At 64.9% G+C, this 112,533-nt stretch carries 107 protein-coding genes and 4 pseudogenes (2 of these 111 only partly in view); 69 read left to right on the forward strand and 42 right to left on the reverse strand.

Annotation, left to right across the window (positions count from 1 at the left end; genetic code table 11):
* The 13 genes from CXQ90_RS10560 to CXQ90_RS10620 form a co-directional block, all read left to right on the forward strand.
* Nucleotides 1-543, forward strand: partial view of an SDR family oxidoreductase gene (locus CXQ90_RS10560; RefSeq protein WP_104139005.1) — the 3' portion only. The gene continues 204 nt to the left of window position 1, outside the view; the window shows 543 of its 747 coding nt (coding positions 205-747); its start codon lies off the left edge, out of view; it ends in the stop codon at nucleotides 541-543.
* A gap of 181 nt (nucleotides 544-724) precedes the next feature.
* The gene (locus CXQ90_RS10565; RefSeq protein WP_104139192.1) at nucleotides 725-1,468 is read left to right on the forward strand and encodes an SDR family oxidoreductase; all 744 of its coding nucleotides are present in this window, start codon (nucleotides 725-727) and stop codon (nucleotides 1,466-1,468) included.
* A gap of 96 nt (nucleotides 1,469-1,564) precedes the next feature.
* The gene (locus CXQ90_RS10570) at nucleotides 1,565-2,008 is read left to right on the forward strand and encodes a carboxymuconolactone decarboxylase family protein (protein ID WP_104139006.1); all 444 of its coding nucleotides are present in this window, start codon (nucleotides 1,565-1,567) and stop codon (nucleotides 2,006-2,008) included.
* A gap of 167 nt (nucleotides 2,009-2,175) precedes the next feature.
* Entirely contained in the window at nucleotides 2,176-2,637 is a 462-nt protein-coding gene (locus CXQ90_RS10575; RefSeq protein WP_219816661.1) for a hypothetical protein, read from the forward strand.
* Between the two features lie 709 nt (nucleotides 2,638-3,346).
* Nucleotides 3,347-4,246: a helix-turn-helix transcriptional regulator gene (locus CXQ90_RS10580; protein ID WP_104139194.1), complete on the forward strand. Its 900-nt coding sequence runs from the start codon at nucleotides 3,347-3,349 to the stop codon at nucleotides 4,244-4,246.
* Between the two features lie 94 nt (nucleotides 4,247-4,340).
* Nucleotides 4,341-5,006, forward strand: coding sequence for an SDR family NAD(P)-dependent oxidoreductase (locus CXQ90_RS10585; protein ID WP_104139008.1), 666 nt, complete (start codon nucleotides 4,341-4,343; stop codon nucleotides 5,004-5,006).
* 27 nt (nucleotides 5,007-5,033) lie between these two features.
* Nucleotides 5,034-5,774 (forward strand): SDR family NAD(P)-dependent oxidoreductase, encoded by a 741-nt coding sequence (locus CXQ90_RS10590; protein WP_104139009.1) that lies wholly within the window; start codon nucleotides 5,034-5,036, stop codon nucleotides 5,772-5,774.
* Between the two features lie 29 nt (nucleotides 5,775-5,803).
* Complete coding sequence (locus CXQ90_RS10595; RefSeq protein ID WP_104139010.1) at nucleotides 5,804-6,151, forward strand: DUF2255 family protein; 348 nt, start codon at nucleotides 5,804-5,806, stop codon at nucleotides 6,149-6,151.
* Between the two features lie 63 nt (nucleotides 6,152-6,214).
* Nucleotides 6,215-6,916, forward strand: a complete 702-nt coding sequence (locus CXQ90_RS10600) for an SDR family NAD(P)-dependent oxidoreductase (RefSeq protein ID WP_258064479.1) — start codon at nucleotides 6,215-6,217, stop codon at nucleotides 6,914-6,916.
* A 123-nt stretch (nucleotides 6,917-7,039) separates the two neighbouring features.
* Entirely contained in the window at nucleotides 7,040-7,306 is a 267-nt protein-coding gene (locus CXQ90_RS10605; protein ID WP_104139012.1) for a hypothetical protein, read from the forward strand.
* Nucleotides 7,303-7,680: a cyclophilin-like fold protein gene (locus CXQ90_RS10610; RefSeq protein ID WP_104139013.1), complete on the forward strand. Its 378-nt coding sequence runs from the start codon at nucleotides 7,303-7,305 to the stop codon at nucleotides 7,678-7,680. Before CXQ90_RS10605 ends, CXQ90_RS10610 begins: the two co-directional genes overlap by 4 nt.
* Before the next feature lie 41 nt (nucleotides 7,681-7,721).
* On the forward strand, nucleotides 7,722-8,981 hold the full coding sequence (locus tag CXQ90_RS10615) for an MFS transporter (RefSeq protein ID WP_258064480.1): 1,260 nt from the start codon (nucleotides 7,722-7,724) through the stop codon (nucleotides 8,979-8,981).
* Nucleotides 8,982-9,599: 618 nt separating this feature from the next.
* Nucleotides 9,600-10,748 carry an alpha/beta hydrolase gene (locus tag CXQ90_RS10620; RefSeq protein ID WP_219816662.1) on the forward strand — a complete coding sequence of 383 codons (1,149 nt, stop codon included), beginning with the start codon at nucleotides 9,600-9,602 and terminating at the stop codon, nucleotides 10,746-10,748.
* A 96-nt stretch (nucleotides 10,749-10,844) separates the two neighbouring features.
* Here the strand turns inward: CXQ90_RS10620 and CXQ90_RS10625 are convergent, their stop codons facing one another.
* The 6 genes from CXQ90_RS10625 to CXQ90_RS10645 form a co-directional block, all read right to left on the reverse strand.
* Entirely contained in the window at nucleotides 10,845-11,327 is a 483-nt protein-coding gene (locus CXQ90_RS10625; RefSeq protein WP_104139015.1) for a hypothetical protein, read from the reverse strand.
* A gap of 11 nt (nucleotides 11,328-11,338) precedes the next feature.
* Complete coding sequence (locus CXQ90_RS10630; RefSeq protein ID WP_181038518.1) at nucleotides 11,339-12,112, reverse strand: DUF6152 family protein; 774 nt, start codon at nucleotides 12,110-12,112, stop codon at nucleotides 11,339-11,341.
* 624 nt (nucleotides 12,113-12,736) lie between these two features.
* Nucleotides 12,737-13,822 (reverse strand): serine hydrolase, encoded by a 1,086-nt coding sequence (locus CXQ90_RS10635; RefSeq protein WP_258064494.1) that lies wholly within the window; start codon nucleotides 13,820-13,822, stop codon nucleotides 12,737-12,739.
* A 158-nt stretch (nucleotides 13,823-13,980) separates the two neighbouring features.
* Complete coding sequence (locus tag CXQ90_RS10640; protein ID WP_104139018.1) at nucleotides 13,981-14,721, reverse strand: trans-aconitate 2-methyltransferase; 741 nt, start codon at nucleotides 14,719-14,721, stop codon at nucleotides 13,981-13,983.
* Nucleotides 14,705-14,869 carry a hypothetical protein gene (locus tag CXQ90_RS22370; RefSeq protein WP_181038519.1) on the reverse strand — a complete coding sequence of 55 codons (165 nt, stop codon included), beginning with the start codon at nucleotides 14,867-14,869 and terminating at the stop codon, nucleotides 14,705-14,707. The genes CXQ90_RS10640 and CXQ90_RS22370 overlap by 17 nt, the downstream gene beginning before the upstream one ends.
* 5 nt (nucleotides 14,870-14,874) lie before the next feature.
* On the reverse strand, nucleotides 14,875-15,939 hold the full coding sequence (locus tag CXQ90_RS10645; RefSeq protein ID WP_104139019.1) for an NAD(P)/FAD-dependent oxidoreductase: 1,065 nt from the start codon (nucleotides 15,937-15,939) through the stop codon (nucleotides 14,875-14,877).
* 120 nt (nucleotides 15,940-16,059) lie between these two features.
* Here CXQ90_RS10645 and CXQ90_RS10650 point away from each other — a divergent pair, with 120 nt between their 5' ends.
* The 3 genes from CXQ90_RS10650 (at nucleotide 16,060) to CXQ90_RS10660 (ending at nucleotide 19,367) form a co-directional block, all read left to right on the forward strand.
* Nucleotides 16,060-16,644 (forward strand): helix-turn-helix domain-containing protein, encoded by a 585-nt coding sequence (locus tag CXQ90_RS10650; RefSeq protein ID WP_205652318.1) that lies wholly within the window; start codon nucleotides 16,060-16,062, stop codon nucleotides 16,642-16,644.
* Between the two features lie 231 nt (nucleotides 16,645-16,875).
* On the forward strand, nucleotides 16,876-17,715 hold the full coding sequence (locus tag CXQ90_RS10655; RefSeq protein ID WP_104139022.1) for a hypothetical protein: 840 nt from the start codon (nucleotides 16,876-16,878) through the stop codon (nucleotides 17,713-17,715).
* A 296-nt stretch (nucleotides 17,716-18,011) separates the two neighbouring features.
* Entirely contained in the window at nucleotides 18,012-19,367 is a 1,356-nt protein-coding gene (locus CXQ90_RS10660) for a serine hydrolase (protein WP_258064481.1), read from the forward strand.
* A gap of 109 nt (nucleotides 19,368-19,476) precedes the next feature.
* Here CXQ90_RS10660 and CXQ90_RS23205 read toward each other — a convergent pair whose 3' ends face one another.
* The 3 genes from CXQ90_RS23205 to CXQ90_RS10670 all read right to left on the reverse strand — a co-directional run bounded on the left by CXQ90_RS23205 (nucleotide 19,477) and on the right by CXQ90_RS10670 (nucleotide 21,210).
* Nucleotides 19,477-19,992, reverse strand: coding sequence for a uracil-DNA glycosylase family protein (locus CXQ90_RS23205; RefSeq protein WP_146068886.1), 516 nt, complete (start codon nucleotides 19,990-19,992; stop codon nucleotides 19,477-19,479).
* A gap of 266 nt (nucleotides 19,993-20,258) precedes the next feature.
* Nucleotides 20,259-20,423, reverse strand: coding sequence for a hypothetical protein (locus CXQ90_RS22375; protein ID WP_181038520.1), 165 nt, complete (start codon nucleotides 20,421-20,423; stop codon nucleotides 20,259-20,261).
* 262 nt (nucleotides 20,424-20,685) lie between these two features.
* Nucleotides 20,686-21,210, reverse strand: a complete 525-nt coding sequence (locus tag CXQ90_RS10670) for a hypothetical protein (protein WP_104139027.1) — start codon at nucleotides 21,208-21,210, stop codon at nucleotides 20,686-20,688.
* Between the two features lie 159 nt (nucleotides 21,211-21,369).
* On the opposite strand from CXQ90_RS10670, the gene CXQ90_RS10675 reads away from it, so the two are divergent.
* Nucleotides 21,370-21,612 (forward strand): hypothetical protein, encoded by a 243-nt coding sequence (locus tag CXQ90_RS10675; RefSeq protein WP_104139028.1) that lies wholly within the window; start codon nucleotides 21,370-21,372, stop codon nucleotides 21,610-21,612.
* A gap of 570 nt (nucleotides 21,613-22,182) precedes the next feature.
* On the opposite strand, the gene CXQ90_RS10685 is transcribed toward CXQ90_RS10675, so the two are convergent.
* The 7 genes from CXQ90_RS10685 to CXQ90_RS10715 all read right to left on the reverse strand — a co-directional run bounded on the left by CXQ90_RS10685 (nucleotide 22,183) and on the right by CXQ90_RS10715 (nucleotide 29,476).
* Nucleotides 22,183-22,569, reverse strand: a complete 387-nt coding sequence (locus CXQ90_RS10685) for a VOC family protein (RefSeq protein ID WP_104139198.1) — start codon at nucleotides 22,567-22,569, stop codon at nucleotides 22,183-22,185.
* 73 nt (nucleotides 22,570-22,642) lie between these two features.
* The gene (locus CXQ90_RS10690; RefSeq protein WP_104139031.1) at nucleotides 22,643-23,458 is read right to left on the reverse strand and encodes a hypothetical protein; all 816 of its coding nucleotides are present in this window, start codon (nucleotides 23,456-23,458) and stop codon (nucleotides 22,643-22,645) included.
* 241 nt (nucleotides 23,459-23,699) lie between these two features.
* The gene (locus tag CXQ90_RS10695; protein WP_181038521.1) at nucleotides 23,700-24,782 is read right to left on the reverse strand and encodes a LacI family DNA-binding transcriptional regulator; all 1,083 of its coding nucleotides are present in this window, start codon (nucleotides 24,780-24,782) and stop codon (nucleotides 23,700-23,702) included.
* A gap of 38 nt (nucleotides 24,783-24,820) precedes the next feature.
* The gene (locus tag CXQ90_RS10700) at nucleotides 24,821-25,723 is read right to left on the reverse strand and encodes a carbohydrate ABC transporter permease (protein ID WP_104139033.1); all 903 of its coding nucleotides are present in this window, start codon (nucleotides 25,721-25,723) and stop codon (nucleotides 24,821-24,823) included.
* Entirely contained in the window at nucleotides 25,720-26,601 is an 882-nt protein-coding gene (locus CXQ90_RS10705) for a carbohydrate ABC transporter permease (protein ID WP_104139034.1), read from the reverse strand. The genes CXQ90_RS10700 and CXQ90_RS10705 overlap by 4 nt, the downstream gene beginning before the upstream one ends.
* Before the next feature lie 49 nt (nucleotides 26,602-26,650).
* Nucleotides 26,651-27,988, reverse strand: a complete 1,338-nt coding sequence (locus tag CXQ90_RS10710) for an ABC transporter substrate-binding protein (protein ID WP_104139036.1) — start codon at nucleotides 27,986-27,988, stop codon at nucleotides 26,651-26,653.
* Between the two features lie 51 nt (nucleotides 27,989-28,039).
* Complete coding sequence (locus CXQ90_RS10715) at nucleotides 28,040-29,476, reverse strand: GH32 C-terminal domain-containing protein (protein WP_104139037.1); 1,437 nt, start codon at nucleotides 29,474-29,476, stop codon at nucleotides 28,040-28,042.
* A gap of 430 nt (nucleotides 29,477-29,906) precedes the next feature.
* Between CXQ90_RS10715 and CXQ90_RS10720 the strand changes: the two genes are divergently transcribed.
* From CXQ90_RS10720 to CXQ90_RS10730, 4 genes and pseudogenes are all read left to right on the forward strand, one after another.
* A complete protein-coding gene (locus CXQ90_RS10720) occupies nucleotides 29,907-30,257 on the forward strand; it encodes a helix-turn-helix transcriptional regulator (RefSeq protein WP_104139039.1) in 351 nt (116 codons plus the stop codon).
* Nucleotides 30,257-30,718 (forward strand): annotated as a pseudogene (locus CXQ90_RS22900) (SRPBCC domain-containing protein); the annotation flags it as partial. The gene CXQ90_RS10720 and the pseudogene CXQ90_RS22900, both read left to right, overlap by 1 nt.
* Before the next feature lie 48 nt (nucleotides 30,719-30,766).
* A complete protein-coding gene (locus tag CXQ90_RS22905; RefSeq protein WP_258064496.1) occupies nucleotides 30,767-31,168 on the forward strand; it encodes a VOC family protein in 402 nt (133 codons plus the stop codon).
* Nucleotides 31,165-31,644 (forward strand): DUF664 domain-containing protein, encoded by a 480-nt coding sequence (locus CXQ90_RS10730; protein ID WP_104139041.1) that lies wholly within the window; start codon nucleotides 31,165-31,167, stop codon nucleotides 31,642-31,644. The genes CXQ90_RS22905 and CXQ90_RS10730 overlap by 4 nt, the downstream gene beginning before the upstream one ends.
* Nucleotides 31,645-31,715: 71 nt before the next feature.
* Here CXQ90_RS10730 and istB read toward each other — a convergent pair.
* The 5 genes and pseudogenes from istB to CXQ90_RS10760 all read right to left on the reverse strand — a co-directional run bounded on the left by istB (nucleotide 31,716) and on the right by CXQ90_RS10760 (nucleotide 36,232).
* Nucleotides 31,716-32,529 (reverse strand): annotated as a pseudogene (gene istB / locus CXQ90_RS10735) (IS21-like element helper ATPase IstB).
* A pseudogene (locus CXQ90_RS22910) lies at nucleotides 32,526-33,030 on the reverse strand (IS21 family transposase); the annotation flags it as partial. The pseudogenes istB and CXQ90_RS22910, both read right to left, overlap by 4 nt.
* 639 nt (nucleotides 33,031-33,669) lie before the next feature.
* A complete protein-coding gene (locus CXQ90_RS10750; RefSeq protein WP_104139042.1) occupies nucleotides 33,670-34,764 on the reverse strand; it encodes an SDR family oxidoreductase in 1,095 nt (364 codons plus the stop codon).
* A gap of 207 nt (nucleotides 34,765-34,971) precedes the next feature.
* Nucleotides 34,972-35,412, reverse strand: a complete 441-nt coding sequence (locus CXQ90_RS10755; RefSeq protein ID WP_104139043.1) for a CBS domain-containing protein — start codon at nucleotides 35,410-35,412, stop codon at nucleotides 34,972-34,974.
* Between the two features lie 187 nt (nucleotides 35,413-35,599).
* Complete coding sequence (locus CXQ90_RS10760) at nucleotides 35,600-36,232, reverse strand: TetR/AcrR family transcriptional regulator C-terminal domain-containing protein (RefSeq protein WP_258064482.1); 633 nt, start codon at nucleotides 36,230-36,232, stop codon at nucleotides 35,600-35,602.
* A gap of 178 nt (nucleotides 36,233-36,410) precedes the next feature.
* On the opposite strand from CXQ90_RS10760, the gene CXQ90_RS10765 reads away from it, so the two are divergent.
* Nucleotides 36,411-37,445 (forward strand): NAD(P)-dependent alcohol dehydrogenase, encoded by a 1,035-nt coding sequence (locus CXQ90_RS10765; RefSeq protein ID WP_219816663.1) that lies wholly within the window; start codon nucleotides 36,411-36,413, stop codon nucleotides 37,443-37,445.
* 321 nt (nucleotides 37,446-37,766) lie between these two features.
* Nucleotides 37,767-38,402: a dihydrofolate reductase family protein gene (locus tag CXQ90_RS10775; RefSeq protein ID WP_104139048.1), complete on the forward strand. Its 636-nt coding sequence runs from the start codon at nucleotides 37,767-37,769 to the stop codon at nucleotides 38,400-38,402.
* A gap of 85 nt (nucleotides 38,403-38,487) precedes the next feature.
* Here the strand turns inward: CXQ90_RS10775 and CXQ90_RS10780 are convergent, their stop codons facing one another.
* Together CXQ90_RS10780 and CXQ90_RS10785 are read right to left on the reverse strand one after the other, a co-directional pair.
* Complete coding sequence (locus CXQ90_RS10780) at nucleotides 38,488-39,984, reverse strand: MFS transporter (protein ID WP_258064483.1); 1,497 nt, start codon at nucleotides 39,982-39,984, stop codon at nucleotides 38,488-38,490.
* A 70-nt stretch (nucleotides 39,985-40,054) separates the two neighbouring features.
* On the reverse strand, nucleotides 40,055-40,594 hold the full coding sequence (locus CXQ90_RS10785; protein ID WP_104139050.1) for a dihydrofolate reductase family protein: 540 nt from the start codon (nucleotides 40,592-40,594) through the stop codon (nucleotides 40,055-40,057).
* A 98-nt stretch (nucleotides 40,595-40,692) separates the two neighbouring features.
* Between CXQ90_RS10785 and CXQ90_RS10790 the strand changes: the two genes are divergently transcribed.
* Both CXQ90_RS10790 and CXQ90_RS10795 read left to right on the forward strand, forming a co-directional pair.
* A complete protein-coding gene (locus tag CXQ90_RS10790) occupies nucleotides 40,693-41,331 on the forward strand; it encodes a MerR family transcriptional regulator (RefSeq protein ID WP_258064484.1) in 639 nt (212 codons plus the stop codon).
* Complete coding sequence (locus CXQ90_RS10795; protein WP_219816664.1) at nucleotides 41,331-42,326, forward strand: hypothetical protein; 996 nt, start codon at nucleotides 41,331-41,333, stop codon at nucleotides 42,324-42,326. The genes CXQ90_RS10790 and CXQ90_RS10795 overlap by 1 nt, the downstream gene beginning before the upstream one ends.
* A 22-nt stretch (nucleotides 42,327-42,348) precedes the next feature.
* On the opposite strand, the gene CXQ90_RS10800 is transcribed toward CXQ90_RS10795, so the two are convergent.
* Complete coding sequence (locus CXQ90_RS10800; RefSeq protein WP_104139054.1) at nucleotides 42,349-42,612, reverse strand: hypothetical protein; 264 nt, start codon at nucleotides 42,610-42,612, stop codon at nucleotides 42,349-42,351.
* Nucleotides 42,613-42,778: 166 nt separating this feature from the next.
* Nucleotides 42,779-43,201, reverse strand: coding sequence for an alternative ribosome rescue aminoacyl-tRNA hydrolase ArfB (gene arfB, locus CXQ90_RS10805; RefSeq protein WP_104139056.1), 423 nt, complete (start codon nucleotides 43,199-43,201; stop codon nucleotides 42,779-42,781).
* Between the two features lie 319 nt (nucleotides 43,202-43,520).
* Between arfB and CXQ90_RS10810 the strand changes: the two genes are divergently transcribed.
* From CXQ90_RS10810 to CXQ90_RS22920, 6 genes and pseudogenes are all read left to right on the forward strand, one after another.
* A complete protein-coding gene (locus CXQ90_RS10810; protein WP_258064485.1) occupies nucleotides 43,521-44,102 on the forward strand; it encodes a TetR/AcrR family transcriptional regulator in 582 nt (193 codons plus the stop codon).
* A gap of 165 nt (nucleotides 44,103-44,267) precedes the next feature.
* Nucleotides 44,268-44,534: a DUF1876 domain-containing protein gene (locus CXQ90_RS10815; protein WP_104139057.1), complete on the forward strand. Its 267-nt coding sequence runs from the start codon at nucleotides 44,268-44,270 to the stop codon at nucleotides 44,532-44,534.
* A 267-nt stretch (nucleotides 44,535-44,801) separates the two neighbouring features.
* Nucleotides 44,802-45,221 (forward strand): YciI family protein, encoded by a 420-nt coding sequence (locus CXQ90_RS10820; protein WP_104139059.1) that lies wholly within the window; start codon nucleotides 44,802-44,804, stop codon nucleotides 45,219-45,221.
* A gap of 37 nt (nucleotides 45,222-45,258) precedes the next feature.
* Nucleotides 45,259-46,512, forward strand: a complete 1,254-nt coding sequence (locus tag CXQ90_RS10825) for an RNA polymerase sigma factor (RefSeq protein ID WP_104139060.1) — start codon at nucleotides 45,259-45,261, stop codon at nucleotides 46,510-46,512.
* A gap of 131 nt (nucleotides 46,513-46,643) precedes the next feature.
* Nucleotides 46,644-47,312 (forward strand): annotated as a pseudogene (gene ribA, locus CXQ90_RS22915) (GTP cyclohydrolase II); the annotation flags it as partial.
* Nucleotides 47,313-47,465: 153 nt separating this feature from the next.
* Nucleotides 47,466-48,518 (forward strand): acyl-CoA dehydrogenase family protein, encoded by a 1,053-nt coding sequence (locus tag CXQ90_RS22920; protein WP_258064497.1) that lies wholly within the window; start codon nucleotides 47,466-47,468, stop codon nucleotides 48,516-48,518.
* A gap of 10 nt (nucleotides 48,519-48,528) precedes the next feature.
* Here CXQ90_RS22920 and CXQ90_RS10835 read toward each other — a convergent pair whose 3' ends face one another.
* On the reverse strand, nucleotides 48,529-50,205 hold the full coding sequence (locus CXQ90_RS10835) for a CdaR family transcriptional regulator (RefSeq protein WP_104139063.1): 1,677 nt from the start codon (nucleotides 50,203-50,205) through the stop codon (nucleotides 48,529-48,531).
* A 130-nt stretch (nucleotides 50,206-50,335) separates the two neighbouring features.
* Here CXQ90_RS10835 and CXQ90_RS10840 point away from each other — a divergent pair, with 130 nt between their 5' ends.
* From CXQ90_RS10840 to CXQ90_RS10870, 6 genes are all read left to right on the forward strand, one after another.
* Complete coding sequence (locus tag CXQ90_RS10840; protein ID WP_181038522.1) at nucleotides 50,336-51,628, forward strand: alpha-hydroxy acid oxidase; 1,293 nt, start codon at nucleotides 50,336-50,338, stop codon at nucleotides 51,626-51,628.
* A complete protein-coding gene (locus CXQ90_RS10845; RefSeq protein WP_219816665.1) occupies nucleotides 51,628-52,566 on the forward strand; it encodes an ABC transporter substrate-binding protein in 939 nt (312 codons plus the stop codon). Before CXQ90_RS10840 ends, CXQ90_RS10845 begins: the two co-directional genes overlap by 1 nt.
* A 12-nt stretch (nucleotides 52,567-52,578) precedes the next feature.
* A complete protein-coding gene (locus CXQ90_RS10850; RefSeq protein WP_104139065.1) occupies nucleotides 52,579-53,511 on the forward strand; it encodes an amino acid ABC transporter permease in 933 nt (310 codons plus the stop codon).
* Nucleotides 53,511-54,275 (forward strand): amino acid ABC transporter ATP-binding protein, encoded by a 765-nt coding sequence (locus CXQ90_RS10855; protein ID WP_104139066.1) that lies wholly within the window; start codon nucleotides 53,511-53,513, stop codon nucleotides 54,273-54,275. The genes CXQ90_RS10850 and CXQ90_RS10855 overlap by 1 nt, the downstream gene beginning before the upstream one ends.
* A gap of 55 nt (nucleotides 54,276-54,330) precedes the next feature.
* Complete coding sequence (locus CXQ90_RS10860; protein ID WP_104139068.1) at nucleotides 54,331-54,711, forward strand: RidA family protein; 381 nt, start codon at nucleotides 54,331-54,333, stop codon at nucleotides 54,709-54,711.
* An 870-nt stretch (nucleotides 54,712-55,581) separates the two neighbouring features.
* On the forward strand, nucleotides 55,582-56,856 hold the full coding sequence (locus tag CXQ90_RS10870) for an MFS transporter (protein ID WP_104139069.1): 1,275 nt from the start codon (nucleotides 55,582-55,584) through the stop codon (nucleotides 56,854-56,856).
* 236 nt (nucleotides 56,857-57,092) lie between these two features.
* On the opposite strand, the gene CXQ90_RS10875 is transcribed toward CXQ90_RS10870, so the two are convergent.
* The 4 genes from CXQ90_RS10875 to CXQ90_RS10890 form a co-directional block, all read right to left on the reverse strand.
* Nucleotides 57,093-57,920 (reverse strand): phosphatase PAP2 family protein, encoded by an 828-nt coding sequence (locus CXQ90_RS10875; RefSeq protein ID WP_258064486.1) that lies wholly within the window; start codon nucleotides 57,918-57,920, stop codon nucleotides 57,093-57,095.
* A 139-nt stretch (nucleotides 57,921-58,059) separates the two neighbouring features.
* Entirely contained in the window at nucleotides 58,060-58,431 is a 372-nt protein-coding gene (locus CXQ90_RS10880) for a VOC family protein (protein WP_104139071.1), read from the reverse strand.
* Nucleotides 58,432-58,616: 185 nt separating this feature from the next.
* Nucleotides 58,617-58,934 carry a hypothetical protein gene (locus CXQ90_RS10885; RefSeq protein WP_104139072.1) on the reverse strand — a complete coding sequence of 106 codons (318 nt, stop codon included), beginning with the start codon at nucleotides 58,932-58,934 and terminating at the stop codon, nucleotides 58,617-58,619.
* Nucleotides 58,935-59,010: 76 nt separating this feature from the next.
* Nucleotides 59,011-59,679 (reverse strand): class I SAM-dependent methyltransferase, encoded by a 669-nt coding sequence (locus tag CXQ90_RS10890; RefSeq protein ID WP_104139074.1) that lies wholly within the window; start codon nucleotides 59,677-59,679, stop codon nucleotides 59,011-59,013.
* Between the two features lie 148 nt (nucleotides 59,680-59,827).
* On the opposite strand from CXQ90_RS10890, the gene CXQ90_RS10895 reads away from it, so the two are divergent.
* Both CXQ90_RS10895 and CXQ90_RS10900 read left to right on the forward strand, forming a co-directional pair.
* On the forward strand, nucleotides 59,828-60,415 hold the full coding sequence (locus tag CXQ90_RS10895) for a DM13 domain-containing protein (protein WP_181038523.1): 588 nt from the start codon (nucleotides 59,828-59,830) through the stop codon (nucleotides 60,413-60,415).
* 96 nt (nucleotides 60,416-60,511) lie between these two features.
* Complete coding sequence (locus tag CXQ90_RS10900) at nucleotides 60,512-60,889, forward strand: nuclear transport factor 2 family protein (protein WP_104139075.1); 378 nt, start codon at nucleotides 60,512-60,514, stop codon at nucleotides 60,887-60,889.
* A gap of 42 nt (nucleotides 60,890-60,931) precedes the next feature.
* On the opposite strand, the gene CXQ90_RS10905 is transcribed toward CXQ90_RS10900, so the two are convergent.
* Both CXQ90_RS10905 and CXQ90_RS10910 read right to left on the reverse strand, forming a co-directional pair.
* Nucleotides 60,932-61,750, reverse strand: a complete 819-nt coding sequence (locus CXQ90_RS10905) for an alpha/beta fold hydrolase (protein WP_104139076.1) — start codon at nucleotides 61,748-61,750, stop codon at nucleotides 60,932-60,934.
* Between the two features lie 22 nt (nucleotides 61,751-61,772).
* Nucleotides 61,773-62,381: a hypothetical protein gene (locus CXQ90_RS10910; RefSeq protein WP_104139077.1), complete on the reverse strand. Its 609-nt coding sequence runs from the start codon at nucleotides 62,379-62,381 to the stop codon at nucleotides 61,773-61,775.
* A gap of 262 nt (nucleotides 62,382-62,643) precedes the next feature.
* Between CXQ90_RS10910 and CXQ90_RS10915 the strand changes: the two genes are divergently transcribed.
* From CXQ90_RS10915 to CXQ90_RS10945, 6 genes are all read left to right on the forward strand, one after another.
* The gene (locus CXQ90_RS10915) at nucleotides 62,644-62,838 is read left to right on the forward strand and encodes a hypothetical protein (protein WP_104139079.1); all 195 of its coding nucleotides are present in this window, start codon (nucleotides 62,644-62,646) and stop codon (nucleotides 62,836-62,838) included.
* Between the two features lie 75 nt (nucleotides 62,839-62,913).
* Nucleotides 62,914-63,648 carry a GntR family transcriptional regulator gene (locus tag CXQ90_RS10920; protein WP_104139080.1) on the forward strand — a complete coding sequence of 245 codons (735 nt, stop codon included), beginning with the start codon at nucleotides 62,914-62,916 and terminating at the stop codon, nucleotides 63,646-63,648.
* Nucleotides 63,649-63,992: 344 nt separating this feature from the next.
* Nucleotides 63,993-65,354, forward strand: coding sequence for an MFS transporter (locus CXQ90_RS10925; protein WP_104139082.1), 1,362 nt, complete (start codon nucleotides 63,993-63,995; stop codon nucleotides 65,352-65,354).
* Nucleotides 65,351-66,151: a putative hydro-lyase gene (locus CXQ90_RS10930; RefSeq protein WP_219816666.1), complete on the forward strand. Its 801-nt coding sequence runs from the start codon at nucleotides 65,351-65,353 to the stop codon at nucleotides 66,149-66,151. Before CXQ90_RS10925 ends, CXQ90_RS10930 begins: the two co-directional genes overlap by 4 nt.
* Nucleotides 66,152-66,953: 802 nt before the next feature.
* Entirely contained in the window at nucleotides 66,954-67,136 is a 183-nt protein-coding gene (locus tag CXQ90_RS10940; RefSeq protein ID WP_104139085.1) for a hypothetical protein, read from the forward strand.
* Between the two features lie 186 nt (nucleotides 67,137-67,322).
* On the forward strand, nucleotides 67,323-67,718 hold the full coding sequence (locus CXQ90_RS10945) for a hypothetical protein (RefSeq protein WP_104139087.1): 396 nt from the start codon (nucleotides 67,323-67,325) through the stop codon (nucleotides 67,716-67,718).
* A gap of 959 nt (nucleotides 67,719-68,677) precedes the next feature.
* Here CXQ90_RS10945 and CXQ90_RS10955 read toward each other — a convergent pair.
* Nucleotides 68,678-68,980 (reverse strand): DUF4193 domain-containing protein, encoded by a 303-nt coding sequence (locus CXQ90_RS10955; RefSeq protein ID WP_104139088.1) that lies wholly within the window; start codon nucleotides 68,978-68,980, stop codon nucleotides 68,678-68,680.
* Between the two features lie 210 nt (nucleotides 68,981-69,190).
* On the opposite strand from CXQ90_RS10955, the gene hrpB reads away from it, so the two are divergent.
* Both hrpB and moaA read left to right on the forward strand, forming a co-directional pair.
* On the forward strand, nucleotides 69,191-71,899 hold the full coding sequence (hrpB, locus tag CXQ90_RS10960) for an ATP-dependent helicase HrpB (RefSeq protein WP_181038524.1): 2,709 nt from the start codon (nucleotides 69,191-69,193) through the stop codon (nucleotides 71,897-71,899).
* Nucleotides 71,900-72,035: 136 nt separating this feature from the next.
* Nucleotides 72,036-73,085, forward strand: a complete 1,050-nt coding sequence (gene moaA / locus CXQ90_RS10965; protein WP_104139091.1) for a GTP 3',8-cyclase MoaA — start codon at nucleotides 72,036-72,038, stop codon at nucleotides 73,083-73,085.
* A 54-nt stretch (nucleotides 73,086-73,139) separates the two neighbouring features.
* On the opposite strand, the gene CXQ90_RS10970 is transcribed toward moaA, so the two are convergent.
* Both CXQ90_RS10970 and CXQ90_RS10975 read right to left on the reverse strand, forming a co-directional pair.
* On the reverse strand, nucleotides 73,140-73,715 hold the full coding sequence (locus tag CXQ90_RS10970) for a TetR/AcrR family transcriptional regulator (RefSeq protein WP_104139093.1): 576 nt from the start codon (nucleotides 73,713-73,715) through the stop codon (nucleotides 73,140-73,142).
* Nucleotides 73,716-73,720: 5 nt separating this feature from the next.
* Complete coding sequence (locus CXQ90_RS10975) at nucleotides 73,721-74,299, reverse strand: sugar O-acetyltransferase (RefSeq protein ID WP_104139094.1); 579 nt, start codon at nucleotides 74,297-74,299, stop codon at nucleotides 73,721-73,723.
* 107 nt (nucleotides 74,300-74,406) lie between these two features.
* On the opposite strand from CXQ90_RS10975, the gene CXQ90_RS10980 reads away from it, so the two are divergent.
* Nucleotides 74,407-76,587, forward strand: a complete 2,181-nt coding sequence (locus CXQ90_RS10980; protein ID WP_104139096.1) for an elongation factor G-like protein EF-G2 — start codon at nucleotides 74,407-74,409, stop codon at nucleotides 76,585-76,587.
* Nucleotides 76,588-76,606: 19 nt separating this feature from the next.
* Here the strand turns inward: CXQ90_RS10980 and CXQ90_RS10985 are convergent, their stop codons facing one another.
* Complete coding sequence (locus tag CXQ90_RS10985; protein WP_104139098.1) at nucleotides 76,607-78,574, reverse strand: M23 family metallopeptidase; 1,968 nt, start codon at nucleotides 78,572-78,574, stop codon at nucleotides 76,607-76,609.
* A 221-nt stretch (nucleotides 78,575-78,795) separates the two neighbouring features.
* Nucleotides 78,796-79,473, reverse strand: a complete 678-nt coding sequence (locus CXQ90_RS10990; protein WP_104139099.1) for an alpha/beta family hydrolase — start codon at nucleotides 79,471-79,473, stop codon at nucleotides 78,796-78,798.
* Nucleotides 79,474-79,588: 115 nt separating this feature from the next.
* On the opposite strand from CXQ90_RS10990, the gene CXQ90_RS22380 reads away from it, so the two are divergent.
* Nucleotides 79,589-79,732 (forward strand): hypothetical protein, encoded by a 144-nt coding sequence (locus tag CXQ90_RS22380; RefSeq protein WP_181038525.1) that lies wholly within the window; start codon nucleotides 79,589-79,591, stop codon nucleotides 79,730-79,732.
* Here the strand turns inward: CXQ90_RS22380 and CXQ90_RS10995 are convergent.
* Entirely contained in the window at nucleotides 79,729-81,687 is a 1,959-nt protein-coding gene (locus CXQ90_RS10995) for an amylosucrase (protein WP_104139101.1), read from the reverse strand. The two genes, CXQ90_RS22380 and CXQ90_RS10995, sit on opposite strands and share 4 nt — an antisense overlap.
* 119 nt (nucleotides 81,688-81,806) lie before the next feature.
* Here CXQ90_RS10995 and ligD point away from each other — a divergent pair, with 119 nt between their 5' ends.
* Both ligD and CXQ90_RS23210 read left to right on the forward strand, forming a co-directional pair.
* Entirely contained in the window at nucleotides 81,807-82,829 is a 1,023-nt protein-coding gene (gene ligD, locus CXQ90_RS11000; protein ID WP_104139102.1) for a non-homologous end-joining DNA ligase, read from the forward strand.
* Between the two features lie 224 nt (nucleotides 82,830-83,053).
* Complete coding sequence (locus CXQ90_RS23210) at nucleotides 83,054-83,863, forward strand: CARDB domain-containing protein (protein ID WP_368783935.1); 810 nt, start codon at nucleotides 83,054-83,056, stop codon at nucleotides 83,861-83,863.
* A 24-nt stretch (nucleotides 83,864-83,887) separates the two neighbouring features.
* On the opposite strand, the gene CXQ90_RS11010 is transcribed toward CXQ90_RS23210, so the two are convergent.
* The gene (locus CXQ90_RS11010) at nucleotides 83,888-84,205 is read right to left on the reverse strand and encodes a PAAR domain-containing protein (RefSeq protein ID WP_104139105.1); all 318 of its coding nucleotides are present in this window, start codon (nucleotides 84,203-84,205) and stop codon (nucleotides 83,888-83,890) included.
* A complete protein-coding gene (locus tag CXQ90_RS11015; RefSeq protein ID WP_104139107.1) occupies nucleotides 84,205-85,017 on the reverse strand; it encodes a hypothetical protein in 813 nt (270 codons plus the stop codon). The genes CXQ90_RS11010 and CXQ90_RS11015 overlap by 1 nt, the downstream gene beginning before the upstream one ends.
* A gap of 261 nt (nucleotides 85,018-85,278) precedes the next feature.
* Between CXQ90_RS11015 and CXQ90_RS11020 the strand changes: the two genes are divergently transcribed.
* The 17 genes from CXQ90_RS11020 to CXQ90_RS11095 all read left to right on the forward strand — a co-directional run bounded on the left by CXQ90_RS11020 (nucleotide 85,279) and on the right by CXQ90_RS11095 (nucleotide 106,997).
* Nucleotides 85,279-85,902, forward strand: a complete 624-nt coding sequence (locus CXQ90_RS11020; RefSeq protein WP_104139108.1) for a response regulator transcription factor — start codon at nucleotides 85,279-85,281, stop codon at nucleotides 85,900-85,902.
* Nucleotides 85,903-86,043: 141 nt separating this feature from the next.
* Nucleotides 86,044-86,697 carry a DUF4255 domain-containing protein gene (locus tag CXQ90_RS11025; RefSeq protein WP_104139110.1) on the forward strand — a complete coding sequence of 218 codons (654 nt, stop codon included), beginning with the start codon at nucleotides 86,044-86,046 and terminating at the stop codon, nucleotides 86,695-86,697.
* 7 nt (nucleotides 86,698-86,704) lie between these two features.
* On the forward strand, nucleotides 86,705-88,789 hold the full coding sequence (locus tag CXQ90_RS11030) for an ATP-binding protein (RefSeq protein ID WP_104139213.1): 2,085 nt from the start codon (nucleotides 86,705-86,707) through the stop codon (nucleotides 88,787-88,789).
* Nucleotides 88,790-88,905: 116 nt separating this feature from the next.
* A complete protein-coding gene (locus CXQ90_RS11035; protein WP_258064489.1) occupies nucleotides 88,906-89,649 on the forward strand; it encodes a DUF4157 domain-containing protein in 744 nt (247 codons plus the stop codon).
* 18 nt (nucleotides 89,650-89,667) lie between these two features.
* Entirely contained in the window at nucleotides 89,668-93,714 is a 4,047-nt protein-coding gene (locus tag CXQ90_RS11040) for a hypothetical protein (RefSeq protein ID WP_219816668.1), read from the forward strand.
* Between the two features lie 353 nt (nucleotides 93,715-94,067).
* The gene (locus CXQ90_RS11045) at nucleotides 94,068-95,627 is read left to right on the forward strand and encodes a phage tail sheath subtilisin-like domain-containing protein (protein WP_104139112.1); all 1,560 of its coding nucleotides are present in this window, start codon (nucleotides 94,068-94,070) and stop codon (nucleotides 95,625-95,627) included.
* Between the two features lie 24 nt (nucleotides 95,628-95,651).
* Nucleotides 95,652-96,095 (forward strand): phage tail protein, encoded by a 444-nt coding sequence (locus CXQ90_RS11050; RefSeq protein ID WP_104139113.1) that lies wholly within the window; start codon nucleotides 95,652-95,654, stop codon nucleotides 96,093-96,095.
* Complete coding sequence (locus tag CXQ90_RS11055) at nucleotides 96,092-96,565, forward strand: hypothetical protein (RefSeq protein WP_258064490.1); 474 nt, start codon at nucleotides 96,092-96,094, stop codon at nucleotides 96,563-96,565. Before CXQ90_RS11050 ends, CXQ90_RS11055 begins: the two co-directional genes overlap by 4 nt.
* Nucleotides 96,562-96,720, forward strand: a complete 159-nt coding sequence (locus CXQ90_RS11060) for a DUF6760 family protein (protein ID WP_104139115.1) — start codon at nucleotides 96,562-96,564, stop codon at nucleotides 96,718-96,720. The genes CXQ90_RS11055 and CXQ90_RS11060 overlap by 4 nt, the downstream gene beginning before the upstream one ends.
* 2,034 nt (nucleotides 96,721-98,754) lie before the next feature.
* A complete protein-coding gene (locus tag CXQ90_RS22395) occupies nucleotides 98,755-99,669 on the forward strand; it encodes a hypothetical protein (protein WP_219816669.1) in 915 nt (304 codons plus the stop codon).
* A gap of 8 nt (nucleotides 99,670-99,677) precedes the next feature.
* Nucleotides 99,678-100,112: a phage tail protein gene (locus CXQ90_RS11065; RefSeq protein ID WP_104139117.1), complete on the forward strand. Its 435-nt coding sequence runs from the start codon at nucleotides 99,678-99,680 to the stop codon at nucleotides 100,110-100,112.
* Nucleotides 100,113-100,127: 15 nt separating this feature from the next.
* A complete protein-coding gene (locus CXQ90_RS11070; protein ID WP_258064491.1) occupies nucleotides 100,128-100,976 on the forward strand; it encodes a LysM peptidoglycan-binding domain-containing protein in 849 nt (282 codons plus the stop codon).
* The gene (locus CXQ90_RS11075) at nucleotides 100,966-102,786 is read left to right on the forward strand and encodes a VgrG-related protein (RefSeq protein ID WP_104139118.1); all 1,821 of its coding nucleotides are present in this window, start codon (nucleotides 100,966-100,968) and stop codon (nucleotides 102,784-102,786) included. The genes CXQ90_RS11070 and CXQ90_RS11075 overlap by 11 nt, the downstream gene beginning before the upstream one ends.
* A gap of 43 nt (nucleotides 102,787-102,829) precedes the next feature.
* On the forward strand, nucleotides 102,830-103,243 hold the full coding sequence (locus tag CXQ90_RS11080) for a GPW/gp25 family protein (RefSeq protein WP_104139119.1): 414 nt from the start codon (nucleotides 102,830-102,832) through the stop codon (nucleotides 103,241-103,243).
* Entirely contained in the window at nucleotides 103,243-105,192 is a 1,950-nt protein-coding gene (locus tag CXQ90_RS11085) for a putative baseplate assembly protein (protein WP_219816670.1), read from the forward strand. Before CXQ90_RS11080 ends, CXQ90_RS11085 begins: the two co-directional genes overlap by 1 nt.
* A 1-nt stretch (nucleotide 105,193) precedes the next feature.
* Nucleotides 105,194-105,763 carry a phage tail protein I gene (locus CXQ90_RS11090; protein WP_104139122.1) on the forward strand — a complete coding sequence of 190 codons (570 nt, stop codon included), beginning with the start codon at nucleotides 105,194-105,196 and terminating at the stop codon, nucleotides 105,761-105,763.
* Between the two features lie 778 nt (nucleotides 105,764-106,541).
* Entirely contained in the window at nucleotides 106,542-106,997 is a 456-nt protein-coding gene (locus tag CXQ90_RS11095) for a hypothetical protein (RefSeq protein ID WP_104139124.1), read from the forward strand.
* A gap of 6 nt (nucleotides 106,998-107,003) precedes the next feature.
* On the opposite strand, the gene CXQ90_RS11100 is transcribed toward CXQ90_RS11095, so the two are convergent.
* Both CXQ90_RS11100 and CXQ90_RS11105 read right to left on the reverse strand, forming a co-directional pair.
* A complete protein-coding gene (locus CXQ90_RS11100; protein ID WP_104139125.1) occupies nucleotides 107,004-109,961 on the reverse strand; it encodes a BTAD domain-containing putative transcriptional regulator in 2,958 nt (985 codons plus the stop codon).
* A gap of 138 nt (nucleotides 109,962-110,099) precedes the next feature.
* The gene (locus CXQ90_RS11105) at nucleotides 110,100-110,720 is read right to left on the reverse strand and encodes an L-threonylcarbamoyladenylate synthase (protein WP_104139127.1); all 621 of its coding nucleotides are present in this window, start codon (nucleotides 110,718-110,720) and stop codon (nucleotides 110,100-110,102) included.
* A gap of 126 nt (nucleotides 110,721-110,846) precedes the next feature.
* Between CXQ90_RS11105 and CXQ90_RS11110 the strand changes: the two genes are divergently transcribed.
* On the forward strand, nucleotides 110,847-112,533 hold the 5' portion of the coding sequence (locus CXQ90_RS11110) for a DUF4118 domain-containing protein (protein ID WP_104139128.1). It continues 344 nt past the right edge of the window; the window shows 1,687 of its 2,031 coding nt (coding positions 1-1,687); its start codon is at nucleotides 110,847-110,849; its stop codon lies off the right edge, out of view.

Raw genomic sequence — 112,533 nt, forward strand, 5'->3', positions numbered from 1 at the left:
GTTCCCTTCTTCTCCACTTCATCCCGCAATCTTCTCGCCGCCGAGAAAAAGGCAGGCGTGCGACATCATGTGGCTCTGTCCGTCGTTGGAACCGACCGTATCGGGGCCGTCAGCTACTTTGCCGGAAAAACTGCGCAGGAGAAGGCTATTAGAGAAGGCGGCGTGCCGTACACCATTCTGCGGGCTACTCAGTTCTTTGAGTTCATCCCGATGATCGCTGACGCCGGAACACGCGACGGCTCGGTTTATGTAACAAGTCACCTGATGCAGCCGTTGGCTGCTGCAGACGTTGCTCGCATTGTGGCGGAGACGGCGGTCTCGCCTGCGATTGACGGCGTCCTTGAGATGGCGGGCCCTGAGCGCGCAGGACTTAATGAATTCGTGTCCCGGGTTCTCGCGGCCCGCAAGGATTCCCGCCCAGTGGTCATTGATACCGGGGCCGGCTACTTCGGCTTGCCGATCGAAGAGACCAGCATCGTTCCCGTCGGTGAAGCCCGCATCGGGAACATCGCTCTCAAGGAGTGGCTGAACTTGACGCCATAGCCAGGACATCGGCTAGCTCGGCCGCAGCATGACTGCGGGCTGGAATTCACCGCGTTGAACCCGGACCCGGAGGCGGATGAGGCAACCTTCCTTAGGCTGTCACAGATTGTGTTGGTACACGGTCATAGCTGGCATTAGGAATGTCACCACATTCCTAATGCCACTAACGGAAGGGAAGATCATGAAGATCGTAGTTATCGGCGGAACCGGACTCATCGGGTCGAAACTGGTCAACAAGCTTGGCGAACACGGCCATGAAGCGGTGGCCGCTTCGCCTGACTCGGGGGTGAACACGCTCACCGGCGAGGGCCTCGCGGACGTGCTGCAGGGAGCCGACACTCTAGTCGACGTGTCGAACTCGCCCTCGTTTGAAGACGCGGCTGTGCTGGACTTCTTTACCACCTCCACCCGCAACCAGCTCGCCGCGGAGAAGGAAGCCGGCGTCGGGCACCACGTCGCCCTGTCGGTCGTCGGCACCGAACGCCTGGCCGAGAGCGGCTACTTTCGGGCGAAAATCGCCCAGGAGAAGCTCATCAAGGAATCAGGCGTCCCGTACTCGATCATTCATGCGACGCAGTTTTTCGAATTCGTCAAGAGCATCGCACAGGCCGCGACCGACGGAAACACCGTTCGTCTCTCACCCGCCCAGATCCAGCCCATGGCTGCTGAGGACGTGGCCACCGCTGTTGCCCGTACCGCCGTCGGAAGTCCACAAAATGCCACCATTGAGGTCGCCGGCCCCGAGCAATTCGGCCTCGACGAGCTCATCCGCAAGGGCCTCGGCTTCCAAGGCGACCCCCGCGAGGTAGTCACCGACCCCACCGCACGGTACTTCAACGCCCTGCTCGAAGATCGCGAACTGCTTCCGGGCAGGGAAGCGACCATTTTTAACACCCGATTCGAAGACTGGCTGAATCAGCAGTAGCCGGACAGCGCGGGGTGCCCTTCATAGAGGACGTCGAAGGGCGCCCCGCTTCCCAGCTTTTCGATTCAAGACAATACTTTCTGAAAGCAGACCGCCATGGGTAATCACATTCGCTTGAACCAGGCCGTACCAGCGGCATACAAGACCTTGCTGCTCCTTAACGACGAATCCTCTACCGCGGCCAGCGTAGCGGGCCTGGAACCCCTCCTCATCGAGCTCGTCAAGATTCGCTGCTCCCAAATCAACGGCTGCGCGTTCTGCCTGAGAATGCACATCCGCGACGCCATCTCTCGCGGCGAAACCCAGGATCGACTCGCGGTCCTGCCCGCCTGGCGGGATACCCAGTACTTCACCCCAGAGGAGCGACATGCCCTTGCCATCGCCGAGAGCACAACCCTGATCTCCGACCGGCTGACCCTGCCCCAAGACGAAGTGGCAGCACTCAACGACGACCAGATAGCCGCAGTGGAATGGGTGGCAATCACAATCAACGCGTTCAACCGCGTGGCAATCTCCAGCCACTACGATGTCCGCAACTGACCTCGGGCATCCAGCGGTACGCTCGGGGAGTCGTCAGTGAACCAATCCAATTCGTGGTGGGGAGAGTGGGTCATGAGGCCACGGGCCGGAGGCCAACCTCATTGTGACGCTCCCGCGTCAGCGGGAGCGTCTCTGGCAGTGTTCGCGCTCAGAAAAGGCGTCGGTCCATGACGGCCGTCAAGAGGGTGGACCGGAGTACCGTCGCGTTCCTGAACATCGCTATGCACGGACGCGTCAACCCGACACTTCCGATCGTGGCCGAGCTTGTTCGTCGCGGTCACTCCGTTGCATATCACACCTCGCCCGCGTTCAGCGAGGCGATTGCCGCCACTGGCGCGACAGTGCGCCACTACCCAGGGGGCGACCAGCTGCTCCCCGATCCGCCCGTTCCAGTCACGCTGTTGGAGGCGCTTGCACGTACGGCCCTCCGCGTGCTGCCGACTGTGCTCACTGACCTTCGCGGCATTGGGCCCGACCTTATCGTCCATGACTCCGCTTGTCTTAAGGCAAGTTCATGGGTATTTAGCGTCAAGAATTACCGCTCCTGGCCGGCGAGCCGCCAGATGACTGGTCTGGCAGCCCGGCGTCAGGTCATGCGTGTTTCCGCGACTCACCCTAGAAAGGCCTGAAAGGAGGAGAACCGCATGAGTGAGGGAGGTCGAGTGCACACATGTGCTGCGAGCTAGTGTGGTCAGAACCGGCAGGCGGGAAACGGTTCCGGAACGCACCTGGCGCAGAACACGGAACTGCCGCGCCCCCTGCTTCGGGAGCGCGGCAGTCAATTGGAGTTGCACAAAAGCTGTCAGAAGGGCGGTGTGCACAATGTGCACACTTTTCGCTTGGGACTGGGCCGTACATCGGCCGGATTGGCTCGGATTGGCTATGTTTACTGGGCCCTTCGGGGGCCCATTCTTGTCGGTGGCCGTTGCTGTTGCTGGGTGCGTCGTTTTTAATGGCCGTGACGTTACGGGTTCTTACTCCTAAATGCTCGTGTCGGGTTGAGACTGCATGACCTAGCTGGAGTTGGGGGAGCGCGTCCGTGCTGTGTCGTTGCCTTTAGGTCGGCTCGACTCGGTTGAATGCCGCAAAGGGAGCCGGCGCTTCGAGTGGTGCCTGACGACAGATTGGCTTGGACTTCCCTTGCAGAGGCATTGCAAGGAATGGGCCCTTTGTTCCGTTCTTGGGCCAGAGCGGTTAGCCGCGACTGACTTGAACGGGCTTGGCCGTGGGCGGTCCTACCCAGTGCTGAACTCTCCCTGAATGGCGTTGCAGTGCCCGTCCGATGGGGGCACTGGAAGGGACTCCCTCAGGGATGGGAGCTGGCATAGCGTGGAGGCCATGGACAATCGAGCGGAAGTACGCGAGTTCCTGGTCTCCCGGCGCGCCCAGGTCTCTCCGGAGCAGGTAGGGCTGCCTGCCGGGACGACGAACCGGCGAGTTAATGGCCTGCGCCGCAGCGAGGTAGCCACCCTTGCCGGGTTGAGCGTGGAGTATTACACGCGTATGGAGCGCGGGGCAATCAGCGGAGCCTCGCCAAAGGTGCTTGAGAGCATCGCCAGGGCCTTGTGCTTGGACGACGCGGAGCGCGCGCATCTTTTCGACCTCGCCCACGCGGCGAGCCCGGTCGCCCGGCCGCCGCGTCGGCGGACCTCGAAGTCCTTCATGCCGCACGAGAGCCTTCAGTGGGCACTGGATGCGATCACTGCAGGTCCCGCTTTTGTCCGTAACGGCAGGATGGATCTGCTGGCGGTCAATTCCTTGGCACGGGCGTTCTACAAGGACTGCTACGACATGCCGGGCCAACCTCCCAACATTGCCCGGTTCACTTTTCTGGACGAACGAGCTTACGACTTCTACCCGAACTGGGACGCTTTCGCGGAGGTGACGGTATCTATCCTGCGAACGGAGGCCGGCCGGGACCCGCACAACAAAGAGCTACACGACCTTATTGGCGAGCTCGGCACCCGCAGCGATGAATTCCGCAAGCGTTGGGGTGCGCACAACGTCCGCCACCATGGCACCGGCTTCAAAACCTTTAACCACCCCATCGTGGGTGAGATGACGCTGGCCTTTGAGGGGCTAGAGATGGCAGCGGAGCCTGGACTGACGCTCACGATCTACACCGCAGAGCCGGGGTCGCCGTCGGCCGAGCGCGTGCAATTGCTCGCCTCATGGGCGGCCAGCGAGTACGGAAACGCCGCACGGCCCGCGTCCGCAAGGACGCCCGCGGACGGCTGACGACGGCGACGCTTCCGCCACTAAGCGACGCCATGGCACAACTTGATGCCGGGCATCCCGTCGTGCCCCACTATCCACGAAGGAAAAGAACACTATGACCACCACGATCGCGATCATCGGTGCCGGACCCGGCCTGGGTCTGTCCTCTGCCCGACGTTTCGGAGCCGAACGCTTCAACGTTGCACTCCTCTCCCGCAACCAGGAAAATGTGGATGCACTCGCTGCGGAACTGGCCGACGCCGGAATCACAGCCCGCGGTTACACCGCCGACGTCCGTGACCCTGAGTCGCTTAGCGCAGCTCTTGCACGTGCAGCCGACGAGTTGGGGCCTGTCGAAATTCTCCAGTACAGCCCCGTGCCGTCCAGCGATTTTCTCCGGCCTATTTTTGAGACGACGCGTGAAGCACTGCGCTCTGCGATCGAATTCTCCACGCTGGGAGCAGCGGCCGCTATGGACGCGGTGCTTCCTGGCATGCGCGCTCTCGGCCGGGGAACCGCCCTGTTCGTCAACGGCTCCAGCGCCGTCCGGCCCAACCACAGGTACGCCGGCACCTCCACGGCGTTCGCCGCCGAATCCGCGTACGCGCAGATGCTCCACGATGCCTTGGCGCCGGAGGGAATCCACGTTGCGCAGCTCATCATCCCCTTGGGCATCGGTGGAGGTGACCCCGCACACGAGCCGGCGGCTCTGTCCGAAATGCTCTGGCACATCTACAGCGAAGGGAAGGAATTCCGCGCCTTCGTGACGCCGCTGGCCTGAGTTGCAAAGCAAGCAGGAAGGAAAACCGTGTCCCCGATCCTCGTCACCGGTTCCAGCGACGGACTCGGCCGCGCGGCGGCCGACGCGCTGCTTGACGACGGCCATGCGGTGGTGGTTCATGTCCGCTCTCCAGAGCGGCTGGCGGCTGTCCGGGATCTCCTCGACCGCGGCGCGCAGTCCGTGGTGGGCGATCTCGCCCGGCTCGATGCGATGCTCGACGTGGTCAGGCAGGCGAACGCGCTGGGCCGTTTCGACGCCGTGATCCACAACGCGGGTGTCATCGGCGGGCCGTCCCTGCTGCCCGTGAACGTCGTGGCTCCTTTCGTGCTCACCGCGGAAATGGAACGCCCGGATCGGCTGATTTACCTCAGCAGCAGCATGCACCGCGCTGGCCATGCGGATCTCGACGGCGTGGACTGGAGCGGTGCGCGGGAGTCCCGCTCGTATTCCGACAGCAAGTTCTTGGTCACCGTGCTCGCTGCCGCCGTTGCGAGGCTGTGGCCCGAGGTGGCTGCGCACGCGGTGGACCCAGGCTGGGTTCCCACGCGGATGGGCGGACCCGGCGCCAGCGATGATCTCCGCCTCGGCCATGTCACCCAGACCTGGCTGGCGGTCACCGACAGCCCGGAAGCGCTCCGGAGCGGGCAGTACTGGCATCACCAGCGGAGCCATCGCCCGCATCCCGCGGTAGCTGAGGTGCGCTTCCAGGCGGCGCTCCTCGACTCATTGGCCGACTACACCGGAAGCACGATCCAAGGAAGATCATAATGACAAACTGAGCCCAGGCTACCGAAAGGATTGCCGCCAGCGATGGCCTGCATATTGCCCCGTTCCGCGCCGACGGCGCCACGTACGGAACGCCGACCTGGATCTGGTCGGTTGTCGTCGTCGGGCGGCTGTTTGTCCGGGCGTGGAACGGAACAAGGTCACGCTGGTACCGCGCCGCGATGGCGCAGCGCGCCGGCCGCATCATCGCAGCGGGGGAGACCCACGAGGTGGAATTTAGCCCTGGCGATCCGGAACTGAACGGCCGGATCGATGAGGCTTACCGAATTAAATACGCCAGGAGCCCCTACCTGCCTCCCATGGTCGTCTCAGGACCACGGGAGGCCACCGTGGAGATCACCCCAAGGAAAGAACGATGAACATGGTCAGTTATGACTTCACAGGCAAGGTCGCCTTCGTCTCCGGGGCGAGTGCGGGGATGGGTGCGGCAACGGCGCGGTCCTTCGCCAGAGGCGGGTGCCGCCGTCACGATTGTCGATCTCGACGGCGGGGCGGCAGAGCGTTTCGCGGCTGAACTGAACGCCGAGGGGCACCCTGCGCTCGCCGTGCAGTGCGATGTGTCGGACGAGGCACAGGTGGAAAACGCCGTCGCCCGCACCGTGGAGGCGTTCGGCAGCCTCGACATGGCGTTCAATAATGCGGGCATCATGCTCCCGCCCGTCGATTCAGCGGACGAGACGGTCGAGGCCTTCGACAAGATCGTCGCGGTCAACCTGCGCGGCGTCTGGGCATCGATGAAGCACGAACTGGTGCAGATGCGGAAGCAGGGATCCGGCGCGATTGTGAACTGCTCCTCGCTCGGAGGTCTGGTCGGCGGCAAGGGCCGTGCCACCTACCATGCGACCAAGCATGGAGTGATCGGCCAAGCCAAGAGCGGCGCGCTTCAGTACGCGCCGCTCGGCGTGCGTGTCAACGCCGTCTGCCCAGGAACCATCGACACCCCGATGGTCGCGCGGATGACCGCTGGCGGCGAGCTGGACCCCGAAGCCTCGGTCGCGTCGATCCCGCTGGGCAGACTCGGACGGCCCGAGGAGATCGCCGCCGTTGTGCTGTGGCTCTGCAGCGACGCCGCCAGTTATGTCACCGGCGTCGCGCTTCCGGTCGACGGCGGGTTCACCGCCTAGTCAGGGGCCGCCCGTTTAAGGGTCCCTCCCAGTACCCGCAACAACAGTGGCTCCCCCTCGCCGTCGGCAGCTGCTTTGCTGGAAAGGACCGAACTTTGCCTGACCGGAAGAGGACCTTCTCGCATGCGACTAAAGAAACAGACCCTGGCTGCGATCGTCGCCCTGGCGTTCTCCCTCGCCGGGTGCAGCACTCCTTCGAGCAACCCGGCTCCCGCCGGCACGGCGCCGTCCGCCTCTCAAGGAACATCTTCGGATCCGATTCGGCTCGTGGACCTTCCCCGCAAGCCTGGCTCCGACCGGACTATCCGCACCGGCGAGTACAAGGCCACCGGCTCCCACCCATGCTTCGACGGCCAAGAGACCCACGTTGAAATCGTGGACGAAGCATGAGCGCAGAAGCGCCCGCGGCAGGCACTCCGATCTCCATCAGCTTCGTTGGTGCTACCGTCACCGGAACCCTCTCCGGCAACGCGACCGCACGCTCGCTGATTGACCAGCTTCCGCTGACACTTTCCTTCAGCGACTACGGCGGACAGGAAAAACTCGCAGAACTTCCGGAACCCCTCACGCTCGACGGCGTTCCCTCCGGAGATGACGCAGACCCACTGACAATCGGCTACTACGCTCCCGGCCAGGTCCTGGTCCTCTACTACGAGCACGTCGGGTACTTCAGGGGGATCGTACGGATTGGAACGTTCGATGATCTCGCGGCGATCCTGGACCGCGGCGGGCGATTCACCGCCACGCTCAGCCTCAGCGCCTGACCAGCCACTCGCAAGAATTCCCCCGAAAGAACGGAATCATTTTGACTCGCGCAACCCTTCAGGATGACGCCGGCTCCGCGCCCGTGGATGGCCTGCCCCACGAAGACCTCGGCACCTTCGCAGACACAAAATCCTCTGCTTCCGCCGCTGCGGCCGGGCGTTTTCCCTGGGCAGCCCTGTTGATCATGGCCCTGATGGGGTTCCTGCTGATCGCCACCGAAACCATGCCCGCCGGCCTGTTGCCGCAGATCGCCGCCGGGCTGGACATCACTGAGGGGACCGCGGGGCAGTTCGTCAGCGCCTACGCCCTGGGAACTGTCCTTGCCGCGATGCCCGCAATCGCCATGACACGGGGCATGCGCCGCAAGCCCGTTTTCATTATTGGGGTCCTCGGCTTCCTGGCAGCGAACCTCATCACCGCTTTCTCCACGGACATCATGCTCTCCCTGGGAGCGAGGCTCCTGGCGGGTGCATTCTCCGGCGTGCTGTGGGGCATGATCGCCGGCTACGCCCGCCGCATCACGGCTGCTGAACACGCCGGCCGTTCCTTGTCCGTCGCCTCCCTAGGCACCCCTGTCGGACTGGCAGTGGGGACGCCTTTTGGCTCGTGGCTGGGTACGACCTTCGACTGGCGCTGGTCCTTCGGCGTGCTCTCCATCCTCACCATCATCACAGTGCTGCTCGCGGTCTTCCTGGTGCCGGATGCGCCCGGCCAGCAGGCTGCGACACGCGTGCCGCTGGTACGGGTCTTCGGCATCCCGGGCGTCGCGGTTGTCTTGGCCGTCATTGTCAGCTGGATGCTCGGGCACAACATCCTTTACACGTACGTGGGCTCCTACCTCCGCGCGGCGAACCTCCCGCTTTCTGTGGACGTCGCCCTGGTGGTGTTCGGTGCCGCTGCCATTGCCGGAATCGCCGTCACCGGTGCAGTGATCGACAAGGCCCTTCGACGCCTGGTCCTGCTGAGCCTCGAGTCCTTCATCGCAGCCGGCGTGGTGTTCATCGTTGGGAGTGCTTCGGCCGTGGTGGTCATTACTGCGATCGTGCTTTGGGGCATCGCGTTCGGCGGCGCGGCGGCCCAGCTGCAAACGGCGATCAGTACCGCAAGCGGCGAAAACGCGGACGTCGCCAACTCAATGCTCGGAGTGGCGTTCAACCTGGCCATCTTCGCCGCCGGGGTGGCTGGCGCAGTGGTGATCAGCAACTTCGACGGACTGGTCCTTCCTGTGGTGATGGCCGGACTCGCTGCCGTCGCTCTCTTTACCGCCGTTGCCGGGCGCCGAACGGCATTTCCCATGTAGCCGGCACTTGAAGAGAACTTCGTGACAGCCAACCATCGGCCGAATCCGCAATGGCACTCCCTTGACCAGCGAGCGGGGCAGCGGCGCATCCTCGAACTCGGTGCCGATGGCGCCACGCGCCCGGTGGGAGCCATTGCGGGCGTTGCGGGTAGGGTGCGGGCAGGGGGGGCGGCCCCAAGGTCTGGCATACGCGGAGGCCGAGCAGTGGGAGCCAGCCGAAGCAAATCCCAGCGGGCTGGTCCATACCGATGGGACCCTGTTCATCAACAAATCTGCGCGGAAAGGCTCTGCGCGCCGTTCCTATTGCCGAACCTTCGGCGTCGGAGACCATTTCGACGGCGAACTTGGCTGCGTCCGGGACGTCGCGGAAGCCCGGACGGGATGCTTTCGTTCCCAACCAACACCATCCACGGCCGGGGGATCCCCGGTCCCAACGACGACCGCATCTTCAGCGTGAAACGTGTGAGGAAGCGGCGCCTGAGCTGGGAGTTTGCTGATGGAGGCCCCGCGGGTACCCCCCTTAACAGGGGCTCCCTCACCATCGCGGACCGTGGTCTTCTGAAAGTGCCGAAGGAAACTTCGACGTTCGTTAGCGCACATTACGAGGATGACAAAGACATGACTACGAATACTGACGGAATCAAGAAGACCGCCATCCGTGCAGGTCTGGCAGAGGAGGGCGTCTCGCGCCGCGGGCTGATGAAGCTGACCGGTGCCGGTGCCGCCGTGCTTGGACTGTCCGGTGTGGCCGGCATGGCAACTGCCGGTGCAGCCAACGCGGCGCCTAGCGGATCCCGCGCTGACCTCGAGCCAGGAGACATCTCGAACGGCGCGGACAACTTCTACACCAGCAACCAGGTCACGGTGCGGAAGGTCTCGTTCAAGAACCAGTACCAGATGAAGGTCGTGGGCAACCTGTTTGTCCCGAACAGCCTGGACCGCAGGCTGAGCAACCCGGCTTTGGTGGTCGGGCATCCAATGGGCGCGGTGAAGGAGCAGAGTGCCAACCTTTACGCCACCAAGATGGCGGAACAGGGCTTTGTCACGCTGTCCTTCGACCTGTCGTTCTGGGGTGAAAGCGCCGGGAAGCCGGGCAACGCCGTCTCCCCGGACATCTACGCCGAGGACTTTAGCGCCGCGGTGGACTATCTGCGCTCGTTGTCCTTCGTGGACAAGGAACGCATCGGCGCCATCGGCATCTGCGGCAGCGGCAGCTTTGTTCTCAGCGCGGCAAAGATCGACCCGCGCATCAAGGTGATCGCCACGGTGAGCATGTACGACATGGGCGCGGCCAACCGTGACGGGCTGCGGAAGTCCGTGAGCCTGGAGCAGCGCAAGGCGTTTATCGAGCAAGCCGCGGCGCAGCGGGACGTGGAGTTCGCCGGCGGCAAGACGGCCTACACGGGCGGCACCCCCGATGTCCTCACGCCGGAATCGACTGCCGTTGACCGGGAGTTCTACGACTTCTACCGCACTGCGCGTGGCTGGTGCCCGAATACGACGACGCACCCGGCCTTGGCCACCAACGCGAAGTTCATGACGTTCTACCCGTTCAACGACATGGATCTTCTCGCTCCGCGCCCGTTGCTGTTCATCACCGGCGACCAGGCACATTCGCGGGAATTCAGCGAGGAAGCCTACCGGCTGGCCACCGGGCCGAAGGAACTGGTGCTGGTTCCCGGCGCCGGCCACGTGGACCTCTACGACCGCGTGGGCCTTATCCCCTTCGACAAGCTCACTAGCTTCTTCCGCTCAAAGCTGGTCTGACGGAAACACGAAAGGAGCCCGTGGACTTTGGTCCACGGGCTCCCTTGTCATCCATTCGGACGCGGTGCCGGCGTGCCCAGGGTCCACCGCTGCCCGTCATGTGTAGGCCAGGAACCTTCCCGCGACCGTGATCCCCGACCAGGACGCGAGTGAGACTGCCGCCGCGAGCCGGGCAGGCATGGGTGTCGCGCGGTCCAGGGCCCAGTCGGCCACACTGCGGTAGGTGCCTCTGTGGAAAATCAGGATGTTCAGGCCTGCGATCAGGAGGAGGCCGAGCTTCCACGGCGCGCTGCCGCGATCAGCGATGAGGCTCGCACCAGGCACAAACATCACCACGCCGGTGACCACCGCGACGATGAAGCCGAGGCGTGACATCGGGAGGAGATAGTTGGCGGCTGCCGTAACCCGCAACTTCTGCCGGCCGAGCCCCAACAGCCGAAGATCGAAGGCCATGGCAGGACCGACGAGCAGGGCGATGCCGATGATATGGATGCTCTCGAGCATCGGATACAGGTAGGCCGTGCCACGAATGGCATCAGCGAACGGCCCGTCCTCGAGCCAGGCGAAGAAGTCGTCCATGTCGGGTGTCCTCAGGCTCGACGCGAGCGTGCTCGCAGGTAGAGAGCTCCGCCTGAGACGACGACCAGCACGGCACCCACGATGACGACCACCGCAGTCGGCCACATCCCCTCGGAAGCCTCATTAGCAGGTGATGCATCCTGGCCGCTGTCGGCGGCAGGCGTGCCGGCAGCGGGTAAACCTGTGGCAGGCGCACCGGTCTCGGGATACGGTACCGGCAGCGGCGTAGCCGGCAGTTGGCTGCCAAGCACTTGGTTGACCGGACGACCGTCCTCGAACCAGAACACGACAGGACGGAACTCGTTGTTGTGGCTCCTGCCGATGTACCCGACCGCTTCGACCCGCTCTCCGTCGGCGAGTGGGCGGTCAAGGCCCCATCTGCCTGTGTAGCTCGGCGGCGCGATGACGACCTCCAGTTCTTCATGGGAACCGCTGTAGGACGGAGCCACGTTGAGCGGGCCGCTGTCCTCCGGAGCCTGCAGCTGCTCTGGCACAGCCAGTTCGGGGGTATCAGCGGGGAGACCACTGTCGAGGGTCACGTTGAAGTAAGAGTGAGGTTCGCCCCAGCGAACCTCCGAGACGGTGCCCGAAATGTAGTAGAGGCGGTCAGTGTCGAAGTCGGCGAACCCATGGTGCGCCTGCGCAGCGCTCACGGGGAACACGACGAGCATTATCGAAGCGAAAAGGGACGCCGCCAATCTAACGCGACGACCGCGGGCGCGGGTCTCTGCTGCGGCGCCCGTGATCGGGGGAAGATCGAGCCGGTCCGTTCCAACGGTTCGCATTTGTGGATGTTCCTTCGGTTAGTGGGGGCGATGTCGATAGTGACGGCTTCGCCGTCGAGCAGTTCAGTCTGTTCGAGGTTGTTGGTCGAGTTAGTCTTGGTCAGGGCGTTTGAAAGGGTATTCCGCCTCGGAGTCGTAGAAGAGGCCGATGTTCCCCCACGGCATGTACGAGAACAGATCGCCCTTCTGAAGGTTTAGTTCCTCGGCTCCGTGTAGTCGAATAGGAGCATTTCCCTTGTTCGAGTGAATACCATCCGCCTGCGATGAGGGAGACCCCGCCGATGGGGGTACTGGCAGTGCCTCTCAGCCACGCGCGCCCGGGAAACGCAACCACCCGCCAGGCGGGAGGTCGCCGTCAGGCCCCGAAGGTGTCATTGCCAGCCATGAATTGCTACTCCCGCTGATGCCTGTTGATCTCGCCCAGGGCCGCGGCGTCAGAGCGCGCTGGCAGCACGGAAATGATGGCCAGTCTCCCGGAGCGACGGATCCGCGGTTGACCTTGCCCGACCCGCTCCTCTGCACCGCACGCCTGCCTGCTCTAGCGAGGCCAGGAGCACGTCCAGTGGACACACTAGAACCGCTCGGAGCATTCCGGGCGCCAATTCGCTGTATGGGCCGGTCCGTTTAGCCGACGGACGTGATGACCGTGTCAAGGCTCCGCAGCGGCCCCCAGACGCCGTCTTCGCTGTTGGCCACGATTGCGAGGGTGACTTCCTGGGTGGGGTAGTAGCGGACGACGGCGCTGGCACCGACGTTGATGCCTTCCTTGTAGATGGACCGGACCGTTCCGTCTGAGGTGAGTTCGACGGCGGGACCGAGGGCGTAGTGCAGCTCGGCCAGTGCGCCCGGCGCCGGGTCCGTCATTTTGTGGTGCAGCGCGTGCGGTGAGAGAAAGGCGTTGGTGGAGGCCGGGGAGAGCAGGTCGCCTTCCCGTACTGCTGTGAGGAATCGAGTGAGGTCAGCTGCTGTGGCGTGGGCGCCGCCGTCGGGAGAACCGATGGGCGGGTAGGAGTAGATATTCTGGCGCCAGCCCTTGACGGGGCCGCCCCCTTCGTCCCGGACGGGCTCCCAGCCCTCCGCCACGTCGGGCTCTGCCTCGCGCATGTCGAAGAATCCTGCCGTCTCCATATTGGCCTTGCCAAAGACATCGCGGACTACGACGTGTCGGTAGCTCTCGCCGGTGACCCGTTCTATCGCGAGGCCGCATAGGATGTAGCCCACGTTGCAGTATCTGCAGCCGTGCCCGGGCTGAAAGAGGGCGGGCTTGTGCACGAACTGCGGCAGAAAGTCCGCTGTTTGGGTGACGGAGTAGGACGGGCGGTCCACCCAGAGGGCCTCGTAGGACTCGCCGGCTTCCTCGTCCGCGTCGTCAGCAATGCCGGCTGTGTGGCTTAGCAGGTGCCGCAGTGTCACGGCAGGGGAAATAGCGGTCTCGGTCAGGTCCACATAGGCGTGGATGGACTCATTGAGGCGGAGAGCTCCCGCATCAACCTGTTGAAGGACCGCGACGGCGGTGAAGAGCTTGGTGACTGACGCCACGTCGAAGCGTGTTCGTGCTGTCACGGGCACCTTCCAGCGTCGGCTGGCCAACCCGTGCGCGGACTCCATAAGGACCTCGTCCCCACGCTCCACCCTGACGACACCTGAGAAATTGTCAGCGGCAGAAAGGGCAGCGATTTCCGTATTGGCCGCAAGTAAAGCTTCGCTCAAAGAGGGTGTCATCCGTCCATCCTTTCCGCAGGCGATCATGTCATCGGGGGAGTGTATTTCTGACAGGTTACTGGACGCAGTTTGAGCGTCCGCTGCGGTATCGACGCCAACAACGAGGGGTACGCCAGGGCGGCATCAGCCGGTCGGCCCGGATTTCGTCAGGCGGGAGCGTCCTGACTGGAACTGTGTGCTTCGTCGTCGTTCGATGCCCCGCCCGTGGGCATACCCTGCTGCTGGTTCTGGTCGGGGGTGGCCACCCAGACGGTCCGGGTGGCGCGGCGTTCCAGCTCGATATCGTCGGGGCGCCGTTCCAGCAGGTTTTCCACGGAGTCGCGGTCGTCCGCGGTCAGGGCAGGCAAGTGCGAGAAGCGGGCAAACCACTGCCGGGCGTACTCGCATGCAGCCGGGTTCGAGGGTGCGGTTGTCGTCACCTCGGACTGGATGACGGTGAACCCGGCGGCCTCGATGACCGGCGTCCAATTAGGATGGTGGTTCCACAACCCGGCCGCCGCAGCGGCGTGGAAGCGCTGCTCCGGCAGCGCTTCGCGCGGACGGCTGAGGAAGCGGGGCAGGGCGGCGAGCTCGACCCCGCCCGGCGCCAGTGCCCGGCGGATCCCCGACAGGAGCCGGGCTGGGTGGGTGACGTGGTGTAGCGAGGAGAATGCCCACACCAAGTCCACCGGCGCATCGGCCGCTGGATCCGCCGTGAACAAGGAGCCCGCAAGCGCGGGGAACCCGTCGTCGAGGTCGGCCGCCACCACGGCAAAGCCCTGCTCGCGCAGCAGCCTGAGCATCTGAGGGTCGTTGTCGACGCACGTCACCGCGGCGTCGGGGTACCGCTCGCGCAGCAGCCGGCTACCTGCGCCGGTGCCGGCGCCGAGGTCAACGACTGTGCGCAGATGGCACGCCGGTCAAGTCCAAAACGGCTGCAAGATTGTCGCCGAACACCTCGGCATCGAGGTCGAGGATGCGGTGCTGGTCATAACTGCCATATCGCTGGTGGTCTTGGTGGTCGTTGTCCCGCGTCGGGTGGGGCTGGTGATCCATGCTGGTTACCTTTCTTCTATGGCCGCAGGGGCCATGTTGGTGGCTGTCTGCCCATCATCAAGACCATGGCGTCGGTGACCCTGGATGAACTTAGAGACGGTTGCTTCCGAGGCGGCCGAGAAGGGGCCGAAGCGCCCCTCAACGGCCCACCGTGTTTCCTCTTCAATTAGATCGGCGTTGATCCTGGCGCCGGCCATGACACCCTCGGCCGCCGCGGTGATCACTTGGGCCACTAAGTTGGAGACATTGCCCGCTGCGTACACACCTTGGACGGCCGTCGCGCCGCCCATAGCGTCGGTCTCGATAAAGCGTCCGGCCCCCGAAGGGTGCACCTGAGTACTTAGCCCGAGTGATTCCAGAAGCGTGGATCTGGCCTCCATCCGTGTTCCGACAGCCAGGGCCTGTAGGTCGAACGAGGAGCCCTGGCGGAGCGTGAGCCCCGTGAGGACATCATCTACAGCGTCAACAGAGGCCACGGCGCCGTCGACGACCGTTACGGATCGGGCGGCGAGCTTGTCCCACTCCTCGTCGGTGGGTGCCACGGTGTCATTGAGGAAAAGGGTGATATCCCGGGACCACTGCCTGAACAACAGTGCCTGATGGACTGACAGCGGGCCGGTCCCCAGTACTCCAATCCGCTTCCCACGAATTTCCCAGCCATGGCAGTAGGGGCAGTGCACAACGCCCTTTCCCCATTGCTCCCGCAGCCCGTCAATGGGGGGCAGCCCGTCCGTCAAACCGGTGGTGACGAGGAGGCGTCGGCCGGAAAACCGGCGGGCATCGCCGAGGATCACCTCGAATCCATCGGGGGTCCGCCGTGCCGAAACGGCTTCCCCGTCAATGACCATCCCTCGGTACGAGCGCACTTCGCTGCGTCCGATGGACAGGAGTTCCCCGGGGCTCACACCGTCTCTTGAAAGATAACCGTGTACACCTGCCGCAGGTGCGTTACGGGGAGTTCCGGAATCGATGACCAGCACCGAGCGCAGCGCCCGGCCCAGCGTCGTGGCCGCGCTGAGTCCCGCCGCGCCGCCGCCAACAATTACAACGTCATACCGTGAGGGGTCCATACTCATTCGTCCTTACTCTCGTCCTGAAAGTTTGCCGCCAGCGCCCTGGGCGGTTAAACCACCTTCCAGCGCAACAAGGACTTTTGGCAAACCATGTTGCTGTTATGGCAAACTGGAGGCATGGCAAATGAGCTCAATGACGTTCTCGGGGCGGTCGGTCCCCGGCTTCGGGCACTCCGCACGGAACGGGACCTCACCCTCGGAGAAGTGTCTTCCGCATCCGGAGTCTCAGTTAGCACCCTGTCCCGCCTGGAATCCGGCCAACGCAGGCCAAACCTAGAGATCCTGCTGCCCCTCGCGAGGTTGTACGGTGTTCCCCTCGATGATCTGGTCGGCGCGCCGCCCACCGGGGATCCAAGAATCCATCTGCGGCCCATAACCCATGGCGGCATGACGGCTGTTCCTCTCACTCGCCGCCCAGGCGGATTGCAGGCGTTCAAGATGGTGCTCGCCGGTGACGCCCGCGGGGCCGAGCCCGACCCGCGCGTTCACGAAGGCTACGAATGGCTTTACATCCTCAACGGACGGCTGCGCCTGGTGCTGGGCGACAAAGACTTTGAACTCCGCCCGGGCGAAGCCGCGGAATTCGACACCCACACACCACACTGGTTCGCCAGCGCGGACGGAAAGCCCGTCGAGTTCATTAGCCTGTTTGGACAGCAGGGCGAGCGGATGCACGTACGCGCCCGGCCGAAGCCCTCATAGCCGAAGAAGTCCAAGATCTGTGGCCGCCAGTAAGAGTACGTAGTCCCGGTGGATGCACATCGGTTCCGACCGGAAGGCTCCTGGCGCGGAATGCAGAACAGCCGCACCCGGCTTGGGGAGTGGGGCTGTGGCTGGCTGCCTGGTTTCTTAGCGACGGTGATGGCGCCGTGCCGACCCCCGCATTGTGGACCCGCTCGAGGAAAACGCCATCAACTATGTTATTCATTTGCCATGAGGACCTACGCAAAGATGAAGAAGCAAGAGGCCGCCGCGGCACTACAGGAGTTCCTCGAAGAGCGACCGCACGCGCTGGAGAATCTAACCCGATATCTAGCCGAACACTCTGACGATACCGTCAACCTCGACGGGACAGTAGAAAGCCTCACGCCAATCTGGCGCTGGGTCAAATCGGTGCTCACGGAGCGGACGACGGAAACCCCTGAGTCTGACGCCTCGACCAGCCCCACATGGCTCCGTTACGGCATTGGCATAGAGCCGACGCTGTCGCCCGAGTCAATTGCCATCATCGATGGCGTTATTTCCTACCTGTGCCGGGTCGTGGAGCAAGGAGCCCCCGGAGCGCAATGGCGAGTCGGACACCACCGGATCAAGGCCTATATGTGGCAGAACCACGCAATGCTCGTCCACAACAGCGAGGAGGTTCCACTGGTTGACCTCGTGCCAGGCCTTGCCCGAGGACAGGCCAGCGGGCGGCTTCCCTCAGATGACGACAAGCTGGCTCGCATAGCCGCGGCGGTCATCAAACGACTGAACGGTACCGATGAGGAGACAGTCGCTGAGGACGAACCTCTTATCGAGGTCGAGGACCTGGGTGAAGACGCGCTCCGCGGGCGTGAGCTTGAGGTGTCCTTGCGGGAGGACATCGCCCACGAGTACTCCCGGGAAGTGGACCGGCTGGTCAAAACCCTCGCGAAGGAGGACGGGATCACCGCTGCTTTCCGTGAAGACCGCGAAGTACTCCTTGTCACCACACCCAGCTGGAACACCGCACAGCTTCAAGAATGGGTCACCCGCTATATCGATGAAAATATCCACAACTTAAAACGCTGATACCGGGAACACCGTCCGCCTGCCACGCAATTTTCTGCCTCAGCCAGACAGGGCCTGGCCTTCCAGACTTGGGTGGAAGTAGTCGCGTGGGTGCAGAGACGGGCTGTTCCCTGCAGTCGAGCGGTGCGGAGCGTGTCGGCGACGTCTTCAAACGTGATGGTTGACATGGGTCCCTCAATTTCTGTGCGGCCAGACCGCACCGTGGCGTTATCTGCCGCGTGCGGTGGCTGGGGTAGATCTCGCGACGCCGCTGCGGTAGGTTGAGCGCAGTTATCAGCGTCGCCGGGGAGTCAACCGTGACCAGTAGCAGGCCCAAGAGCAATCGGCATATCCCGTCCCGCCTCCTCATCGCGTGCGGCATCGCAACCGTAGCTGCATTGGCGTTCACCGCGTGCACGTCGACGCCTGTGCAGGCCCCGGTGTCGTCCACTGCACTGCCGTCGGGGGCCACCTCAACTAACGGCACGACGACTGGAGAAAGTACAGGTTCGGCGACTCTGCGCGGACTGGACAAAGCCAGGGTCCAAGAGACTTTCCAGACCCTTGCCAAGGAGCTGCTCGTACCGGGAGCGGCGATGATGCTACGCACCACTCAAGGCGACATCAACCTCACGTACGGCGTGACGAGCGCCGGAGGGACAACATCTGTCTCACTCGACGACCACATCCGCATCGGCTCCATCACGAAGACGTGGACCGGGACCGTCATCCTGCAGCTCGTGCAGGAAGGAAAACTCAAGCTTGAGGATCCCGTTTCGAAATACCGCTCAGACGTACCCAACGGCGACAACATCACCATCGAGCAACTCCTGACCATGCGCAGCGGAATCTACAACTACTCGGAGTCGTACGAGCTCAGCAAGGCCCTCGATACCACGCCACAACGGGTCTGGACGCCTGAGGAACTCGTGGCCATCGCCCTTCCGCTGCCCGTCTATTTCGGCCCCGGCGAAGGCTTTCACTATTCGAACACCAACACGGTTCTGCTGGGGCTCATAGCCGAGAAGCTGGATGGCAAGGACTTCGGCCAGATCGTGGGCGACCGGATCTTGGGACCACTCGGCCTGAAGCAAACATCCTTTCCGGCGTCGGACTCTTCGGGCCTTCCGGAGCCTTTCTCCCGCGGCTACATGTACATGGACAACCTCCTCACCCTTGCCACGACCAAGCTTCCGGCCGACTTGATCGCCAAGGCGCAGGACGGCTCATTGAAACCGAATGACTATACAGACGCCAACCCTTCTTGGACGTGGGCCGCTGGGCAGGGCGTCTCCACGGCGGGTGACCTCATTACCATGGCCGAGGGCCTTACTGATGGCAAGCTGCTCAACCCGGACCTTCAAAAGAAGCGGATGGACAGCCTTGTACCGGTCGACGCGGACAACCCAGGCGCGGCGCTGTATGGCATGGCACTGGCCCAGTTCGGCCCGCTCTACGGACACACCGGCGAACTCCCCGGCTACAACACCTTCATGGGCAGGGATCCGCAGAACAAAGTGACCTTGGTCGTATGGACCAACCTTGCCCCGGCACCAGACGGACGGGACCCGGCGTCGACCATCGCCAAGGCCATTATCGGGGACCTCTACGGCGCAGCGCCTTCAGTGCCAGCCACGCGGTCAACGTCAGAACCGGCGACGCCAGACGGATGACCATTAGGCCTAGAGGAGTCTGACACGAGGGACTTCAGATGTCTGGCTTCATCAAGGTTGGGGAACCAACAGAGGCCGCGGGGTCAAACTAGGCGCCAAGTCGAACAGCTCATCTTCGGGAATGACTGAGCGCGGTGGGGCTTGAACTTCTGTCCTCACACAGCGTTGCTCGGGCCATAGCTGCCGCCCGCGAGAAGGCTTCCTGCAGCAGTTCTCTGTTGGGTTGGCCCGTGGCTGCATCCGTGTTGTTATAGGCGAGCGGACTCGGGTGGGGCGCCGCAATAGCGGGGAGCCTCTTGAGCTCAGGAGCGGCCTGGAGCAGCAGCTGGGACCAAGCCGTTTGCGCCTGTTTACCCAGAAGGAGAACCACCTTTGGACAGGACTCCAGCAATTCCATGAGCTCGGCCAGCAGGGGAGCGGCCCGGCGTGCTTCAGCAGCCAAAGTCCGTGGTGGAAAGGCTGGGTTTGCCACCCACCAGGGCACGACATTCCAGTGCAGGGACCCGGAGTACGGGAGACCACCGGCTTCGGCAGCAAGTGTGGTGTTGTGTGCCGTTGGATCGTTGTTGTCCCGGCTGATGAATCCTGAACCGAGTTGTGCTTCTCCGGATGGGTCCTGGAGCATAACCAGAACGTCGGCCCCCCGCGTCGCCGCCCGTGGGTCGAAATAGGGGACGCTTTCCTTGGTCGAAACCCTGACCTTATCGACCCATCTGTTCAGCGGCCCAACAACGCCTTCGTATCTGATGTCTAGCCGATGCTGAAGGACGTGGGGAAGGTGATGCCGGCTAAGCAAGGTCCCGGCTTCGTACGCGTGCTTATTCCAAATGACCTTGGACCTGTCCGTCACTCTGCCTGCCGTTCTCTCAAAGCTTCAGCTGCGTGTTTGCGTCAGGGGATGCGGCGGCCACTGGAACGGCTGAGGAAGAACAGCAACACGGCCCCAATCAACAGGAGAGGTGCCACCCACAGCAGGAACTCGGTTGCTTTCACCGTGGCGCCGACGATTAGGAAAAGCACCGCTGCGGCGGCCATGATCACCATGATCTTTTTCATCGCTGTCACCAGTCCTGACGCACTGAGCTGAACCCTTGCGGGATGAGCGACTATACATCCGGTCTGAAAGGTGCGCAAGAAATTGAGGAAGAACGCATTTGGTTATCTTCAACAGATTACTTGCCGACCGGAGTGATGAGGTGTATTTCCACACCTGACCGCCTGCCGGGACACGGACGGCCGAGGCCCTGGGATCCGTGGAGTGCCGGAATCCCGCAGAGCGGGAAAGATGCTCAGTCGATCGGGCCTACACGGCCTGTGGTCAGCTGCGGGGGCGGGCAGCCGGGTCCATCGCAAGCAGCGCCGTTGCGGCCGTGATGCCATAGGCGAGATGCGGGAGAATGTCGCTGGCCCAATCGGTGCGGGACCAGGTGCGGGGATCGGTGACCCCGAGGGCGGTCATGGGTCCGTTGCCCACTACCAGCGCGCCTGCCGTAGCGGTCAGGAAGGTGCCCAGCAGGCCGGGCCGGTATCCGGCAGCGCGGGCCAGTCCCAGGGCGGCGCCGAGGCCCGTTCCGGCCATGATACCGAGCAAGGGGCCCAGGCCGGCCAGGCGGTTTCCGCGCTCATCCTCGCTGCCGGGGATCGCAATGCCGGCCAGGTCAACCACCTTCTGCACGGTAGTTTCGGGTGTGGTGCTCGCGGGCCGTGCCCGCCAGGCCATGTCCAAATAGGCGATGGCGTTCAAAGCGGAAGTGCCGGCAGCTCCGGCAGCGGCCCCGGCAGCCAAAGCCCCCAGCGGAGTCAAAGGGACCGCTGCCTGTCTCGCTATGTTGTTCCGGCTCATGAATCCTCCCCGCCGGTCAGGATCGGTCCCTGACCCAGCCGTCCCTGTCTTCATGTGCCATCGTGCTCCCGGAAGGGCAGGAGGGCAAGGGGATTGCCGGGCTGGCGCCTGGGTCCGACGCTCGGATGCTCCTTGAGGTTCATGGGCTAGTCTCGGGCCATGAGCCATATGGGGGAAGAGCAGTTGTGGTGGGATAAGTTGTCGGGGCGTACGCGGGCGACGCTCTTGGCCGACCCGAGGGGCAAGGTCCCTGCGGAGTTGGTCCCCGAGGTTGTGGCCGCCGGTGGGCTTGTAACCGGCGCCTACTGGGTCGGCGTCGAAAGGACGGTGGACGGGTTGGAGCTCCCGGAGAGCTACCGGACATTTGTCGAGCGCCTGGCTCTTGGCATTCCGGGGCTCTGAACCACCCGAATCGGCTGACCGGGCGAAGCTTCCGGCGCCCCTGTCTGGCCGGGGATCGTGGCCGGGGAGCTGGGACGCGCGTAGAATTTAGGTAGGCCGGTGGCGGTATATGAGCCGCATGTGTCCCCCATGCCTGCTGGCTCATCCCAGCCCGCCGCCGGCCCTGGTTCGTCCGCCCGCGTACCGGCTTGGCTAGGCAGCCCGTGCGGATGTGAGCAGCCCCAACATGTGCGGATACCGGTCCCTTGCATCCCCGTCCGGGGCTCACGTGGCCGGGGGAGTGGCGGTACTTTTCGCATTCGACGGCACGTGGGACTATCGCCTTATGAGCGTGAAAAGGGTCAAGGATGCCCCGTTGCCCGTCAGAGCTTCACCCGTGGAGGGCCGGCCGGACCACGGACCGTACGTGGGATCTCCCTCGACGCAGTTGCTGCGGACCGTGGGACGGCGCCGGCGTGATGCCGAGGCGAAGCTGGAGCACCATTTGGAAGAAGCCCGGCACAAAAAGGCGCCCCACGATTAGCCAAGCGCCTGCAGGAGAGACAGACATCCGCCAGCGTACCGAGGACTTCACGCAGCACCAGATCCGTACGGACGCGTGATCGCCTCGAGGAAATGCCCGTCAGGATCCGCGAAGTAGACGCCACGTCCGCCGTCGTTGCGGTTGATCTGCTGCGGGCGGGACCGTCCCGGGTCCGCCCAGTACGGGATGCCCTGGGCCTGGATCCTTGCGAAGATTCCGTCGAAGTCCTCCTCGCTGACCAGGAAGGCGTAGTGCTGCGGCGAGACGGGCCCGTCCGCCGTGGCGAAATCGAGGGCCACTCCGTGGTCGAGGGGGACGGTCATGAAAGACCACATGGCTTGGGGTTTAGGCAGTCCGAGCACGTTGGCCAGGAACTCCGCCGAACGGCGCTTGTCCGTTGCGTAGACGATGGTGTGGTTGAAAGTGACCGTCATGGTGACCTCCTCGGGTGTTTTGTCCGCGACCATCTAGGTCAGCGCACGAACGCGCGACTAGCGTGCAGATCCATCAGGCCTTGGCGACCGGCAGCACCAGCATGTAGCCGGTCGGCAGATTGCTGCTCCAGCGTCGCGGCTCGCGGACGACAAACTGCGTCGCCAACTGCTCGGGGGTGAGCAGGGCGTTGGGCGCGGGGGACGGCCCCCACCGCTGGTCGCCGTACGGGTAGAGCGGATCTTGGACGCGGACGCCGGTGACCGAGAACTTCGGGAACTGGTCGGGATCGCCGAGTGACGCGAAGCCGCTCATCACCCATACGTGGCGACCGCGCCACATGACCAGCCCGACCGGGCGGCCTGTGTCGGCGATGGCGCGCGCCGCGGTCCGCAGCGCTTCCTTGTAGTCGGCGATGCTGACGACGGTGTACGGCCCCATCCCGACCTCGTTCAGCACCTTCGCCCAACCTAAGGGGTTCGCACCATTGAACGAGTTGGACGAACGTGCCCGGGCCATCTCCCACAGCTCGCCCTGCTGAACGCGATCGGCCCACGTGCCGGTCCCCTTGTCGTCGATGAGGTTGTGCATGATCTGGATGCTCGCGGCCACACACCAGTCAAAGGTGTACTGCGGCACGAAGTCCCCCTCCCGGTAAAGGTTGAGGGCGAACGCCCGGGGCACCGGGGCCGGCTTGGGAACCGATGTCGGGGTGGGGGACGGGGTCCGGTGAGGAGCGGGGATGTCATCGCGTGCGGCTGGCGGGGCCGAGGAGGTCTGGATCGGCCGATCGGTAGTGGCCTCATCGAGTCTGAGCGCGGGCGTGCAGCCCGAGAGGAGGGTCGCCAAGATGACGAACCACGCCAGAATACGGAGCGGGGCACCGATCATGATCGAACCAGTTTATCGCGACGCGGCGGGAATGCGCCGTACAAAAAATGTCACCCATGAGCCTGAAGGTCACCAGTGGCTGGAATGCTTATGTTTTCGGACTTCCCAGTGTTTGCAAAGACCTGAATGCGGCTCGAGTCCACCTCGGACACTGTCTCGACACAAGCGAACGCACCATTGAAGCAGACTTCACAGCACAGCCGAGATAAGGCCGCGTTCGAGTACCGGCGGGTATCGCACCCTATACGGGTGGTGAGTGCACAGCCACAGAAGCGCGCTCAATTGCGGGGCACGCGATTTTCACGGCGGAGTCATTCGGTGCCTCGTCCAGGCCCAACAGCATCCGCACTCCTGCCGCACCGAGTTCGTAGTGGGGCAGCGACACTGTGGACAGCGGCGGCCGAAGGTGAGCGGCGATGACTTCCTGGTTGTCGAAACCCACGACGGCAATGTCATCCGGGATGGAGAGTCCATGTTCCCGCAGGCCGTCGTAAAGTCCCATGGCCATACGGTCGTTGTAGCAGTACACGGCTGTGACGTTGCGCTTGAGCAGTTCAGCGGTAGCGCCGTAACCGCCTTCCTGATCCGGATAGGCTTCCATCACCAAGTCCGGGTCGAACGGAATTCCGGCAGCCTCCAAGGCATCTTGATAGCCCTGTAGCCGTCCATCCTTGGCAGGTGCCGGGATGGTGGCGTTGATGAAAGCAATGCGCCGGTGGCCGCCGCGGAGCAGGATTTCCGTCGCGGACTGCCCGCCCTGTGCTTCGTCGGGTACGACAGCACGGGCCGCCCCGGGCTCCGGCGAGAAGCAGTTGACGAGGACGAAGTCCGCTTCGCGCAAGGTGTCCGGGAGATCTGTGGGGCGGTGAAACCATGTTGAGTACAGGATGCCGCGGACTTTGTATTCCAGCATCATCGCGATCGCGTCCCTTTCAAGATCGCGGTTGCCTTCGGTATTGGCGATCAGCAGGGCGTACCCGTGTTTCCAGGCTTCGTCCTGTGCTCCGTGGATGATCTGGCCGGCGAACGGGGTGGTGGCAACACCATCGGCAACCAGCCCGATGAAACGTGAGGTGCCGCTGACCAGGGTCTTTGCCATCGCGTTGGGACGGTAGCCCAGCTGCAAGATCGCATCATTGACGCGTTGACGGGTCTCATCTGCAATCCGGGCATTCTTCTTCTTGTTGATCACCAGGGAGACCGTGGCGGTGGAGACACCTGCCGCTTCAGCAACTTCACGGAGGGTAACCGGACGGGCTCGGCCCACTCTTGCAGGCGCTTCGGCGGTTGCCGCGTTGCCTGAATCTTTCTCCTGCGAAATCATCCGTCCTCCATCAGGAGTATATCCGTCGGCCATGGCCGTCATCCCTTCGTCGCCCCGCTTTCCAAACCCTGAATCATTGCCTTATTCAGCACAAGGAAGACCAGGAGCAGCGGCGTGACGGTGACGCAGACCGCGGCGAACGTGGCAGTCCAATCCACCTTGCCCATGGCACCGATGTAATTCTGCAGGCCCAGGGGAATGGTCTTCAGCTCCTCGGAGAGGACAAATGTATTGGCGAAGATGAAGTCATTCCAGATAAAAATGCTGTTGACCAGGACCACGGTGACCACCGTGTTCAGCGACAACGGCAGGGTGATCAGCCCGAAGATCCTGTACGGGCCGGCACCATCGAGGGAAGCGGCCTCGTAGGTTTCCCGGGGGATGTACTCGAAGAACGACGAGAACAGGTAGACGGACATCGGCAGCGCAAAACCGGCCAAGGGGATGATCATGGACTGGTAGGTGTCCAACAAATTCACGGTGGAGTAATCGATGAACAGTGGCACCAAGGCGATCTGGACGGGAACGATGATTCCGATCAGGAACAGTCCGCGGACGAACCTGCTCATGCGGAAGCCGAGGACCTGGATAGCGTAGGCGGCCATCATGCCAAACAGGACAATGAGAATGTTGGCGCCCATGGTGACAATGAAACTGTTCAGGATGTTCCGCCCCAGGTCACCCGTTTCGAAGGCCCGCGTGTAGTTCTCCCACGTCAGCGAGCTCGGCAGGGCAAACGGGTCGCCCGTCGCGAAGTCCTGTTCGGTGCGCAGGCTGGTCAGGAACAGCCAGGCGAGCGGGTAGACCTGAACGATCACAATGAGCATTATCAGGACGCGAGACAGTGTCCGGTGCAGGTTGGGCTTTCGCCGGCGCCGCTTGATGGAAGGCGTGGGGTGAACGGTGGTTGGTGGTGTGGCGGGGGCTGTCTGGGTGATCATGAGTCTGCCTTCCGCTTGAGCATGAACAGGATGAGGCCGACGGCGACGAGGCACTCGATCACGATAAACACGGAGATGGTGCTGGCGTACCCGAAGTCCGTGCTGGTGAATGCTGTTTTGTACATGTAGGTGGTCAGCAGTTCGGAGGATTGTCCGGGGCCGCCGTTGGTCATGAGGTAGGGGATGTCGAACCCCCGCAGGCCATAGGTGGTGGCCATGATCGTGGTGGTTATCCACACGGGTCGGATGTAAGGGAAGCGGATCTTGGTGAAAAGCGTCCACTTCGAGGCACCGTCCAGGACGGCGGCTTCTTCAAGTTCTTTGGGTACGGCGATCAGTGCAGCGTAGATGATGAGCATGTACAGCCCGGTGAACCGCCAACCCTCGGGGGCGGAAACCGCGGCAAGCACGGTGCTTACATCGGAGAGCCAGGCGCGTTCGAAGCTGCCGAGCCCGATCCAGTGCAGCACCTGGTTCAGCAGCCCGACCGGGTCGATCGAGTAGACGCGTACGAAGAGAAATGCGATCGCCACCGTCGAGATCACGGCGGGCAGCAGGTAGAGGGTTTTGATGAGCTCCCGGCCCCGGCGCAGGGACGTGAGCAGGCTGGCCACAACCAGAGCGCCGCCGAGCTGCAGGACCAGGCAGATGGCCAGGTAGATGAGGGCGTTGAAGAATGAGCGCCAGAAAATGTCATCGGCGGTGAGCATCCGGACGTAGTTTTCGAGCCCGACAAACTCCATGTCACTGATGCCGTTCCAGGAGAAGAAGCTCAGGAACAACGATTGAAGGATCGGGAAGAGTACGGCTGCGCAGTAGAGCAGCAACGGCGGGAGCAGGAAGACCAGGACTGAGGTCCTTGACCTGTTGGGAAGCATGGCGAGGCCTTTCGGGCGGGAGGCCTCGCGGCCCCCCGCCGTTACCGGTTTACTTAAAGAACTTAGGGGCGTTCTGCTTGATGGTGGCGTCCATCGTCTTGGTGAACTGTTCAGGCGTGATGTTGCCCTGGACCAGGAGTACGAGCTCCTGTTGCAGCCTGCCGTTAGTGGTGGGGTCCAGCTGGGTGTCCCACGGCATGGCTTGCTTGTCTCCGAGGTCGTTGGCAGCGTCCAAGGCCTTCTTGTACAGCGGCGTAGCGTTGGCAGGGATCGTGGTCTGCACGTTCGTCGTAGGGGACAGGGCGCCGGTGGCCGCGTATTCGGCCGGGTACTTCTCCAACGCGAACTTCAGGAAGTCGCTCACGAGAGGATCGTAGGTCTTTGAGTTCACCGCCATGCCGATGCCGGAGGGGGAGACGAACTCGTTGGCCGACGTCACCGAACCATCAGTGGCGGGGAGTGTGAAGAAGTCGATGTCGTCCCGGACCGCAGCGTTGAGTTTGCCGGTGGCGAGGCTAGGAAGTTCCCACGTGCCGATGTTGTACATCGCGGCCTGTCCTGAGGTGAACTGGTTTTGCGCGTCCGAGTAACCCTGGGCAGAGAAGCCATCCTGGAAGCACTTGGCCTTGCCGAGTCCGGCCATCCATTCCACGGTCTTTTGTCCGGCCGGATCAGTGAATTTGGCTTCGCCCTTCTTCAGCTTTTGGACGAAGTCCGGTCCGGCTTCACGAAATGGCTGGTACGCGACGTAGCGTTCCAGCGGCCACTGGTCCTGTCCATCAAGGGCGATCGGGGTGATCCCGGCATCGCGGAGCGCCGTGCACATGGCAGGGATGTCATCGAGGGACTTCGGCACGGATACGCCGGCCTTTTCCAGCAGTGCCTTGTTGTACCAGATGAATTCCAGTTCGAACTGGAAGGGGATCATGTACAGGGAGCCGTCGTCGAAGCGCTGGTAATCCAACGCACCGGGCCGGTAGTCATCGTAGATATCCAGGGACTTCAACAGCTTCTCGGCGTCGACCATCTTGCCCTGTTTTGCCAGCTGCTGGGCGAACGGGGTGGCGTCCGTGTCGAAGAGCTCAGGAAGCTTGTTGGCCGCTGCCAAAGTCTCCAGCTTTTGGATGTAGGAGGGGCGGTCGGGAGTGGTGATGAGGTTCAGTGCGAAGCCCGGGTGGTCCTTGGCGTAATCATCGGCGAGCTTCTTCATGATGTTGATGACAGCGCCGTCGGCGGGCCGGGAGAGCAGCCACGATATCTCTCGGGGTTTGATCTCTCCGGTCGGGCTGACGTTGGCAGGGTCGCCGGAGCCCCCTCCGCCGCCGCAGGCTGTCAAAGCCAAGGCAGCGACGGCTGCGGCGGCGGCAGCACGTAATAGTTTTTTCATTGCGGCAATCTCCCTTGATTGGAACGGAGGTGGGGTGGGGAAGGGGAATATTCAGTTGTCGGTGCGCTTGCGTAACTCAAGTTCGGTAACGGTGACGGATCCCTCGCCGGCAAAGACGCCGATCCGTCCCGCGGACAGGTCATAGATCCGGGCGCTGAGCGCAACCTGACGGTCGACGACGGCGACGCACAGGTCGCCGTCGACAATGACCTCCAGGATGTGCTCGCCCGGGTCAAGGTCGCAGGGGCGCTCCAGCTCGATGTCGAACGGGACGTCTCCGGAGACGTGCCATTGCGCGTCGCCCGTGATGGTGCGGGGCCACCGGTCGAAGACGAGCCGGCCGCGCTTGGGTTCCAGGCGCAGAACGTAGGAACGGTCTCCGTCGTGGCTTGACCGCAGCAACAGCCCGCATTCGGTGGTGTTGGCGGCTATGTCCAGCACGGCCTTGGCATAGAACTGGTTGGGCAGGTCCTCGTTGGAGATACTGGCCGTGTACCCGTCCGGTACGTCGAGCGGTGTGGGCAGGTCGTTGGTCAGGGATACCGGGATGTCCTCCCAGAAGCTGTCCACAAGTTCATCGGCGAAAGAGAATCCCAGGGTTCCGTCCGGGTTTTGGTGGGCTTCCAGGACGGACATCGTGCCGGCCCACTGCCAGGGTCCCTGATCGGTGTTGCCTTCCTTACTGGCGATCCATCCGAAGAAGAAGCGGCGCCCCTCGCGCTCTGCTGTCTTGGATGCGTAGAACGCGCGGCCGTCGATGCTGTCCAGCTTCGGCACGGTCCAGGGCCCGTCGGGGCTCTTGGCCATGCGGTAGCGGGTGGTGAACGATTCCGAGAACTCGGAGTAGACCATGTACCACCAGTCGCCCCAAGCGAAGACGTCGGGGCATTCATGCGTAATGTAGCGGCGCGGATCCCAGAAGGGTTCGGTGTGCTGCCAGGTAATCAGGTCACCGGACACGCACTGGGCAATGACACCCCGGCGCCGTTCGGGCCCGTCGGAATGCCGTGCCGCCAACAGCATCCGCCACTGGTCCTTGCTCTCATCCCGGAACACGAAGGGATCCCGCCAGTCTCCGGATTCGTACCCGTCGGGAGCACCAAACGTGAGTTCCGGGTGCTTTGTCCAGGTCCGCATGCTGTCAGTGCTCGAGGCGTGCATGACCAGCTGCAGGGGCGTACCGTCCGGGCCGAGATTCTGGGGGTTCTGGCCCGTGTAGAACAGGTGGTGAATGCCGGAATCGTCGACGACGATACTGCCCGTGTAGGCGTTAAAGTCCAGATCGGTTTCGCTGCCGTGGTGCAACGAAACGCCATGGTCCTCAAACTGCGTGAGGTCCTTGGTGGTGACGAGGTTCCATGAAGTACCGGGTTTGGGATCCGTGCGGTCTTCGTGAAGGTAGAAGAGCCAGAACTCTCCATCCTTCTCGAATGGGATAAGGTCCCCAACCCATCCGTCGTTGGGCTGGAAGAAGACTGAGCGTTTCATCTGCGCTGATGTCCATTCTGCTAAAGCGTTTGATCACTGTAAGCTAGCGTTAATACCAGGGCTGATCAAGCGTTTTAGCAAAAGTTTCTTGTCTAGTCCGTTGACCTTCACCTTTGCAAGCGCCGAGTGAACCGGGCCGTGAGGGATAGTGACAAACGGGTTTGATTAAACGCTTGACGCAGGCCAGCGGATCGCACAATCGTCCTGCGTAACCGGTGAGTCCACGTCCCTCGACGTTGAGCGGCACCTGAGAATGTCAATCTGATTTGGGTCCACTTGACCTTGGGATTGCAGTCCCATTTGGGTCCACTAGCCGTGGGCAAAGATTGACGGTCCTTCGCACGGGGATCACAAATCTAACAAAATTAACAGCATCAGCGACCACACCCAGTCTTGTATTTGCGCTTATGCGTAATTAGGCTGGGCGCAAATGGATGAACTGAGTGCGATTTTCCTTGCGCTGGCGGATCCCACCCGCCGTGCTCTGCTGGCGCAACTGCAGCAGGGTGAGGCGACGGTGACCGAACTAGCCGCTCCGCACTCGATTAGCGTGCCGTCCGTATCGCGCCACCTGAAAGTGCTCGAGCAGGCCGGGCTGATCACTAAGTCCAGATCGGCCCAGTGGAGAAACTGCCGGCTTCAACCTGCCCCGCTACAACAGGTTGAGGAATGGATGCGCCCGTACCGCGATTTCCTGAGCACACGGCTGGATCGCCTGGACGCTCAGCTCGCCATAAACCCCGAACGGCCCGATGAGCTCACAGAACTGGAGGATAGATGATGACCAACTACCCGACTCAGGATCGAAGCTTCACCCTCACCCGAATTTTGGCTGCATCGCGGCAGGCCGTGTTCACCGCTTGGACCGACCCTGAGCATCTTGCATGGTTCTATAACCCCGACATGCCCACACCGACCACACCCATTGAGGTCGACCTCCGGGTTGGGGGAACGTGGAAACAGCAGATGGTCGTCAACGAGAAGCTTAGTTACCCCACCGGGGGGATTTACCTGGAGATCGTTCCCGGCGAACGACTCGTTTTCCGCTGGGGAGCAGTTGGAGGATGGCCCGAACTCGACGGCGAGAACGAACTGACTGCCCCTGTTGTCACGGTGCAGCTGAACGACTTGGGCAAGGAAACGGAGCTCGTCCTCACAGTCCAGTTCTCTGAGCATCTGGACATCGAAGAGGTGCAACAGCTCATGCTGGGAGGCACTCAGGAGGGCTGGGGTGCCACCATCGACCGGGTTAAGGACAGCACCGCCATGGCGCCCAAGACTAATGGGCGCATGGCCGGGCCTCAGATCTATGTCTTTTTCCCGGGAACGGCGCGGGAGGCATTGAACTTTTATGCGGATGTTTTCGGCGGTGAGCTCTCCCTGCACACTTACGAGGACTTCGGCAGGAGCGACGGCCCACCAGAGGCCGTAGCTCATGGTGTGCTCAATGGCGTCGTTGCTCTGGCAGGATCGGATGCAGCCGAGGGCCAAACAGCGGTCCGGCTCGAAGGCATCATGCTCTCGCTGCTGGGAACCGCCGAACCGTCGGTCCTCCATGAGTGGTTCGACAAACTCTCCGTTGACGGGTCGGTGCTCGACCCACTCTCGCCAAAGCCTTGGGGCGCGTCCGATGGCCAAGTCATTGATCGTCATGGACTTCACTGGCTTGTCGGATATGAGCCCGCGGCGTGAGCGACGCCCAATTACTTTCTCAGCTGGCGAGTGAGCGAAGGCATGTTCTTCGAACAGTCGACGGCCTCGAGAACGATCAGATGCGTCGAACTATAGTCCCGTCCGGCTGGACGATGACGCAGCTGCTCAACCACCTGGCCTTCGACGATGAGATGTTCTGGATATCGGCTGTTCTCGGTGGTGATGACAGGGCAATCGCCGGACTTCACAACGGTTGGGCGTCCGGACCGATGACCGGCGCTGAGGCCGTCAACATCTACAAGCGTGAAATCGCTCGAAGTGATGAGGTCCTTGCGAGGATCGATTTGGATGCCCCTCCCCGCTGGTGGCCTCCAGCCAGCGTGTTCGACGCACCACCGATGTCCAATGGGCGTGAGGTCCTGTTTCGCGTGCTCGCTGAGACTTCCGTCCACGCGGGCCACCTCGACATCGTCCGAGAGCTAATCGATGGACATCAGAATCTCGTAGTGGAATAGTCCCGACTTTTGGACGGCTAAGGCGGCAGTCCGATTGGAGAACACCGACGTATCGTCGCGTTCTTAGGGATTTAGCTAGCCGCTTGCTGGGCCACCGTGTGGGCGAGCCGGTAGGAGTCGGTACCGGTTTCGATGATGGTTCCTTTGAAGGTCAGCCGGTCCACAATCGCGGCGCACAGACGTGGGTCGGTGAAAGTTTTGGTCCAGCCGGAGAAGGATTCGTTGGTGGCGATGGCCACGGATGCTTTTTCTTCGCGTTCGGTGAGCACCTGGAAGAGAAGTTCGGCGCCGCGTTTGTCCAGCTCCATGTAGCCGAGTTCGTCGATGCAGAGCAGGTCGACGCGTCCGTAGCGGGCGATGGTCTTCGCCAGTGCCTTGTCGTTCTCCGCCTCGACGAGTTCGTTCACCAGCCGCGTTGCAAGAGTGTATTTGACCCGAAAGCCCTTCTCAGCCGCAGCAGTCCCGAGCCCAATGAGCAGGTGGGATTTCCCAGTCCCGGAATCCCCGATCAGACACAGCGGTGACCCTCTCCGGATCCAGTCTCCGGTAGCGACGGTGTGGATGGTTGCGGAGTTGATGTTTGGGTTCGCTTCAAAGTCGAAGTCCCGAGCCACTTATCTCGGGGAAGCCAGCTGATTTGACCCTGCGGATAGAGGAGCGCCGGTCCCGGTCGTCGCACTCTGCCAGCAGTAATTCGGCTAGGAAGCCCTGGTACGAGAGCTGTTCTTTACCTGCGACCGCCAGGGCTTCATCGAGGACGGCACGGATGGTGGGCAGACGTAGCCGCCGGCAGGCCTGGTCCACAGCGGCGACGGCGGCTTGTTCGGTCAGCCCTCGGCGGCGGCGCAGGGTCTGCGAAACAACAATGGGCGGGGTAGGGCTCATGAGATCTGCTCCTTGCTCGGCAACGCTGGCTCGAGATCCGTGGCGTGGATGGCGCGTCGCTTCAGCAGCTGGTCATAGCCGGCCACCGTCGGCTGCGGGCGTTTGTCCGGCGGCAAGCCGGCGATCACGGCCGCCGGGTCCGCGAGGCGGCGCTAGGTCAGACTGACAACTCGGTGCTCAACGATTTCTTTTTTCACACCGGGATCGCAATCTGGCCGGACCCACCCCGGGGTGTTCCGTTCCGCGGCCACACGCCGTGCTTCGACCGCGACGACATCCGCGCTGACCGCTCCGACGTGCAGGGCTGCGGTAATCCCGGCGATGACGTCGCCAGCCTCCATGACCCGGTGGAAGCAACACGTCGATCAGTTCACGGGTCGCCGCGGTATCGCCGTCTGTTTTGCGGGCAGCGGCCCAGAAGGCGTCATGGGGCGGTGTGAAAACCCCTGATTCCCGCGCCTGCGCCAGTGCCGTGGAGCCCAGCGCACCTGGCTTGATTTTTTCGGTGCCCCGCGGGCGGGCACCCTGCGCGGCGGCGGTTCCGCAGACGCCAACGCCTGTCTGACCGTTCTGCGCGAGACGCGGTGCTCCCGGGCAAGAGACCGGATCGATAAACCCCTGATCCTGGCGTCCCGGCGTATCCTCGCGAAAAGCTCCACTCTCGACTCCATTACTGCCTTCCACTGTTGGGAAACCTCCTGATGGAATCAACCGTGGAGTGGGCTCAACTGAAACTGCGATTCATCAACCGGCGAGCCGATAAGTGGGCCCCAACCAAAACTGCAAACCCGGTCCCCACTCAAACTGCCATAAGCAGTCACGGCATTGTCACGATCACTGGTAGATGTTTCTCCTGCCCGAAGAGCGCGCGCGTTGCTGCCCGGGACCTCGCCAATAATCATCGAAGTGACCGCAAAGACCCGAACAACCGGGGTGCCAGGCAGAAAGACGCATCCCCGCTCACCGGACCGAAGCGTCCTGAGCTGAATGCTTATGTTTTCGGGACTTCCCAGCGGGGCGCCGCTGTCCAGGATGCGTCCGCGACACAACGGGACGGGTACAGACGGCTGGGTCGCGTGGGCACTGAATGGTGTGGGGCTCGGGTGTGCAGAGCCGGGTGCACGGGGTTCGGCGAAGCGATCAGGGGATTATTTTCTCCGCGCGGTACCGGTCGAACAGCTGCCGGAAGGAGTCTTCCGTGCGCCGGTAGCCTATGAAGCCGGCCAGACGGCTTTTGCTCATGTCCGCGAGAACCTCAATATTGCGTCCCAGATCGGCGTCCGTGTGCCACCATGACGCAACCCGAGCCAGGTCGGCCTCGACGAGACCGTGAGTGGCGGCAATTTTGGACCACAACTCGTCCATGCCGTGCATCTGTTCCTCGAGCGGCCGCGAGGAGCCCTCGAAGCCTTCGGCTTTCAAGCCAAAATAGGCGGCAAGCTTTGGCCACATCCAGCGCCACCTGAAGACGTCACCGTTGACCACGTTATACGCCTGATTGCACGCTGTTTCGGTGGTGGCGGCCCAGATCATGTGCTCCGCAAGGAGTTCCCCGTCAGTCATGTCGGTGAGGCTGTTCCATTGGGTCTCGGAACCGGGAAAGACGAAGGGTTTGCCGAGTTCCTTGCACAAGGTTGCCTGTGCGGCCAGCGTCAAACCCATGTTCATCGCGTTACCCACGGCATGGCCGATGACCGTGTGGGAACGGTGCACGGACCAGCGGAACCCCTGCCGTTCTGCGGCTGCCCAAAGCTCGTCCTCCTGCGCGTAGTAAAAGTTCGGTGCCGGTAGCCGGGGCTCTTCCTCGTGGAAGGGAGTGTCGGGAATTGGGCCGGCTCCGTATGACTCGAACGGGCCCAGGTAGTGCTTCAGCCCGGTCATCAGTGCCACGTGTTCGACGGGGGCGTGGTCCAAGGCTCCGAGCAGGTTTCGGAGCATTGCTGCATTGACGTTGATGTTCTGTTGCTCGGTCTCCTGCCTCGCCCACGCGGTGAAGAAAACGTGTGTGGGCATCTCATCGCGCAGGGACGCGGCGAGGCCGTCCGGAGACAACAGATCCGCGGATATGTGCCGGGCGGGCGAACCCGCAACAGGATTCCGGGACAGCGCAAGAACTGTCCAGCCACCGTTTTGATTCAGTTGTTCGACGATGGCCGAACCGGCGATGCCGCTTGCGCCGACAACCAGCGCAACCCTGTCTTGATTGACGCCTGAGTCGCCGGCGGGGGATGTCATTACTACCTGACTTTCTTTGTGTGCCATTTGCCGAAGACCGGCGGTGTAGACATTCGCGCTGGAGGTCATCAGCGCACCTTACACGGCGATGCTCTACTCATGGATTCGCTCGCTCAGATTCAAAGCCTGGACAAAGCCATAAGAGGGAACTAGACAGCGCCACAGAGTGGACTCCGTGGCGCTGTTTGCTGATGGAATGCTTGACCTTTATGAACTGCTCGACTGCATTCGTTTGCGTTCCGAAATGTGCTCCACCAGTTCACCCACACGCTCCTCCGAGTAATTGCGCGCGATGTCACCCTGGCTGATAATGCCGACCAACTTGTGGTCAGCAATGACCGGGAGCCGCCGGACCTGGTACTTCTCCATCATTTCGATGGCGGCGTCGACGTTCGCATCGGCGTCAATCCAGCGGGGCGCACCGGTTGCGAGGTCTCGGGCCATCATCTCGCGTGGATCACGGCCGAGGGCAACGCACTTGAGCACGATGTCCCGGTCAGTGATCATGCCCTTCAACTTGCCGTCGTCACCACAGATCGGCAATGATCCGCAATCCAGATCCTGCATCATCCGTGCGGCATCTACGAGGGTCTGGTTCTCTTTAATACACTGTGCATCCGTAGTCATGAATTCACGTACGGCACTCATTGGTCCTCCTTCATCGATTGAGGTATCGACGCAGAGTCACCGGGCACATGCGCCGATGTTGCCAGCGTACGCCGGGGCGGGGGGCGATGTCGACGGCGGTTTCTCACTGTTTGGAAGCTTGCGTCAACTACCGGGGCAAGACCAATCAATAGGGCACGCAGTGACTGAAAAATCTGCATTTGGCCCGTCATCGACTGTCCTTTACCTTGTCCAGTTCTGAACCAGGGGTCGGAATCAAACGGCTGAGACCGTCAAGAATCAGGTTTAGCCCGAAGTCGAATTCATCCCCGAAGTCATAACCGGGTTTGAGGACGTGCTCGACGGCGATCTCCACCATGTGGGGGTATTCGCCGGTGGAAAATCGCTCCATGATGGGGGCGGTGATCTCGGCGGCGGTGTCCCGCCCGTCAAAGGGCAGGGCAGCCTCCTGGAGGGCGAATCCGTAGATGTAGCTGTCGAGCAGGGCGTAGGCGTGGGCGGTCATCGGAACCGAAAAACCGGCTCTTCTAAGCGTGCCCAGCGTCGCGTCATGGTGACGAAGGGTCGCTGGGCCAGAGGTGCGCGATTCCAACAGGCCAACGGCCCACGGATGGCGTTTGAGCGCTGCGCGCATCGCGTGCGCCCTCCGGTGCATTTCCTGCCGCCAGGAGCCAGCGGGAGAGGGCAGCTCGATTTCGCTGAACACAAGGTCAACGATGCCATCCAAAATCTCGTCCTTGTTCGCTACGTAGTAGTAGAGCGACATGGGTTTGGTTCCCATGCTCTGCGCGAGCGAGCGGATGGTCAGAGCGGCGATCCCCGACTCATCGGCAAGGTCCAAGGCGCACTCGAGCACCTTCTCCCGACTCAGCGGCAGTCGCTTCCGGGGAACTGGCGGCGTAGTGGTCGGCACTGAGAACTCCTAGGGCCGTAGCGTATTAGTACATCGTACGATACGCTCTTTAGTACAGTGTACGAAATAACGCGAAGTTCACTCCGAATGGTTGAAAGGAACGGCCATGACCTCTGATCAGCAAGCTCAGAAGACGCCTCGTTCGGGCGGCGCGGCCCCAGCGGAAGTCACGATGCGGGCCATCGTGCAGGAGGCCTACGGCTCCGCCGATGTCCTGCACATGACGCAGATTCCGAAGCCGAAGATCGCCGAGAACGAAGTGCTTGTCCGGGTCCGCGCCGCAGGACTGGACCGGGGGACCTGGCACATAACCACGGGCCTGCCCTACGCCTTGCGACTGGCCTACGGCATCCGCGCCCCTAAGAACCCTGTCCCGGGGCTGGACCTGGCCGGCACCGTCGCAGAGGTCGGAGCGGCAGTGACCAGGTTCTCGGTAGGCGACCAGGTCTTCGGCGTCGGGAAGGGGTCCTTCGCTGAATACGCGGCGGCCCGCGAAAGCCAGCTCGCCGGCAAGCCGGCAAACGTCAGTTTCGAACAGGCCTCGGTGGTCCCGGTGTCCGGCTGCACCGCCCTTCAGGCGCTCCGCGCCACGGGCCCGATCGTGCCCGGACAGAAGGTGCTGGTCCTTGGGGCCTCGGGCGGAGTCGGCAGCTACGCCGTGCAGCTCGCCAAAGCGGCCGGGGCCGTGGTCACAGGCGTCTGCAGTACCGCCAAGATGGACCTGGTGCGTTCCCTGGGCGCCGACCACGTCATCGACTACACCAAGCAGGACTTCGCCGACGGCAGCGAGCACTACGACTTGATCCTGGACATCGCCGGGAACCCCACCCTGTCACGCCTCCGCCGGGCGCTCACCCGTACCGGCACGGCTGTGATCACGGGTGGCGAGGAAGGCGGGTCCTGGACGGGCAGCATGGACCGGCAACTCCGAGCCCTGGCTCTGTCCCGGTTCATCCCTCAGCGGCTGACCATGGTCTTTGGCACAGAGGGCGCAGCGGACCTCGAACACCTTGCCGGACTCCTGGAAGCGGGAACCCTGGTTCCGGCCATTGACCGGAGCTATCCGTTGGAGCAGGTTCCCGAGGCCATGCGCTACTTCGACGCCGGCAAGACTCGCGGCAAAATCGCGATCACTATCTAGACATCGAGGTGCGGGCATCCGCATTGGGCTTAGCCCATCCCGGCCGGGCCCTCCCAAGCGCCGCCGGCGCCGGTCCCGCCATCACCGCGGTCGTCATCCATGCCGCAGCGCCTGTATCGGCCGCCGTCTTCGGTATGCTCTTCGTTCCAGTCGTGACGGATGTTCAACCTGCACAGCAGGGGCCCAGAGCATGATCTTCTCCGAGTCAACGCGGCCTCTTGAACGCCTGATCGCACCGGGGATAGCATTGCCGGCACGGTGCCGAGGGAGCAGCTCTACCGACCAGCGGATACCGACGTCGATCACCTCGAGGAGCCAGCCATGGGCGAGACAACTGCAGAGGCGTCATCAGCGGAGCTGATGGTCGACCTGATCATATCGCTGGACGGGTACGCGTCGGCCGAGGGTTGGCCGGGCTGGTGGGGTCTGGAAGGTCCGGAGTACCTGGCGTGGCTCGAGCAGGAGGGGGAGAAGGACTACACCTTCCTTCTCGGGGCGAAGACGTATCGGTTGATGTCCGGCATGTCGGAGGAGGCCGCCGCCGGGGACTCGGGATTCTCCGAGAACGAGGGGGCGAGCCTGACCGGCCTTGCCGCCGTGCCGAAGATTGTCTTCTCCTCCACACTGCAGGCGCCCCTGACGTGGCCGAACTCGGAACTGGTCACGGGGGATGCTGTCGAGGCCGTGGCGGAGATGAAACGGAGCGGGACCCGGCCCTTGAGCACCCTGGGCAGCCTCAGTCTCTGCCGGTCGCTGCTGACCGCTGGGCTTGTAGACAGGTTCCGCGTGGTCGTCTTCCCGGTGATCACGGGCCGCACGGGGCGGGAGCGGATCTACGACGGCTATCCGGATGTCTCGCTCGAGATGGTGGACAGCAGGACCTTCGACGGCCGGCTCCAGCTGCTCGAATACGCCCCCACCGTGCTCAGCGGCCCGCCGGGCACAGGTCCGATGTGAGACATTCCGTGCGGAATCCCTCGGCATGTGGCCTCTGGGTTGGTGCCCGACGGCGGTAAGAACCCTTTTCCCGGCACCTTCCTACTCATCCAGAGGAGGAGACGGTGTTCGGCGCCTCTGGAGCCGCCCGCACATACGACGCCGAGACCCTGCGGTAGACGGGGGTCAGGAAGGCCAGCAGCGCGGCAACGATCATAATGATCCCGGCGATCAGGAACACCAGGGCGATGCCGCGGGAGGTGCCTTCGCCCAGCAGCGGGGCCAACTGGGCGGCGCCCTCTGCGGACCGCGCGTACGGGATGATCCAGAACTGGGCGATCGGCGCGATGAGGAAGGCGGTGACCGGCGCCGCGGCGGACTCGAATGCCATGGCGAATCCGAACACCCGGCCCTGGCGGGGCAGGGGCACCACCTGCTGGATGACAGTCTGCTCGGCGGCCTCCACGAACGGTATCAGGACCAGGTACAGCCAGATACCCGCGACGTACAGCCAGGCCCACTCCCGCAGCGTGAACACCGCACCAAGGAGCCCCATCACAGCCACGGCGATGAGCATGGTGCGCAGCGGGTTGGCGCCGAGCCCGAATTTGCCGATCAGTGCGCCGCCCACGATGAACCCGGTGGAGCCGAGAGCGAAGACGGCCCCCCACATCTCCACAGAGAACATCTCCAGTCCGTACGGATCCATCAGCGCCATGTAGACGCCGCCGATGAAGTTGTTGAACGTGGAGAACAGGATCAGCGCGAACAAGCCGGCTATTGCCAGCACGGCAGCGAGTGAACCGCGCAGATCGAATCCGCCGTGCGCGTCCGTGGCCGCTGCGCGCACCTCCTCGGGCATGCGCAGCATGAGCAGGTGCCCGAAGGCCAGTGCCGTGAGCACCAGGGCGACTACGATCGTCCAGCCCATGCCCAGCAGCCCGACCGACAGCCCGGAGAGCAACGAGGTGACGATGAACATCAGTCCCTGCACCATGCCCACGAGCCCGTTGGCGTTGGCCCTCCGGTCGGGCTCGATGAGGATGGTGACCGTGGTGGACAACGCGATGTTGCGCATGTTTTCCACCACCGCGCCGACCAGGATGATCAGCATAAACAGCCAGAACCACGGCTGTGTCAGGTCCAGCAGCCACGCCGTGGGTGTCAGCAGGAACATGACCCCGGACAGCACGAACATCACCAGGGTGAAGCCGGCAGCGAAGCGCATGACGGCCAGCTTGCGGTAGCGGTCCACGAAGGTGCCGAAGCTGATGCTGGAAAGGGCGATCAACAGCATGTACGCGCCACCGACCACCCCGGTGGCGATCACGTTGCGCGTCTCCAGGTACACCCAGAACGTCAGGGCGAACCAGAGGTAGCTGGTGGTGACGTTGGCAAGCGCCGTATTCACCAGGATCCCGGTGAAGGTGCGGGCCCGCTGTGCCGGACTGCGCAGGGACGTGTCGATGGCATCGGGATCCTCCAGGTGCGGGGCTCCGCCCTCCTCGACCGGCGCGGAGGTGACCGCCGCATCCGCGGGGAAGCCCGGGCCGCCGTCGGGAGCCGTAGCGGCCCTGGGCGGGGCCGGTTCCTGCTCGCTCATGCGTCCCAGTGTACTGACAACGGCCGGGGCGGAACACGGCTGCGCCCGGTGGGAAGTCGGCGTAAGGAAATCAACCAGAAGGCCGCATCAGCCCGTAGCTCAGGAGCACGATGCCAGACGGGAAGGGCTTGCACTCCAGTAGCCTTAGCTTCTTCCATCCGCTGATCCTGCCAAAGAAGGGCACTCCGCCGCCCAGAATAACCGGGACGACTGCGACGCCCAGCTCATCCAGCAAATCCATTTCGATGAATTCAGTGACGAGCTGGCCCCCTCCAAAGACGCAAATATCCTTATCGTCGGGGATGGAGGACTTGACCCGGGCAACGAGGTTCCCCAGGTCGCCTGAGAAGAGCTGCTCATGCCCTGCCGTGGTCATGGACTCGTCATGGGTGACAACGTAGGTCGGAACCGCAGAGCCCACGCCGCCCATCCCCGACACTTCCCGGTAGGTGTTGGCCCCTATGACGTAGGCGCCGGTTCTGAGCTCGGTGGCCTCGAAACCGTAGTCCTCATTTTTCGCCATGGCATCGTTCAGCCACGACAAGTCTCCGTTTTCCGAACGGATGTATCCGTCCAGGCTGACCGCCATCCCGCCGAAAACGGTGCTCATGAACGCAGACGCTATTCACCCCTGCCCCCACCGTCAAGGCCGTCGCGAGCGCAATATGGACAGTAGAACTATCCGATAGTTATACTATCCATATGAGAATGGCTGAATTGAGCAGTGCCAGCGGCGTCCCGGTCGCAACCATCAAGTTCTACCTGCGCGAGCGGCTGCTTCCCGCGGGTGAACGGACGGGGCCGAACCAGGCTCGCTACGGCGAGGAGCATCTGCGCCGGCTGCGCCTCATCCGTGGCCTCCTGGAGGTGGGCGGACTCAGCGTCGCGACGGCCCGGGGCGTCCTCGACGCGGTCGATTCGGAGCTGCCGCTGACTCAATCCTTCGGCGTGGCGCAACGAGCGGTCTCCGCCACGATGGATCCGGCCGACATCGACCCCCAGGCCCTGGCCCGCATTGATCGGCTGCTTGCCGGCTGGCGCGTCTCCGGGGACAACCCGGGCCGGCTCGCCGCTGCCTACGTGCTGCAGACCTTCGATTCCGTGGGCCAGAGGGATGAACGGGACTGGTTCTCCCGCTACGCCGCCGCCGCCCTGCTGGTCGCCGAGGCCGACTTGGACCAGGTTGAGGCCCGCGGCAGCCGTGAGGACATGGCCGAAACCGTGGTCATCGGCACAGTGTTGGGGGACGCCCTTTTTTCCGGGCTTCGCCGTGCTGCGCAGGAGCACGTCTCTTCCCTTCGTTATCCCGTTTCGCCCGAACCCGGCCGCATACCCACCCTGGAGTGATGATGTCCACGACCACAATCACCTCGTTTCCTGCCCTCCAGACCCGCTGGCACCAACCGCTGCTCTGGCTCAGCCTCGCTATGGCAGCCTCGGCCCTCGCGACTCTGGCGGGACTGATCTTCGACCCCCGGTTGCTGGACGGGTCACCGCTCTGGGCCAAGCCCTTCAAATTTTCCACCTCGATCCTGATCTACGCCGTGACGCTGTCCTGGCTGCTTGGCCAGCTGCCGCGCTGGCGGCGGCTGGCCTGGTGGGCCGGAACGGCGAGCGCTGTTTTCCTCGCGGTGGAAATGGTCATCATCGGGGGAGCCGCGGCGGCGGGCAATACGAGCCATTTCAACGTCTCCACGCCCCTTGCGGCCAGCCTATGGTCCGTCATGGCCGCGTCGATCGTCATCGTGTGGCTCGTGGCACTGCTCGTGGCGCTGCTGCTCTTCCGGGCTCGGCTCGGTGACCCCGCGCGTTCCTTGGCGATCCGTGCCGGGCTGGTCATTGCTCTCATCGGGATGGCCCTGGCCTTCCTCATGACCGGCCCAACGGCGGACCAGCTCAACAACTTCCGGGGCATTGCAGGGGCGCACACGGTTGGCCTTCCCGACGGCGGCCCCGGCCTTCCGCTGTTGGGCTGGAGTACGGAGGCGGGAGACCTGCGCGTGCCCCACTTCGTGGGCATGCACGCCCTCCAGCTCATCCCGCTCTCAGCCCTGCTACTCGAAATTGGCGCCCGCCGGATTCCGCTGTTGCGGGCCGCCGCCACGCGCCTCGGCTTGGTCTGGATCGTGATCATGTCCTACCTGGGTGCCCTGATGCTGCTCACGGTGCAGGCTCTGGCCGGGCAGTCGGTCGTGCGCCCCGATGCGGCTTTCACGATCTGGGGCGTGACGCTCCTGGCGGCGGCGGGCATCGCCGTCGTCGCTGTCCTCACCAGGGGGCGCCGCGCCGTCCTCGCGCTGCATCGCGCCGCGTTGAGGCCTATTTCCCCTTCCGAGCCCTAAAGCAAAGCTGAACTCAGCACTCTCAGACGAGGTTGGGCGCGCTCGCCACAATGTAATCAGTCGCCGCCGGACCGGTCATGGCAAGAGCGTTGCTCGAAGAACTGATGCCGTGGCCGTCCTGAAGCGCTTTGAACAACGCACTCGGCGAGGCCGTCCGGGCGTGAGTGATCCGGCACCAACTGGTGTAGAGGCCATACAGCGTATCCGGTCCAAGGCCGGCTCCTGCTTCCCGGTCGGCGGCGATGGCCTCGGAGAGAAACCGGTTAAAGTGTGCGGTGGAAGTCATTTTTGCCCTTTTCAAAGTGTTTGTCGGTGCCGGTCTCGCGTCCGCGGCACCCAGCCTCGTTAGGTTGGCCGAGCTCGGGACGAATGTTGTTCGGAGCGGATCCGGCTACGGATGGGAATGACTCTGCGCGCACCCACAGCCGGGACTGCTTATCGACGGGACGGTACTACTCGGCCGACGGGCGCCTTCGTTGTCGCTTCGTCGCCGCCCGCTGCTCCTTTGCGGCGAGGCGCCGACGGTTCGAACCGCGGGTGGGTTTTGTCGCCCGGCGGCTAGCGGGTTCGGGAGCAAGGCCATCTGCCACGAGGTCGGCCAACTTGGCCAGGGCGATCTCGCGATTACGCAGTTGCGAGCGCCGCTCGGAGGCGGTCACGGTGATCACCCCGGCGGTGATGCGTCGACCCAGGCGCGTGACCAGCATCAGCCGTTGGCCATCCGAAAGCGCTGCCGAATCAACGACGTTCCATGAGAGCTCGACGCGGCTGTCCGAGGTGTTGACATGTTGACCGCCCGGCCCGGACGAACGCGAGAACCTCCAGCCGAGTTCCGACGCGGGGATCGTCAGCGCAGGCGACACTTCCAGATCCATGCAACCAGCGTTGCACGATTCGGGGCGAGGTCGGAGACGTATATGCGGCGCGCCGCCGTCAGTCATGGTCCTCAAGGCGAGCTCCCCCTAGACAGACCGGTCTGTCTCGGCTTCGCCGTCGTTCGCCGTAACGTGCGGCGGCCCAAGGGCTGTGCTCCCAGGGAGAAGGCGATAACTGGGCGGCGATGAGCGTACGGTGGAGGTGTAACAATGTAAGCAGGCTTAGCTTCACGTGGTGACCGCGAACGCAATACACCGCATTCCATCGAACGCAACGGACGCAGCGGGCGGATCTGAGCACCACCCGGCAGGGGTGAAAGTGAGCAACGTGAGTGACGCCCGGAACAGCGGCATACGGGACCGCATCCTTCAGACAGCGTCGGACCTGTTCTACTTCGACGGCCTGAACGGCGTGGGGATCAACAGGATCATTGAAGAGGCCGACGTCGCCAAATCGACCTTCTACAGGTACTTTCCCACGAAGGAGCATCTCGTCCTGGCCTACCTCGATGAGATGGACAGGCTCTGGGCATTGGCATTGAGGCAGGCTGCGGGACCGGATCCCACGCCGTCGGCAGAGCGACTCTCAGACATGTTTGATGCGCTTCTCTGGGACGGGCATCCCGAGGAGTACCGGGGCGCCGCGTTCCTGAAGGCGTCGGCCGAGGCCAGCGCCGGCAGCGTCGTGCAGCTCAGGGTGGCCGAGCACAGAGCCGGCGTTCTGGAGTGGATAAGTCGCCTGTCCCGGCAGGCCGGCGCCGCCGATCCGGATGGGCTCGCCCGAACGCTGGCACTTCTCCTCGAAGGGGCGTTGGCGCTCGGCATGCCCACCTTGGATGCCGACAACCCTCGCCTGGCACAGGCTGCCGCCCGCCAGATCATCCAAGAGGCCCTTTCATAGGCCGGGAGATTTCGGCCTGCATGAGGGATGCGATCCCCACGAGAATCGCCTCGTTGAGCTGAGCTATACAAGACACTTGGCACACGGCCCGCAGGGAAGTTTCGGACCCTTGACGGCTTGCTCGGAGCTTGGCATCGTGGAATTTGGATCGAGGAGGCGACCGCCATGCAAGAGAAGAGCTGGTCGGTGAAGATCGTTATCGACGAATTTGAAAACCAAACGCGGGCCACGGCGCGGCTGCGGCCCGAGAATCGGGCTGAACTGGAAAGCGTCGGGTGGGCCAGGCTGAATCCCGCGGATTCCGATGTCCCCGAAATCGGGGACGAGCTGGCGACCGCACGCGCCCTGGCGGACCTGGCGCACCAGCTGATCGAGGTCACTGCGGCCGATATCGAGCAAGTTACCAAAGAAACGCCGCATCTGCGGGCGTAGCCCCGGCATGCGGTCCAGGCGGAGGCGCCGAGGCCGACGTCGAGCGTGGCCGCGCAATCTCGCGAGCTTTATCGTCGGAGCGTTTAGCGGCGACATCTTCATGACGAACCGGGCCTGTTTTTGCGTCCGGCCACGAGCCAGCTGTCTGGAGTGCGGCCCAAAGAAACGCTGTGAAATTTTCGGGACCCGTGTCGATTTGCCCTCGCGCTGTTCGACCTGTGGGTGAGAAGGTCGAAGGGCGGCCTTCCAAAAACCTAGGAGATTGAAATGGCAAAGTACATGTTGATCATGCGCGGAACCGACGAGTCGTACGCCAACCTTGAGAAGGCCGACTTCAACGAAATGCTCGAGACCATGGGTAAGTTCAATGATGAACTGATCCGCGCCGGTGTCCTGCTGGCAGCCGAGGGCCTGGACGATCCGAAGGAGGGCGTCGTGGTGGACTTCACCGGCGAAACCCCCGTGGTCACCGACGGGCCCTACGGCGAAACCAAGGAGCTGTTCGCCGGCTACTACATCCTGGATGTGGCATCGAAGCAGGAAGCCGTCGAGTGGGCCAAGCGGGCACCCATGACGGCCGGGACCAAGACGGAAATCCGCCGGGTACCCTCGATCGACGAGTTCCCGCAGGACAACGAATGGATCCAGAAGGAACGCGCGTGGCGCGAGCAGGCCGGGCAGCTCTGAACCGGCCGGGTCTGGTCCTGCCCGACTTCAACCGACAGTGAGCAGCAACGAGGCAAGGGCCGCCGTCGAAGCGGTGTGGCGCATGGAGTCCGCCCGCATCGTCGGCGCCCTTGCCCGCTATACGGGCGATTTCGCCCTTGCCGAAGACCTTGCACAGGAGGCGCTTGCCGAGGCGCTCGTGGCCTGGTCGGTCAATGGCGTCCCCGGCGAGCCGGTGGGTTGGCTGCTGACCACCGGCCGCCGTCGTGCGATCGATGCCTTCCGGCGGCGCGCCGCCCGGGAGGAACGGTACGCGCTGCTCGCCCGCGACCTCTCCCACGAGGAGCCGGGCGCGGATTCCCTCTTCGACCCCGAGGCGATCGACGACGATGTGCTGGCCCTGATGTTCATTTCCTGCCATCCGGTGCTGTCCAAAGAAGCGCGGATCGCGCTGACGCTGCGCGTGGTGGGCGGCATGGGCACCGACGAGATCGCGAAGGCGTTCCTGGTTCCGGTGCCAACTATCCAGGCGCGCATCACCCGGGCCAAGAAGACACTTGCCGCCGCCCACGTTCCATTCGCCGTTCCCGAACCGCACGAAATACCGGAACGGTTGGGCTCTGTCCTCCAGGTGGTCTACCTGATCTTCACTGAGGGCTCCTTCGCGTCAGGCGGTGACTCCTGGATGCGCAGGGACCTGGCCAGCGAGGCGCGCCGGCTGGCCCGTGTGCTGGTGCGGCTGGCGCCACAACCTGAGGTGTTTGGCCTGCTGGCCCTGATGGACCTGACGGCCGCGCGGTTCCCGGCGAGGCTCGATTCGTCCGGCCGGCCCGTCCTCCTGGAGGATCAGGACCGACGGCGGTGGGATCAGTCAGCGATCCGGCGCGGTCGCGCGGCGCTTTCGACGGCGGTTGCTGCGGGCCGCGGGCTGGGAGTCTACGGGTTGCAGGCCTCCATCGCAGAATGCCATGCGGTGGCCCGCTCGGTTGCGAAAACGGACTGGCAGCGGATCGTCATCCTCTACGAGGCGCTGGGGCGGTTGTCGCCGTCGCCGATTGTTGAACTGAACCGCGCGGTGGCGGTGGCCATGGCCTCGGGCCCGGCGGCCGGGCTGGAACTGATTGAGGCGATCGCGTCCCGTGGCGAGCTCAACGGCTCGCACCTGCTGCCGGCCGTCAGGGGCGAGCTCCTGAGCAGGCTTGGCCGTCGCGAAGAGGCGAAATTGGCGCTGCAGCAGGCAGCCGGCCTGTGCGCGAATGCGGCGGAACGCGCAGCGCTGGAACGCAAGATCGACGAGCTGGCCAGCCAGTAGCGCTCCGGGAAGCAATCCCGGGGGTAGATTCGATGCGCAAGTTACTTGAAACTTTAACTAATCGGAGCTAGGGTTAACTTCAAGCTTCAAGTAATTTCACGTCCCCATACGTCGAATGCCAGGAACCCCAGATGACCATTGCTTTCGAGACCATCGCCGCGGCTGCCGTGGCACTGTCCCCGGCTACGGTACGCAGCCGGGTCACCGTACCGTTGCGCTTCCCGGACGGCTACGCGACAGGCGCGGAGGTCCTGACGTTCCACGGGCTGGCCGACGGCAAGGAGCATCTGCTGCTCGCCCTGGGCGACTGGGAACAGTTATTGCCGGGTCCGGAACGGCAGGAAGAGGCCCCGCTGGTCCGCTTGCACAGTGAATGCCTGACCGGCGACGTGTTCGGCAGCGAGCGCTGTGACTGCGGACCCCAGCTGCGCGAAGCAGTTGAGGAGATCGCCGGCGTCGGCGGGTTCCTGCTCTACCTCCGTCAGGAAGGACGCGGCATCGGCCTGTACTCCAAACTGGACGCCTACGAGCTGCAGGACGCCGGCTACGACACGTACGAAGCCAACCTCGCCCTTGGACACAAAGAAGACGAGCGTGACTACACGGCGGCCGCCCAGATGTTGGCCGCCGTCGGGGCCACCACCGTCCGTCTCCTCAGCAACAACCCGGACAAGTCCGCGCAGCTGATCTCCCTCGGGGTCGACGTCACTGCCCAGATCCCCACCGGAGTCCACCTGTCCCCGTCGAACCTCCGCTACCTGGCCGCCAAACGTGACCGCACCGCACATACGCTCGATCTTCCGCCGACAGGCGCCGGCTCGTCCTTGGTCGCGGCAACCCCCGACGCTGTCCCCAGTCCCGAGGAGTTGCTCGCCCGGGTGGATGCACTCATTCCCGGCCTCCGGGAACGGGCGGAGGAAACCGAGCGTTTGCGCCGCCTTCCGGAAGACACCATGGCGGCGCTGAAGGCGGCGGGCGTCTTCCGGATCCTCGCGCCGAAGGCGGTGGGCGGATTCGGGATGGGCATGGAAACCTACGCCAACGTCATTCGGCGCCTGGCCCAGGGGTGTACCTCGACGGCCTGGACCGCCGGACATCTGGCAGAGCACGTCTGGATGCTGGCCCGCTGGCCCAGGCAGGTCCAGCAGGAAGTTTTCGCGAACGGACCGGCGCCCATGGCCGCCGCCACCGGCGCGCCCCTGGGCACGGCGGAAATGGTCCCGGGAGGCTACTCCATCTCCGGCACGTGGAGCTTCGCTTCCGGCGTGATGCACTCCGAGTGGGCACTGCTGGCCGTGCATGACGGCGACACGCGTCTCCAGTGCCTCGTCCCCGTCTCCGAGCTGGAGCTGTTGGACGTATGGCACACCGCAGGCCTGCGGGGGACAGGCAGCAACGATCTCCGGGCCCACGCGTTGTTTGTCCCGGACTACAGGACACTGGACTGGTCCCTATTGGCTGCAGCGGACAACCCCGGAAGCAGGATCCACCCGGACCCCATCATCCACGCTCCAGTGGCAGTGCTGCTGAACATGGTGGCGCCTGCCGCCGCCTTGGGAGCCGCCGAGTACGCCGTCGAACTGTTTCGTGAACGCATGATGGTGCGGAAAGTGAAGAACACGGGTGAAAACCGCCAGGCGGATTCGCCGCTCGGGCAGGCCCGCTTTTCGCAGGCCTACGGGCTGCTTGCCACAGCCCGCTTGCACTGGGAAGAAGCGCTCCGGATGGTTTCTGCCTCGCATGAACGCCGGCTTCCACCACTGTCCGACGAGGAACGCGCAGCGTACCGGCTGTCGCTCGCCCTGAGCGGAGCAGCATCGGCCGAGGCAGTGCAACTCGTGGCCGCGGGGTCGGGCGGCAGCATTTACCGTCTTGCCCACCCGCTCCAGCGCATCCAGCGCGACGTGAATGTCCTCCTCAACCACCCCACACTGTCCATCGATCCGATTCTGGAGCAGGCGGGCCGAGGCCTGCTGGGCCTCGAAATCACGATTCCCTCGTTCTGATGCTCCAGGACTACCTCGTCAAGGCTGGTTTGGCTTGGGGTGCGAGATCCATGGTCGTAAGACGCAGCCAGAGCCAGAGCCGCTTCTGCGGGTCGTCAAGATCGAGGTTGAAGTCCTTGGCCAGGCGGGAGACCCGGTAGCGGACGGTGTTGTTGTGCACGTGGAGGCGTTCAGCCATAGCGGAAATGCTTCCGTTCGACGCCAGGTATGCCCGCAGCGTCTCCACATAGTCGGTCTGCTGTTCCGCATCGTGGACCTGAATTTTGGTGATGTCGTCGACGTCGGCGAGTCCGTTCTCAGCGATGAACGCCCCGATTTTCAAGAGACTCAGTGGGACCCGGTAGTCCTCGAACAGACCGGCGGCAGGGGATTGCCCCCTGCTGGAAGGCGGTGCTGCCGCTTGCTGCCGGAGCAGGTATTCAAGGGTTTGCAATGCTTCGGATCGCGAGTCCGGCAGGTCTTCCACCCGAGGGGCGATGCCGCCAACGGCGGCGATCAGTGGGTAGGAAGTGATGGTGCTGGCGTAGGCGGCGATTTCCTGGACCACCCGCCGATGCGCGGCCCTGGGCGCGGTTACCTCGCAGGGCAGGAGGGCGTAGACCACCGAGTCAATGAGGGCACTGTGGCTGGTGTTGAACTGAATGTTGCAGACAGTTGTGACAAGGTGCAGCAGGCGTTGGATCTCCCGCACCGATTCAAGGCTCCCGGTTTCGGGGCGGACGATCGAGAAGGCCGCGACGGCGAGCCCGTTGGCAGCATCAAGTCCGAGCTGGGCTGCGGCAAACGAAGCATGCTCGGGATCGTCCATCAGCGTGCGGATCAGGTCCCCGTTCCGGCGCTCTCCGAAGTCGGAGGCCGAGCGGGCGTGGAGCATGTGGAGGCCGGCAAGTGGTGCCATCCTGTCCAGGGCGTCCAGCGCCGCCTCCCGCTTCTCCTCGCCAGGGTCGATGATCCAGATCGAACCAAGTAGTTCCCCGCTGGCTCTCACGGCAAGGGCCAGCCGGGCCATCTCCTCGTCTGCTGCGGGGATCAGCACCGCCCTGGAAGATGAGTAGACGATTTTGAAGTCGGTATCGAAGGCCGGCGGCTGGATTTCCTGCAGGGAGAGGGTGGTGACACGGCGCAGTTCGTCGACGGGCTGTCCGGGCAGTGTTGAGTAGCCGAGCACCCGTCCGAGCGGATCCACGATGCTTGCCGCACCGTTGGTGATCGACGCCGCGGCATTGGCGAACGCGTAAAGGTCCCCGAGCCGTACCCCTGAGACGGAATCGGCGGCCGCCCCCATGACGGATGCCCTGGCCAGAGCCACCAGGCGGGTCCAGTCCACGTTGTCTGGTGCAACCAGAACGGCCAGGCTGTGCCGGACGGCGGCGGACCGAAGTTGGTCCATCGGCGTTCCGTGGGCTTTGACGATCACTGCAGCAGCATCGCTGTTGGAGGCCCGGTGCAGCAGCTGGTCGAAATCTACCGAGCCGCAGGTGAGGCCGACGGCCAGAATGATGCGGTCATCGACGCTCGTCCATTCGTCCAGCGGATCGTACATGAGGACGTCCGAGACGGGATGGCCCAGGTTCTCTGGTGTGGGGTTGGCATGCACCAGGCCGGCCTGCATCAGCTGGATGCAATCCGACAAGCGGACCACGGCTCCGTGCAGATCGCCCTCCGTCAGGCCCGTATCCGTTTTCATACCTTGGAATTTATCACAAGGGATAGCCGAAACTATTAGCGGTATTCACATATAGACGGGAGGAGATCTGGGTCACTATTGGTGAAGGAAGCGACAGAGAATTCCTGCAAAGAACACCAGAGGATTACTAATGAAATTCAAGGACATCAAGGCTCTGGCCACGGTTCAGGGGCCGGCCCGGACCCCCTCGCAGCGGCTGTCGCGGCGTTGCTACAGCGTCGAGGACATGCGGAAACTGGCCGCGAAGCGCCTGCCCGGCAGCATTTTTGACTACATCGAGGGCGGCGGGGAGGACGAGGTCTCCCTTCGCCGTAACCGGTCCTCCTTTGACGACTGGTCTTTCCTGCCGAAATGGGGGTCGGTGGAGAACCTGGACCTTGGCTCAACCCTCCTGGGCGGCCCGGTGTCGATGCCCTTGACGCTGGCCCCCACCGGCGGCACCAGGCTGTTCCACCCGGACGGAGAAAGCGCAGTCGCCCGGGCGGCCCAGCACGCCGGACTCCCGTACGGACTGGCACACCTGAGCACGACGCCGATGGAACAGGTGAGTGCCGCCGCTCCCGGAGCGCGGCGCTGGTTCAACATCGAACCGATGCAGGACAAGGCGGAACTGCAGGCGGTCCTGGACCGGGCCGCGGCTGCAGGCTACGAGGCCCTCCTGGTCAACGTCGACTGCCGCGCCATCGGCCACCGCGAACGGGACTACCGCAACGGGTTCACCGCGCCGCCGTCCATCAAGCTGAAAACCGTGGTGGAAGGGGCCCTGCACCCGCGGTGGGCGCTGGGGTTCCTGGCCAATGACGCGATAGCCTTCCCCAACCTGGACGCCGCGATCCCCGACGGTCCCCTCTCCAGCACCCCTGATATGTGGCGAACGCTCCTTGCCGGCTCCTACGAATCTACCGACTGGGACGACATCCGGGACCTTCGCACCCGCTGGAACGGCCCCATCATCCTCAAAGGCGTCGTCAATCCCAACGACGCCGTCATTGCGGCCGACATCGGCATCGACGCCATCCAAGTCAGTAACCACGGCGGCCGGCAGCTTGACCACATGGCCTCGCCCCTGGACCTCCTCCCGGACATCGTGGACAGGGCGGAAGGCCGGCTGGAAATCATCGTCGACGGCGGCATCCGCCGCGGCTCTGACGTCGTCAAGGCCCTCGCCCTCGGCGCCGACGCGTGTTCCATCGGCCGCCCTTACCTGTATGGCCTGGCGGCCGCCGGCCAGGCCGGTGTCGCCCACGTTCTGACCATGTTCCAAACCGAAATGACCCGCACCATGATGCTCCTCGGAGTGTCGTCGATCCAGGAACTCCGGCTGGAAGGCCGCGACCTGATCCGGCACCGCGCCGCACCCCTGATCACCACCTCACCGGCCCGGAACGCCCGCAAGGGCCTGGCAGAAATGAGCACCCCCTGATGAAAACCCATCCTGTACCCCCGCGGCCGGAACGCACCCGCCCGGCCGCAAGTGCCGCCGTCGTACTCGGTGCGCTGATGCTGGCCGTCACGGCGTGCGGGCCGACGGCGCCCGCGACGTCCTCGGACAAAGGCGGCCAGGACACAGGTGTCCCGGCCGTTGCGGTCAACGAAGGCGCCTCACAGTTGCTTCCGGAATCGATCAAATCAACCAAGGTGCTGCGCGTGGCGATCCCCACCAACGAGCCGCCGACCCAGTTCTACCGTGAAGGGACCCAGGACATGACGGGAACGAACCCCGACGTCGCGCGACTCATCGGCCAGTCCCTGGGCGTGAAAGTGGAGATCCACGTTGCCAATTTTGACTCCATCATCCCTGGCCTGGCTGCAGGCCGGTACGACATGACCGTCTCGTCCATGACCCCGACGGCGAAGCGCATGGAGGTCCTGGACTTCGTGGACTACATGCAAATGGGCAATTCCATTGCCGTGCCGAGTGGCAACCCGCAGGGGATCAGCAATGAGGGGTCCCTGTGCGGCAAGAAGGTTGGTCTCCTGACCGGGTCCTACCAGCTGACCGTAAATGTCCCCGCCACCGATAAAGACTGCACCGCAGCCGGCAACGACAGGATCCAGAGAAGCGAGTTCCAAGACACGCGGCAGGCCATCTCGGCGCTGACCAGTGGACGGCTGGACGCCGTGCTGGCGGATTCACCCATTCTGGACTTTGCTGCCAAGCAGAACCCGTCGATCGGCATCGCCGCAAAATACGACTTCACGCCGGTCGGGGTGGGCATGCCCAAGGACTCCAACCTGGTCAAGGCCGTCTCCGCAGCGCTCTCCACACTGATCAAGAGCGACTCCTACCGCAAGGTGCTCGCGAAGTACGGGCTTGAATCCAGTGCCATCACCGACGCCCGCGTCAATTTCGCCCAATAGGAGGTGAACACCATGCAGCAACGCTCAATCCCTGGCACTAGGCAGGAATCCCCGCCGGCATCGGCGGATTCCATTCCGGTGGTGCCGCTCAGGCACCCTGTCCGGGTGGCCATCGCTGTCATTCTGATTCTCGTTGCGTTCAGCGCCGCGTGGGATGTGGCGGTCAACGAGCGGTATCGCTGGGACGTAGTCGTGTCGTTTCTTTTCGCCCCGCAGATCCTTGCCGGGGCCGGTCTGACCGTCCTGCTCACCGTGGTGTCGATGACCGTCGGCATTGCGCTGGGCACGGTCTTGGCGATCATGCGGCTTTCGGCGAACCCGATCCTGAGCACCATCAGCCGGGGCTATATCTGGTTTTTCCGCGGCACACCACTGCTCGTGCAGCTGATCTTTTGGTACAACATAGCCGCCCTGTATCCGGTTATTGCTTTCGGGCTTCCGTTTGGTGGTCCGTCCCTGGTCCTCGGATCGGCGAACGTACTCATCTCCCCGCTTGCCGCCGCGTTGCTGGGGCTGTCCCTGAACGAGGCCGCCTACATGGCCGAGATCATCCGCGGCGGCATCGGATCCGTGGACAAGGGCCAGTACGACGCGTCGCGGGCTCTCGGAATGAACGGCGGACAGCTCATGCGCCGGGTCATCCTGCCCCAGGCCATGCGCGTGGTCCTCCCGCCGACCGGCAACCAGGTCATCTCCATGCTCAAGGGCACGGCGTTGGTCAGCGTCCTCGCGATCTCGGACCTGCTCTACTCGGCCCAGATCATCTATGCCACCAACTACCAGACGATCCCGCTGCTCATCGTGGCCAGTCTCTGGTACCTGCTGATGACCACCATCCTGAGCTTCTTCCAAACCAAGCTCGAACGACGGTACGGCCGCGGCTTCGACGCTTCGCCGCGCCGGACCCGCCAGCCAAAGACCCACCCAAAGACAAGGACCGCATAATGAGCACCGCAATGGTGGAAGCCGAGGGAGTCCGCAAGAGTTTCGGCTCAACGGAAATCCTCAAGGGCATTGATCTAAGGGTCGAACGCGGTTCGGTGACCTGCCTCATCGGCCCGTCCGGTTCCGGGAAGACCACTTTCCTCCGGTGCATCAACCACCTGGAAAAGGTCGACGCCGGACGGCTCTATGTAGATGAACAACTGGTGGGATACACCGAGCGCAACGGGCGACTCTACGAAATGAAGGAACGCCAGACCGCGCGCTCACGGCTGACCGCAGGCATGGTTTTCCAGCGCTTCAACCTCTTCCCTCACATGACCGTGCTGGAGAACATCGTGGAGGCGCCCGTCCATGTGCTCGGGCGTCCCCGGAGCGAAGTCACCGCCGAAGCGCAGGCCCTGCTGGACCGTGTGGGGCTTGGCAACCGGGGGCACTCCTATCCGCAGGAGCTCTCCGGCGGGCAGCAACAGCGGATCGCCATCGCCCGGGCACTGGCCATGAAACCCAAGCTCATGCTCTTCGACGAACCCACGTCCGCCCTCGACCCGGAGCTGGTCGGCGAAGTCCTCGACGTCATGAAGTCTTTGGCCGAGGCCGGGATGACCATGGTCGTGGTCACCCACGAACTCGGCTTCGCCCGCCAGGTCAGCGACCAGGTCGTCTTCATGGACCAGGGCGTCGTCGTCGAAAGCGGAGCCCCCGCTGACGTCCTCGGTTCCCCGCAGCACGAACGCACCCAGGCCTTTCTTTCAAAGGTCCTCTAACCGTCAACAAACTCCGGCCGGCCAGCTCGCCGGCCACACGAAAGGAATCCGCCCGATGACTCGACAGCAGATAACCACAGACCTCGCGCCCAGCCCGGCTGGCCCCTACTCCCAGGCCATTGCGGCCAACGGCTTCCTCTTCACCGCGGGGCAGACGCCCCACCACCCCGTCACGGATGAAACCGTCGGGACCACCATCGAAGAGCAGACAGTACAGGCCATGAAGAACCTGGCCGCCGTCCTGGCTGGGCACGGACTGGACTTCTCCCACGTCGTCAAAACAACTGTTCACCTGCACCACCCCGGCCGGGACTTCGCGGGGTTCAACGCCACCTACGAGGGGTTGGTAAAAGCCCCCTACCCGGCACGAACCACCGTCGGTTCGTTCCTGGGAGACTTCCTCATCGAAATCGACGCCGTGGCGGCCATACCTTAACCGTTCCCAGGAACTCCGCTGAGGAATGATCGCTGTGCCAAGGCCCCGCCTGATGCGAAACCAAGCATCGGCGGGGCCTTGTCTGAATATGCTGGCAGGGACACAACATCACCGCCGAACTCTTGCCCGGCCTCAGCGAAGAAATTTCCAGGAACGGAAGGACGCCCCAATGACAACCCGGGACACCCACTCAGTCGGCGCGCCGTGCCGGGTCGACACTTTCCAGCCTGATCCCCGGGCCGCAATGGACTTCTACGGACCGCTCTTCGGCTGGAGTTTCGACGAACCCACCCCGATGCCGGCAGGGCTCGACGGCGAGATGGCGCCCTTGCTGTGGTCGCCGACGCCACCGGCGTGCCATTCTGCCTGTGGCAGCCTGGCGGGACCGACGGCATTGTGCTTGCCAATGAGCCGAATTCCTGGGCGATGAGCTCGCTGCACACTACAGATGTCGAGCGAGCGCAGGCGTTCTACGGCTCCGTGTTTGATTGGGAACTTGAGCCAGTTCCTGGCTCTGCGTTCTCGCTGTGGCGGCGCTCAGGACGAGTCGTGGCCGTCGTGACCGCGACGGACGGCGTGACAGTCCCACCGCATTGGAGCGTCAATTTCGCCGTCCGCGATGTGGACTTCATCGCCCAGCGGGCCGTAGGCTTGGGCGGCACCATCCTGATGGCGCCGACGAGTACGCCGGGATTTCGCAATGCGGTAATCGGCGACCCCCAAAGGCGGCGTCATCGCGGTCAGCGCGCCGGCGGGCTGACGCACACGCACCCGGGCCGATTTCTGTGCGCGTCCGCTCTGGCACGCGCAGACGCGGGAGGCGAGAATGGGAACGTGCTGCACCTTCGCCGTGGCGGAGACGCCGGCGCAATGAACGCCGCCGCCCGTAAGACCCAGCGGATCTATCTCACATTGACGCTGGGCAATACCCTTGCAGCCTCGTTCATCTGGGGGATCAACACCCTCTTCCTGTTGGATGCCGGACTCAGCAACCTCGAGGCCTTTGCCGCGAACGCGTTCTTCACAGCTGGCATGGTGCTGTTCGAGGTGCCCACCGGAGTGGTCGCGGACGGTTGGGGACGCCGTGTTTCCTTCCTGCTCGGCACTGTGACACTGGCGGCATCGACCTACCTCTACTACCTGCTCTGGCAGCTTTCCGCGCCGTTCTGGTCGTGGGCGGTGGTGTCCGTTTTGCTCGGCCTGGGCTTCACATTCTTCTCCGGTGCGGTTGAGGCGTGGCTCGTCGACGCGTTGCGCTTCGCGGGATACGACGGAGGGCTGGAAACGGTGCTCGGGCGGGGACAGATGGTCTCTGGTGTCGCGATGCTCGCCGGCTCGGTCGCCGGAGGCGTGATCGCGCAGGTTACCGATCTCGGCGTTCCGTTTTTGCTGCGCGTAGGCGTGCTTGTTGCCATGTTCGGCGTCGCCTTTTGGCTTATGCATGATGTCGGTTTCACCCCCGAGCGCACGACCCATCCACTGCGGGCGACCCGTGCCGTGCTCTCGGCCTCGATCGAGAACGGTCTGAAGAATCCACCGGTACGCTACGTGATGCTGGCGGCGCCGTTCAACGCCGGCGTCGGGATCTACGTCTTCTACGCCCTGCAGCCGTACCTGCTCGAGTTGTTCGGCGACCCGCGGGCGTACTCCATTGCGGGCCTGGCCGCGGCGATCGTGGCGGGAGCGGAGGTGCTCGGCGGCTGGCTGGCGCCGCGCGTTCGGCGCCTCGTTCGCAAACGCACGACGGTGCTGATTCTGAGCGGCATTGCCAGCGCACTAATTCTGATTGTGCTCGGGTTCATCCAGGAGTTCTGGGTGGCCTTGGCGCTGCTGACGCTCTGGGCCGTGGTAGCCGAGGTGGGCATGCCAGTGCGGCAGGCCTACCTGAACGACATGATCGCGTCGAAGCAGCGTGCAACAGTCCTTAGCTTCGACTCACTCATTGGATCAAGCGGCGGCGTGGTGGCGCAGCCGCTGCTCGGCCGGTCGGCCGATGTGTACGGGTACCCGGCCTCGCTGGCGATCGGCGGCGTGATCGAGTTGATCGCGGTGCCATTCCTGCTGGCGAGCCGTGCCCAGCACGCCCGGGCCGATGTGGCCAACGCCCCAACCAGCACGCCGGACGCGGAGTCCCAACCGTCATAGACACCGCCATGAGCCCCAAACGTGGCCGATTATTCCGCCGCCGAGGAACGGTGGGGGAGCGGCCATAGGGTCCAACGGGAATTCCTAAGGTGCACTTGGCAGGCTGTGGACACCTGGTCGAAACGTTGCCCCCATCAGCGGTTCGATCAGTCCGCCGGCCCGGCAATGCACCCCCCAGTTTCTGCCTGGCCGGCGGACTTTGGGTCTGCCTGAGCCGGCTGCTTCGAAGATTCCAGCTATCCGGGCGGCGGTGTCCGTTGCTTCCGTAGGGCCAGATAGACGCAGTGGGCCGTGATGATCAGCGCCAGCCACGCCGCCCCGAGAGCCCCGGCCCCCAGGACGTCGGTGAGCCAGTGATGACCCAGGTACACCCCGCTCAGGCCCATGGTCACGGCAAACATGGCCGCAGCGCACAAGGTAAGGACACGGCTACGCGTCCTCTTGAGCCGGGGGACTAACAGGTAGGCGATGATGCCCACGATGACCACTGAGTTCAGGGAGTGTCCGCTTGGAAACGAGGGCGAATAATCGAACGGCGGCACGGCGTCCGCGGGAGCGGGGCGCGTTCGGCCGATGAGTCTCTTGCCGGCGATGGTCATGAGCAGGGAACCGGTCCCTGCGATGAGGATGAGTATTGCCGGAGTCCAGGTTCGGCGACTGATCGTCAGAGCTATCGTGGCCGCCAGGGTAAGGAGCAGCATGCCGACGGTGTCGCCGATATAGGCGTACGCGGTCACGATGAGATCCATGGCGGGGGAACGGAGACTCTTTCCCGCTACGAGCGCCGGGTGGTCCAGTTGCGCGACCCCGTCGCCGCCAAGCACGGATTCGCATACCCGGGCGAAGGCTGCGGTCATTCCAGCGATGATGGCCGCACCCGGCAGCAGGGCCAGGACAGGCGGCCCGTACGGGCCGAGGAAGTTGCTGGTTCCCCGGACAGCCCTGACCAGGAGACCGTAGGAGCGCTCGTCCGCCCGGGTGAGGTCACGGCCCTCGACGAGACGGTCTTGGTTCAGTTCCTCGCCGATACCTTCATCGGTCTGGCTGCGGGGTTCCTTACTCAACGTTGGTTCCCATCTCGAATATTGACCATCGTCAGGTCGAGCCGTAAGCAAAGCCTAAGCGGACGCGTGCAAGAGCATCATGAACGCCGGACTCTGACGCAGATGAGCCACACCCGTGCCCAGCGCTCGCCGGCTGAAATCAGACGTGCTGATCTACGAGAACCGGGTTGCCGTCCGGATCCACCACTATGAAGCTCGCCGGCCCGGTCGTTTCCTCGTCCGCTTCTGATACGAATTGCGTGCCCTGGGCCTTCAGCTGGCGCTGGAGATCGCGCACATCGGTGAATGAGTCGAGCGGTTCCGTTCCCTGGGTCCAGCCCGGGTTGAAGGTCAGCATGTTCTTGTCGAACATCCCCTGGAACAGGCCTATGACCGTCTCACCGTTTTTCAGGATCAGCCAGTTCTGGGTGATGTCGACCCCGTGGCTGCTAAATCCGAGCTTTTCGTAGAACGCCGCCGAGGTCGCGATGTCCTTGACGTTGAGGCTGAGCGAGAAAGCGCCGAGTTCCATGTTTTGCTCCACTCTTCAGAATGATGGATTCATCCGATGATAGTCGCGGGCAGCCTTGGGTGGAGCGCTTTCCTGGCGGGTTTCAAGTTCGACGGGCACGAATCCAGCCACCAAGGTCCCCGAGAACGGCAGGGGAGCCCCCGTGGGTGCGCGGTCGCCGTCGTCGTACTGGCGCAGCTGTGCAGCTACCGGGCCGAACGCCGGTTGCGCGCCTGGGCCGCCAGCCGGGTGAAGGCGTAGACGAAGACGCCTTCGATCAAAATCATCGATCCGAACAACAGCCATTGGCCGCTGCTGATGAAGGCGATGGCACCGACCAGGACGAGCACGGTTCCGAGGACCAGCGCATACACGGCGAACCCGAAAGCCACCCTGGCGCTGCGCACGCCTGTCCGGAAGCCAAAGCCCATAGGCTCTCCTCCTGGGTACCCCTCCACGCGGTCAGGGCCTGCGGGCCTGAGCCTGTCGAACTCATCCCAAAGGTCCCGGTCCTGATCGGTCATAGTCCCATTATCCCGCCATTCCAGCGGCGATGGGATCCGCCGCCGTGTCGAGGCCCACCCTGCGATGGGGGAGGGGCTACCCCTCCGGGGGCTGTCCGTTGAGTGGTCGCTGAGCCAGGAGTACGGCTTGGGCCGACTTCTCGCGGGGGCCGGGTTCGCGTGACATCTGGGCGAGGATTTTGAAGCCAGCGTTGGCGAGGTCAGCGATGACGGCTGCCTGTGGGAAAAGCTGGGCGTCCATCGAAACGTCGTGGCCATAGGCGCGGGTTATGTGGCGGGATCCTTCACCCACTTGGAAGCTGATCAGGACATATCCGCCGGGCGCAAGGACCCGGAAGAACTCTGCAAATACGCGGGGGAGATCAACGGGAGCCAAATGGATGATGGAATACCAGGCGAAGACTCCGCCCAACTCCTTATCCGCATGAGGGAGGGCCCCCAGCTCGGCAACGTCGAAGCTGAGCCCGGGATAAGTCCGCCGGGCCACCTCAATCATTCCCGCGGACACATCAATCCCCGAAATGTCGACACCCATGGTTGACAGCAGCCGGGTCATCCGGCCTGCTCCGCAGCCCGCGTCGACCACCGATCCGCCGTTTCTTTCCAGCACGCACGCCGCGAATGCGTCGATCATGCCGCGGTCGGCTGGACCCTCGAAACTGGCATCCGGCAGCAAATGCGCGTAGCTCTCGGCGACCACGTCGTAGGCCGACCGGACGAGGGCAAGACGATCGGCACGAGTCATCTGGAAAGGCTATCGCGGCCCGAGTCGCCTGTTGTGCGTCGGAAGATTCTGCATTGCCGTCAGCAGTCGGTGAGGGGACGATAGACGCAAGGGCGGGAATATGAGGATGTCTCCCTGACGGACGGCTGCGGGGTGCTAAATGGTGGCCATGAAGACTGGTGGTCGCAGGCGGGTGTGGCCCATCTTGGTGGCTGGGCTGGCAGTTGTCCTGCTCGCGATAGGGCTTGCCGTGTTAAAACCGTGGCTTCTCTTTGTCGACGTGCGCGTGGATGAACAAATCCCGACCGTGGCGGCATCCGCCGAAACCGCGAAACCCTCGCCCTCCGCTTCTCCGGGCGCCCCGTCGCCACCCGCCGCCGCGCCCGCCCGGCCGGCTCCTGCCGGACCGGTCCAGGTTGCCGTAGGTTCATTGATCAGCCACGAACACACGACGTCGGGGACGGTCCGGATCCTGAGGCAGCCAAACGGCGACCACCTACTTACCCTGGAGAATCTTGACACCTCAAACGGCCCGGATGTCCACGTGTGGCTGAGTGCTGCCGACGTCGTGGAGGGAACGGGCGGTTGGTTCGTCGCCGGTGGTGCCGACCATTTTGACCTCGGCCTCATCAAGGGAAACCAGGGCAATCAGGTCTACGCAATCCCCGCCGGAGTTGACCTGAAAAAGTACAAGTCGGTCGATCTGTGGTGCGTTCAATTCAGCGTGTCATTCGGGGCGGCTCAGCTCACCTTCTGACCGGCTGCCGGACAAAACCCGGAACCACGGGGGTCCTCGCGCGACGCCTAACGCGCGGCCCTTTTGGCCCGGCATGCCGTGCGCTACTGTGCGGGCATGAATGACGGCGCCCACGTGGCAGTTCGGTTCACCGACTGCATCAATGCCGGAGATGTCGAAGGTCTCGCTCAGCTCATGTCGGAGGACCACAGGTTCATTGACACTGCTGGCACGGTAGTTGTGGGCAGGGCCGCCTGCCTGGCCGCCTGGCGCAGCTTCTTCGCGGCCTACCCGGGGTACAGGAATGTCTTCGAAGCAGTGTCGGCGAGCGGGAAGAACGTCACTGTTGCGGGATATTCGACGTGTCCCGGCCACGCCGTGCTGGAGGGGCCCGCACTGTGGACGGCGGTTGTCGACGGCAATCAGGTGCTCGAATGGCGGGTCTATGAAGACTCCGCCGCCGTCCGCCGTCGTCTGGGCATATTGGGCGACTGACAATGCAAGTGCCCCCCGCAGGCGGCACTGCCTCCGAGTGGACTACGCCGACGAGTCCTGGCTTGCGGCGATGCGGTCAACGAAGTCCAGTACGGCCGGATGGGCGGGGTTGATGAGATGTCCCCCGGTGACCAGCACCGTCCGGGTGAACGGCAATGCGCCGGACAGCCGGGCGTTCACCAGCCTGCAGGGTTCGGGCGACTCCTCCGCGGACACGATGAGCGTGGGCCGGCGGATCCCTGCCAGCTGGTCCTCGTCCAGTTCCAGAGCGTCCTCGCTGAGATCCATGCCGTGGCCCTTGATCTCGGCGAGGACGGCGTGCCCCGTCCCGGCCAACATCTCGCGGAGATCCTCCGGCAGCGACTCCCACGCGGCAGCGCCGAGAGCCTGGCGGATCACAGATTCCGCAACCAGACCCGGCTGGCCGGCCGAGCGCTCCAGCACCCTGAGGCGAAGGCTCCGGGCCCAGGCGTCGGCCTCCGGGTCAATGGTGAACAGGGCCGGCTCCAGAAGAACCAGCGCCTTCACTTTGTCCGGGAACCGGCGGGCAAGCTCGATGGCAATGAGACCGCCGGTGCTGCGTCCGATCACCACTGCCGGCCCCGCATGCAAAGCGGCCAGAACACCCGCGGCGTCGTCCACGTGGTCGACCAAGTCCAAGGTGGAGAACGGCGCCGGGGGAGCGCTGCGGTGGAAGCCCCTGCGGTCATAGATGATGCACCGGCCATGCAGGGCGAGTTCCTTGGCGGCATCCGCCCACATCACGGCTGAACTGGGCGTCCCGTGCACGCCGAGAATCGGGATCCCCGCACCATATTCCTCGTAGTACAGATCCACGCCGTTGACGCTGAGCCGGGACATATCACCAGCGTAGGTCGCGCCCTCATTCAGCGGAAGGGAGCCTCTCCTCGGCCTCGGTGGCTGGCAGGAGCTGGCGGTTCCTGATGCGCGATTCACCGAAATCGATCGTCACCGGCTGGATCTCCCAAGAGCCGCTGCGCCTGGTTATAGGGCTCCCCACGGCAACGTGGGGCGTCCAGCGCGGGTACCTGAAGCCCAGAGCACGCGAGCTGAGAATAAAGTCGTCGCTGTTGTCCACCTGGAGCTCGGCCAGCAGCTCATGCAGGGCCTGCACGAGGGAGACCTGAAAGTCGCGCACGCTTTGGGGCACATCCACCTCGAGTCCGCATACGCTGCCGCCGCCCAGCACGATCAGCCTGTCGGCATGCCCCGAGAAGCCTCCCATCACCGGCAGCCGCTTCAGCCACGCGGACGTCCTGCTGGCGGCCGTAGCGGGACTCGTGATGCCTTTGGTCCACTCCGAGACATCCTGGGAGAAGTCGTCCAGCACACCGATGTGCAGCAGTGTCATGTGCAGACCGTGCTCCCTGCGCAGCGAACGCACGTAGCTGCCCAGCTTCTCGTAGTCCCCGGCCCCGGACCCAATACGGAGCACGGGCACCTCCACCGTGATGCGCGGAACTGTATGCATCCGGACTCTCCTTTTTGCCCGTGCCGACCGTTGACGCTCAGTGCAATTATCCTCCCGGAGCGGGGGACCCGGACCGTTTATCCGAGGGTGGCGAGGCCGCGGTGCGCGGATTCCACAACCACCGGCATGCGCGCCGTTAGCGTCTTCACTTCGCCGTCGATCTGTAGCGGAACGGATTCCGTCGTCTGGAAGCTGTAGCGGCTGACGCCGCTGCGGTCCAGGGCGCCTTTCCCCCCAACCGCACGGGTGGGAGGATTTGTGTATGAGTGAAAAAGAAGGTCCTGGCCCCCAGTCGCCTTCCCCCACCGCTGCGGAAAAGCAGGCGCAAGGCCAAGCCAAAGATGACCACTCCGCGCCGACCACCGGTCAGATGCGGACAGTGGGTCAGCGTCGCAGGGATTCGGAAGAAAAGCTTGAGAAGCATCAGCAGGAAGCGCGGCACAAGCCTGCGGAATAGGCGCCCGAGCCGATATCCGGAACGTTCAACGATTCAGCAATCTGATTGTGGTGCAGCTCGTGTAAATTCGGAAGTATGTCACCTGCGAACCCGAACGCCGAGAAGTCGCCCGTCCTCGAATCCGGGGCTGTCCCTCAGGGCGGATCGGCGTCGCCGGGGGGAACGTCCAGGCTCCGGGTGGCGGTGCCCTCGGTGGCGACCCGCGTCGCCACCGAGTTGCGCCTCCAGATCGCGGAAGGCGCACTGCCGCCAGGAACGAAGCTCAAAGAGGAGGCACTCTCCGATGAGCTCGGTGTCTCCCGCAACACCGTGCGGGAGGCCTTCGCCGAACTTGCCAGCGAGCGCCTCGTTGTCCGCCAGCCCAACCGGGGTGTCTTCGTCGCCAGTCTCGGTGTCACCGACATCCATGACGTCTATACCGTGCGGCGGGCCATCGAGGTCAGTGCCGTCCGGGGCGGAGGCAGTCCGGAAAGAATCGCCGCCGTGCGTGCGGCCGTCGAGGAAGGCAAGCACGCGGCCGCAGCCGGGGACAGCGAAGGGCTCGGAAGCGCCAACCAGCATTTTCACGGCGCCCTCGTGGCGCTGGCGTCCAGCGAACGCCTCGACACCATCATGTCCCAGGTCCTCGCCGAGATGAGGCTCTTCTTCCACAAGGCCGCTGTCGACGGCGGTTTCTACCAGGACTATTTGGCAGACAACGAACAGATCTGCCAGGCCCTCGAAGCGGGCGACACCGAACTGGCGGCCGAACGCCTGCTCTCCTATCTCGACCGCTCGGAGGAGCACCAGACCGCGGTGCATACGTCCTAGTCCGCGGTACATACGTACAGGGCGGAAACTCCGCCGGCCGCCGCACGCGTCCGCGCCCTGCCCTTGGCCGCCCTTGGCCCCGCCCGGTTGATGCCTGCCTGCGCTGCAAGCGCATATCTATCCCTTGACGGTGTGACCTGCGTCGCGTAAATTGTTCAACAACATTGAATTGTTCAACGATCCGACAATTCAACACCGTGTCAGGATTCCCCAGCCTCGCTGGCGGCAAGCCTCACAAAAACTGCCCCGATGCCCACCTGTCAACGTCGCAGGAGAGGACAAGCGGGCAGCGAGCATCATCCGTCGCACCAGCCGATGAATTCCACACTCTTCATGGAGGCAAAATGGCCAACCAACCCGCAGTGGCCCCCGGGACGCAAGCACCTTTTGTAGAGCGCAAGGGCATGTACAAGGCATTCGCCGCCAGCCTGACAGGCACGGCACTCGAGTTCTACGACTTCGCTGTCTATTCCGCCGCGGCGGCGATCGTCTTTCCGCTCATCTTTTTCCCGGCCTCGGACCCGGTGACGGGCACCCTCCTGGCTTTCTCGACGTACGCGGTGGGATACATCTCCCGCCCGGTCGGCGGCATAATTTTCGGCCGGCTCGGGGATGAGATCGGCCGCAAGAAGATCCTGGTCTTCACGCTAATGCTGATTGGCGTGGCGACCTTCCTCATCGGTCTGCTGCCCACCTATGACAACATCGGCATCATTGCGCCGGCCATCCTTGTGTTCCTGCGCTTCGCACAGGGCGTGGGCGTCGGCGGCGAATGGGGCGGCGCCGTTCTGCTCTCCAGTGAATTCGGCGACCCGAACCGGCGCGGGTTCTGGGCGTCCGCGGCTCAGATCGGGCCGCCTGCCGGCAACCTGATGGCCAACGGTGCGCTTGCTGTGCTGACGCTGGCCCTGTCAGAGGAGGCATTCCTCGACTACGGCTGGCGGATTGCGTTCCTGATCTCAGCCCTGCTGGTGGCTTTCGGCCTCTGGATCCGCCTCAAGCTCGAAGACACCCCCATCTTTAAGGCCATGGAAGCCAGGGGAGACCAGCCCAAGGCCCCGATCAGGGAAGTCCTCACCACCCAGCGCCGGCCCCTCCTGGCCGCCATGCTGAGCCGGATCGGCCCGGACGTCACATACGCCCTGTGCACGGTGTTTACCCTCACCTACGGCATCCAGGAGCTTGGCTTCGACCGCGGCCAGGTGCTCGTGGCCGTACTCGTTGGCTCGGCCCTCCAGCTCTTCACGATGCCGCTCGCGGGCCACATCTCCGACCGCATCAACCGCCGGCTCGTCTACGGCATCGCCGCTGTGGCGGCCGCAGTGTGGGCGTACCTGTTCTTCATCGTTCTTGAAGGGCGTTCGCCGGTCATGCTGATCGTCGGCACAGTCCTGGGCCTACTCTGCCACTCCTTCATGTACGGGCCGCAGGCAGCCTTCGTGGTCGAGCAGTTCTCGCCGCGGCTCCGGTCCACCGGCAGCTCCCTGGCCTACACTTTTGCGGGAATCATCGGCGGCGCCATCGCGCCGTTCATGTTCACGCTGCTGCTGAGCACCTTCCACAGCTGGGTCCCTGTAGCCATCTACCTCAGTGTGGCGTGTCTGCTGACCTTGGTGGGACTGGCGCTCGGCCGGGACTCTAATGTCGCCGAAGACGAGGAATACCTGAACACGTCAGGTGAACTCGTAGGGAGCGGCACGCGGTGAAGCAGCCGAACTCCCTCGTGGCACCGTCCGAAGCGCGCCGGCAGTTCCGCAACGGCCTCGTCACACCGACATCCGGCTGGAGCGACGGATTCACCCAGGCGAATCTTATAGCCGTGCCAGCCGACTACGCCGACGAATTCATCGAGTTCTGCCGGCTCAACCCAAAGGCCTGCCCGGTCATCGACATCATCCCTGCTGGCAGCTACGAAAGTGCCCTGGCAGCCGGCTCTGACATCCGCAAGGACATCCCGGCTTACCGGCTTTGGCAGGACGGCGTCCTCACCGACGAAGTCCCTGACGCTTCGTCTTCCTGGCGCGACGACATGGTGGCCGTGCTCATTGGCTGCAGCTTCACGTTTGAGGCCGCACTCGCCAGCGAGGGCATCCCGCTCCGCCACACCGAAACCGGGCGCAACGTTCCCATGTACCGGACCAACGTAGAGTGCACGCCCGCGGGAAGAATCCACGGCCCCATGGTTGTCTCCATGCGCCCCATGCCGGCCGAGATGGTCGAGACGGCCATCAGGGTCACCTCGCAGGTGCCGAAGGTCCACGGCGGGCCCGTTCATGTCGGCACACCCGAGGAACTGGGCATTGCAGACATCAACCGCCCCGACTTCGGAGATGCCGTAGAGATACGGTCGGGGGAAGTGCCGGTGTTCTGGGCATGCGGTGTGACACCACAGAGCGCCGTGATGGCTTCCCGGCCCCCGTTCGCCATCAGCCATGCACCCGGGCACATGTTCATCACCGATATTCCCGAAAGCAGCTACCGGGAATCAGGGGGAGATGAATAAGCCCGCAGGTCCTGCCGGTGCCTTCCCTTTTACGCGATAGGACCTGGCAGCGGAACGGTGGCTGTCGTCAGCGTGAAGGCGCCATCCAGAACATGCTCGGCCAGGATTCGCTGCATGCCATCCTGTCAGGCCCCCCGGCTTGCCCCGGGGAAGTCAGAGCTCATCGACGATGCAGGGATGGCGGATGAAGCTCAGCGTGGCTCTTGATCGCCTTGGTGGCGGTATTCTGTGATCGGCCGGTGGCGCACACCAGCCTGTATGAAGATCCTCTTCAAGGGGAGCTTGGGCTGCCCCAAGTGGGCACGAATAGCAGGAACGGGCGGTCGCCTATCTTGAAGTCGTTACTGACGTGCTGGTCCAAATTTCCGCCAGCAGTCAGTGCAGCGTCAATGCATACCGGGAACGGCCGGCGTGAGCTCAAAGGCTCAGCGTCAGCGTTTCATCCTGACCAAGGCCCTCAGCCAAAGCTAAGTCACCGAAACCAAGTCCCACGCTCAAAACGGACGTGTCTCTGGCAACCACCCGGCAGCGAGCAACGCCCACATGTCCCTTCAGGGTGCAGTGTCAGTTGCGGTTCAGTCCGAACTGCCTGCTGAGGAGCGCACGCTTGTAGTGGGCCTCGGCTGCGTCGATCTCCGTTGTTGAAGCCCCACCAGCATCGCTGCTCAGTGGGGGCCGGTGCTGCGAATAGCCGACGAGCAGCGGGCTGGCCGGGGCCCGCCAAAAGGCTGGCCGTGGACGGTGATGAGTAAGCACCAAGAGGGCCTGTGGCCGACCGCGAAGTTTTGTGCGACCATGCCGCATGAGGAGTGAGAAGGACATCCGGGTCATCATTGAGAGGGCGAGGGAAGAGATGATCTACATCGGGCCTGACCACCCGTACTACCCCTTGTTAGCGGACCTGGTCACAGTGATCCCGGAAGCCTGGCAGCAGGGGTACGACAGCCACCGGGCTGGCGGCCCAGGCGCCAATCCATATCGCTGACAACGCAGACTCCTGCCCGGGGCTTCCGCCTGCGCACCTTCATCTGGGAAGATCGCCTCATGCAAGGGCGGAGAGCGCGCGACCTGTAGAACTGGGCGTCCGGCCTTGTGTCAGGCTCGGGGAAGTCCCTTCATTCCCATGCTTTGGTGTCCCGACGGTGCAGTCGGCGATGAGAAAGGCGCGAAAGTGACTGAAGAGCAGTTTCCCGACGAAGAACCTGAAATTGTCCAGGATGATGACACCCTGCCCGACCAGGCCCCCGGTGCTGCGCCCTCTATGGAACCCGACCCTGTTTCCGGAGAACCTGACAACCACCCGGGCCCCGCGGAGAACAAACCCGACCGAGGGCGCGAGGATCCCCTTCTCGAGGCGGTGTCGGGAGAGGAAGAGGACTTCCTGAGTGAGCAGACTCTGACCGACGACACGCAACGTGCGACCAATGCGCCGACGCTGGAGGAGGCCGCGGCCGACGTCGATTCCGGAGAGGCGCCATCGGCTGAGGAGGTGGAAGCCGGCGACGGTCAGGCGACCTTCGGAGGGTCTCCGCTGAGTCAGTTCGACCCGGAAGACCTTGAGCAGTGACCTCTGAAGCCGGTCCGGAAGGAGTGTTTATCCTGCCCGCCAATCCGGACCGCGGGCCACGGGAACGCAGAAGTTTGAAGCCCCCGATTTCATGCCAAGGGCAGTCGGGGCACGGTTTTCGAATGAATGGGCGCGTGTTCCTCCCTGCGTTGACCCGCCAGAGAGCCACACCCAATAGGCACGAAAATGGTCACGTGAACGACACCTTGCAAGACATCCAGAACGCTGTGCCGAGTGCGCCGGCCGTTCGTGGCATCAAGATAGTCGGAATTGACGGGCCTTCCGGGTCCGGCAAAGCACGTTGGCGGGAAAACTGGCCTCATTGCTGAACGCCCCGATCATTCCGATTGACGACTTCGTTTCCTGGAACAACTTTGCCCAGGTTCGAGCAACAGGTCCTGGACCCTCTACTCCACGGGGACCCGGCCCGCTACCAGCAAAGGGACTGGGACGGCGATGAGTTCGGTGACTCCCTGGGACTTTGGACAACGGTGAGCTGGAGCCCGCTGGTGCTCATCGAAGGCGTCACGTGTACAAGACGAGAGAGCATCGGCAAAATTACATTCGCGATATGGGTGGACGCTCTAAAGGATGAGCGTCTGCGACGCGGCATACATCGAGACGGAGAAGGTCACAGGGCACTTTGGCGCCGCTGGATGGATGAGGAGGACAGGTTCTTCGCCGCGGATGAAACGCGCCTCCGGCTGACCTCATAGTTCCTGGGACTTAGGGCAAAGGAGACACCCAGCCCCTTCTTCGAACGGATGCCGGGATTTACCGCTGACAGAACACGCCAAGTACCGCTGCAATTCACAATCCCGGGGTTGCTGGAAGCGTGGCTGGTGGCCGAGGCGGGAGGCGTCGGAGCCACGTGGGTCCGGGCCGCCTTCCCTAGGGAGGCGGCCCGCACAAACTACCCTTTGGTGCGGCTGGCAACTAGCTGCCGCGCTAGCGGGTGGCTAGCCTTCACACTCAATGCAGTAAGCGTGCCCGTTCTTTTCACGGGCGATCTGGGAACGGTGCCGGACCAGGAAACAGGAGTAACAGGTGAACTCGTCCTCCGCCTGGGGGACCACCTGGACCACCAGTTCCTCGGCCACAAATTCGCCGCCCGGAACAATGGATTCGTCCATCGCATCGGCTTCATCCAGCTCACGCACGACGCTGCGGGCATCGGGGGCGTTTGCGGACTGCAGTGCCTCCAGGGAATTGTCCTGGGATTCCTTGACGTCGGAACGTACTTCGTCGTAATCGGTTGCCACTTAGGTGTTTCTCTTTTCTGGCGTTCTTGTCTGACGGATATGCAACCTACACCATTGCGCCGATATTCCCTTGTCACGAAGACCAGCGGGCGTGGTTGGAAAGCTTACCTCAGGCCGGCCGTGGCTTCGCACAGGCACGGCCGTGGAACCGGAGCCCCGGGTGCCGGATCGCCGAACACCGGGCCCGAAGATTATAGGCACAATGGACGGGTGACTTCTCCCGCCCGTCCTTCTGCCCCCGTTCATGCCAGCGGGCTCTTCGATCTGGCAGCCATCGGTGCGGGCCTGGTGTTCGCAGATTCGCTGGGGGTGCTAGCGGAAGCGCTCCGTGCCCAGGGCGCCGGCGGAACGGCTGTGGTGCAGGCGCCCCCTGGCACCGGGAAGACCACGCTGGTTCCGCCCCTGCTCGCAAACATCGCGCTCGCAAACATTGCGGCCGCCAACATCTCCGCCGCCAACATCGCGGCCGGCACCGCACGAAAGAACGGCCCGCGCATCGTCGTGACGCAGCCGCGCCGCGTGGCCGCGCGTTCCGCGGCCCGGCGGCTCGCCACCCTGGATGGCAGCAGTCTCGGCGACCGCGTGGGGTACACGGTCCGCGGTGAACGCCAGGCCGGCTCCAAGACCGTGATCGAGTTCGTCACCCCCGGCATCCTGCTGCAGCGCCTACTCTCGGACCCCGGCCTGGAGACCGTGGACGCCGTCATTCTTGACGAGGTTCACGAACGCGGCCTGGAGACAGACCTGTTGCTCGGTATGCTCGCCGAGGTCCGGCAGCTGCGCGGCGACCTCGCACTCGTGGCCATGTCCGCCACCCTGGACGCGCCGCGCTTCGCGGCCCTGATCGGTGAGGCGCCGGCGGGTGAGCACGACGACGGCGGCCCGGCTCCCGTCGTCGACTGCCCCTCCGCGCTGTACCCCTTGGAAACGAGCTGGGCGCCCCCGGCGGTGCCGAGGCTGGACGGGCGGGGGGTGACCCGCGCGTTCCTCGATCATGTGGCCGACACCGCATTGGCCGCGCACTCCGAGGCGCTGGCGCGGGACACAAACGTTGACGCCCTCGTGTTTCTGCCCGGCGCGCGGGAGGTGTCCCACGTGGCGGGACGCCTGCGCGGCCGGGCTAGTGCGGGCACCGAGGTGCTGGAGCTGCACGGCCAGGTCAGTCCGGCGGCGCAGGACCGCGCAGTCTCCGGACGGGACCCGGGCGGTCCGCCGCGGATCATCGTGTCCACCGGGCTGGCCGAATCCTCCCTGACCGTTCCTGGAGTGCGTCTGGTCATCGATGCGGGGCTTTCCCGGGAGCCGCGCCGGGACACCGCGCGCGGCATGTCCGGCCTGGTGACAGTGTCCTGTTCCCGGGCGTCCGCCGATCAGCGCGCAGGCCGCGCCGCCCGGCAGGGGCCCGGACGGGTGGTCCGCTGCTATGACCAGAAGACCTTCGGAGCCGCGCCGGCCCACCGGACACCGGAGATCGCGGTGGCCGACCTGACGGGCGCTGCCCTGGTCCTTGCCTGTTGGGGAGCGCCGGGCGGCCGGGGACTGGCCTTGCCCGATGCCCCGCCGCGGGCCGCGATGGATGAGGCCGTCGAGGTGCTGCGGGAGCTCGGTGCGGTGGGTCCTGACGGGCACGCCACGGACCTCGGCAAAACCCTGGCCAGGATTCCCGCGGACCCGCGGCTGGCGCGAGCCCTGCTGGACGGCGCCGCCGCTGTGGGCCACCGGACGGCGGCGGAGGCCGTCGCCGTCGTTGCCGGGGACCAGCGCGCTCCCGGCGCCGACCTGACGCGGCTGTTGAACTCGCTGCGGACGGGCAACGACCCGGCGGCGCGGCGATGGGCGGAGGACGTCCGGCGAATGGAAGCTGTCGCACGTCAGGAGAGCACCGGCGTCGCGCCTTTCCAGCCCGCTGCCCCGGTGACCGGCGCAGAGGCGGCCGGTTTCGTCGTCGCCCTCGCGTTTCCGGACCGCGTGGCGCGCCGCGTCCAGGGACAGGGGCCGGAGCGCTACCTGCTGTCCTCAGGCACGCGGGCCGGGCTGCCGGCCGGAAGCCCGCTCACCGGGCACGAGTGGCTGGCCGTCGCGGAGGTGTCGCGCGCCGAAGGACGCGACGCTGGCGGCACCGGCGCCGTCATCCGCTCCGCGGCGCCGCTGAGGGCGGACACCGCCGAGGCCGCCGCGCGGCACCTCTTGGCGGAAACGGTGGAGGCGGGTTTCAGCCAGGGCCGGGTCACGGCCCGCCGGGAACGCCGGCTGGGGGCGATCGCGCTGTCCTCCACGCCGGTCAGGCCGTCCGTGGAGGAGGGCCGCGCCGCGGTGGCCCGCGCGCTGAAGAAGGAAGGGCTGGGGACCATCGGATGGTCGACGGCGGCAGACGGCTTGCGCCGACGCCTCGCCCTGCTGCACCGGGAACTGGGCGAACCCTGGCCGGACGTTTCCGATCAGGCCCTGCTGGGCAGGCTGGATGACTGGCTGGCGCCGGAGCTTGAGGCATTGGCCGGCGGAGCGGGCACGAACGGCATCGATCTGGCCGATCCCTTGCGGCGGCTGCTGCCGTGGCCGGACGCCGCCCGGCTGGGAGAACTGGCCCCGGAGTGGCTCGAGGTGCCGAGCGGCTCGCGGGTGCGGATCGCGTATCCGGACGTAACGGACGACGACGGCCGGCCGGTCGTGGCGGTGAAGCTGCAGGAATGCTTCGGCTGGGCAGCCACGCCGCGGCTGGCGGGGGAGCGGGTGCCGCTGCTGTTCCACCTGCTGTCGCCGGCCCGGCGGCCCTTGGCCGTGACGGACGATCTCGCCTCCTTTTGGTCCGGCCCCTATGCGCAGGTCCGCGCCGAGATGCGGGGCCGCTATCCCAAGCACCCCTGGCCGGAGGACCCGTGGACGGCGCCGGCGACGGCACGGACCAAGCGCAGGATGTAGCTCCGCCCGGCTCAGCCCAGGGCTGTCATGGCAGGGGCCTGTCACTGCGGGGTTCTGTCATTGTGGGCGCTGGCGGCCAGGCTTACGCTGGGACATATACGAGCGGTGGCCGCTGCCGCTCGTGAAAGGGCGCAGCATGGACGCCACATCCGTCACCGACACCTTCCACCGGCCACTCCGGGACTTGCGGATTTCAGTCACGGACCGGTGCAATTTCCGCTGCGTCTACTGCATGCCCCGCGAGATCTTCGGCAGGGATTACGTCTTTATGCCGCGGGAACAGCTGCTGACGTTTGAGGAAATCGCCAGGCTGACTTCGATTGCCGTGGCCCACGGCGTGCTGAAAATCCGGCTGACCGGCGGGGAGCCCCTGCTGCGGAAGGACATCGAGGAACTGGTCCGCATGCTGGCCCGGCTGCGGACGCCCGACGGGCGGGCGCCGGACCTGGCCATGACCACCAACGGCTCGGTGCTGGCACAGAAGGCGCAGGCTCTCAAGGATGCCGGGCTGAACCGCGTCACCGTGTCCCTGGACTCCGTCCGGGAGGAAACGTTTCAGGCCATGAACGACGCCGGCTATCCCGTGGCCAAGGTGTTGCACGCCCTCGACGTCGCCCAGGCGGCGGGCTTGGGGCCGGTAAAGATCAACATGGTGGTCAAGCGCGGGAAGAACGACCAGGACATCGTTGACACGGCCAGGCATTTCAAGGGGTCCGGGTTCATCCTGCGGTTCATTGAGTACATGGACGTGGGAGCATCCAACGGCTGGAAGATGGATGAGGTTGTGCCCTCCGCCGAGGTCCTGGCCCGCATCAGCTCGGTGTTTCCACTGGAGCCGGTGGCGCCGAACTACCCCGGCGAGACGTCCGGGCGCTGGCGCTACCGGGACGGCAGCGGCGAAATCGGGGTCATCTCGAGCGTCACCCAGGCCTTTTGCCGGGGCTGCACGCGCGCCCGGCTGTCCGCCGACGGCAAGCTGTTCACCTGCCTGTTTGCCACGTCCGGCACCGACCTGAGGGCACTCCTGCGGGGCGGCGCCTCCGACGCCGAGCTTTCCGCGGCACTGTCCGCCCTGTGGGGCGGCCGGGCGGACCGGTACTCGGTGCTGCGCAGCGCCGCCACCCCGGACGCCGCCCCGGATTCCGCCGCGGCCCGCAAGATCGAGATGTCGTACATCGGCGGCTAGGCCGTTAGACGCTGAGCCGTGCCGCCGGACCCTGATGCCATTGAGGTTATTCGGTCATAACTTTCGCGGAGAGTCGTGCGGGCTCGGGGGTACGGCCGTGATGCGGTTGACGGCGTCCACCGTGACGGAACGGTCATGAGGTTCGGTATCGAGCGCGGCGTGGATGAAATGGCCTTCGATCAGGGCGTCGAGCATCCGGCTGGTGACGGGGTCAAAATGGCGTTCGAGTGCATGCCGGCTCCGGCTCATCCAGTCCCGTGTGATCTGGCGGAAGACCGGCTCGCGGGCGGCGAGGGTATAGAGCTCGAGGGTGAGGACCAGGTCCCGCCGGCTGTCCAGCAGGTCAGCGTGGATCAGGTCCACCACTGCCTGCCGGGCAGCGCCGGCGTTCGCGGCGGTGCCCAGACGGACCTCGAAGCCGTCGGCGCCCGTGTCGGCAAACCGCCTGAAGGCTTCCCCCAGGAGCTGGTCCATGCTGGTGAAGTGGTAGGTCATGGACCCGAGGGGCACGCCGGCACGTTCGGCGATCCTGCGGTGCGAGGTGCCGGCTACCCCGCGGGCCGCAATCACGTCGAGGGCTGCATCAATGATCCGGTCCCGCCTGTCGGGATCGAACCGGCGCGTTGCCACCGCGGTCAGATTTCGCGGACTACGCGGGCGGGGTTGCCTACCGCGACGGAGTTGGCCGGGACGTCCCTCGTGACCACCGCGCCGGCACCGATTACCGAGTTGTTTCCGATGGTGACGCCGGGCAGGACGATCGCTCCGCCGCCGAGCCACACGTTGTCGCCGATGGTGATCGGCTGTGCAGCTTCCAGACGGTCGCGCCGCGGCTGGGGTTCCACCGGGTGCGTCGGGGTCAGGAGCTGCACGTTCGGACCGATCTGGCAGTCCTCCCCGATGGTGATCGGGGCGACGTCGAGGGCCGTGAGGTTGTAATTGATGAACGTGCGGGCCCCGACTGTGATGAACGTGCCGTAGTCGACGTAGAGCGGCGGCTTGATGTGCGCGTCTTCGCCCAGGGAACCCAGCAGATCCGCCAGGATGGGCCGCGCCCCGTCCGGGTCCTCCGCGTAGGCCGCCGTGTACAGCGACTGCAGCATCACGGCCCGTTTGGATTCGCGCTCGTTGTCCGGGTCATCGGAAATGTATAGGTCCCCTGCGAGCATGCGCTGCCGGTTTGTGCGCGGGTCATCTGCGAAGTAATCAAGCATGTGTACGAGCGTACACAACGTTCCCCTCTTGCTCAACGCCGTCAGAGGGTGTCGAATCTTTTTACAAGGCCGCACGGCGGCTGACGACCAGATGCCAGGAGACGACGATGTCTATGAAAGGCACAAATGGCCGGGGCAAAGGCCCCGGCCGGGGCAGTTCCGATATCCGGCGGGCCGACGCGTCCGCGGGCACGCCGGCAGACAGCCCGGAGCGGATCCGCAACGTGGCTCTTGTGGGGCACTCGGGTGCCGGCAAGACGATGCTGCACGAGGCCCTGCTCGCCGCGGCCGGAACCATAACGCGGATGGGGTCCATCGTTGACGGCAGCACCGTCAGCGACTCGGAGCCGTCCGAGGTCCACCAGCAGCGGTCCGTGGTTCTCTCCGTGGCACCCGTCGTGATGGACGGCGTCAAGGTGAACCTGCTCGACACGCCGGGCTACGGGGACTTCACCGGTGAGCTGCGCGCCGGACTGCGGGCTGCTGATGCGGCACTGTTCGTGGTGTCGGCCCTGGAAGAAGTCGACGCTGCCACCACAGCCCTGTGGGCGGAGTGCGACCAGCTGGGGACGCCGCGGGCCGTGGTGATCAGCCGCCTGGACCATCCGCGGGCAAACTACGAGGCCGCAGTTGCCGCGTGCCAGCGTGCCTTCGGCGACTCGGTGGTGCCGGCCTACCTGCCCGTCCGCGCGGACGGTACCGTGATCGGCCTGCTCGGGCTTCTCTCCGGGACTGTGTCGGACTATGCCGAGGGCCGTACGGAGCCGGCTGTCCGCGACGCTACTCCGGAGGAACTGGCCGCCGCGGAGGAAGCGCGCGGCACGCTGATCGAAGGGATCATCTCCGAGAGCGAGGACGAGTCGCTGATGGACCGCTACCTCGGCGGCGAGCAGATCGACGTCGAAGTCCTGGTGGGCGACCTGGAAACAGCGGTTGCCAGGGGATCGTTCTTTCCGGTGCTGGCCTCCTCTGCGGAGACAGGCCTCGGCATGGCTGAGCTCCTGGACATGCTCACCCGGGCGTTCCCGTCTCCGCTGGAGCGTGACCTGCCGGCGGTGACGGATCTTGCCGGTTCGCCGGCCGGCCCGCTGAGCTGCGATCCCGGCGGCCCGCTGGTGGGGGAGGTGGTGCGCACCACCATCGACCCGTTCCTGGGAAGGGTGTGCCTGGTGCGGATCTTCTCGGGCACCCTGCGGGAGGACTCGGCCGTGCACGTGGGCGGCCGCGGACTGGCGGAACGGGGCCATGAGGACCATGACAGCGACGAGCGGCTCGCGCACCTGTACTCTCCGCTGGGGGCGAGCCTGCGCCCGGTGCAGTACTGCGTGGCCGGCGACATCTGCGCGATCGCTAAACTGGCCAACGCCGAGACGGGCGACACCGTCTCCGCCAAGGAAATGCCGCTGTTGGTGAAGGCCTGGGAAATGCCCGAACCGCTGATGCCGGTGGCAGTTGAAGCAGCCACCCGCAGCGACGAGGACGCCCTGGCCAAGAGCCTGGGCAAGGTTGCCGCCGGCGATCCGACCCTCCGGGTGGAGCGCAACGCGGAAACCCACCAGCTCATCCTGTGGTGCATGGGTGAGTCCCATGGCGAGGTGGTGCTGGACCGGCTGCGTGACCAGGGCGTGAAGCTGCAGACCGTCCAGGTGGTGACGCCGCTGCGGGAGACGTTTGCGGCACCGGCCGCCGGGCATGGTCGGTACGTCAAACAGTCCGGCGGCCACGGCCAGTATGCGATCTGCGACATCGAAGTCGAGGCGCTCGAACGCGGTGCGGGCTTCGAGTTTATCGACAAGACCGTGGGCGGCGTCATACCGGGGACATTCATCGGGTCCGTCGAGAAGGGGGTCCGGGCCCAGATGCAGAAAGGCGTCTCGGCGGGATTCCCGGTGGTGGACATCCGCGTGACGCTGGTCGGCGGCAAAGCCCACAGCGTGGACTCATCGGATGCCGCATTCCAGGCGGCAGGTGCGCTCGCTTTGCGGGAAGCCGCGGCCGCCGGCCGGATTCAGCTGCTGGAACCCGTCTCCGCTGTGACCATCAGCACCCCGGACGAGTACGTCGGATCCGTGATGAGCGACTTGTCCTCCCGCCGGGGGCGGGTGACGGGAACGACGTCGGTGGGTGGGGAAATCACGGAAGTCACCGCCGAGGTGCCGGATGAGGAGCTGTTGCGCTATGCCGTGCAGCTGCGCGGGCTGACGTCCGGAACCGGCCGGTTCCGGCGCACGTACCTGCGGCACGAACCCGTGCCGGGCAATGTGGCGCCGGCGGCGGCGCACGCCTGATCTCAAGTGACAGATACACTCACCACTGGCCTGAAGAGGGAAATCGCGTAGGCGGCGAGCTTGACTCCCTGGACGCCGCTGGTGCGGTTAGCGAGTCGCAGAGGGCGCTTCGCTCTACGGCGAATGGCTGCACGCGAGCGTGGACGTCATGGCGGTGGCCCGGGCCCTTATTGAGAGACGATGAAGTTCGGCCAGAAGTACCGCGATAACCCTTGGCATGCGACATCACGTTATGCCTGGGATCAAGCATGGCTTGGTCCTGCATGCAGTGGTGTGACACAGAAGCCTGGACAAGGAGATCCATGACTTCGGGCGAGCCAACCAACAGCGAAGCCGGTGGTGGGTTGCAGCCTGGTGGGAGGGGTGTGACGGTGCAGTCCGGTGGTGGGTTGCAGCCTGGTGGGAGGGGTGTGATGGTGCAGTCCGGTGGTGGGTTGCAGCCTGGTGGGAGGGGTGTGATGGTGCAGTCCGGTGGTGGGTTGCAGCCTGGTGGGAGGGGTGTGATGGTGCAGTCCGGTGGTGGGTTGCAGCCTGGTGGGAGGGGTGTGATGGTGCAGTCCGGTGGTGGGTTGCAGCCTGGTGGGAGGGGTGTGATGGTGCAGTCCGGTGGTGGGTTGCAGCCTGGTGGGAGGGGTGTGATGGTGCAGTCCGGTGGTGGGTTGCAGCCTGGTGGGAGGGGTGTGATGGTGCAGTCCGGTGGTGGGTTGCAGCCCGGTGGGAGGGGTGTGACGGTGCAGTCCGGTGGTGGGTTGCAGCCCGGTGGCAGGGGTGTGACGGTGCAGTCCGGTGGTGGGTCGCAGCCCGGTGGCAGGGGTGTGACGGTGCAGTCCGGTGGTGGGTCGCAGCCCGGTGGCAGCGGTGTGGTGTTGCAGTTGGGTGGCTGCTTGCACTCGGGTGGCAGCGGTGTGGTGTTGCAGTTGGGTGGCTGCTTGCACTCGGGTGGCAGCGGCGTGGTGTTGCAGTTGGGTGGATGCTTGCACTCGGGTGGCAGCGGCGTGGTGTTGCAGTTGGGTGGATGCTTGCACTCCGGCGGCAATGGCGTGGAGTTGCACTTGCCCTGTGGGGGAGGGGGTTGCGGAGGTGGCTCCTTGCGGTAGGTCGTCCCAACCATGGTGGGAATTGTCCAGCCCAGCGTTCTCACTGAACTCGGGTCAAAGCTAATCATCTTGTCGTCTCCACGCAGGCGATCAATCTGGTGGATGTCCAACAGGGTCCAAAGGTTCGGGTCTTTGTGCCGTCCGTTCTCGATGACTTCAAAATGCAGGTGGCAGCCAGTGGATGACCCTGTGGTGCCCACTTTGGCAATAACCTCCCCAACCCTGATCTTGCTGCCTTTATCGGCACCCAACTTCAGCAGGTGGTTGTAGGTCGTGAGCAGGCCATTCCCGTGGTCGATCTCCAGCCTGTTGCCGCCTCCCCAAGGATGCCAGCCCGCGGCGCGCACGACGCCGGCGTCGGCAGCATAGACTCGGGTTCCGCAGGCTGCACCGAAATCCTGCCCATAATGAAATTCGCCCTGTTCACCGGTGATTGGATTCTTGCGCGACCCAAACTGCGAAGTCCTGACCAAGACCTCAAGGGGAGCCATGAGGGAGCCGCGGGGAGGACGTTTCAGCTGTGCCCACGCAACTCCCGGCGTCGATGCTCCCTTGAGCGCAGCATTTGAAACCACCGGACGAAAAGGCACTCTCACTCGCGGGGTGTTGTTCGGGTCTAGGAGCTGCCGTTCTTCGCTCCCGGAGGGAGCCGCTGGCAACATGACGTCACCGGCAGGCTGGTGATTTGAAATGACCGGGCCTTGGCCGAGGGCGTAGATAGCAAAACCAAGGACCAGTGCCGCCGAGAGGCTTCGCCGAGCCAGCCTGCCAACGCTATTCCTCTTAGCGGAATCCGGTCCCTCGGTTGCATGTCGATTACTTCGAGCTGCCACAAAGTGCTCCTGAACTCGACCCGCCAAAATCGGGTCCCCGGCAAGCCTGGACTTCATTGTGACGTCATGTAATCGACAGGGAAACCTGCCATCTTTGACTCTGCTTGCGGGCTTTGCCCCTTAGGCCCGGTGCGCAGGAATGGGACATGCGCGGTTTCCCTTGGGAATGGCTGGGAGAAGCCACGCCCACGCTGACGGGCAGGTCGAATGAGTTGCCCGAAAGGGCACCGAACTGTGCCCGGACCGTGCGCAGGCTAGCTAAGGGTTGGAGCGCCGGGTTATCTGCTGGAAGGGCTGTTCGCGCGCATGAACGCCGCCACCGAACCTGCCAGCGAGGCCCCGGTTTCTTCGGCGCTGCGCTTCGTTCCGGCAACAGCGAAGGAGTGGTCGCCGCCTTCGCACCACTGAAGCGTCGCGGCCGGGCCGATGCGCGAAACGACGCCCTCGAGCAGCTCCGGCGTGGCAAACGTGTCCCGCGTCCCCTGCAGGAAGAGCATGGGGGTTTCCAAGCCGTAGAGGTGCTCGTCGCGGAGCTTCTCGGGTTTGCCCGGCGGATGCAGCGGGTAGCCAAGGTAGATGAGGCCGGCGGCGGGCATGCCCTCGGCCACTGCCATCGATGCCATGCGCCCGCCGAACGACTTGCCGGCGGCCCACAGCGGCTCCGCTGCAGAATGGGCCGCAGCCTCGTCCATGGCCGCCCGCCACGCGGCAATCGCCACCGGCGGCCGGTCCGGGAACTTCCTGCCCGCCTCGCGGTACGGAAAGTTGAAGCGCAAGGTGGCGACGCCGTCGTCGTTTAGCGCGCGGGTGAAGCCGCGCAGGAACGGGTGCTCCATCCCGGCGCCCGCTCCGTGGGCAACAACCAGGGTGGCGAAGGGGCTGTCCGGCCGGGCATATGCTCCGGAGACTTGGACGTCGCCGACGGCAAAGGTGACGGGGGATTCAGCGGTGGGCATGAGTCAATGATGCCGGATTGCCATGCACAGCCTGCACACAGACGGGTGAAAGTCCCCGGCTAGGTCCCGACGGAAGAGTGGATGTAGAAGCCCCGACCGCCTGGAGGAAACCGTCATGATCACCTACCGTCCCATCGCGCCACTGACTGTTGGAAGCGGAACGCTCCGCTCAATTCTTGCCGCCGTGGCCGCTGCCGCCTTCCTGGGCGCAGCCCTTGATGCCGAAGCCCCACAGGCAGGCACGAAGGTCAGTGCCTAGGTTGCGGGCACGACCCTGAGCCAGGCGTAATCCTGTGGGCGTAGGACGATTCCCTCGTCGATCCGGACCGTGGCCTCGGAGAAGAGGTCCAGTGCTTCGGCGGCGAATCCGGAGAGCGTCTCCGCCGTGATTACCTGCGGATCGTCGCTGAAGTTGGCCAGCGCCAGAATGCGTGTTCCGTCACCGGGGCGCTGGTAGCCCAGCACGCCGCGGTTGTTCGTGGCGAACGGAAGGAGGCGCGTCCCGGCCATCTCGGGGGTGCCGGCGCGCACCGCCGTCAGCCGCCGCAGCCCGTCGAAGACTGCCCCTTCCGGAGTGGACGGGTCGGTCCGCTTGGCGTAGCGCTCGGCGGGAAACTGCGGCCGGTGCACCCAGCGGCTGTCAGCTTCGTGGCCGTCTTCCATGGCGTACTGGTAGTCGTTGAGCTGGCCCACCTCGTCGCCTAGGTACAGCAAGGGGATCCCGCCGGTGCTGAAGGCCACCGAGTGCGCAAGCAGGATCCGGCGGATCGCCTCGGAGGAACCGTCCTCCAGGCCGCAGAGCGATGCCGTTGTTCCGGAGATACGGCAGTCTCCCGTGCGCGGGTTGTCCTGGAACGGGACACCCTGGGCGAAGCTGCCCGGGAAGCGGTTGACGAAAAAGGAGTTGAGGAACCGCCGGTGATCGAAGCCGTTAATGCCGAGTTCGGCGGCGTCCTCGTCGGCAAACGTCCAGCCGATGTCGTCGTGGCTGCGGACGTAGTTCACCCAGGACGTTCCGGCCGGAATGTTATGCCTCCGCTCCAGCGCCTGGGCGAGCAGCGACACGTTTCGGGTGGCCATGGCCTCCCAAATCAGCGCCATTTGTAGCGGGTTGTACGAGAGCTGGCACTCGGCCGGATCGATGTAAAGCGCCACTTCGTCCGGATGCACGATCGCCTCGGACTTGAAGAGCAGGGACGGCGCGGCAAGGCGGCAGACGGCGTTGAATGCCTGCAGCAGGGTGTGGGCCTCCGGCAGGTTCTCGCATGACGTTCCCAGCTGCTTCCAGATGAAGGCCACGGCGTCCATCCGCAGAATGTCCACGCCGAGGTTGGCCAGAAAGAGCATCTCTCCCGCCATGGCACGGAAGACCTCCGGGTTGGAGTAGTTCAGGTCCCACTGGAAGGTATGGAAGGTTGCCCAGACCCACCGCCCGTCCTGCAGCTGTACAAACGAACCGGGGTGGTCCTCGGGGAAGATCTCACGCACGTTCTGCTCGAAGGCGTCGGGCATGGCGCGGTCGGGGAAAATCCAGTAGTAATCGCTGAAACGCGGATCTCCCTCCGCGGCCTTCTGTGCCCACTCATGCTCATTGGAGGTGTGGTTGAAGATGAAATCCACCACCAGGCTGATGCCGTTCGCGCGCAGCTCGGCGGCCAGCTCGCGCAGCTGTTCCATGGTGCCGAGCCTGGGGTTGACTTCCCGGTAGCTGGAGACGGCGTAGCCGCCGTCGGAGAGCGGCTCGGGGGACAGGAACAGGGGCATGAGGTGCAGGTATGTCAGGCCGAGTTCCTTGAAGTACGGAATCCGTGCCCGGACGCCCTCGAGGTCGGCGGCATATCGGTCCACGTAGCAGACGCCGCCGAGCATGCGGTTGGACTGGAACCAGTCGCTGTTCCCGTCCCGCCCGGCGTCGAGGATCTTCAGGTCGCTGGGCCTGTCCTTCCAGGAGCGTGCCGTCTCTGCCAGAAGGGACGTCAGATGCTCCTGCCAGTCCGGCCGTGAGCCGTAAAGAGAGTGGAAGAGCCGGAATAAATCCGGGAAGTGAAGGTCGAAGCGCCGCTCGAAGTCCGTCCAGTCCGGGTCCCCTTGCCGGATGCCCGCCCGCTCGGCTGCAACGCTGAGGAGCTGATGGCCGGGCAGCTGATGGCCGGACGCATGGCTGCCGGGCACTTGCTGGCCGGAGGCCTGGTCCACACTCGCGGATTCAACCATGGAAAGGGTCCCCTTTGACGTTTTCGGCAGCCGACGGCCCGGTAGGTTCACATCCTTACAGATGCATCGGCGCGCGCCAAGGTGCTGACGCCGCGGGTCCCGCAGGGTAGGTTGTCCCCATGGCCAGCGAACAGACCATCCTCACCGTCAACGGACCCAACGGTCCCCGGGATATGCGCATCTCCAGCCCCAACCGGGTCCTCTGGCCGGAGCCGGGCCTGACAAAACTGGATCTCGCCCGGTACATCGTGGACGTCGGGGAAGCCTTCATCGCGGCCAACGGCGGCCGGCCGGTCTCGCTCCAGCGGTTCTCGGACAACGTCGACGGCGAGCAGTTCTTTTCCAAGAATCCGCCCAAGGGGACGCCGGATTTCGTCCGGTCCGTCAAGGTGGTCTATCCGAGCGCGCGCTCGCATCCCCAGCTGGTCCTGGATGAACCTGCCGCGGCAGTGTGGGCGGTGCAGATGAACACCGTGGTGTTCCACCCGTGGCCTTCGCGGGCCGAAAACTCCGACAACCCGGACCAGCTGCGCATCGATCTTGACCCGCAGCCCGGCACGGACTTCGACGACGCCGTCCCCGCCGCATTGGAGCTGAGGAAAGTGCTGTCAGAGGCCGGGCTGAACGCTTTCATCAAGACGTCCGGAAACCGCGGGTTGCACGTGTACGCCCCGATTGAGCCGAGGTGGGAGTTCCTGGACGTGCGGCACGCCGTGATCGCCGCCGCCCGGGAACTGGAACGGCGGATGCCGAAGAAAGTCACCACGAACTGGTGGAAGGAAGAGCGCGGTGAGCGGGTGTTCCTGGACTTCAACCAGGCCAACCGCGACCGCACCATTGCCGGCGCCTACAGCCCGCGCGCCCTCGCCCACGCACCGGTCTCCTGTCCCATCACTTGGGACGAGCTCGAAAGCGTTAGTCCGAAAGACTTCACCATCCTCACCGTGCCGGAGCGGCTGAAAACGGTAGGGGATCCGTGGGCCGATATGAACGCGGACCCGGGCTCCATCGACCAGCTGCTGGAGTGGTGGGAGCGGGACGTCAAGGACGGCCTGGGTGAGCTGCCTTTCCCGCCGGACTATCCGAAGATGCCGGGCGAGCCGCCGCGCGTGCAGCCGAGCCGGGCAAAGAAACCGGAGTAGTCGCCCGGGCGCAGATGATTACCGGAAGAATACTGCCCCGAAGTCTGCCCTTTAGGGCGGCGAGCCGGATGCGCGCGCGCTGCACGATGGATTTCTGCTGGGAGCATTCTGTTGCGCCGCATGTTGGCCGCAACGGAGCACACTACTGGAGTCGAATCTGAGCGGAGCGAGGACAAGTGTTTTCTCGTCGGAAGAGGGTCTGCATCTCGCTACTGCTCCTCCTGATGTTCGCCCTTGCCGGTTGCGGTCCGCCCGTACCGGGCTACACCGTAAGTGCCTTCCCCACTCCCACGCCGACCGGACGTGCGACAGGTGGGACTGGAACGGGTCCGCCAGGTGAGCCGTCAACTGATGATTCCAAGACGTCGGCGCCCTCGACTTCGCCCGGGTCTACAACAGCTTCGCCTACAACCCCGGACCCTACTCCATCCTCCCCCACGAGTACGTCGGCATCGCCCACGACCACACAACCGCACGTACCTTGTAGCGCCGAGATCATCACACCGGCCGCCATCACGTCGGCGGTTCCCACACAGGCCGCTCTGACGCCGGAGATCGCCACCACTACGTCTCCGCAGACGCCGTCGACAGCCACAACGCAGTCGCCGGACATTGTTCCGGCGTTGGCGGATTTCACGGTTGCGGCCGTGTCCGAGTGTTCTGTGGCCCCGGGAGTTGCGGAGAATGCCCCTGACTGCCTCCTCATCTCGGTGGACCTGCGGAATGAGGGTGCCGACACGCCGGAAGCGGCGTCGGTTCTGGTGTCCCTGCGGAGTGACACCGGGCTGAACAGGGACGTAAGTCTGGCGGCGACTACTGAATCGAAGCCCCAGACAGTACGAGTCAATGTCGGACCCTCCGCCTTCGAGAGAGTTCACACATTTACCATCAAGGCGGACCCGACGGGAACCATCCCAGAGGTCAACGAAGGCAATAATTCCGTCGAGGTGAAAGTCGCCCTGCCGGCAAGAGGAGCAGTGATTCAAGGCGAACCCTGCGCAGCGGAAGGGTCCGCGCCCGTGGGTGGCGCCTGAAGCATCCGGTTGGCTGAGTACCTATTAGCCGCCGATGATGACTGTGGGACACCCAGGTCCGGGCGCCACCGGCGTCCCATGCAGGCTGAGGTCGCCGAGGCGGGCAGCAGGATACCCTCCGATGAGCACGGTGAGGCTGCCTGACGCAATGCCGTTGGGCGCTGGCGAGACGCACACAATCCCGCCGGGAAGGGCATTGGCCACCGCAGCCGGCAAGCCGCCGATGAGCACTGTTGCAACGCCTGCCGCTGGCGAGACGGGTCCGCCGACGTGCGGTTTCGGGCCGTCGGACAAGGGGCACAACGCCGTATCACCGACCCTGAGTGCTGGACCCGTGGGCATCACTGGCCACCTTGCGGGAGGACGTTGAACGCGGCGCTCTGGGCCGCGCTGGGCGCATCCGGATTGCTCACCCTGACTGAGTCGAGGTTAAGGTGCCATGCTACGGTCAGCGCCACGGCCAGGAGCAGCAAGACAAGGGCCGTCATAATGGTCCGGGACGGCAGCACGGGGTCTTGCACGTGGGTCCCGTCGAGCCGCAGGGAAATGCCGTCCGACGGCGTCGCCGTCACAACGAAGGAGTGCGGGGCGGGGCTGCCGCGCCAGATCTTCTGGGCAGGACGGACCCGCACGGCTGCGAACTGGACGGTTCCCGGCTCGATCGTCAACTCCGGGGGCTGCAGGGAAAACTCCAGCAGCTCTCCAGGATCGGATCCTGTCACGTCGACCGTGATGGGGACGTTGCCATTGTTGTCGACGGCGACATTGTGCTTGGCGCCAAGCTTGCCCCGGGACATCCTGGGCATGAGTTCGCCTGTCGTCTGAAGGAACGGCAGGACGTCGACGATTCCTTCCGGCACGACGGCATCTTCAGGATGCTCGGTTGGCAGTACGTGAACTCCGTAGTTGAACTCCCCGGCAGGGACCGAGGCGGACCGCGGGGGCCTGAACTCCACAAGTGCCGTGGTGGCATGACCCGGGTAAAGCGAGACGCGGTCGGGCACCACGTCGGCCCAGGACTCGCTCAGACCCACAACCCGAAGGGAATACTCTTCGACAACTTCACCGTCGTTGCGAATGGTCAGCTGGACGGATCCGATGGCGCCAGGCTCCAAGGTGAGGTCGGGCGAATCTAGTGTTGCAGTGGTGCTCATGGCCCCTCCTCCGGAAGCCCGGGCACATCAATGACCCCGATGCGCTCGCAGGTACTCCGAGGCTATGGCGGCACGCCGGACGGGGAACATTCTTGCGGGCCGGACTTCCGGGCACCGCTGTTGCCCGTTGAGCCTGTGTTGACTGCACGAAGAGAAGCGTCAGCTAAATTCATAGCAGCGGGGTGCCGGATTCGGGTACGGGAAGCTGGTGTGGGCGACCAGGCAGTTCCGCGGCCGTCACATGTAAGAAGGGGAGGATTCATGGAACCAATCACTGTGAGAGTCCACGCCCGCGATCCGATCTCCGAAGCTGGAGTCGCGAGCGAGCTGCGTGCCCGTCCCGAAGTCCGCGTGGTGCGGGCGCCGAATGCCGAGAAGGCAAGGGTCGTCGTCGTGGTTGCGGACTCAGTCGACGATGATGCACTGACTCTGCTCCGCATAGTCCAGCGGCAAGGAACGTCGCGGGCCGTCCTCGTGGCCGGACGGCTTGACGACGGCGACCTCGTCAAGGCGGTGGAGACCGGAGTGGTCGGCCTGGTGCGTCGCAACGAAGCGACGCCGGACCGTCTGGTCTCCGTGATCATGGCTGCCGCCGCAGGGGAGGGCAGCGTGCCGCCCGACCTGTTAGGCAGGTTGCTGGATCAGGTCGGAAAATTGCAGCGTCACGTCCTCGGACCGCGCGGGATCATGTTCACCGGCCTCGCCCCGCGGGAGGTCGAAGTCCTGCGTCTGCTGGCGGATGGACTGGACACGTGCGAGATCGCGCAGAAGCTGGCCTACTCGGAACGCACGGTGAAGAACGTGGTGCACGATGTGACCACTCGGCTCCAGCTGCGGAACCGCTCCCATGCCGTGGCCTACGCATTGCGGGAGGGACTGATATAGCGGAACTGCCCGAAGGGGTAGCGGCCATTTCCCGGACGCGTGCCCGGTTCAGGGTGCCGGCGGGGGCCAGGCTCGATCAACGTGGACCTTACAGTCCGTCACGCGGCGGGCCGTAGGGTCCGACAATCAGGGAGAGACCTCGTGATTGCCCAGGTTGACGACGCACTGCGTACCCTCATCAGGACTGAGGCCCTTGACGGTTCGGAGGTGGACGTGGTCTTTGACGCGCCCACCAAGGACTGGGCGGCCCGGCGCAATGCGCCGACGGTCAACCTGTATCTCTACGACATTCGTGAGGACGTTCGGCGCCGCGAACGGGGCCTGTCGGAACAGCGGGGCGACGACGGCCACGTCCGGACCCGCCGGCCCGCACCCCGCCACTACAAGCTCTCCTACCTCGTCACGGCGTGGACCCAACGGCCGGAGGACGAGCACCGGCTCCTGGACCAGTTGCTGCGCTGCTTCCTCAAGCATGATGCCCTGCCGGACGTGCTCGTTGTTGGCCCCCTGGCCGAGACCGGGCTGGTGGTGCCGCTCACCGTGGGGCTTCCTCCGCCGGAGGACCGCGCGTTTGCTGACGTATGGTCTGCCCTGGGCGGCGAGCTGAAACCGTCGCTCGACATAGTGGTCATTACGCCGGTCGATACCGGCATTGTTTACCAAGCGGGACCGCCTGCGTCCCAAGGCACACACGTGGACATGACGGATACGAGGAGCGGCGCAGCTGATGCGGGGCGGCACCAGCACTCCGCTCCACCCGCTTCCGTCGGCGGGCCGCGCCGCCCGCGCCAGTGAGCGACCGATGACCGAGAACCCCAGCCTCGCGCACCTGCTCGGGCGGGTTGGCGTGGTTGAGGAACGCATCCGTCTCCTGGTAGCGGTGCGGCGGGCCGACGACCCGCAGCCTGACGACCCGTTCCGCGGGCTGTATCTCAGTGATGAGGCGGTGGACCGCCTGCTTGCCGGAGCGTCCCCCCATCTGGAGCCGGACGGTCAGGATGCAGGCGGCGGTGCCTCGCAGCGGCAATGGCTATGCGAACAGTCGGCGGACGAGGCCGAGGAAGCCGGAAACCGGCTGAGACTCCGGGAACTCGCCGTGACATTTAGCCTGTCACCGCTCGACGTCGATCTGCTGCTCGTGGCGCTCGCAGCCGACCTCGATCCGCGCTTCGAACAGTTGTTCGGATACCTGAACGACGACGTCACGAGGCGCCGGCCGTCGGTCGCCGTCGCACTGGCGCTCTGCGGCGAACCGCTGACCGCCGCGGACGGCAGAGCCAGGTTGCTGACCGGCCCGCTCATCACGGGCGGCCTGGTGACCGTCGAGGATCCTGACCGCCCGCTGCCCGGCAGGGCGCTGCGGGTGCCGGACCGCGTCGTCGGGCATCTCCTGGGCGATGATGCGCCGGAACCTGACCTCGCGGCCGTGCTGGCCGGCCAGCCGGCCGTCAGCTGGGGTGACGCCGGACCGCTCGGAAGGGCACTCAACGCGGGCGTCCGCCTGGCCTATCTGCGCGAGCCCGCAACTGGGTCCGGACGCGTGCTCGCTGCCGAGGCGCTGCGGGCCAGTGGCTTTGAGGCGGTTCACCTTGATCTGACCCGGCTGGCCGCAGAGCGTGACCCGCTCACGCTGGTGCAGGCCGCCACACGGGAAGCGAGGCTCCGGGGCGCGGGGCTGGTGGCAGGCCCCCTCGCCGCGGCATCTGATCACCCCGCTTTGCTGGAAGCGCTGCATGCCGAGCCGCAGCCGGTGCTGCTCGTCGGCGACGCGGCGTGGGATCCGGCGTGGACCACCCGGCCGCCGTTGCTGGTGGAGGTTCCTGTCAGCACGTCGGCCGAGCGCTCGAACCTGTGGCGGGCAGCGCTTGGTCCGCTCAACGGACTGGACGTGGCGGCTGCCACCTCGGCCTTCCGGCTGCGACCGGAACAGGTGGCGCGCGCCGCCGGATCGGCGCAAATCCAGGCCACCTTGGCTGCGGACGGCAGGATCACTGCGTCGCATCTCGGGGCCGGAGCGCGGGCAGAGAATGGATCGGCCCTGGACCGCCTCGCCAGGCGGGTGGAACCGGTGGTCGGCTGGGGTGACCTGGTGCTTCCGGATGCCGTTCTGTTGGCCCTGCAGGAGGTTGCGCTGCGGGCGAAGCACCGCGAGAAGGTCCTCGGCGACTGGGCGATGCGGCCCGGAGCCGGCCGCGGGCACGGCGTCGCAGCGCTCTTCGCCGGGGATTCGGGAACGGGCAAGACAATGTCGGCGGAGGTGGTGGCACAGGACCTGGGACTGGATCTGTACGTCGTGGACCTGGCCACCGTCGTCGACAAATATGTGGGGGAGACCGAGAAGAACCTGGAGCGGATCTTCACGGCCGCGGCCGGCGTCAACGGTGTGCTGCTCTTCGACGAGGCCGACGCCGTCTTCGGGCGCCGCTCAGAGGTGAAGGACGCCCACGACCGGTACGCCAACATCGAAAGCGCCTACCTGCTGCAGCGCATGGAGACCTTCGACGGCCTGGCCATCCTGGCGACGAATTTGCGTGCGAACATCGACGAGGCCTTCACCCGCCGGCTGGACGTCGTCGTCGATTTCCCGCTGCCGGACGCGGCCCACCGCAGCGTCCTGTGGGACCGATGCCTTGGGCGGACGCTGGTGCGGGCGGCTGACCTGGACCTCGGTTTCCTGGGCAAAGCCTTCGAACTGGCGGGCGGCGCCATCCGCTCCGCCGCGGTCACCGCCGCGTATCTGGCAGCGGACGACGGCGGGACGGTCACCATGCGGCACCTCGTCACCGCCGTGCAGCGGGAGTACCGCAAGCTGGGGCGGCTGACGCTGGAAAGCGAGTTCGGCCCGTATTGGGGGATGCTCTCGACGGCGAGGAAACCCGCGCGGTGACTCAACCGCGCGTTGCCCGTTGGGGCAGGAACGGCTGCCCGATCCGGCGCCGCGGCGGCGCTTGTAGCGCCGCACGGCAAGGGGCATCGTCTGTGTAGGTCTGATGAAAGGGGCGCATGATGCACAGCCACGACCACGACCAGTCCGACGTCGACAGCTTCCGGACCAAACCGGCACGGGCCGAAGGCGCAGACCCGGCAGTGCTGTACCGGGCGGCGGCAGCCGGCCGGACCGACGTCGTCGGATCCCGGGGCATACTGGCCCTGCAGCGGGCCGTCGGCAACAGCAGTGTCCGCGGCATTGCGGAGGAGGACCGGTCGCCAGTGCTCGACGTCGTCTCATCCGGAGGCGGGCAGCCGCTCGAGGAACCGGTGAGGGCCGACATGGAGGGCCGGCTGGGCCACAGCTTCGCGGACGTCCGCGTCCACACGGGCGATGCTGCGCACTCATCTGCGGCGTCCGTGAACGCCCACGCATACACCGTGGGATCCAACATTGTGTTCCAGCGGGACAAATACGATCCCGGCTCCGACGCCGGCCGCACCATGCTCGCCCATGAACTGACGCACGTGGTCCAGCAGCGGAGCGGACCGGTGGACGGGACCGCCACGGGCACCGGCGTGCGCGTCAGCGACCCGTCGGACCGGTTCGAACGCGAGGCGGCCGCCACTGCCGAGCGGGCCATGTCCGCCCCGGCCGCACCGACGGCGCAGCGCTTCGCCGCTGGCGCCGCCGTCGTACAGCGCGAGGAGGCAGTCCAGCGCGAGGAAGAGGAAGAGGAGAAGGAAACCGCGCAAGGGTCCTTCATGGCGGGTGCGATCGTCCAGCGTGACGAGGCGGAAGAGGAAGAGCCGGGCTGATCCCGGCCGGAGCGGTCCATGGCGACGACCTTTCAGGGCGGACCCGGCAAGGTTCCGGCGCAGCGCGCCGGGCCCACCGTTGCGCGCCAGGCCACCGGTGCTTCGAGAAGTGAGGTCGGCGGCGCCCTCATCGAGGGCAGGCGGCGGGCTGGGGTTTCTCCGCGGACGGGAGTCGAGCTGCGTGCCGTGCTGGCCTTGCAGCGGCAGGCGGGCAACGCCGCTGTGGGTGCACTCATGGCCGCGAAGCTCAAATCCCCGGGGGAGCAGGCCGCCGCCGAGATTGACGCAGCGCTGAAGGAGATCCGCAGGGACGAGCCCGCGATCGCCACGGTCGAGAAGGGGCTCAAGGCCGCCAATACGGCCGGCGTTCCCGTCGAGCTCGAGGGGCCCAAGCCGCCGGCCTCGGCACTCGCGGTCACCACGACGGGGTTCGGACCTGGGCAGGTGGCGTCGAAGAAGCCGGTTCCTCCCCCCAAACCTGTGCCCGCGGTCAGCCCGCTCGGGAAAGCCGCGGCCACCAACGTGGGCGGGACAGGCAAAGGTGTCGCGGGAGGAAAGTTTCCCTCGCCTGCTCCCGCAGGAGCGGCCGCACCGGCGACGGTGGCACCTCTTGCACTGCCTGCCGACAAGCTGTTGCAGCCACCCGTTGCACCCACCCCGGTGCGGCCCGAGGACGATCCGGCCTTCGGCCAGGTCACCGGCACCATCAAGGGCTTCGCTCAGTCGCGGAAGGCGCACCCTCCGGCCGCGTCCAAGGCCAAGGAAGCCCAGGCCGCCGCACTTCCGCCTTCCGATGACGTCGCCGGCCAGGCCAAGGCAGCAAAACTCGACACCATGGACGCCCAACCGGCCGGGACCTTCGACAAGAAGGCGTTCATCGCTGCCGTCAAGGCGGCGATCGAGGCGAAGTCGCCGAAGACCCTGCAGGAGGCCGACGAATACAAGAAGTCAGGCAAGGCCGGGGAAGCCAAGGGGCAGGTCAAGGGGCTGGTCACGCAAGGCAAGGACGGCCAGGCCAAGGACATCGAAGCGGCCACAGGTGCCCCGCCGGACCAGTCAAAGGCTCTCCCGAAGCCGGTCACGCCAATGTCCCAGGAGCAGCCGGGCGGCGCCGTGTCCGTTCCCTCGGCGGGAGCCGTGCCCAAGCCGGCACCGGCCGAGCAGGTCAACCTCGCCGCCGGCACGCATCAGGCCAATCAGGAGATGGCCGAGGCCGAGGTCAGCGACCAGCAGCTGGCGCAGTCCAACGAGCCTGAGTTCCAGCAGGGCCTCGCTGACAAGCAGGCTGCTGCAGAGCATGCCCAGGCCGCTCCCGCTGAGTTCCGCCAGCAGGAGCAGCAGGTCCTTCAGCTGGGAAGGGCGGAGGCCGGAGCGCAGACCGCCGCAGGCGTGACGGGGATGCAGAGTTCCAAAGCGGCGGCGCTGGCAAACCTGGTCGCGGACAAGGGCAGGACCAAGTCCAAGGATGAGGCGAAACGCGCCGAGGTCACGGCGAAAGTCCAGGGCATCTTCGCAGCCACCGAGGCCGACGTGAAGAAGATCCTCGACGGGATCGATCCGAAGGTGGACGCTGCCTTCGAGAAGGGGGAAGCCGGAGCGCGGTCGGCGTTCGAGGCCTACGTCGAGGCGAAGATGTCCGCGTACAAGAAGGACCGGTACGGCGGCTGGCTCGGCGGGTACCGCTGGCTGCGGGACAAGATCGCCGGCATGCCGCCAAAAGTCAACGAGTTCTACGAGGCCGGCCGCGAGCTGTATCTCACGAAGATGAACGCCGTCATCTCCACCGTGGCGGACATCGTCGGGAACGATCTGACCGCTGCCAAGCAGCGGATTGCCAAGGGCAAATCCGAGATTGCGTCCTACACGGCAAGCCTCCCCGCCAGCCTGCAGAAGGTCGGGGCCGAGGCCGCCAAGGAGATCGGTGACAAGTTCTCCCAGCTCGAGAGCGACGTGAACGCCAAGCAGGAGTCTGTGGTGGATGCCCTCGCGACGAAGTACACCGAGGCGCGCAAGGGGCTGGACGGTCGGATCGAGGCACTGCAGGCTGAGAACAAGGGCCTGGTGGACAAGGCGATCGGCGCGATCAAGGGAATCATCAACACGATCCGCGAGCTTGCCTCGATGCTCAAGAACGTTCTCTCCCGCGCGGCGGGTGTCGTAGGGGACATCATCAAGAATCCGGTCGCCTTCCTGGGCAACCTGATCGAGGGCGTGAAGGGCGGCATCCTCAAGTTCAAGGACAACATCCTGGGCCACCTCAAGAAGGGCCTCATGGGCTGGCTGTTCGGTGCCCTGGCCGAGGGCGGCGTCGAGCTTCCGGACACCTTCGACCTCAAGGGCATCATCAAGCTGCTCGCGTCCCTGTTCGGGCTCACTTGGGCGAACATCCGCAACAGGATCGTCAAGCAGATCGGCGAGAAGGCGATGGCCGCCGTCGAGAAGGGCGTGGAGATCTTCCAGGTCATCGCCAGCCAGGGCATCGCTGGCCTGTGGAAGATGCTGGTGGAGAAGCTCGGCAACATCAAGGACATGATCCTTGAGCAGGTCAAGGACTTCGTTATCACCAAGGTAATCACGGCCGGCATCACCTGGCTCATCGGCCTGCTCAACCCCGCCGCGGCGTTTATCAAGGCCTGCAAGCTGATCTACGACGTGGTGATGTTCTTCGTGAACAACGCCGAGCGGATCATGAAATTCGTCAACACGATCATCGACTCGGTCGCCGACATCGTCCGCGGCAACGTCAGCAGCGTGATGAACAAGATCAACGACGTCCTGGGCCAGATGGTCCCGATCCTCATCGGGTTCCTTGCCAGCGTGATCGGACTCGGAGGAATCGGCCAGAAGATCCGCCAGATCGTGGAGACGCTGCAGAAGCCGGTGAACCAGGCCCTCGACTTCGTGATCAAGACCGGCCTCAAGATCGCCGGCCCAATTATTCGCGGCATCAAGGGCTTCGCCGGCAAGGTGAAGGCCAAGGTGGCTGCAGGTAAGGCTTGGGTGAAGGGGAAGGCGGCTCCAGTCAAGGAGAAGACTCTCAGCTGGGTGCGCAGTGCATTCGCGATGAGGGGCGAGTCGCACACGCTGACTTTGACCCCCGAGGGCGAGATCGTGATGGCCTCCCGTCAGGGCCGAAAGCTGGGCCGCTTGCTCCTCGCGGTGCTAAAGGACGTTGAGGCAAGGAAGCGCGCGATGTCGGAGGCCAAGGCAACGGCCGCCGAGATCGTGGCGAAGGGGAAGAAAGCAACCAAGACTGACAAGGCTTTGCTAGATGACCTCACGAGATATCTGGAGAAGGTTGACAAGTTCCTCGCCGACGTAGGCCAGATCGATGTCCTCCGGGCACAAATCGAACGCAGCCGGGCCAAGAACCCCAAGGCTTTGCTCGCCCGGCTGAGCAACATGCTCGCGAGTCTCGGGACTCGGTTCAGGCTGGACGACCTCGGTCCTCTCAAGGAGGACCCGAACCTGATCGGCAAGATCGGGCGCTACGACGACCTAAAGAAGGGGCGGGTCAACGAGCTCGGAACTGGTGAGGCGGAACACATCATCCCGGGCGCTACGATGGAGCAGTTCATCCGGGGTTGGAACGCAAACAAGGTCTTCTACGTGCGTGGGTCCGGGAAGGACTCCATCTATAAGAAAGACATTACGATCCTTATCCCGAAGCGGATGGCCGACATCAAGACCGATCTCGGCGCCGCCAGCGAGGAATCCGACCAAGCCACCATCCGGCGGATTAAGACCGCGATGGCCGAGGCGAGGGCGCTGAACGCGAAGGTTAAGCGCGAGAAGCCGACAAAGCCGCAGCAGAAACAGCTCGCGACTCTCGACAAGCGGGCTGGTTCGATAAACGATCTCGTGATGAGCCGAGTAGCGTTGACGATCGCGGCCCGCCAGCAGTACGTGCAGGAACTGAGGCGGGGGGCGAAGGTTGGCCTTCCTGCCGGCGTCACGCCCGCACAGGCGATCCGCATCGTGGAGAAAGAGTGCTCCGACGGGCGGATCAACCAGGCTGCCTTGGAACAGTTGGCTAACATCTGGGGCCTCGACCCGCTCGGCTGATCGGGGCCGGAGTCCGAACCGACGAATCGGATCCTCACACGGTCGGGCAGGCGATCGGCGCAGGGGGTCAAGGCCCCTGATCTACCTGAGCGCGCAGGTGGGGCGGCCAGATCTCTGCGCCGCACCGGCGTGGTCCGGCCATAGGCCTTCCACCGGGCGCACCACCTCGCCAGATGTGCGAACCACTACATCGTTAGAGTTGCGAGGCCTAGACGATGTAAGGCAAGGGCCCGGCTGGAGGGTGCCCCTTCGTGCACCCCATCCTTCCCGTGAGCGCATCCGCATAGCCGTACCGCGGCACCCCGTCTCCGCAGGACCCTTGAACCACGTTTTGGGTTCACCGAGGAGACAAAATGCCAAGCTATCTTTCGCCAGGTGTGTACGTAAACGAGGTCGCAGCGGGAACTCGTCCAATTGAGGGCGTAGGCACAGCAGTCGCTGCGTTCGTCGGGCTTGCCTCCAAAGGCCCGGACAATCAGCCGACCCTGGTGTCCAACTGGACCCAGTTCTCCGAAACTTTCGGGGACTTCATCCCGGGCTCGTATCTCGCCCACGCCGTCTACGGCTACTTCCTCAACGGCGGAGGGAACTGCTATGTCGTGCGCATCGGCGCCGACGGAGGACGCGAGGAGGACAAACCCAAGCAGGCACCGAAGGCCGTGACCGCCTCCCCGACGGCCGAAATCGGCGGATACCGCCTGACGGCAAAATCCACGGCCGCCAACCCGAAGCCCGTCACCGTGGAAATCGCGGACCCTAGCGGTGAAAACGTACCCGAGGACCAGTTCAAGATAGTCATCACGGCTGAGGGCAGGCAGCCCGAGGTCTGGGACAACGTCACCACCAAACGCGGCCCCAACAACGCCGCCACGAAGGTCAGCACCGAATCGAAGATCGTCACCATCGAGGAAGTCGCCACCGGCGGAGCCCTCGTGAAGCCGGACAAGGGCACCATCCAGCTGGTCGCACCGGAGCCGGAACCCGAGCCGCCAACCACCGAAGAGCTGAGGGCAGACGACTACGTCGGCGACGCCGCCGACCGCACCGGATTCAGCGGCCTCGAGGCCGTGGACGAGGTAACAATGGTCGCGGTGCCGGACCTAATGGCCGCCTACGAACAGGGATCCATCGACCTGGAAACGGTCAAAGCTGTCCAGCTGGCCGCCATCGCCCACTGCGAACTAATGGGGGACCGCATCGCCATCATCGACCCGCCACCCAACCTCAACGCCCAGCAGATCAAGGATTGGCGCATGGACGGCGGCGGCTACGACTCCAAGTTCGCGGCACTCTACTGGCCCTGGGTGAAGGCCTTCGACCCCTCCACCGGAACGAACAGGTTCATCCCGCCGTCGGGCCACATGGCCGGCGTCTGGGCCCGCAACGACGACACCCGCGGTGTCCACAAGGCGCCTGCCAACGAGGTGATCCGCGGCGTCACCAGCCTGCAGACCCAGATCACCAAGACAGAGCAGGAACTGCTGAACCCCATCGGCGTCAACTGCATCCGAACCTTCCCGGGCCGCGGAATCCGGGTCTGGGGAGCCCGCACCATGTCCAGCGACGCCGAATGGCGCTACCTCAACGTCCGTCGCCTCTTCAATTACTTGGAAGAGTCCATCCTGCAGGGAACCCAGTGGGCAGTCTTCGAACCGAACGACCCCGCCCTGTGGTCCCGCATCCGGCGCACCATCAGCGCCTTCCTGACGAACGAATGGCGCAAGGGCGCCCTCTTCGGACTCACCCCGGAGCAGGCCTTCTACGTCAAATGCGACTCGGAGACCAACCCGGCCGAGGGCATCGACGCCGGCCAGGTGGTCTGCCAGATCGGTGTGGCCCCGGTGAAGCCGGCCGAATTTGTTGTCTTCCAGCTGTCCCAGTTCTCCGGTGGCACCAGCCTCGTGAGCGAGTAATCCCAGTTCAAAAGGAGCAAGACCATGGCCCTCGGCGATTTTGACAACTCACCAGCCAACGCCTTCACGGTCACCATTGACGGCATCGAGGTGCCCAGGGTGATCGAAGTGAGCGGCCTCAAATCGGAGGTGGACAAGATCGAGCTGAAGCAGCAGACAAAGGACGGAAAATACGTGGTGCGCCAGCTCATCGGCCGCGCCAAGCCGGGAGAGCTCAGCATCACTCGTGGCCTGACCGAAAGCAAGACCGTGACTGATTGGCTCAAGACCGTCATGGAAGGTGACGTCGCCGGTGCCCGCAAGACCGCCGCCGTCGCCCTGCTCGACTACAAGGGCGACACCCTCAAGACGTACAACTTCGTGAACTGCTGGGTGAAAAGCGTTGAACTGAATTCGCTCAAGGCCGGCGCGACAGAACAGGCCACGGAGAAATTCGTGATCTGCTACGACGAGTCCACCATCTCATGATGCAACGGACCCATGGAGCGGCGGTCCTCCCGGATCACGGCGGGGACCCACCGGGAGCACAGCTGAGCGGCGGCCAGGACCGCAACGGGGACTGGCAGCCGCTCCGCACCGAGTTCAACTTTGAGCTTCCCCGCGGTTACGTCGACCAGGACGGCACCGTCCACAAGTCCGGTGTCATGCGGCTGGCAACGGCCCGCGATGAACTGCTGCCGCTCTACGATGCCCGGGTCCAGGAGAATGCGGCCTACACAACCGTCGTCCTCCTGGGCAGGGTCATCACGTCGCTCGGCACACTGGGTGCAGTGACGTCCGCCGTGGTGGAGAACATGTTCGCCTCCGACGTCGCCTTCCTCCAGGATTTCTACCGCCGGATCAACGCCGAAGGTCACACACGGATCGCCGTCACCTGTCCCGAATGCTCTCACCGCTTTACGGCGGATCTCGCTGGTGGCCGCCTGGGGGAATCATGACGTACGCGCCGGACCGGATCTACGAGGAGGTGGCGTACGTGGCGTACCACTTCCACTGGCCCCTTGACGACATCCTGGATCTGGAACACGGCCAGCGGCTCCGGTACGTCAAAGAAATCGCGGGCATCAACACCCGGCTCTCCCAGGAGCGCTGAACCATGCGGTGGCCTTGGCAACGCGATCGCCCCGAGCGAGGGTTGCAAGCGTCAGCGCCCGAATTGGAAGCGCATCAGGCGGACCGCCCTCCGGTGCCGCCCGCCGGCTGGGCCTTTCTGCCGCCGCTCCAACGCACTGTCGGCACCATGGACCTGGCGCACGGTCCTGACCGCTTCGCCGGTTCCCTTGCGGTGTGGGCCAACCCCTCCTTCACGGGACCAATGAGCCACTTGGTAACGGCCGACGCGCCCGCCGGGGTCATAGACGTCGACGGCGGCGGCACCGGCACGGGGGAGACGTACCGTTCGGAACCGGCAGACCTGACACTCCTGAACCCTGCCCGTTCACGTCCGGAGGGCGGACTCCCGACGGCGGTGCAGCGCACCTTTTCTGCCGCCGACGCCCCCGATGGAGCTTCTCCGGTGGCGGGAGTGCCGGACGACATTGGGGTGCTGCACGTCGAAGCGGTTCCGACGCCGACGGCGATGCAGACGGCGGAGGTGGACTTCCAGCCGAAGCCGGACCTGCAGACCACGTCGAATCAGTCACTTTTGACCACTCACAGGCCTCCCAACGTGCCCCAGGCGGCGCCTATCCAGCCCACGACACCGGTGCAACGCTCGGCGGCAGACGCTCAACTTTCGCCTCCGCATCCTCTGGCGGTCCAGCCTCAGAACGCGGAGTCTGCGCAAATTGCCCTTCCAGAAGGGGACCCGGGTGAAACGGCCTCCGGTGTATCGCAAGAGGTTGAATGGCCCACGTCAGCATGGGACACGGTGGCTCCGACGCGGCCCAACTCTGCTGGCAGCACGTCCGACGGACATGCCACCTACGTGCCGCTGCCTGCCCCTGCTGCCGTCCAGAGATCTACGGATCGCGGGCCGGACTCACCACGTGCTGCCTCGGAGGCAACGCCGTTCACCTATCCGAGCCGGCTCGGGCTGGGGCGCCCTTTGTCGTTTTCCCAGCCCGCATCCTCCGAGCACCCTGTACCCCGGGCACCGGATGTGCCAGAAGGGCACTGGCCTGTGCAGCGGATGGTGGCACCCATACCCCCCGCCGGCACGGCACCTCGGCCGTCACCGGCCAACCCGGCTTCTGCCGGCGGTCCAGGCGCCGTGAACAGTTCAGGTGCGGACGTCGCCATCACAACAGGGGCGGGTTCGGCCGCGCCAATGACGTTCTATCAAAGTTCGGCCGAGACGACACAAGCCGATAACAGCTCAGGAAACGGGGCCCCTGCAGGGGGCGATGAGGGCACCGGGGAGCAGCAGCCGTCGCCGCCTCCGGCAGACCAATCATCGGCACCTTTGTTGTCGGACGCCTTGTCATCGGCGCCACCGCCGCCGTCGGGAGATTCCGGCAGGGAGAGGTTCACCCTGCAGGGCGGTCATCCGGAAGGGGCTTTGGACCTTCCGGTCGTATCCCGGCTGAAGGCCGATAAGAACCTAGAGAACGACGGCGGGCCAACACTCCGGGAGACTGCTGCGTCGCTGCTTCAGCCCGAAGACCCGCACCACGACGTTCCGCACGACTACGTGTCGCCGGACAGCTCCGGGACGGCCGCCGGCGCCGGTGGACCAGACCTGTCCAGTAGCTCCGCAGCCGAGGCGCCCGTCCCCAGCCGCGGTCTCGTTGGCGACGAGAGGGCGGACGGGCCCCCATCGCAAAGCGGGGCGCCATTCCAAGCCGGGATCCCCGTTCAGAGAAGTATCTCTGTCGAAAGGGACACCGGGCCCGGCTGGCCGGCCGGTACTCGTTCCGTTGCTATTCCAGAAAGCACCGCCGTAGCCGGGAGGGTCCCCGGCTCGAACGGTACACGTCCAATCGGAACCGGGGCGGTGCAGGGCATGGAATCCGCGGGTTCACAGCAGTCGGATGCGCTGCCCGGGGCGCTCGTCCAGCGTGCGGATCAGGCAGCAGTCGCCATTGTTGCTCCAGGGTCCGCTTTACGGGCGGGGACTGCTGACGTTCGCGCATCACGGCCGGTGACCCCGGGTTCTACGCCCCTTACCTGGCAACGTATGACGGCGATGCCCCCGGTCGTTCAGCAACGGCCCGCAGGGGAGACTCCGCCAACCGTCCAGACCGACGCCGGCACCGCTGCTTCCTTGGCCATCGGCGGCGACCCGTCCGGCAGAATCGGCGCGGACAGAGCCACCGACGCCACGGGCGGTGGCGAACCGGACCGGATGTCCACAGACTTCCCGCCCGAGTCCGGTACGGGCTACCAAACCGGGCCGGCCCGCCAAACGGAACCGGAGTACGGCGGCGGCCCCGATCTGCCGGGGGTGAGCGAACCGCCCACCTCAAGTGCCGCCGTCGGACGTGTAATTCAGCGGACCCTCACTCTGGGCAGGCCGGCAGCGCAAGCCGCGGACGGATCCCCCGCACGAATCCCCTTCGGTGCCGACCGCGCTGCCATGCCGTGGCCGGGTTCCAGTTCACATGCCCTCCAACGTATGCCGGCCTTCCCGGGATCCGTTCCGGTCCGTGCAGCCAGCTATCCCGCGACGGCGGCGCTCGCCGGAGCTGCTGATCAAGGCGTTGTTCATCCGGCTGCTCAGGACCCCGTCACCCTGACGCTCGCGGCGCCGATGCAACAACCGGCGATGGACGGACTGGCCAGCCAGGACCAGGATTTCAACGTCGCAGTCCAGAGGGACAGCCTGCCCGGGGCGCCCGATGCGGCGGCCCGGCCGGAGGCCGCTCCAGTGACCGCTCCAGAGGCTTCCTCTGCCGTGGAGGCCAACAGGGACGAGTCTCCCGCAGGGCCCGCTGCGCCGGCATCCGGACGGTCCATGGGGGCGCCAGGCACGGCAGGCGCGGCAACCCCCGACCAGCTGGAGGAGCTTGCCAAGCGGCTTGCCGGTCCGCTGATCCGCCGCATCAAGGCTGAGATGCTGCTGGACCGCGAGCGCCGCGGCCTGCGCACCGATTCGAATTGAGGAAACCCATGCTGGAGGATGTCGCCACCGCTGTCAGCGTCCAATACATCGTCGCCCTGGACAACGCGGACCTGGGAACGTTTTCCACCTGCGAGGGACTTGGCTGCGAGGTGGTCATTGAATCCCGGGAGGAGGGCGGCAACAACGCCTTCATCTGGCAGCTGCCCACCCGGCTTAAGTATCCGAACATCACGCTGACCAGGCCCTTGGGGAAAGACACGGAGAAGATCGCCAAGTGGTTCGCCGACATGGCCTCCGGCTACACCCGCTGCACCGGCATCATCGAGGCGATGACCGGCAACGGCACCAAGATTGCCGGCTGGGAACTTTACGACGTCGTTCCCGTGCGGTGGAAGGGGCCCTCCTTCAACCCCGACCAGCCGAAGGTCATCATGGAAACCCTTGAGATCGCCCACCACGGCTTTGTCTCGAAACTGCGCTGACGGAAGGAACCTGACGTGACCACAGTTGCAATCCCTGCGCCCGCCAAGAGCGCGGCCGGGGCCGCCAGTCCTGCCGCAGCCGCCGCTGCCGGCGGTTCGTCCGGCCGCGGCGGCGAGGAGGCGCTCAAACTTTCGCACGCGTACCTGGAGCTGTTTGAACCCTCCAAGGACGGGTCACTGGATAAACCCGGCCCGCAGTTCGGGCGGATCGATTTCCAGTTCAACCCCAAAGAACTCACCATGGGCAAGTCAGCCTCTTGGGCGCGCCAAACGGCCAAGGCCAACGGGAAGGCCGGTGCGCCGCAATACAAGGGGCCGATGCCCTCCAAACTGGCCTTGGAAATGTTCTTTGATGCCTCGGGGAAGCAGGATGACGCGGTGGTCCAGCGTGTCGAGAAGCTGTTCTCGTGCTGTGCACCCACCGATGCGTCGCTGAAGCAGAACAAGGGCTCGCCTCCCTGGGTGCTGTTCCGATGGGGCAAGCTCACGGGCTTCCTGGCCTACGTATCCAGCGTGCAGGTCAAGTACACGCTCTTCACGGCCGCAGGACTGCCCGTCCGTGCCACGTGCACCGTCACGCTGGAAGAGATATCCGGAGACCCGCCCAAGCAGAACCCCAGTTCCGGCGGGCTGGTGCCGCGGCGGCTCCACGTGCTGGTGGAGGGGGACACCCTGGCGGGGATCGCCTACCGCGAATACGGCGATGCGTCACTGTGGCGGGCGGTGGCTGCGGCGAACGGCATCGACGACCCGATGCGGCTGCGGCCCGGCAACTCCGTCATGCTGCCGGCCGTGGACGAGCTGCCGCCCGGAGACCTGGCCAACGCCGTCGGGCGGGTGCGGGAGGTGGTCCGTGGCGCATAGTGAGGAGTTCAGCAACATGTTGCTGGTGGAGGTGGCCGGCAGGCCGCTCCCGCCGGATGTTGCCGCGCGGCTGGTGGCCGGCTACATCGATGACAGCAGCAACGTTCCGGACCTCTTCCTGCTCCGCTTCAGCGATGAATACTCCACCGTCCTGGAGAAGGCAGGCTTCAGCATCGGGGTACCCGTGAAGCTGTCCGTACAACAGAGCGGCCCGGGAGGTCCCGTCCCGCTGCTCTCCGGCGAAGTGACGGCGCTGGAAACAGAAATGGACCACGAAGGCCTGTACACAATCGTCCGGGGCCTGGATCACTCCCACCGGCTGTTCCGCGGGCGGCGCGTTGAAGCCTACCTTCAGAGCACAGCCGCGGACATCGTCCGGAAGGTGGCCCAGCGCGCGGGAATCAAGGCGGGCACCATCGCCGCGAAGGGCCCCGTCCTCCAGCACGTGGCACAGGACGGCATCAACGACTGGGACTTCCTGCACCGGCTCGCCGTCGAATCAGGGGTGGTCCTTTCCGTGTCCGGCGGTGAACTGCATTTCACGCCGTCGACGGACTCAGCGACGGCGCCCGCAGGCGCTGGCGGGGCAAAGGAGGACCCCCTGGTCCTTGAGCGGGGGGTCAACCTCGTGGCGCTGCGCGGCACAGTCACTTCCGCGGACCAAGTCCCCGACGTGGAAGTCCGGGGTTGGGACGTCGCCGCAAAAAAAGCGATTGTGGCCGTCGCGCAGGCGCAGACGCGCAGTGCCAAATTGCCGGATGTGGACCCGGCCGCCCTCGCCAAGAAGTTCGGAAGCCCCCGCTACGTCGCTCCTCCAACGGCCTTTGACCAGGCGGCACAATGCGATGCCGCGGCAGCCTCCATCGCCTCCCGCCTTGGCGGCGCCTTCGCGGAACTGGAAGGCCTAGCCCGGGGCAACCCCAAACTGCGGGCCGGTACCGCCGTGGTGCTCAAGGGTGCCGGCAAGCCCTTCGACGGCCGGTACACGCTGAGCTCATCCCGGCACGAATTCAGCCCGGATACCGGGTACCTCACAACGTTCGCCGTCAGCCACGAATCCGAGCGCTCCCTCTACGGGGTGGCCGTCGGGGGCGACAGCCGTGGCGCCGTGCCGGGGGTGGTCAATGCCGTCGTGACGGCGGCGAAGGACCCGGAAAACCAAGGCAGGGTCAAGGTGAAATTCCCGGTGCTGTCCGACAACTACGAAAGCTGGTGGGCCCGCACCGTCCAGGCCGGGGCGGGGGCCTCGCGCGGCGCCGTCGTCCTCCCTGAAGTGGGGGACGAGGTCCTGGTGGCTTTCGGCCACGGCAGCTTCCAGCAGCCGTTCGTCCTCGGCGGCCTGTACAACGGCCAGGACAAACCGGACAAACCTTGGGCAGACCACGTGGGCTCGACCGACGGCGCCGTTACACGGCGCGCGTTTGTCTCCCGCACCGGAATGATCGTGGAGTTCGTCGAATCCCCGGACGGCGAAAAGCTCACGGTGAGCACCAGCGGCGGCAAACAGAAGATCTCGCTCGTCCAGAAACCGGACGCCGCAATCGAGATTCTCTCGGAAGGACCCGTAAGCGTGACAGCCAAGAAGGACGTTGCCGTGACGACGTCGACCGGCGCCGTAACCATCAAAGGCAAGAAGGTGACGGTGGAAGCACTCTCGGAACTCGAACTGAAGGGTGCCACGGTGAAGATCTCCGGCAGTGCGTCCGCCGAACTGAAAGCCCCGAGCGTCAAGGTGGCCGGGGACGCGACGGCGGAACTCTCCGGCGGCGCGACGACCACCGTCAAGGGCGGTCTGGTCCGCATCAACTGAGTCTGGCCGCAGGGTTCGCCGAACAACGACAGGAGGCAGCGAGGTGGGACAGGAGTTCATAGGCGCCGGGTGGGCATTCCCGCTGCGGACCGACCGGACCGGCAGCATTGCGCTGGTCCGTGATCAGCGCGAAATTGAGGAGAGCATCCACCTCATCCTGGCAACATCCCCGGGAGAGCGGCCGATGCGGCCTGAGTTCGGCTGCTCAGTCCACGATTACGTCTTCGCGCCCGCCGACGCAGCAACGGCCGGAGACATTGCCTACGCCGTCCGCGTGGCCCTGGACCGCTGGGAGCCGCGAATCACCCTTGAGAACGTGATCGTCAACTTCGACGGCGCGGACGCGGGGGTGCTCCTCATCGACGTGCAGTACACGATCAGGGGCACCAACGATCCGCGCAACCTTGTCTTCCCCTTCTATGTCATCCCGCGCAACGGCGAGGAGGCCGCTTCATAATGCTCCCTTCACCCAATCTTGATGACCGCCGCTTCCAGGACCTGGTGGACGACGCCAAGCGCATGGTGGCGCACTATTGCCCCGAGTGGACTGACCACAATGTCTCCGATCCGGGCGTAACCCTCATTGAGACTTTCGCCTTCATGGTGGACGAGCTCTTCTACCGGCTGAACCGCGTACCCGACCGCCTTTACGTCGCCTTTCTCGAGCTCCTCGGGGTCACTCTTCACCCCCCGACGGCGGCGTCCGTCGAGCTCCTGATGAGGTTGTCCGCTCCGCAGCCGGACGCCGTCGTCATCCCGAAAGGGACCGAGGCTTCGACGCGGCGCACGGAGGAAGAAGAGGCAGTCGTTTTCGCGACGACCCGTGAGCTGACGGTGCCGCCGCGCCGGCTGGCCCATGTCATGACGCAAGGCTGCGGCGGGGCAGCGGTGCCGCGCACGGAAGCATTGCGCGGCGACGGCAGCTTCCCCTGCTTCGGGACGCCGCCCGCGCCTGGCGACGTGATGCTGCTGGGCTTGAACGACGCGGCTCCCTCATGTGCTGTTGTGCTCCGGTTCGAGTGCGAGGTCCGGGGCGTGGGCGTTAACCCCAGCAACCCCCCGCTCGTGTGGGAGGCATGGGACGGAAGCGCCTGGGTGTCGTGCGATCTGGACAGCGACGGGACTGGCGGCCTGAACCGGCCAGGAGATGTGGTGATTCATTTGCCGCATCGGCATTCCCCATCTGTTCAGGGCGGTGCGCGGGCAGGCTGGCTCCGCTGCCGTGTGGTGGAGCCGCTTGCCGGTTATCCGTCTTACAGCGCTTCTCCGACGGTGGGTTCTGCGAGCGCCTTTACGATCGGCGGCTCAGTTCCGGCCATCCACGCCGAGACGATCTACGACGAAGTTGTGGGGATGTCAGAAGGCGTTCCGGGGCAGTCGTTCGAACTGGGCCGCCGTCCCGTACTGCCGGGCGGTGACGACTTCATTGTCGAGGTCGCCGCGGGCTCCGGCTGGGAGACCTGGACCGAGGTTGACTCGTTTGCCGGGTCGGCTCACGACGACCGCGTGGTGGTGCTGGACCGCACGTCAGGCATACTGCGTTTTCCCCCCGCCGTGCGGGAGCCGGACGGTTCTCTTCGGAGCTATGGGGCCGTGCCGCCTGCCGGCAGCCCGATACGTGTTCCGAACTACAGAACGGGCGGCGGCCCAAGAGGAAACGTCGCCGCCCGGGCCCTGTCCGTGTTGCGCTCCTCCATTCCCTTCGTCAACAGCGTGGAGAACCGTCGCGCCGCACACGGCGGGGTTGCCGGGGAAACCATCGAGCAGGCGAAGGAGCGCGGACCCCTCGCGTTGCGCACCCGGGACCGGGCCATCACCGCCGAGGATTATGAACAGCTCGCGAAGCGTGCCGCCCCGGACATCGCACGCGTCCGATGCATTCCGGCGGTTTCCCCCGAAGAGGCAGGTGGCGTAAGGATCCTGGTGGTTCCCGCAGCGGTTCCGGACAAGGACAACCGGCTGACGTTTAGTGATCTGGTGCCGGACGCCGAGACGCTCGCCGAGGTCGCCGCCTACCTGGACGAGCGCCGACCCGTCGGGGCGCGGGTGCTGGTGGAACCGCCGTTCTACCGCGGCGTGACCGTCGTCGCGCAGCTGACAGCCCGTCCGCGGGTCTCACCAGGGCGTCTGCGTGCAGAGGCTCTGCGGGCGCTGTACAGCTACTTCGACCCGATCCGGGGCGGTCCCGACGGTGAAGGGTGGCCGTTCGGCCGTCCCGTGCACGCCGGCGAAGTGCACGCCGTCCTTCAGGGCCTGACCGGAACCGAGATCGTCGACGATGTCCGCGTTTTCGCCGCTGATCCGCTGACAGGGAAGCGGGGCGAGCCGCAGCAGCGCATCGACGTGAACCGGAACGCGCTGGTCTTTTCGTTCGATCACCAGGTCCGCGTTTCGGAAGGGGCCTGAGATGCGCGGCATGGTGGACGGGCTGGGCAGTGCCGTTCCGTTGGCCACCCGCCTCCCGGCGGTCCTGCAGGAGGACGCCTTCCTCCAGCGGTTCCTGCTGGCCTTCGACGACGCCCTAGCCCCGGTGTTCACCACTTTGGACGGCCTGGCATGTTACCTGGATCCGCGCTTGGCCCCCGAGGATTTCCTGGACTGGCTGGCCGATTGGGTTGGCGTGAGGGTGAATGATTCCTGGTCCACGGCTCAGCGGCGGGACGTGATTGCCCATGCAGCGACAATTCACCGGCGCCGCGGCACGGTCCCTGGCCTGGCTGATGCCGTGCGAGTGGCTGTCGGCGGTGTCCGGGACGTGCGGATAGGGGACAGCGGCGGTGCGGCTTGGTCCCAATCCCCGGGCGCGGAATTGCCGGGCCATGCCACTGCAAAGCTGCACGTAACGGTGTACGCCGCCTCCGTGGAGGCAGTCAGCCTGACACGGTTGGAGGGCATCATCAGCTCGGTGAAGCCGGCCCACGTTCCCCACACCGTCGAGGTCCTCACCTCGGCTGTTCCTTCCCCCGACGATTCCTGAGGAGCAGGCGGTGCTAATCTGCGGAGATTGCAGTGCGCGAAACGACGACGGCGAGAGTTTCTGCACCAACTGTGGCGCCTACCTCGAATGGCAGCGGCCGCCGGCCACCGGCTCCGGCCACGCACCACAGGCTGCCACGTCCGGACCCGGGCCGCAGGCACCGCCGGACACGGCGGAGCTGCCCCAGATAACCGTGCCGCCGGGACGGACGGCCGGCGAACCTAGGCCGGGAACGCCGCACGGGAGAAGGAGTGCCGCCGCCGGCAATGGAAGCCCCGGCAAGAGTGGCGCGGTCCGGGCAAGCAACGCACACGGCGGTGCAGGCGGTGTCCGGCAGGGGACTGGCCTCGAATCCGACGGCGGTGCCGGGGCAAAGAGCGACCCGGTGTCCGTCGTTGACATCGAGCCTGCCGCCGTGAGGCCCGGCCAGCGAATCGCCAACGTCCCGCGAGATATTCCTGCGGACCGTGAGGCTGCAACGGCCGTTGGCGAGCTCGTCTGCGCAACGTGCGGCACCGGCAACCAGGCTGATCGAAGTTTCTGCCGACGCTGTGCGGCCAGCCTCGCAGTGGAGCCTGTTGCGGAGGCTCCACGGCTGTCCTGGTGGAGGCGGCTGTTTGGCCAGCCAAAGGGGAAGGCGCTACCGGCCGGCACCCGGCCCCGATGGAAGTCAAGGCGTTTCCCGACGCGATCGGCAGCTTTGCTTGCGGTGTCGGGGCTGTTGGGTGGCGGGGCATACGCCAACGGCGACTCGATTGGAGGTGCGCCTCAGCGGGTCATGGACGAACTTCTCGATGGTCCTGTGGTCCCAACAGGAATGAACGACTCGGATTCCAGTGACGCGAGTAAGCCGGAGCTCGCTAACGACAAGTTCTCAAACACCTTCTGGACCACAAATCTCAAAGAGGGCGAGCGCGAGAACTACCTTGAGGCAACATTCGCGGGGCCAACTCGTCTCGTCTACGTGTTCATCACGGGGCTGAAGTCGGAACCACCGCCCCCGCGCGAGGAACAGCGGCCGTCGAAAGTCCTCATCTCCGTGCGCCATGAGGGTGCTAAGGACGGAACTCCCTATCAGGATTTCCCCGTGGTGGAAGTGGCTGATGACGGAAAACGGCATGGTTTCTATGTGGGAGCAGACAACGTAAGAGATGTGAAGCTGACCATCATCGAGCCGAACAACCGTGCGGCCAAGGCCGTGTCCGTTGCAGGAGTGCAGTTTTCCGAGCGGTAAGCGCTGTCAGGACCGCGGGTAGAGTCCCGGGTTCGGTGGCACTCCCAACGCGCTCAGCATGCCGCGGTAACGCCGCTCTGCGTGCTCCGCTGCAGCCGGATCGCCCGAAGACCGGTAGATCCCGATGAGAGTCCGCCATGACTCGTCACGCCACGGGTCGATTTCAACACTTCTTGCAGCCGCCGCGGCTGCTGCGGCGCCGTCACCAATCGAGAGTTCAAGACTTGCCAGCGAGGCAGCCGCCTCCGCTGCCCGGAGCCGGTACCGTTCGCGTGTGTCCGTCACCCACTCGGCAGGACCGTCCTCAGGCAGAACTTCGCCTGCATACAGTTCGACCGCCCGCCTCAGCTTCACTGCTGCTTCATGACGATCCCCCATGGATCTGGCTATGGACGCATCGTGAACCGCCCGGTCAAACTCGGAGAGATCAAAGGTTGATCCGCCGTCGAGGACCAAGGCATAGGCCTCGCCCTGCCGCCGGATGAGCTGGCGGCTTTCCGCCGGTCCTTCCGGCTGAAGGGCCCGCCGAAGATTGGAGACGCTCACCTGGAGGTTATGCAGGGCCGATGGGCTGTCGAGGTCCGCCCACAGTTCCCCCGCAAGGCGGTCCCGGTGCACCGGGCGTCCTGCATGGAGGGCGAGGATGCGCAATACAGTGCGTGCTTGAGGGCGCACCTTTGACAGGTCAACGGTGATTGCGTTGGCTCGGACCGAAAATCCGCCGAAACACCGGACGTCGAGAGCCGGGAGGGCCGACCCGCCGGAAACAGCAGCAAGCTGGCTCGTCACGGGCGCGCCGCCAGCATGCATGCCAGGGACGGTTGGCGGTTCACTCCTGGCGGCAGCGCCGGTCCACGTCCACGGACGGCAGACGAAACCGGCCGACTTGGCTGTTTCCGCCGCGACCTGCATGATTTCCGCGGCGTGCTCGGGCCGGACGTGGGCCAGAGCGGCATGTGCGACGGCGAGTGCGCCGGGCACGCCCGCAGTGCGGGCAAAAGATTCGGCGGCCAGCGCGTCGTCGGCCGCGCCTGGCAGGTCCTGCGCTGCGCTGACCAGCGCTTGAGCTGACTGGGCCCAGGCTTCAAGGGCCCCAGCATCCAGCCGACGGAACCGCACGGCGAGGGATTCGAAGGCGCTGCAGTCGGACCGTCCAGAGCGCAACCGCACGAGTGCGGCGGCCGCCGCGATGAGCGCAGCGCCCCACTCGTCGCCGCGCAGCTCGCAATTTTCCACCGCCGATTGCACGGCATCCTGACTTCCCGTCTTCCCAAATTGGGCCGCCTGTACGCCCCGTGCCAAGCGGGCAAGCCAGGTGAACCCGAGTCGTTCGGCCTGTCGTTGAACAGCGTCGACGTCGTCCGCAGGCCCGTTGAATCCCAAAGTTGACGATTCAGGGCCGAATACTGCCAGCGCAAGTTGTGCTGAAAGCCCCGCCAACGTTTCATCGTCCGGGCGCTCTGCACAGCGTCTCAGAAAGGGAAGCGCGCCGCGTTGATCACCGGCGAGCAGGAGCGAAAGGCCTTTGGCAAGTCCATCCTGCGCCCGTCGGTGATCGTGCATGGCCCGAGCGACTGACGCCGGGCTTCCGTGGCTGGCGGCCCGGAGGACACCCGCCGGACCCGGCCCCGATGCTGGCGCGTCGCCAGCCCAGACGGCCGCCGTGAGCTGCAGGTTCCTGGCTGTCCTGAGGAGATCCGCATCGCGGGTTAGCCTAGGAATTTGAGCCGCGGTTCTATAGGCAGCGGCCGCGCACCCGTCATCCAGCAAATGCCGTGCCGCAGCCAAAGCAAAAAGAGCATCCTCCCGGACCAAGGCATCCGGGGCTGTTGCAGCCCACCTGCACGCGCCGGCAAGATACGTACGGTTACCGGCACGGACCATCGTCTCGCGCACGTGCTCCCATTCCTGGCCCTCGGCCAGCACACGCAACGCGGCACATTGCTCTCCGTCCTGCTCCAAGACCCCTGCTGTGCGCCGCCGGATATCCTCGGGGACGTCCCGCCCGGCCTCGCCGAGAGCGGCAATCAGATGCTGGCGCAGTACTTCCGGCAGCCGGAACGATGTTCCGCCGTCGTCGCTGACCACTATTCCGAGTTGTTCCAGCTCGTGAAGTATCAGTGCGCTATCCCGTGCTCTGAGGATCCGGTCACAACGGGACGGTGTGAGCAACTCCAGGAGGCAGGTGTGGCGAAGCAAGCTTTCCATGCCCTGGGAGATGCCTGCCAAGAAATGGCGGGTCAAGTAGTCCTTGGCATAGCGTGGTGCCGGACCGAGGGACTCCGCAGCCCGGCGCCGTTCAACCGAAGAACGGCTTTTTGTGGCGACGTGGAACAGGTGGAGTGCAGCCGCCCAGCCCTCCGTCCGGTCTGTCAGATTGAAAACGCCGGCCGCGCTAAGCGGCTGTTTGTAGGTGATTCGAAACAGCTGCTCCACCTCAGGCGCCCGGAAGCGCAGGTCGTCCCCGTTCACGGTGACGTACTCCGGAAGCTCAGAGCGGGCGAGGTTGAAGGATGGGGGCCGCCGGCTACCTATGAGGAAGTGCAATTGCGGAGAACCGAGTGAAAGTAGCTGCTGCAGTTCTGACTCGGCGGACGTGTTGGCTAACTCCTGAAGGTCATCCACCACAAAGTAGAGGGGGCTTTCCAACCGGCCCGCCATTGTGGCGAGCTCGGGGACGGAGCGCGCGCGTTCATCGCCAACAGCGGTTGCCAGTGCTGTGGCGAATCTGGCCAACATCTGGCCGGCCCTGACCTCATGGGATCTGGCCCGGTACCAAATGACCGTGGCGTGTTCCTGGGCAGCCCAGTGCGCGAGGAGGGTCGTTTTTCCCGTGCCCGGGGGAGCGATGACCAGCCCGAGCCGTGCTTCGGCGGGCCCCGGAATTGCATGAATCAGCCGATGTCGCACCAGCCCTGTCACGGGCGGAACAGTGGTGCAGAGTCCGTTCGGCGTCATTGCCATGCTGTCCTGCTTCCACGGAAGGGTGTGGGTCCCACGTGGATTACAGTGTAAAGGCCGCCCGCCGACGCCAACCAGTATTACGCAGTCTCCGGCTCCTTGTGGCAGATGGCCCGGCCGAAACAGTGGTCCCGCTGGCTCCTACTCGAACCGCGACGGATCGCCGGTTCCCCGGCGCACCACCTCGGCGACGCCGCTGGAGAAGTCGACGACGGTGGTCGGCTCCGCGCCGCAGTCACCGGAATCGACGACGGCGTCCACCACGTGGTCAAGCCGCTCCTTAATTTCCCAGCCCTGCGTGAGCGGATCCTCCTCGTCCGGCAGCAGCAGCGTGCTGGAGAGCAACGGTTCACCCAGCTCGGCCAGGAGGGCCTGCACGAAGTTGTGGTCCGGGATGCGCACGCCCACGGTTTTCTTCTTCGGGTGCAGCAGCCGGCGCGGCACTTCCTTGGTGGCCGGCAGGATGAACGTGTAGCTGCCCGGCGTCACGGCTTTGATGCTCCGGAACACGTCGTTGCCGATGTTCACAAACTGCCCCAGCTGGGCGAAGTCCCGGCAGACCAGCGTGAAATGGTGCTTGCTGTCCAGCTGGCGGATTGTGCGGATCCGGTCCAGCGCCTCCTTGTTGCCCAGCTGCGCGCCCAGGGCGTAGCACGAGTCCGTCGGGTAGGCGATCAGGCCGCCCGAATGAAGGAGGTCCACGATCTGGGAAATTGCGCGCGGCTGCGGGTCCTCGGGGTGAACATCAAAGTATCTCGCCATGGCTAGAGCCTACGGCGCGGCGGAGGTTCCTGCACTCACCGCACGCGGACCGGGCGGCAACCTTACGGGGCCGTCCCGGCTGAACCGCGGCGGCACGTGGACGCACACTGGTGAAAGAATGGCGGCATGGCACGGGAACGGATTGTCATTGGCCTGGCCGGTGGCGGCGAGGGGGAGATCCTGATCCGCCGTGCGGCCAGGAACCTCGGCGCGTCCGCTGACAGAGAGCTGATCGCGGTTCACATCCGCTCCGCCGGCGGCGTCTCCGGCGAATCACCCCAGGCCCTCGAAGCCCAGCGCCGGCTCATAGTGGAGCTGGGCGGCAGCTACCATACCGTCGCGGCACCGGACCCCGCCCGGGCGCTGCTCGAGTTTGCCGCGAACGTCGGAGCTACCCGGATCGTGATCGGCCAGTCCCGCAGCAGGCGGATGGCCGCCCTCGTGTCCGGCGGCGGCACGGAGACCCGGATTGTCCGGGGAGCCGGAGACACCGATGTGCACGTGGTGCCCCATCCCCAGGCCGGCCGCGGCACGGGCAGAGCCAGGCAGCGGGATCTCGGCCGGGTCCGCGTGGGCGTCGGGTTCGCCCTCGCGGCCGCGGTTCCCGTCCTCATGCAGCTGTTGCTGGCCGCCTTCGACCACAGCGTGGCCACCGCTGTCCTGCTGCAGCTCGCCGGCGCCGTGGCCGTCGCGCTGGTCGGCGGCCTTTGGCCCGCTGTCGCAGGCGCGCTCTGGAGCAGCCTCCTGGTCAATTACTTCTCGACACCGCCGGTGGGCGACCTCGCCATCCACGACCCCCAGGACCTGCTCTCCCTGGGCGTGTTCGTCGGAGTGTCCGTGGCAGTGGCCGGCGTAGTGGACCGATCCGCCCGCCGCTCCAAGGAAGCCGCCCGCGCCCGGGCCGAAGCGGCAACTCTGGGCGACCTCACCCGTGGGGCAACCCGTTCGGAAGACACCGTGGTCAGCCTGCTGGAGCAGGCGCTGGACGTCTTCGGGGTGCGTGCCGCCGCGGTGTTCACCGGCCCTGGCGGTTTTGGGGTGGCTGCCGGCTCCAGCGCTGCCGGCAGCCTCCCCACCCTAGGGAAACCGGGGGACGGCGCCGCCCACGACGTTCGGTTGCTGGCGAGCGCCGGGGAGTTGACGGAAGCGGAACGCGAGGGCCGGGACTTCGCCGGCCACACAGTGGAACCCATAGACGGCGCCACCTGGCTGGCGCTCTTCGGCCGCACCGTGCCAGCCGCGGACAGTAGGCTGCTGGGTGCCTTCGCGGTGCACGTGATGGCCCAGCTGGAGCGCCAGCAGCTGGCCGCCAGCCGGCTGGAGGTTTTGCGGCTGGCAGAAGGGAACACGATGCGCACGGCCATTCTGCGCGCTGTGTCCCACGACCTGCGGACCCCGCTGGCTGGGATCAAGCTGGCCGTGGGCGGCCTCCTGCAGACGGCAGGGACATACACGCCGGCCCAGCAACAGGAGCTGCTGGAAACCATCGATGAATGCACCGACCGCCTCGCCGTGCTCGTCGGCAACCTCCTGGACATGTCACGAATTACCGCCGATTCGGTCCGTCCGCTGGTCAGGCCGGTCCGGTGGTTTGAAGTGGTCCTTCCGGCCCTGCACGGCCTGCCCGCAGGTACCGTCCGCGTGGACCTGCCGCCCAACATGCCGGCCGTGGACGCCGACCCCGGCCTGCTTGAACGTGTCATCGCCAACATCGTGGAAAATGCGGTCAAGTATGCGCCGGGCTCCGACATCACCGTTACAGGGGCCGCCGGAGGCCTCAGCACGGCCACCCTGGACGGCCATCCCTGCGGTG

This window comes from Arthrobacter sp. ZGTC131 (genome assembly GCF_002929275.1).
Classification (GTDB): domain Bacteria; phylum Actinomycetota; class Actinomycetes; order Actinomycetales; family Micrococcaceae; genus Arthrobacter.

Excerpts from the sequence above, each read along its gene's own strand:
- CXQ90_RS10565 (WP_104139192.1), top strand. The coding sequence starts at position 725 with ATGAAGATCGTAGTTATCGGCGGAACCGGACTCATCGGGTCGAAACTG.
- CXQ90_RS10570 (WP_104139006.1), top strand. The coding sequence starts at position 1,565 with ATGGGTAATCACATTCGCTTGAACCAGGCCGTACCAGCGGCATACAAG.
- CXQ90_RS10575 (WP_219816661.1), top strand. The coding sequence starts at position 2,176 with ATGACGGCCGTCAAGAGGGTGGACCGGAGTACCGTCGCGTTCCTGAAC.
- CXQ90_RS10580 (WP_104139194.1), top strand. The coding sequence starts at position 3,347 with ATGGACAATCGAGCGGAAGTACGCGAGTTCCTGGTCTCCCGGCGCGCC.
- CXQ90_RS10585 (WP_104139008.1), top strand. The coding sequence starts at position 4,341 with ATGACCACCACGATCGCGATCATCGGTGCCGGACCCGGCCTGGGTCTG.
- CXQ90_RS10605 (WP_104139012.1), top strand. The coding sequence starts at position 7,040 with ATGCGACTAAAGAAACAGACCCTGGCTGCGATCGTCGCCCTGGCGTTC.
- CXQ90_RS10610 (WP_104139013.1), top strand. The coding sequence starts at position 7,303 with ATGAGCGCAGAAGCGCCCGCGGCAGGCACTCCGATCTCCATCAGCTTC.
- CXQ90_RS10620 (WP_219816662.1), top strand. The coding sequence starts at position 9,600 with ATGACTACGAATACTGACGGAATCAAGAAGACCGCCATCCGTGCAGGT.
- CXQ90_RS10625 (WP_104139015.1), bottom strand. The coding sequence starts at position 11,327 with ATGGACGACTTCTTCGCCTGGCTCGAGGACGGGCCGTTCGCTGATGCC.
- CXQ90_RS10630 (WP_181038518.1), bottom strand. The coding sequence starts at position 12,112 with ATGCGAACCGTTGGAACGGACCGGCTCGATCTTCCCCCGATCACGGGC.
- CXQ90_RS22370 (WP_181038519.1), bottom strand. The coding sequence starts at position 14,869 with ATGGATCACCAGCCCCACCCGACGCGGGACAACGACCACCAAGACCAC.
- CXQ90_RS10645 (WP_104139019.1), bottom strand. The coding sequence starts at position 15,939 with ATGGACCCCTCACGGTATGACGTTGTAATTGTTGGCGGCGGCGCGGCG.
- CXQ90_RS10650 (WP_205652318.1), top strand. The coding sequence starts at position 16,060 with ATGGCAAATGAGCTCAATGACGTTCTCGGGGCGGTCGGTCCCCGGCTT.
- CXQ90_RS10655 (WP_104139022.1), top strand. The coding sequence starts at position 16,876 with ATGAGGACCTACGCAAAGATGAAGAAGCAAGAGGCCGCCGCGGCACTA.
- CXQ90_RS23205 (WP_146068886.1), bottom strand. The coding sequence starts at position 19,992 with ATGCTCCAGGACCCATCCGGAGAAGCACAACTCGGTTCAGGATTCATC.
- CXQ90_RS22375 (WP_181038520.1), bottom strand. The coding sequence starts at position 20,423 with ATGAAAAAGATCATGGTGATCATGGCCGCCGCAGCGGTGCTTTTCCTA.
- CXQ90_RS10670 (WP_104139027.1), bottom strand. The coding sequence starts at position 21,210 with ATGAGCCGGAACAACATAGCGAGACAGGCAGCGGTCCCTTTGACTCCG.
- CXQ90_RS10675 (WP_104139028.1), top strand. The coding sequence starts at position 21,370 with ATGAGCCATATGGGGGAAGAGCAGTTGTGGTGGGATAAGTTGTCGGGG.
- CXQ90_RS10685 (WP_104139198.1), bottom strand. The coding sequence starts at position 22,569 with ATGACGGTCACTTTCAACCACACCATCGTCTACGCAACGGACAAGCGC.
- CXQ90_RS10690 (WP_104139031.1), bottom strand. The coding sequence starts at position 23,458 with ATGATCGGTGCCCCGCTCCGTATTCTGGCGTGGTTCGTCATCTTGGCG.
- CXQ90_RS10695 (WP_181038521.1), bottom strand. The coding sequence starts at position 24,782 with ATGATTTCGCAGGAGAAAGATTCAGGCAACGCGGCAACCGCCGAAGCG.
- CXQ90_RS10700 (WP_104139033.1), bottom strand. The coding sequence starts at position 25,723 with ATGATCACCCAGACAGCCCCCGCCACACCACCAACCACCGTTCACCCC.
- CXQ90_RS10705 (WP_104139034.1), bottom strand. The coding sequence starts at position 26,601 with ATGCTTCCCAACAGGTCAAGGACCTCAGTCCTGGTCTTCCTGCTCCCG.
- CXQ90_RS10710 (WP_104139036.1), bottom strand. The coding sequence starts at position 27,988 with ATGAAAAAACTATTACGTGCTGCCGCCGCCGCAGCCGTCGCTGCCTTG.
- CXQ90_RS10715 (WP_104139037.1), bottom strand. The coding sequence starts at position 29,476 with ATGAAACGCTCAGTCTTCTTCCAGCCCAACGACGGATGGGTTGGGGAC.
- CXQ90_RS10720 (WP_104139039.1), top strand. The coding sequence starts at position 29,907 with ATGGATGAACTGAGTGCGATTTTCCTTGCGCTGGCGGATCCCACCCGC.
- CXQ90_RS22905 (WP_258064496.1), top strand. The coding sequence starts at position 30,767 with ATGGCCGGGCCTCAGATCTATGTCTTTTTCCCGGGAACGGCGCGGGAG.
- CXQ90_RS10750 (WP_104139042.1), bottom strand. The coding sequence starts at position 34,764 with ATGACATCCCCCGCCGGCGACTCAGGCGTCAATCAAGACAGGGTTGCG.
- CXQ90_RS10755 (WP_104139043.1), bottom strand. The coding sequence starts at position 35,412 with ATGAGTGCCGTACGTGAATTCATGACTACGGATGCACAGTGTATTAAA.
- CXQ90_RS10765 (WP_219816663.1), top strand. The coding sequence starts at position 36,411 with ATGACCTCTGATCAGCAAGCTCAGAAGACGCCTCGTTCGGGCGGCGCG.
- CXQ90_RS10775 (WP_104139048.1), top strand. The coding sequence starts at position 37,767 with ATGGGCGAGACAACTGCAGAGGCGTCATCAGCGGAGCTGATGGTCGAC.
- CXQ90_RS10780 (WP_258064483.1), bottom strand. The coding sequence starts at position 39,984 with ATGAGCGAGCAGGAACCGGCCCCGCCCAGGGCCGCTACGGCTCCCGAC.
- CXQ90_RS10785 (WP_104139050.1), bottom strand. The coding sequence starts at position 40,594 with ATGAGCACCGTTTTCGGCGGGATGGCGGTCAGCCTGGACGGATACATC.
- CXQ90_RS10790 (WP_258064484.1), top strand. The coding sequence starts at position 40,693 with ATGGCTGAATTGAGCAGTGCCAGCGGCGTCCCGGTCGCAACCATCAAG.
- CXQ90_RS10795 (WP_219816664.1), top strand. The coding sequence starts at position 41,331 with ATGATGTCCACGACCACAATCACCTCGTTTCCTGCCCTCCAGACCCGC.
- CXQ90_RS10800 (WP_104139054.1), bottom strand. The coding sequence starts at position 42,612 with ATGACTTCCACCGCACACTTTAACCGGTTTCTCTCCGAGGCCATCGCC.
- arfB (WP_104139056.1), bottom strand. The coding sequence starts at position 43,201 with ATGGATCTGGAAGTGTCGCCTGCGCTGACGATCCCCGCGTCGGAACTC.
- CXQ90_RS10815 (WP_104139057.1), top strand. The coding sequence starts at position 44,268 with ATGCAAGAGAAGAGCTGGTCGGTGAAGATCGTTATCGACGAATTTGAA.
- CXQ90_RS10820 (WP_104139059.1), top strand. The coding sequence starts at position 44,802 with ATGGCAAAGTACATGTTGATCATGCGCGGAACCGACGAGTCGTACGCC.
- CXQ90_RS22920 (WP_258064497.1), top strand. The coding sequence starts at position 47,466 with ATGGCGGCGCTGAAGGCGGCGGGCGTCTTCCGGATCCTCGCGCCGAAG.
- CXQ90_RS10835 (WP_104139063.1), bottom strand. The coding sequence starts at position 50,205 with ATGAAAACGGATACGGGCCTGACGGAGGGCGATCTGCACGGAGCCGTG.
- CXQ90_RS10840 (WP_181038522.1), top strand. The coding sequence starts at position 50,336 with ATGAAATTCAAGGACATCAAGGCTCTGGCCACGGTTCAGGGGCCGGCC.
- CXQ90_RS10845 (WP_219816665.1), top strand. The coding sequence starts at position 51,628 with ATGAAAACCCATCCTGTACCCCCGCGGCCGGAACGCACCCGCCCGGCC.
- CXQ90_RS10850 (WP_104139065.1), top strand. The coding sequence starts at position 52,579 with ATGCAGCAACGCTCAATCCCTGGCACTAGGCAGGAATCCCCGCCGGCA.
- CXQ90_RS10855 (WP_104139066.1), top strand. The coding sequence starts at position 53,511 with ATGAGCACCGCAATGGTGGAAGCCGAGGGAGTCCGCAAGAGTTTCGGC.
- CXQ90_RS10860 (WP_104139068.1), top strand. The coding sequence starts at position 54,331 with ATGACTCGACAGCAGATAACCACAGACCTCGCGCCCAGCCCGGCTGGC.
- CXQ90_RS10870 (WP_104139069.1), top strand. The coding sequence starts at position 55,582 with ATGAACGCCGCCGCCCGTAAGACCCAGCGGATCTATCTCACATTGACG.
- CXQ90_RS10880 (WP_104139071.1), bottom strand. The coding sequence starts at position 58,431 with ATGGAACTCGGCGCTTTCTCGCTCAGCCTCAACGTCAAGGACATCGCG.
- CXQ90_RS10885 (WP_104139072.1), bottom strand. The coding sequence starts at position 58,934 with ATGACCGATCAGGACCGGGACCTTTGGGATGAGTTCGACAGGCTCAGG.
- CXQ90_RS10890 (WP_104139074.1), bottom strand. The coding sequence starts at position 59,679 with ATGACTCGTGCCGATCGTCTTGCCCTCGTCCGGTCGGCCTACGACGTG.
- CXQ90_RS10895 (WP_181038523.1), top strand. The coding sequence starts at position 59,828 with ATGAAGACTGGTGGTCGCAGGCGGGTGTGGCCCATCTTGGTGGCTGGG.
- CXQ90_RS10900 (WP_104139075.1), top strand. The coding sequence starts at position 60,512 with ATGAATGACGGCGCCCACGTGGCAGTTCGGTTCACCGACTGCATCAAT.
- CXQ90_RS10905 (WP_104139076.1), bottom strand. The coding sequence starts at position 61,750 with ATGTCCCGGCTCAGCGTCAACGGCGTGGATCTGTACTACGAGGAATAT.
- CXQ90_RS10910 (WP_104139077.1), bottom strand. The coding sequence starts at position 62,381 with ATGCATACAGTTCCGCGCATCACGGTGGAGGTGCCCGTGCTCCGTATT.
- CXQ90_RS10915 (WP_104139079.1), top strand. The coding sequence starts at position 62,644 with ATGAGTGAAAAAGAAGGTCCTGGCCCCCAGTCGCCTTCCCCCACCGCT.
- CXQ90_RS10920 (WP_104139080.1), top strand. The coding sequence starts at position 62,914 with ATGTCACCTGCGAACCCGAACGCCGAGAAGTCGCCCGTCCTCGAATCC.
- CXQ90_RS10925 (WP_104139082.1), top strand. The coding sequence starts at position 63,993 with ATGGCCAACCAACCCGCAGTGGCCCCCGGGACGCAAGCACCTTTTGTA.
- CXQ90_RS10940 (WP_104139085.1), top strand. The coding sequence starts at position 66,954 with ATGAGGAGTGAGAAGGACATCCGGGTCATCATTGAGAGGGCGAGGGAA.
- moaA (WP_104139091.1), top strand. The coding sequence starts at position 72,036 with ATGGACGCCACATCCGTCACCGACACCTTCCACCGGCCACTCCGGGAC.
- CXQ90_RS10975 (WP_104139094.1), bottom strand. The coding sequence starts at position 74,299 with ATGCTTGATTACTTCGCAGATGACCCGCGCACAAACCGGCAGCGCATG.
- CXQ90_RS10980 (WP_104139096.1), top strand. The coding sequence starts at position 74,407 with ATGTCTATGAAAGGCACAAATGGCCGGGGCAAAGGCCCCGGCCGGGGC.
- CXQ90_RS10985 (WP_104139098.1), bottom strand. The coding sequence starts at position 78,574 with ATGAAGTCCAGGCTTGCCGGGGACCCGATTTTGGCGGGTCGAGTTCAG.
- CXQ90_RS10990 (WP_104139099.1), bottom strand. The coding sequence starts at position 79,473 with ATGCCCACCGCTGAATCCCCCGTCACCTTTGCCGTCGGCGACGTCCAA.
- CXQ90_RS22380 (WP_181038525.1), top strand. The coding sequence starts at position 79,589 with ATGATCACCTACCGTCCCATCGCGCCACTGACTGTTGGAAGCGGAACG.
- CXQ90_RS10995 (WP_104139101.1), bottom strand. The coding sequence starts at position 81,687 with ATGGTTGAATCCGCGAGTGTGGACCAGGCCTCCGGCCAGCAAGTGCCC.
- ligD (WP_104139102.1), top strand. The coding sequence starts at position 81,807 with ATGGCCAGCGAACAGACCATCCTCACCGTCAACGGACCCAACGGTCCC.
- CXQ90_RS23210 (WP_368783935.1), top strand. The coding sequence starts at position 83,054 with ATGTTCGCCCTTGCCGGTTGCGGTCCGCCCGTACCGGGCTACACCGTA.
- CXQ90_RS11010 (WP_104139105.1), bottom strand. The coding sequence starts at position 84,205 with ATGCCCACGGGTCCAGCACTCAGGGTCGGTGATACGGCGTTGTGCCCC.
- CXQ90_RS11015 (WP_104139107.1), bottom strand. The coding sequence starts at position 85,017 with ATGAGCACCACTGCAACACTAGATTCGCCCGACCTCACCTTGGAGCCT.
- CXQ90_RS11020 (WP_104139108.1), top strand. The coding sequence starts at position 85,279 with ATGGAACCAATCACTGTGAGAGTCCACGCCCGCGATCCGATCTCCGAA.
- CXQ90_RS11030 (WP_104139213.1), top strand. The coding sequence starts at position 86,705 with ATGACCGAGAACCCCAGCCTCGCGCACCTGCTCGGGCGGGTTGGCGTG.
- CXQ90_RS11035 (WP_258064489.1), top strand. The coding sequence starts at position 88,906 with ATGATGCACAGCCACGACCACGACCAGTCCGACGTCGACAGCTTCCGG.
- CXQ90_RS11040 (WP_219816668.1), top strand. The coding sequence starts at position 89,668 with ATGGCGACGACCTTTCAGGGCGGACCCGGCAAGGTTCCGGCGCAGCGC.
- CXQ90_RS11045 (WP_104139112.1), top strand. The coding sequence starts at position 94,068 with ATGCCAAGCTATCTTTCGCCAGGTGTGTACGTAAACGAGGTCGCAGCG.
- CXQ90_RS11050 (WP_104139113.1), top strand. The coding sequence starts at position 95,652 with ATGGCCCTCGGCGATTTTGACAACTCACCAGCCAACGCCTTCACGGTC.
- CXQ90_RS11055 (WP_258064490.1), top strand. The coding sequence starts at position 96,092 with ATGATGCAACGGACCCATGGAGCGGCGGTCCTCCCGGATCACGGCGGG.
- CXQ90_RS11060 (WP_104139115.1), top strand. The coding sequence starts at position 96,562 with ATGACGTACGCGCCGGACCGGATCTACGAGGAGGTGGCGTACGTGGCG.
- CXQ90_RS22395 (WP_219816669.1), top strand. The coding sequence starts at position 98,755 with ATGCCCCCGGTCGTTCAGCAACGGCCCGCAGGGGAGACTCCGCCAACC.
- CXQ90_RS11065 (WP_104139117.1), top strand. The coding sequence starts at position 99,678 with ATGCTGGAGGATGTCGCCACCGCTGTCAGCGTCCAATACATCGTCGCC.
- CXQ90_RS11085 (WP_219816670.1), top strand. The coding sequence starts at position 103,243 with ATGCTCCCTTCACCCAATCTTGATGACCGCCGCTTCCAGGACCTGGTG.
- CXQ90_RS11090 (WP_104139122.1), top strand. The coding sequence starts at position 105,194 with ATGCGCGGCATGGTGGACGGGCTGGGCAGTGCCGTTCCGTTGGCCACC.
- CXQ90_RS11095 (WP_104139124.1), top strand. The coding sequence starts at position 106,542 with ATGGACGAACTTCTCGATGGTCCTGTGGTCCCAACAGGAATGAACGAC.
- CXQ90_RS11100 (WP_104139125.1), bottom strand. The coding sequence starts at position 109,961 with ATGGCAATGACGCCGAACGGACTCTGCACCACTGTTCCGCCCGTGACA.
- CXQ90_RS11105 (WP_104139127.1), bottom strand. The coding sequence starts at position 110,720 with ATGGCGAGATACTTTGATGTTCACCCCGAGGACCCGCAGCCGCGCGCA.